The organism is Ochrobactrum teleogrylli (genome assembly GCF_037482325.1).
Lineage (GTDB): Bacteria > Pseudomonadota > Alphaproteobacteria > Rhizobiales > Rhizobiaceae > Brucella > Brucella teleogrylli.
Window position 1 is genome coordinate 3,332,672 of the sequence record NZ_JBBHKQ010000001.1, and the last position, 112,817, is coordinate 3,445,488.

Below are 112,817 nucleotides of genomic sequence, written 5' to 3' on the forward strand. Positions count from 1 at the left end.
AAGACCGGTTCGCAGGGCGAAGCGCTTGCCGTTTCCAAGGCCGTGCATAAGACGGTCAACGCTGTTGGCGACGATATCGAAAAGCTCGCTTTCAATCGCGGCGTTGCGCGACTTTATGAGCTGGTGAATGCGCTTGCAGCACCGTTGCAGCTTGTCGCTTCGGACAAGGCCGATGATGAGCTGAAGGGCGCTGTTCGTGACGCCACGGAAAAGCTTATCCAGATGCTCGCACCGATGATGCCGCATCTTGCTGAACAGTGCCTGACGGAACTGGGCGGCAAGATCGCCGGACAGGAAACGTTGGTCGCCCGCGCGCCATGGCCGCTCTTCGACGCCGCATTGGTGGTGGAAAACGAGATCGTGATGCCGGTGCAGATCAACGGCAAGAAGCGTGGGGATTTGACAATCGCCCGCGACGCTGATCAAGCTAGCATCCAGCAGGCGGTGCTCGAACTTGACTTCGTCAAGGCTGCGCTCAACGGGGGCTCGCCGAAGAAGATTATCGTGGTGCCGCAAAGGATCGTCAATGTCGTTGCCTGATCGTTTCCTCTCCGCAATCAAGACTTTCCGCGTCGCTTTTGTGGCTGTGGGAGCTGCGGTTCTCCTTGCTGGCTGCACGGTGCAGCCGCTTTATTCGTCGGGCGGCGGTGCCGGTGGTTCGATCGGCGGCAGTGTGACGCCGGATATGCGCACCAAGCTTGCTTCCGTGTCCATCGATCCGGCTGGCGATGTCTATGGCCAGCAGGTGCGCAATCGCCTGATCTTCCTGCTCGGCGGTGGCGCTGGTGAACCAGCCAACCCGATGTATCGTCTGAGCCTCGGCCTCAGCACGAGCACGATTTCCGCCGTAAGCGTGGATATCGGCGATCAGACCGACCGCACGGGCCGTCCATCGGCTGGTATCGTCAAGGCGACTTCGAATTTCGTGCTGCGTGACAAGGACGGCAAGCCGCTCGCCACGGGCACGCGCACGACGGGCGCTTCCTTCGATCGTCCGCGTCAGGAATTCGCAAACCTTCGTGCAGAACGCGATGCGCGCAAGCGCGCCGCGGAAGAACTGGCCGAACAGGTTTTCCTCGCATTGGCGCAGAAGCTGTCGAAGCTCTGATCGTTCCTCTGATCTGAAATCACAAAAGCGGCGCTTCCGGGCGCCGTTTTTTTTGTTTCGCTAACCACAAAAAGGCTCAAGGAATTCAGCAAGGTAACATTGCTGTTCCCTGCAAACATTTTTATAACTCCTTGTTTTAAATGAACTAATTTACAATTTGCATATTGCCCGAGGCGTGACGCGAAAAATGGGAAGCGACTTCCCCATGCGTCATGCGTGAAAGCCGCGCGGTGTGTCCGTCGGTTCAATCATTATTTCAGGAGTATTCAGATGATGCGATTTTCAGACCTCATGAAAGGCATGGCCTTTGCGGCACTAGGCGTGGCGGGACTGGCCGTTGCGGGTCCGGCAGCGGCACAGGAAAAGGCAGCGCCGTTGCAGTGGCAGTTTTTCCAGGCCGATGAGAATGGCTTCAACCGGACGCCGGTTCTGTTGACGGGGGAAAAGGAAGCCATTCTGCTCGATGGCGGTTTTACCTTCTCCGATGGCAAGGCCGTTGCCGAAAAGATCAGGGAAACCGGCAAGAAGCTCACCACGGTCTATGTCAGCCAGAGCGACCCCGACTATTATTTCAACCTGCGCGAGATCAAGTCGGCTTTCCCGGATGTCAAAATCATCGCTGCTCCTGAAACCGTTGCCGCCATCAATGGCAATGTCGAGACGAAGCTTAAGGTCTGGGGACCGCAGCTGAAGGATAATGGCCCGCAGAACCTCTCCGATCTGGTCCTGCCGCAGGCCTCGGATGTGAAGACGCTCACGCTGGAAGGCAACGAGATTGAGATCGTCCCGACTGAAGGCATGAAGAACCGCCGCTATCTTTGGGTGCCATCGCTGAAGGCGGTGTTCGGCGGCGTGTTGATTGGCGCAGGCGAGCATATCTGGCTGGCCGATACGGCTGACAAGGCGCAGCGCGAGGCATGGATCAAGAACCTCGATGCGATTGCGGCTCGCAATCCTGAAGTGGTTGTCCCGGCCCATATGATGGCCGGTTCTGCGACGGATGTTTCGGCGGTCAAATTCACCCGCGATTATATCGCTGCATTCGATGAGGAGGCCGACAAGGCCAAGGATAGTGCCACGCTTATCGCTGCGATGAAGAAGCGCTATCCGGATCTGGGCGGCGAAAGCAGCCTGGAACTGGGCGCCAAGGTCATCAAGGGCGAGATGAAATGGGAATAATGCGCGGCCAAGAGACAATCGCCGGTTCGAGCCTGTGACGGCCTTGGCCGGTTGATTGGAATTTGTGGTTCGCATCGAGACGGATATAAAGGGCGGCGCGGCATGTGCCGCCCTTGTTGTGTCAGCCTGTTGTGGAAATCATGCGCCTCGCTTCCTTTTCGGCCAAAGGCTATCGTTCGCTGCGTTCTGTCCGGTTCGATCTTGGACAGGTGACGGTGTTCGTCGGTGAAAACGGGGCGGGCAAATCCAATCTCTATCGGGCTTTGCAACTGATCAAGGCGGCTGCGGAAGGCAATTTCTCCACGGAGATCGTGCGGGAAGGCGGCATGCAGTCGGCCATGTGGAGCGGCGGTCGTCGCAAGCACGAATCGGCGCGGATCATTCTGGAAGCGGATTTCGAGGACGAAAGGCTGGCGTCGCGCCTTTCCTATCGGGTGGAGGCGGGTTTGCCGCCACCTGTTTCCGGGGCATTTCCTTTCGAGCCGCAGATCAAGGAAGAACAGCTTAATCTCGATACGGGTCGTCGCCCGGTCGATCTCATGGACCGGCGCGGTCCGGCGGTCTTTGCCCGCGATGGGGAAGGGCGGCGCATGGAGCATCCGACGCGGCTTCTGACATCGGAAAGCGGGCTGGCCGTGCTTGGTCAGTCGGGCCATTATCCCGAGATCGGCGACCTCGCGGCGCAACTGCGTGGCTGGCGATTTTATCACGGCTTCCGAAGCGACCGCGACGCTCCTGCACGCCAGCCTTCCATTGCGGCCACCGCAGCCATGCTGGACGAGGATGGCGGCAATCTTGCCTCAGTCTTTGCCACGCTTGCGCATATCCGTCAGGATACGGTCGATCTGGATCGCTTTATAGAAGAGGCGCTGGATGGTGCGAAACTGGTCGTTCCTTATCCGGAAGAAACCGCCAGTTTCGGCCTGAATTTTCCAGCTTTCCCGCCCCGCATCTTTCGACCCGGCGAATTGTCCGACGGACAGATTCGCCTATTGGCGCTGGCGGGCGCGCTTTTAGCCTACCGCCTGCCGCCATTGATCGCGCTGAACGAACCGGAAGCAAGCCTGCACCCGGACATGATCCCCTCGCTTGCGCGAATGATCGCGCAGGCGTCAGAACGCAGCCAGATCTGGGTTGTAACCCATTCCAGCGCTCTTGCCAGCGCTATAGCCGAGCATTGCGGCAGCAGGCCGATTCGGGTCAGCAAGCAGGATGGTGAAACGGTTCTGGAATAAAAAAGCGGGCCGAAGCCCGCCTTTCATTTGTTTCGCAAAAATCGCTGATTAAGCGATCTTCTGACCGGTCTTCGCCCAATCGGCGAGGAAGGTTTCGAGGCCCTTGTCGGTCAGCGGATGCTTGACGAGCGCCTTGAGCGTTGCCGCAGGCGCGGTCACGACATCGGCACCGATCAGCGCTGCTTCCTTGACGTGATTGACGGTACGAACCGAAGCGGCAAGAATTTCGGTGCGGAAATCGTAATTGTCATAGATCGTGCGGATTTCAGCAATCAGTTCCATGCCATTGATAGCCATATCGTCGAGACGACCGATGAATGGCGAAATGAAGGTCGCGCCAGCCTTGGCTGCAAGAAGCGCCTGATTGGCCGAGAAGCAGAGCGTCATATTGACCTTGTGGCCATCGGAAGACAGAGCCTTACAGGCCTTGAGTCCGTCGAAGGTTACGGGCAGTTTGATGCAGATATTATTTGCATATTTGGCGATGTGGGCAGCTTCCTTCATCATCTGCTCATATTCGGTCGCGGCAACTTCGGCAGAAACCGGACCCTTGACGAAGGAGCAGATTTCCTTGGTAACTTCCTCGATATTGCGACCCGACTTCAGGATGAGGGATGGGTTGGTGGTCACGCCATCGACCAGTCCAAGGTCGTTCAGTTCGCGGATTTCCTTGACGTCCGCAGTGTCCACGAAAAACTTCATAACAGCGTTCCTCCATAGTGAGCGCGGGTGGTTTTGGGAGCTAAATCCGTTTAAGTCCCGGAAGGTGGCTTTTCTTTAGCGCAAAGCCGCGCCAAGGTCACGCGATCATGTCGAAAGATTCGCACGATATTGCTAACCCTGTTCTGGGCCTGTTTTCGGACGCGCTGCCGGGCTTCACGCCGCGCGTGGTTCCCGTGCTGGTGCCTATGCCAGCAGAACGGCCTTATTCTTATATGGTCCCGGAGGGCATGAACGTCCAGCCCGGGTCGATCGTGCGCGTCCCGCTCGGACCGCGTGAAGTCGCGGGCATCGTCTGTGAGGGCGAAACCGATGCGGTCGACGCCAAAAAGCTCAGAGCGATTTCCGAAGTGTTCGATTGTCCACCGGTGGATGGCGAGATGCTCCGCTTCATGCGCTGGGCTGCGGATTACACGCTTTCGCCGCCCGGCATGGTGGCGCGTATGGTTTTGCGCGTGCCTGCCGCCTTCGACCCTGAGCCGTCTGTGCCGGGCCTGCGTTATTCCGGCGGTGAACCGGAACGCATGACCGACGCGCGCTCCCGCGTGATGGAGCTTGCCCGCGACGGGCTTGCCTGGACCCGGTCGGGTCTCGCCCATGCGGCGGGCGTTTCGGCAACGGTCGTAGAGGGATTGAAGGCGCAGGGCGTCTTTGATGAAGTGATGCTGCCACCGCCCGCCGTAGTGGCGAAGCCCGACACGGATTATGCCCGCGCCACGCTCTCGGAAGACCAGCAGGCAGCCGCCGAAATGCTTTCTGATTCCGTCGTGGCGGATTGTTTTTCCGTTTCCCTCCTCGATGGCGTGACGGGATCAGGCAAGACCGAAGTTTATTTCGAAGCTGTCGCCAAGGCGCTCGATCAGGGCAAGCAGGTGCTGATTCTCCTGCCCGAAATCGCGCTGACACAGCAGTTTCTCGACCGCTTTCATGATCGTTTCGGTGCCAAGCCCGCCGAATGGCATTCCGACCTTGCGCCCCGCACCCGCGAGCGCGTCTGGCGTCAGGTCACGGAAGGCACGGTACGGGTGGTTGCGGGCGCCCGTTCGGCGCTGTTTCTGCCCTTCAAGGAACTGGGGCTGATCGTGGTCGATGAAGAACATGATCCGGCTTACAAACAGGAAGACCGGGTTTTCTACAACGCCCGCGATATGGCCGTCGTGCGCGGCCATATTGGCGGTTTCCCGGTGGTGCTGGCCTCGGCCACGCCGTCCATCGAAAGTCAGGTCAATGCGGATCAGGGCCGCTACAAGCGAATCAAGCTTTACGGGCGTTATGCGGAAGCCGCACTCCCCGATCTTAAAACCATCGACATGCGGCGGTCACCGCCGCCGCCGGGACGCTTTCTGTCGCCCGCACTCACCGAAGCGGTCGGCAAGACCGTCGCGCGCGGCGAACAGGCCCTGCTGTTCCTCAACCGTCGCGGCTATGCGCCGCTGACATTGTGCCGGGTGTGCGGTCACCGCTTTCAGTGCCCGCAATGTTCAAGCTGGCTGGTCGAGCATCGCTTTCGCGGCCAGCTGATGTGCCATCAGTGCGGTTATCACGAGCCGGTGCCCGAAGCCTGCCCGGAATGCGGCACACTCGATCATCTGGTCGCCTGTGGCCCCGGCGTGGAACGGATCGCGGAGGAAGTTGCCGCGACGTTCAACGAAGCGCGAATCATAGTGCTTTCGTCTGATATGGCGGGCGGTGTGAAGCGGCTGCGTCTGGAACTCGACGCCATTGCGAAGGGCGAGGCGGATATCGTCATCGGCACGCAGCTTGTCGCGAAGGGGCACAATTTTCCCAATATGACGCTGGTGGGCGTGGTGGATGCTGATCTGGGGCTGGCCAATGGCGACCCACGCGCCGCCGAACGCACTTTCCAGCTTCTCAATCAGGTGACGGGCCGTGCGGGCCGTACGGGTCGCAAGAGCCTCGGTCTAATCCAGACCTATCAGCCGGATCATCCGGTGATGCGCGCCATTGTCAGCGGCGATGCGGAAGCCTTTTATGCTCGCGAGATCGAGGAGCGGGAGCGCAGCGCTCTGCCGCCATTCGGACGGCTTGCTGCGTTGATCATCTCGGCCGATAACCGCCCGGATGCGGAAAACCATGCGCGTGCGCTTCGCCGCGCCGCACCGTCCTCTTCGGAGATTTCCGTGCTCGGTCCCGCCGAAGCGCCGCTGGCGCTGGTGCGCGGCAGGCATCGTTTCCGAATCTTGATCCACGGGACAAAACGCGCGGATATTCAATCCTTTATCCGTGCTTTGCTGGCTGCATCACCCAAGGAGCGAGGCTCCATCCGGGTGCAGGTTGACATCGATCCGCAAAGCTTTTTGTAAGGTTGGGCAACTATCGACGTGCCTGCAAGAAATAGGGGCTTGCTTCTCTAGTCGCTAGAGGATGCAGACTGGTTTTCAAGGTTCCAATGAGGCTTGAGACCAATGAAATATACCCCTTCCCAACCCGCGCAATCATCAGCGAAGAATGGTCCCGGATTCTGGCTGGTCGCCCTTTTCGGGCTGGTGGTCTGGACATTGTTAATGTGGTTTGCCTATTCCATCTCGGATGCTGTGATCGTCTGGATCAGCGGCAACGGAGCGGTTCTGGCCGAGACCGGAAAAAGCCTGATCGGTTCGGAAGTAACAGCGCTGCTGGATACGACCAAACTGGACCAGATAGCCGGTTCAGGTATTGGATTGCTGCAGAGTTTGCTTGCGCCCGCGCTTGCGATCATCTGGGTGATCGGTGCCGTGGCCATCCTCTTCATCCGGTCGATTCTGGCGCGCATCATCGGGATGCGCGGTTCGCTATCGCGCTGAGGACTGGCTCCATTGATGTGCGTTCATGCCGTGCGATCGGTTTTCGTTTGGGCAAAACTGGTTTATAGCCGTGCTGTTCAAATTGAGGGGTGATCGCGATGGAATTCTATCTTCCCACCACGACCGGCGAATGGCTCGCCTGGAGCTCGGCAGCCGTGACGGCCTTTGCGGGCATCGTCATGCTGTTTGCGCCCGGCATCACCATGAAGCTGTTGCGGTTGCAGCCGGTCAATGCGCGACCGGAAGCGTTCAGTTCCATCCGCGCCGTGCTGGCCGGTCCATATCTCGGTCTGGGGCTTGGCTGCCTCATTTTTGCACAACCCTTCTTGTGGGTTGTTCTGGGGGCGGCGTGGGGCTTCGCCCTGTTCGGGCGCTTCATCTCGATGATGTCCGATAATGTCGGACGCGGCGGCGGCACGATCTATAACTGGTTGGCAGGAATTGTAGAATTCCTTCTGGCCGCCGGGCCATTGCTCTACGCGTTTGGCTTCATCGGTTAACCCTGCGACTTTTTTGATCGGAAAACGCGACAAAACTTACACAAAAGTGCGGGATTCGCGTGTTGCGAGTCCGGTTCGTCTATGCTAGACGGCAATCACATTTCGGTGTTGACGTGCTCGCGCGTCAGTGGTTTTCCGGAAACATTCAATAAAATCATCGGCTTGGCGTCCTGAGCAACATTGGGCCCCAAAAGGATGGTTTCAACGTAGAGAGCAGGTTGTTCGTGGCTGAAACGTCTTCGCTCATTTCAGGTGTGGCACAGCGTTACGCCGGATCGCTTTTCGAGCTGGCGCTCGAAGCCAAGTCCGTTGCTGCTGTGGAGAAAGATCTTGTTCGTTTCGAGGCGCTTCTGAGCGGAAGCGAGGACCTCAAGCGTCTGATCTCCAGTCCGGTATTTTCTTCGGAAGACCAGCTCCATGCGATCGGCGCCATTGCCGACAAGGCGGGCATCAAGGGTCTGGTGGGAAATCTCCTGCGCGTCGTCGCAGCGAACCGCCGCCTTTTCGCCCTGCCGGGCATCATCGCCGCATTCCACAAGATTGCTGCTGAACATCGCGGAGAAGTTTCCGCCGATGTCACTTCCGCGCATGCGCTGACCGCTGCGCAGGAAAACGAATTGAAGGCAACGCTGAAGAGCGTGGCCGGCAAGGACGTGACGATTAACGTCACCGTCGATCCGTCGATCCTCGGCGGTCTTATCGTCAAGATGGGTTCGCGTCAGATCGACACGTCCCTTCGCACCAAACTATCTTCTCTCAAGCTTGCACTGAAAGAGGTCGGCTGATGGACATCCGCGCTGCGGAAATTTCCGCTATCCTGAAAGAGCAAATCAAGAACTTCGGCAAGGAGGCTGAGGTCTCCGAAGTCGGTCAGGTTCTGTCCGTCGGCGACGGTATTGCTCGCGTCTATGGTCTGGACAATGTTCAGGCTGGTGAAATGGTCGAATTCCCCGGCGGCATTCGCGGCATGGCGCTCAACCTTGAAAACGACAATGTTGGTGTCGTTATCTTCGGTGCCGACCGTGACATCAAGGAAGGCGACGTCGTCAAGCGTACCGGCGCCATCGTTGACGTGCCTGTTGGTCCGGGTCTGCTCGGCCGCGTTGTCGACGCTCTCGGCAATCCGATCGACGGCAAGGGCCCAATCGTTGCTACCGAGCGTCGCCGCGTCGACGTCAAGGCACCGGGCATTATTCCGCGCAAGTCGGTTCATGAGCCAATGTCGACCGGCCTCAAGGCTGTTGACGCTCTGATCCCGGTTGGTCGTGGTCAGCGCGAGCTGGTCATCGGTGACCGTCAGACCGGCAAAACCGCCATCATTCTCGACACCTTCCTGAACCAGAAGCCGATCCACGACAACGGCCCGGACAGCGAAAAGCTTTATTGCGTTTACGTTGCTATCGGCCAGAAGCGTTCGACTGTTGCTCAGTTCGTCAAGGTTCTCGAAGAACGCGGCGCACTCGAATATTCGATCGTTATCGCTGCTACCGCTTCCGATCCGGCTCCGATGCAGTACCTCGCTCCGTTCGCAGGTTGCGCAATGGGCGAATACTTCCGTGACAACGGTCAGCACGCTCTCATCGGTTACGACGATCTGTCCAAGCAGGCTGTTGCTTACCGTCAGATGTCCCTTCTGCTTCGTCGTCCTCCGGGCCGTGAAGCTTATCCGGGCGACGTTTTCTATCTGCACTCCCGTCTTCTCGAACGCGCTGCAAAGCTCAACGACGAAAACGGCGCTGGCTCGCTGACGGCTCTGCCGGTCATCGAAACGCAGGGCAACGACGTTTCGGCCTTCATTCCGACCAACGTGATCTCGATCACCGACGGCCAGATCTTCCTCGAAACCAACCTGTTCTATCAGGGTATCCGTCCGGCTGTTAACGTCGGTCTGTCGGTTTCGCGCGTTGGTTCTTCGGCTCAGGTCAAGGCCATGAAGCAGGTCGCCGGTTCGATCAAGGGCGAGCTCGCCCAGTATCGTGAAATGGCCGCCTTCGCACAGTTCGGTTCGGATCTCGATGCCTCGACCCAGCGTTTGCTGAACCGTGGCGCGCGTCTGACCGAGCTTCTCAAGCAGCCGCAGTTCTCGCCGCTCAAGACGGAAGAACAGGTTGCCGTGATTTATGCCGGTGTGAATGGCTATCTCGATAAGATCGCCGTCAACCAGGTTGGCAAGTTCGAAGCAGGTCTTCTTTCTTCGTTGCGCACCGAGCACAAGGATGTGCTGGATGCGATCCGCGATCAGAAAGCACTCACCGACGACATCAAAGCAAAGCTCAAGGCAGCGGTCGACGCGTTCGCCAAGTCTTTCGCTTGAATTTTGTGACGGGATGAACGGATGCCTTCACTAAAGGATCTGAGAAACCGTATCGCCTCGGTCAAGGCGACGCAGAAAATCACCAAGGCGATGCAGATGGTCGCCGCGGCGAAGCTGCGCCGTGCCCAGGAAGCTGCGGAGGCCGCGCGGCCTTACTCGCAGCGCATGGGCGCCGTTCTCGCTAATATCGCGCAGAATGTCAGCGGCGAAGATGCACCGGCATTGATGGCCGGTACAGGTAAGGACGACGTGCATCTGCTCGTCGTCTGCACTGCAGAACGTGGCCTTTGCGGCGGTTTCAACAGCCAAATCGCACGCCTGGCGCGCGATCATACCCGCAAGCTCCTCGCTGAAGGCAAGACGGTCAAGATCATCACGGTCGGCAAGAAGGGCGCAGATATTCTGCGTCGTGAATTTGCCTCTCTGATCATCGACCACGTCAATTTGCGCGAAGTCAAGCAGCTCGCTTTTGTGCATGCCGACCAGATCGGCCACAAGGTGATCGAGCTGTTCGAACAAGGCGCATTTGATGTCTGCACCCTGTTCTATTCCGAATTCAAGTCGGTGATTGCACAGATCCCGACTGCGCAGCAGATCATTCCGGCTTCGGCTGGCGATGTTGCGCAGGCGGAGGCTGCAGGCGATGCGATTTATGAGTACGAACCTGATCCTGCGGCGATCCTGAGCACGCTGATCCCACGCAACATTTCGGTCCAGATTTTCCGCGCACTGTTGGAAAATGTGGCGGGCGAAATGGGCGCGAAGATGAGCGCCATGGACAATGCGACGCGTAATGCCGGTGACATGATCAACAAGTTGTCGATCACGTATAACCGTCAGCGTCAGGCTCAGATCACCAAGGAACTGATCGAAATCATTTCGGGCGCGGAAGCGCTCTAGGGTTTACCGCATGGTCTATCCGGGAAGTCTGCAACTTTTCGGGACCATGCTAACGGAAGGTAAGGATCGATGGCAAAAGCAGCGACCCCGAAAACTACCGCCGCGGCCGAAGCAAAGCCGGCAGCGGCGAAGAAGGCTCCAGCCAAGGCTACACCAGCTAAGGCGGCTGCCGCCAAGACGCCAGCAGCTCCCAAGGCTGCGGCGACCGGTGCAGTTGGCAAGATCACTCAGGTCATCGGCGCTGTTGTCGACGTACAGTTCGAAGACGGTCAGCTGCCGCTGATCCTCAACGCTCTGGAAACCGACAATCTGGGCAACCGCCTGGTTCTCGAAGTTGCGCAGCATCTGGGCGAAAACACCGTTCGCACCATCGCCATGGACTCGACCGAAGGTCTGGTTCGCGGTCACGAAGTGCGCGACACCGGCAACCCGATCATGGTTCCGGTTGGTGAAGAAACGCTTGGCCGCATCATGAACGTCATCGGCGAGCCGGTTGACGAAGCTGGTCCGATCAAGACCACGGCGCGCCGCGCGATCCACCAGGAAGCGCCTGAATATATCGAACAGTCGACCGAAGCTGAAATCCTGGTAACGGGCATCAAGGTCGTCGACCTTCTCGCTCCTTACGCCAAGGGTGGTAAGATTGGTCTGTTCGGCGGCGCCGGCGTCGGCAAGACCGTTCTCATCATGGAACTGATCAACAACGTCGCCAAGGCGCACGGTGGTTACTCGGTATTCGCGGGCGTTGGTGAACGTACCCGTGAAGGTAACGATCTTTACCACGAAATGATCGAATCGGGCGTCAACAAGCTCGGCGGCGGTGAAGGCTCCAAGGCCGCACTCGTTTACGGTCAGATGAACGAGCCTCCGGGTGCGCGCGCTCGCGTTGCCCTTTCGGGTCTGACGGTTGCTGAAAACTTCCGTGACAAGGGCCAGGACGTTCTGTTCTTCGTGGACAACATCTTCCGCTTCACGCAGGCTGGTTCGGAACTTTCGGCTCTTCTCGGCCGTATTCCTTCCGCTGTGGGTTATCAGCCGACGCTGGCAACCGACATGGGCGCGATGCAGGAACGCATCACCACGACGACCAAGGGTTCGATTACCTCGGTTCAGGCAATTTACGTTCCTGCCGACGATTTGACCGATCCTGCTCCGGCTACGTCGTTCGCTCACTTGGACGCGACCACCACGCTGAACCGTTCGATCGCTGAAAAGGGTATTTACCCGGCTGTGGATCCTCTGGAATCCACGTCGCGTATGCTCGATCCGATGATCGTTGGTGAAGAACACTACGCCGTTGCCCGTCAGGTGCAGGCGATCCTGCAGCGCTACAAGGCTCTTCAGGACATCATCGCCATCCTCGGCATGGACGAACTGTCGGAAGACGACAAGCTGACCGTTGCGCGCGCTCGTAAGATCGAACGCTTCCTGTCGCAGCCGTTCTTCGTTGCTGAAGTCTTCACCGGTTCGCCAGGCAAGCTTGTCGCGCTCGAAGACACCATCAAGGGCTTCAAGGGCCTTTGCGCAGGTGAATACGATCATCTTCCAGAACCGGCCTTCTACATGGTCGGCTCGATTGAAGAAGCGATCGAAAAGGCGAAGAAGCTGGCTGCTGAAGCCGCTTGATGAATTGAGTTTCCCGGTGGGCCGAAAGGCCCACCGAGACGACCTGTTCATTTGTTTGAGCACGATCTTTCCGCAAACCGGTTTCCAGTTTCGAGATCACGCTCAGGAAATTTAAGTGAGAACCATGGCTCAAGCTTTCCAATTCGAACTCGTGTCGCCTGAACGCCTCCTGCTTTCCGCGCAGGTGACGGAAGTCGTCATTCCGGGTAGCGAAGGCTATCTGACGGCTCTCGCCGGTCATTCGCCGCTGATGTCGACGATCATGCCGGGAGTCGTTTCGGTGAAGCTTGCCGACGGCAAGTCTGACTCTTATGTGGTTTTCGGCGGTTTTGCCGATATTACCCCGCAGAGCTGCACCGTGCTGGCCGAATCCGCAACGCATGTCGACGCCATTGAGCCGTCGGACATTACGCGCCGCATCGATGAAGCCCGTAAGGCGCTCGATGATGCGACTTCGCCGGAGCATCGCACCAAGGCCGAAATCTTCCTGCACCAGCTGATGACGCTGCAGGGCGCGGTTATACCGGGCTGATACGGTAGAAAATTCACATATATTTGGGAAAGCGGACTCTGGTCCGCTTTTCTTTTTGGTTTTATTGTTCGTGTATATTTTTCTTATTTAAAATTTATTCATACTACCCGTTACTTCGGTTCTTTAATTCAGTCGCTCGCGAAGATCTTATTCTCGCACAACCTACCTTCAGCGGGTTTAAACTTCACGCTTGCGTGAGTTTTGCGTGCGGCCATTGAAAATGAACCGTGGGCCATTTATCCAGAAACACAATCGTTAGTTTACTAATATATAAGGCATCGGATATGAGCACCGCAGATCTCAGAGCAGAAATGATTGATGCCATGGCGAAGGTCAACCGCAGGCTTCGCACCGTTTTTGACGCCAGGGTAAAAGAGCGGGGCCTGACACTGGCGCGCGCACGCACGCTACTGGCATTGATCGAGCAGGAAGGTCTTTATCAAAAGGAACTGGCCGAAACGCTGGAGATCGAGAATGCGACCATGGTTCGTCTTCTCGATGGCCTGGAACGCCAGTCATTCATCGAGCGCCAGACGGTCGAGGGTGATCGCCGCGCCAAGCGGGTGGTGATGACCGAAGAGGGCAAGATTCTGGCCGAGCAGGTCGAAAAGCTTGCCGGTGATGTGCGTGAAGACCTGCTTGAAGGCGTGACCGACGAGGAATTGAGCGTGGCGCTGAATGTGTTGCGCAAAATGTCGGAATCAATGAACAAGACACATTGAGCGTCGCTCTCTTCGCACGACAACCAGCCGGGGCTAGCGTTCCGGCTTTTTCGTTTGCTCACGGTTTTGTGTAAATCTGCCCTTAAGCTGGTCTACTTGTGCCATTTTTCGGTCGCCAGTGCAGCGTTCACTGCACCCACAATTTTCAGGTTGGCTGCCGGGAGCGCCGGAAATGCGTTATTCGACTCAGACCCTTGTGGGCCTCATGGCTATTCTTTCCATCGTTTCGGTGCAGGCCAAAGATATGCGCCACGGTACCCGCCATTCCTATGCGCTGGCGCTCAACGATGTGAATACGGATGACGGCATGGTTTTCGACACCAATGCATCGACTTCGTTCGACGTGGCGACCGAGCGCACGCGAAGAAATGTTGTTTTGCGTTGAGCCGCCAGAGCATTTCCAGCAAAAGTGCGTAGCGCCTACGCGGGGAAATCAGTCCACTGGACTGATTTCTGCTCCCGCTTCGATACGTAGGATAATGCTTAAAAACAAATAAATAGAGCGGTTCCACGATTCCGTCTCAAACGTCAAATTCGAAAAATCCACTAGATACATATACTTGCTAGTGGTCTTTTTGATTCCAACATTTGGTCAGCGCGTGAACCGAGGGATGCAAATGTTGGAATCAGACCACTAGGTCAGGGAGCAAGCGTGCGCAGATATTCCATCAGTTCACTTGCCGTATTGCTGGCGCGTTCCGGTTCGCGTGACACGATGGCCTCAATGAGCGCCGCATGGGCATTCGCTGAACCGGTGATGCTGGCCGAGGGTCGCAAACGGAACCAGAACCGGCGGCTATGGGTCTGAAGCGGGGCCGCGAGACGGGTCGCATAAGGGTTATTGGCCGCCGAGCCAAGCACGATGTCGAAAGCCTTGTCGGCATCAAGAAATGATTGCACATCTTCATTGGGAATTGCCTGCCGCATGGCGGCCGCTGCCGCTTCCAGCCGCTGATAGTCACGCGGGCTGCCGAAACGCGCGGCATCGCGCGCCAGCACACGCTCGACGCCTTCGCGGGCATCGAGAACCTTGGCGAAATCCTTGGGGTCGATGGGCGTGATCGCAATGCCGGAACGGGGGCGAACCTCCATCAGCCCTTCCCAGGCAAGCCGCTGAATGGCTTCACGCAGCGGCGTGCGGCCCATGCCCGTCAGCTCAATGAGCGTGCGTTCATTGACCACAGCGCCTGGTTCCAGCTCAAGCGTGACGACCATGCGTTCCAGCGTCTGATAGGCTTGCTCGGCAAGGCTTTCGCCGCCCAGGCTATCAATGGCGGGGATCGATTTGCCGGTGGCGCTCTTGATCGACCGTTCGCGGAGGCTCGTCTGTGTCATGTGGTCCAGTGTCTTCTATGATGGCAATTGACAGGAAACGATCCTACAAATATATCTCTGATATATCAATATCGACCAAGGCAATAGCCTTGCCGCACCCGTCCTCGCACTACCGGGTTTGAGCATAGTGTTATTCCGAAAATTTGTTGGACGGGGGATTTTCCCAATTTCAAAGTTAGCCTGATTTCGAACCAGCGTCGTGCCGGGCAGGGATCGATAGCGAATACGAAATCAGTTACCGGGAACCCGGTATTGACAAAGGCAGGGGCTCCATTCGTGATGACGCCTCGATCTGCATCGGTGGGGAGCCGCAAAAAGAATGAAATCTGATCCCAAAAATCAACAGAAAATGGGTCAGCAGGATATTGTTATCATCGGCGGCGGCATTGTCGGTTCTGCGACGGCAGCCTTGCTTGCCGAGGCCGGACGAAATGTCCTCGTCATCGATCGCACGGGCATCTGCGAGGAAACCAGTTCGGGCAACGCGGCGGCGCTTGCTTTTTCGGATATTCTGCCGATGGCGTCCAAGGGCGTCATGCGCAAGGTGCCGGGCTGGCTGATGGACCCGCTGGGGCCGTTTTCGATCCGTCCGTCCTACTTCCCGAAAATGGTGCCGTGGCTTTATCGTTTCTGGCGTGCCAGCAGCGCCAGGGCGCTCGAGAAAACCGCTGTCACACAGGCAAATATCATGCGGCTTGCGGAAAGCGAGATGCTGGCCTTGATCGACCGGGCCGGTCTGCGCGACCGCTTGCGGGAAGACGGCAATCTGGAGCTTTATGAATCCGAAGCGGAACTGACTGCCGCGTTGCCAAGCTGGGAAATTCGCGAGAAGGCTGGCATTGCGCACGAGCATGTCCACGGCGCGCGACTGGCCGAATTGCAGCCGGGCCTAAGCCCGCGCATTGTGGCGGGAACTTTCGTGCCCGGCTGGAAGAATGTCAGCGATCCGAAACTGTTCGGACAGGCCATCTGGGCCCATGCGGAGCGCCTCGGTGCGCGCTTCTTGAAAGCGAAGGTGACGAGCGCGCAACCGGCTGATGGCGGCGCGCGCGTGCGTCTTGAAGACGGCACGGAAATCAGCGCGAAGAACCTCATCGTGATGACGGGCGCCTTTTCGCGGGAATTCGCCAAGGGCTTTGGCGATGTCGTGCCGCTTGATACCGAGCGCGGTTACAACACCACGCTGCCGGTCGGTGCTTTCGACGTCAAGCGGCAGCTCACCTTCCCAAGCCATGGTTTCGTCATCACGCCGATGGCGACAGGCTTGCGCGTCGGCGGCGCGGTTGAATTCGGCGGGCTTGATCTGCCGCCAAATTATGCGCGCTCCAAAGCTATGTTGACCAAGGCCTCCCGCTTCCTGCCGGGTCTCAAGACCGAAGGCGGACGCGAGTGGATGGGCTATCGTCCGTCCCTTCCGGACTCTCTGCCGGTCGTCGGACGGGCATCATCTGGCGGCAATGTTTTCTACGGCTTCGGCCACGGCCATCTGGGCCTCACGCAATCGGCAGCGACGGCACGCCTCATCCGCGATCTGATCACCGGCGCGAAGCCTGCAATCGATATCGAACCATTCAAGCCTCAACGTTTTCGGAACTGACCATCATGGCAAGACATTCTTTTTTCTGCGTCGACGGACATACCTGCGGCAACCCAGTGCGCCTGGTGGCTGGCGGCGGCCCGAACCTCGAAGGTTCGACCATGATGGAGAAACGCGCGCATTTTCTGCGCGAGTTTGACTGGATCCGTACCGGCCTGATGTTCGAACCGCGCGGCCACGACATGATGTCTGGCTCGATCCTCTATCCGCCGACGCGCCCGGACTGCGATGTGGCGGTGCTGTTCATCGAGACCTCGGGTTGCCTGCCCATGTGCGGTCACGGCACCATCGGTACGGTGACCATGGCGATCGAGCAGGGCCTCGTGACACCGAAGACGCCCGGCAAGCTCAATCTCGACACGCCAGCGGGTCTCGTTGCCATCGAATATGAGCAGAACGGCCAGTATGTGGAGCGCGTGCGCCTCACCAATGTTCCGGCTTTCCTTTATGCGGAAGGCTTGGAAGTGGAATGCCCCGATCTTGGCACGCTCAAGGTCGATGTGGCCTATGGCGGCAATTTCTACGCTATCGTCGAGCCGCAGGACAATTACACCGACATGGCCGATTACAGCGCCTTGCAGCTGATCGCCTGGAGCCCTGTTCTGCGTCAGCGCCTGAATGAGAAATACAAGTTCCAGCACCTGCTGCTCGCCGATATCAATCGCCTGACGCATATTCTGTGGACCGGCAAGCCGACCAAGCCGGAAGCCCATGCGCGCAATGCTGTCTTCTACGGCGACAAGGCCATCGACCGTTCGCCTTGCGGCACCGGCACATCGGCTCGCATGGCGCAGCTGGCCGCCAAGGGCAAGCTGAAGCCGGGCGACGAATTCGTGCATGAATCTATCATCGGTTCGCTGTTCCACGGTCGCGTGGAGCGGGCGGTGGAAGTCACGGGGCCTGAAACGGGCCAGGAAACCGTGTTGCCGGGTATTATTCCGTCAATTGCGGGCTGGGCACGCATGACCGGTTATAATACGATCTTCATCGATGACCGGGACCCTTTTGCTCACGGTTTCACAGTTGCATAAAAACGGGTACGGCTGGTCAAAAATGACCAGCCACCCTATTTCTTGCCTTTTGAGGCTTCGGGGAAAATATGGAATAACGCGCCCGTTTCGGTAGAAAAGGACGCATAAAGGGGCTTTTCATAGGGGACATAACCGGTTTGCGGAGGGATGAAGCAATTAGTCTTTTGTTTTAGACGAAAGGGCTTGCATTCCGTGATGCAGCCGTTAGGTGTAATCGACCGGGAAAAAAATGAGGGTGCACGAAATAATAATGCGCCAATAAGATTCCGGCTTGTAAAATGGGTGGCTTTTCGATGGAATATTTCCTCCAGCAGGTGATCAACGGGCTCGCGCTCGGTTCGATCTATGGCCTGATCGCCATCGGCTACACGATGGTCTATGGTATCATCGGCATGATCAACTTTGCTCATGGCGATGTCTTCATGCTCGGCGCCTTTATGGCGCTGATTGTTTTTCTCATCATCACAACTTTCATCGGGGCGCTGCCGATTGCGTTGCTGCTGCTTCTGATGATGGTGGTCGCTATGCTCATGACCGGCTTGTGGAGCTGGACGATTGAGCGCGTGGCCTACCGGCCGCTGCGCGGTTCGTTCCGCCTTGCGCCGCTGATCACGGCAATCGGCATGTCGATCGCATTGTCCAATTTCGTCCAGGTAACGCAGGGCCCGCGCAACAAGCCGGTTCCACAGCTTCTGAACGGCTCCTACAGCCTGTTCGGCACCGACGTCACGATTTCGCTGAAGCAGATCGTCGTGATCGTGGTCACCGCCGTGCTGCTGACGATCTTCTGGTACATCGTCAATCGCACGTCGCTTGGCCGCGCCCAGCGCGCCTGTGAGCAGGACCGCAAGATGGCCGCACTTCTCGGCATCAATGTCGACCGTGTGATTTCGCTGACCTTCGTGATGGGCGCCATGCTCGCAGCCGTCGCCGGTACGCTTTACCTGTCCTTCTACGGTGTGATCTCCTTCGCCGACGGGTTCATCCCCGGCGTTAAGGCGTTCACGGCTGCGGTTCTGGGCGGTATTGGTTCGCTTCCGGGCGCTGTTGTCGGCGGCCTGCTGATCGGTCTGATCGAAGCGCTCTGGTCGGCTTATTTCTCGATCGACTACAAGGATGTCGCGGCGTTTTCGATCCTGGCCATCGTGCTGATCTTCATGCCGTCGGGTATTCTTGGCCGTCCTGAAGTCGAAAAGGTGTAATCATGGCTGTACAGTCGAGTTCACGCCCGGATTCCCTTTTTGGCCGGGCCATTCGCGAGGGTATCGTCGCCGGTCTTCTGGCGCTGGGCCTCTTTATCCTGATCATCGGTTTCAAGACCGAGCAGAACATCAACAATGAACTGGTGCTGGTGCAGCGCTGGGGTGCACTGGCCGTCATGGTTGCGCTGGCGGCGGTGGGACGCTTCCTGTTCGTCGCCTTCCTGCAGCCGCAGCTGGAGGCGCGCAAGCTCGCCAAGAGCAGCCGGACGGTTGCCGCCACCGATGGCCAGTCATTCTTCCGCACCCATTTCTCCAAGCTCGGCGTTGCCTTCCTCTTTGCCTATCCGATCCTGATCGTTCTGGCGCTGGGCTGGCAGGGCTCGCTCAAATGGGTCGATAATTTCGGCGTCCAGATCCTCATCTATGTGATGCTGGCCTGGGGGCTCAACATCGTCGTCGGTCTCGCCGGTCTTCTTGATCTCGGCTATGTGGCTTTCTACGCGGTCGGCGCCTATTCCTATGCGATCCTGTCCAGCTATTTTGGCCTGTCCTTCTGGATGCTGCTGCCCATGGCAGGCATTCTGGCCGCAACCTGGGGCATCATTCTGGGCTTCCCGGTCCTGCGATTGCGCGGTGATTATCTGGCCATCGTGACGCTCGCTTTCGGTGAAATCATCCGTCTGGTGCTGATCAACTGGACCGATCTCACCAAGGGCACCTTCGGTATTTCGGGTATCGCCAAGGCCACCTTCTTCGGTTTGCCGTTCAAGGCCGGCCCGGATGGTTTTGCCGCCCATATGGGAATTGCCTTCTCACCGGCGCATTACAAGTTCTTCCTCTATTACGTCATTCTGCTGCTGGCACTTCTGACCGCCTGGGTCACGATCCGTCTGCGCCGCATGCCGGTTGGCCGTGCGTGGGAAGCGCTGCGTGAAGACGAAATCGCCTGTCGTTCGCTCGGCATCAACACCACGACCACCAAGCTGACGGCTTTTGCCACGGGCGCCATGTTCGGCGGTTTTGCAGGCTCGTTCTTCGCGGCGCGTCAGGGCTTCGTGAGCCCGGAATCCTTCGTGTTTCTCGAATCGGCGGTTATCCTCGCCATCGTGGTTCTTGGCGGCATGGGATCGCTCGTCGGTATCGCCATTGCTGCAATCGTCATGATCGGCGGCACGGAAATCCTGCGTGAAATGGGCTTCCTGAAGGCGATCTTCGGTCCCGATTTCACGCCGGAACTCTATCGTATGCTCATCTTCGGGCTCGCCATGGTGGTCGTCATGGTCTGGAAGCCGCGCGGTTTTGTCGGAAGCCGAGAACCAAGTGCGTTCCTGCATGAGAAGAAGATGGTGTCGGGTGCCTTTACCAAGGAAGGGCACGGCTGATGGCGGAGACAGCGAGAATGCCTGACAATGTTCAGAAAGACACTGTTCTTCAGGTTGAGCATCTGTCGATGCGCTTCGGTGGCCTCGTCGCCATCAACGATCTGAGCTTCGACGTGAAGCGTGGTGATATTACCGCGCTGATCGGCCCGAATGGTGCCGGTAAAACCACGGTCTTCAACTGCATCACCGGCTTCTACAAGCCGACCGGTGGCATGTTGACCATGCATCGCAATACGGGCGAGACTTTCCTTCTGGAGCGTCTTCCTGATTTCCAGATCACCAAGCAGGCCAAGGTGGCGCGCACCTTCCAGAATATTCGCCTGTTTTCGGGCCTGACCGTTCTGGAAAATCTACTGGTCGCGCAGCACAACACGCTCATGCGCTCGTCGGGTTACACGGTCCTTGGGCTTCTCGGCCTGCCGGGTTACAAGAAGGCCGCCAAGGAGGCTATCGAAAAGGCGCGTTACTGGCTGGAAAAGATCAACCTCACCGCACGTGCGGATGATCCGGCTGGCGATCTGCCCTACGGCGATCAGCGCCGTCTGGAAATCGCCCGCGCCATGTGCACCGAGCCGGAAATCCTCTGCCTCGACGAACCGGCAGCAGGTCTCAATCCGCGCGAGTCGGCGGAGCTGAACAAGCTTTTGCTCGATATCCGTAAGGAAACGGGAACCTCGCTCCTGCTGATCGAGCACGATATGTCGGTGGTGATGGAAATTTCCGACCACGTGATCGTGCTGGAATATGGCACCAAGATTTCCGATGGATCGCCGGAAGAAGTCCGCAACGATCCGCGCGTCATCGCCGCTTATCTCGGTGTGGATGACGAGGAAATCGCCGAGCTGATCGATGAGGCCGACAAGCCCGGTACGGGCGATCCGGCGGATTTCATCGCGACCCAGCTTGCCGAAGAAGCGATCGAGCAGGAAAAATCGGCGGAAGTCGTGCAGTTCGCCGGTGGACTGGGCGCGCCACGCGATGGCAAGGCCGACAACCTGACGCTCGTCAAGGGCATCGGTGCGGTCAACGAGAAGAAGCTGAACGAGCACGGCATCTATCATTTCGATCAGATCGCCGCGTGGTCCGAGGCCGACATCAAGCAGGCCGAAACCTATCTGGAATTCGATGGCCGCATCGCCCGGGAAGACTGGGTGGGGCAGGCGGCGCAATTGGCCGCCGGTCAGGCGACCGAATTCTCGAGCCGCGTCGAAGCCGGTGATGTTCCGACGAGCCACAAGACCACTCCCGCAAAGGCGCCGCGCAGCCGCAAAGCTCCGGCCAAGCCGAAGAAGGGAGGCGAATGATGCAGGCTGAAACCATGCAGAAAAAGCAACCGCTTCTGGCCGTTGAAAAAGTCGAGACCTATTACGGTAACATCTGTGCGCTGAAGGGCATCGACCTGACGGTGGACGAAGGTGAAATCGTCGCCCTGATCGGCGCCAACGGTGCTGGCAAGTCCACGCTGATGATGACGATTTTCGGTTCGCCGAAAGCGCGCACCGGTCGCATTCTCTTCAACGGCAAAGACATTACGTCCATGCCGCCGCATGAGATTGCGAAGCTGCGTATCGCGCAGTCGCCGGAAGGGCGTCGCATCTTCCCGCGCATGACGGTTCTGGAAAATCTCCAGATGGGCGCGAGCCTCGACAATCAGCAATACTTCGAAGAAGACGTGAAGCTGATGTTCGACCTGTTCCCGCGTCTCAAGGAGCGTATCAGCCAGCGCGGCGGTACGCTGTCGGGTGGTGAGCAGCAGATGCTGGCTATTGCCCGTGCTCTGATGGCGCGTCCGAAGCTTCTGCTTCTCGATGAGCCGTCGCTGGGCCTTGCGCCGCTGATCGTCAAGCAGATCTTCGAGGCAATCAAGGAACTGAACCGCACACAGGGCCTGACGGTGTTTCTTGTCGAGCAGAACGCATTCGGCGCGCTCAAGCTCGCCGACCGCGGTTATGTGATGGTCAACGGGTCGATCACGATGAGCGGTTCGGGCCGCGATCTTCTGGCTGATCCGGAAGTGCGCGCCGCCTATCTCGAAGGCGGAAGGCATTAAGGAGGAAATCATGCAGGGTATTCTCTACGAAGAACCGTCTTTCTGGCTGTTTTTCCTCATTACGTGTCTTCTCGGCGGCTGGGCTGCCTGGATGACAGGCCGCGCCTGCGCGCAGACCTGGCGCAGCCTGCCGCAGTTGCTGGTCTATCTGATCCCGCTGGGCGCTGCGGTGCGTTTCATCCACTTCGCGCTGTTTGAAGGCACGCTGCTCTCGCTCCACTATTATCTGGTGGACACGATCGTGCTGATGATCATCGGTGCGATCGGGTTCCAATACACGCGCACCAAACAAATGGTGCGGCAGTATGGCTGGCTTTATGAAAAAGCTTCGCCGCTGAGCTGGAAAGCAAAATAATTCGAAGCTTCGCCGTTCGCGGCGGAGCTTTTTTTACAAGATCACGTTGACAGTATCATGATTCAGCGTAGATATTGCTGAGTATTCAGCAAGATAATAATGCGATGCAAAACATCGTATCGGGGTAAATACAAGGATGGGAGTTCCAAAAATGAAGAAGTATCTTTTTTCGGGCGTGGCTCTTGCTGCTGTGATGGCTTTTGGTGGCTCTGCATGGGCTGATGTACTTCTGGGTATCGGCGCGCCGCTGACCGGCCCGAATGCCGTTTACGGTGCGCAGATCCAGAAAGGCGCCGAAGCTGCTATCAAGGAAATCAACGATGCCGGCGGCATCAACGGCGAGAAGATCGCGATCACGCTCGGCGACGACGTTTCGGATCCGAAGCAGGGCATTTCGGTGGCTAACAAATTCGCTGCCGATGGCGTGAAATATGTGGTTGGTCACTTCAACTCGGGCGTTTCTATCCCGGCTTCTGAAGTCTATGCCGAAAACGGCATTCTCGAAATTTCGCCTGCTGCAACCAACCCGGTCTACACCGAGCGCCAGCTGTGGAACACGTTCCGTACCTGCGGCCGTGACGACCAGCAGGGTATCGTTGCCGGCCAGTACATCTTCGACAACTTCAAGGATGCGAAGATCGCCGTCATTCACGACAAGACCCCTTATGGTCAGGGTCTTGCCGATGAAACCAAGAAGAAGCTCAATGAGCTCGGCACCAAGGAAGCCCTTTATGAAGGCGTGAACGTCGGCGAAAAGGACTTCTCGGCGCTGATCGCCAAGCTCAAGCAGGCTGGCGTTACCGTTGTTTACTGGGGCGGCCTCCATCCGGAAGCTGGCCTGATCATCCGTCAGATGGCTGACCAGGGCCTCAAGGCTCAGTTCATCTCGGGCGACGGTATCGTGTCGAACGAACTGGCTTCGATTGCTGGCGACGCTGTTGCCGGTACGTTGAACACCTTCGGCCCGGATCCGCGCAACAACCCGGACAACGCCGACCTCGTCAAGAAGTTCCGCGACGCTGGTTTCGAGCCGGAAGCCTACACGCTTTATTCCTATGCAGCTGTTCAGTCGCTCGCTCAGGCCGCCAAGGCCGCGGGCAGCAACGACCCGCAGGAAGTTGCCAAGGCGCTGAAGGAAAAGGGCCCGTTCAAGACCGTGCTCGGCGATATTTCCTATGACGAAAAGGGCGATCCGAAGCTCCCGGGCTACGTCATGTACAAGTGGGAAAAGGGCGCTGACGGGAAATACACCTACATTCAGCAGAAGTAAAAACGCATTATTATTGCGTCAATGGAGAATGCCCGGTCATCGTGCTGGGCATTTTTCTTTTGTTTGCTAATATAAAATCTTAAAAAACAGAATGGTCTGATTGAGCGCGTTGATCTTGAGGGGGGCAATGCGCGCGCAATTTTCTGTAAAAAATGTATTTAAAAACAGTGTATTATAACATTTCCGATACTCGACCTATTGTTGAATGACCTCCGTCGCATGACCTCATGCGAAAAACGCCGAAAGTTGAGGATTTCTACGCTTTACTTTTACGTCTCTGCGATTTTACCTAGCAAGGTGATTTTGCGTAGTGTGATTCTCTACGTTTAATCTCGCCTTCTGGGGAGGAGGCCGGTCATGCGGGCGGAGGTGCTTCATTTTCCCCCAAACTGCACCCGAAACGGGAATGCGGAATAGCCGGTTTCTTTCGACATAAAGAGACAGGGCAGTGCCGGTTCAGTTGGCAACGCTCGAAGTGGGAGTAATCGAAATGAAGAAGTCTTTGTTCTGCGGCGTTTGCCTTTCGGCTCTGGTCGCTTTTGGCGGCGCAGCCTTTGCCGATGTGATGGTCGGTGTTGGCGCGCCTTTGACCGGCAGTCAGGCCGCATTCGGCGAGCAGATCAAGCGTGGTGTTGAAGCTGCTGTCGCGGAAGCCAATGCCAAGGGCGGCATGAATGGCGAAAAGATCAGCATCGTTTATGGTGATGATGCCGCCGATCCGAAGCAGGGCATTTCGGTTGCAAACAAGTTCGTTGGCGATGGCGTTCAGTTTGTCATCGGCCACTTCAATTCCGGCGTCAGCATTCCGACCTCGGATATCTATGCCGAAAACGGCGTGCTGATGATCGCACCGGGCACCACCAACCCGACCTTTACCGAGCGTGAACTGTGGAACACCTTCCGCACCTGCCGTCGTGACGACCAGCAAGGCATCGTCGCCGGAAAATACATGGCCGACCATTACAAGGATGGCAAGGTTGCGATCCTGCACGACAAGACGCCTTACGGTCAGGGCCTTGCCGACGAGACCAAGAAGTCGCTCAACGAGAACGGCATGAAGGAAACGCTTTATGAAGGCGTGAATCAGGGCGACAAGGATTTCTCGGCGCTGATTTCCAAGATGAAGGCCGCAGGTATCACGGCTGTCTATTGGGGTGGCATGCACCCGGAAGCTGGTCTTCTGATCCGCCAGATGGCCGATCAGGGCCTCAAGGCGCAGTTCATTTCGGGTGACGGTATCGTTTCCAACGAACTGGCTTCGATTGCGGGCGATGCGGTGGCTGGCGTCATGAACACTTTTGGCCCGGACCCGCGCGACGACAAGGCGAATGCAGACCTGATCAAAGCTTTCCGCGACAAGGGTTTTGAGCCGGAAGCTTATACTTTCTATGCCTATGCCGGTGTGCAGTCGCTGGTCAGCGCTGCCAATGCAGCAGGGAGCAACGATCCGCAGGAAGTTGCGACGGCGATGAAGGACAAGGGGCCGTTCAAGACCGTGCTGGGTGAAATTTCCTTCGACAAGAAGGGTGATCCAAGCCTGTCGCCTTACGTCATGTTTGAATGGCGGAAGGGTGAAGACGGCAAGTATAATTACTTCCAGAAGTAATTCTGCCTGATATATTGGCATAAATTGCTATAAAATTAATCAGAATGCCCGGCTTTTAGCCGGGCGTTTTGTTTTTAATTGGTGGTTGCACAGTTTGTTTGCGCTTGATCATATTGCAAGGTAAGCAATGGCGCCTTCGTCTTTGCAGTTAGGGAGATCTGCCTTGCCTATCAGGAAAATTCTGGTCGCCAATCGATCTGAAATCGCAATTCGCGTATTCCGCGCCGCCAATGAGCTGGGGCTCAAAACGGTGGCCATATGGGCCGAGGAGGACAAACTTTCCCTGCATCGCTTTAAAGCGGACGAGAGCTATCAGGTCGGTCGTGGACCGCATCTGGCGCGCGATCTGGGGCCGATCGAAAGCTACCTGTCGATCGACGAGATCATCCGCGTCGCCAAGCTTTCCGGCGCCGACGCCATTCATCCGGGCTACGGCCTGTTGTCGGAAAGCCCGGAATTCGCCGAGGCCTGTGCCGAAAACGGCATCATCTTCATCGGTCCGAAGCCGGAAACCATGCGCCGTCTCGGCAACAAGGTTGCAGCGCGCAATCTGGCCATCGAAATCGGCGTGCCGGTGGTGCCAGCCACCGATCCGCTGCCGGACGATATGGAAGAGGTGAAGAAGCTTGCGGCACAGGTCGGCTATCCCGTCATGCTGAAAGCCAGCTGGGGTGGCGGCGGTCGCGGCATGCGCGCCATTCGTTCCGAAGCCGATATCGCCCGCGAGGTCACGGAAGCCAAGCGTGAAGCCAAGGCAGCCTTCGGCAAGGACGAGGTCTATCTTGAAAAGCTCATCGAGCGCGCGCGCCATGTTGAAGTGCAGATTCTGGGCGATACGCATGGCAACGCGGTGCATCTGTTCGAGCGCGACTGCTCTATCCAGCGCCGCAACCAGAAGGTCGTGGAACGGGCGCCTGCGCCTTATCTCAACGACGCGCAGCGTCAGGAGCTTGCCAATTACGGTTTGAAGATCGCCCATGCCACCGATTATATCGGCGCGGGCACGGTCGAATTCCTGATGGATGCGGATAGCGGCAAGTTCTATTTCATCGAGGTCAATCCACGCATTCAGGTTGAGCATACGGTCACCGAGCAGGTGACGGGCATCGATATCGTCAAGGCGCAGATCCATATTCTGGAAGGTGCTGCCATTGGTACGCCGGAATCGGGCGTGCCGCGTCAGGAAGATATCCGGCTCAACGGTCATGCGCTGCAGTGCCGTATCACGACGGAAGACCCGGAACAGAACTTCATTCCCGATTACGGGCGCATTCAGGCTTACCGTTCGGCTTCGGGCTTCGGCATTCGCCTTGATGGCGGCACGGCCTATTCGGGAGCGTTCATCACGCGCTATTACGATCCGCTGCTGGTGAAGGTCACGGCTTCGGGCGTGACGCCGCTGGAAGCCATCCGCCGTATGGACCGCGCGCTGCGTGAATTCCGCATTCGCGGCGTGGCGACGAACCTCACCTTCCTCGAAGCGATCATCAACCATCCGAAATTCCAGTCGAACGACTATACGACGCGGTTTATCGACACCACGCCGGAACTGTTCGAGCAGGTGAAGCGGCAGGACCGTGCCACCAAGCTTCTGACCTATATTGCCGATGTGACGGTCAACGGTCACCCTGAAACCAAGGGACGCGCTAAGCCGGCTAAGGATGCTGCAAAACCACGCGTGCCGTGGTTCGGCGATACGCCGGTTGCGGACGGCACCAAGCAGCTTCTGGACAGTCTCGGACCGAAGAAGTTTGCCGAATGGGTACGCAATGAAAAGCGCGTTCTCGTCACCGATACGACCATGCGCGACGGTCACCAGTCGCTGCTGGCCACCCGCGTGCGCACCTATGACATTGCGCGCATCGCCAATACCTATGCGCAGGCGCTGCCGAACCTGTTCTCGCTGGAGTGCTGGGGTGGAGCGACCTTCGACGTTTCGATGCGCTTCCTGACGGAAGATCCGTGGGAGCGTCTGGCGCAGGTGCGTGAAGGCGCGCCAAACTTGCTGCTGCAAATGCTGCTGCGCGGCGCCAATGGCGTTGGCTACAAGTCCTATCCGGACAATGTGGTGAAGTATTTCGTGCGCGAAGCCGCGCGCGGCGGCATCGACCTGTTCCGCGTGTTCGACAGCCTCAACTGGGTTGAGAACATGCGCGTGTCGATGGATGCGGTGCTGGAGGAAAACAAGCTCTGCGAAGCCGCCATCTGCTATACGGGCGATATTCTGAACCCGGACCGGGCCAAATATGATCTCAAATATTACGTCAATCTGGCGAAAGAGGTCGAGAAAGCAGGCGCGCATATTATCGCCGTCAAGGATATGGCGGGCCTTTTGAAGCCTGCTGCTGCACGGGTGCTGTTCAAGGCGCTGCGGGAGGAAACCGATCTGCCGATTCATTTCCACACCCATGACACGTCCGGCATTTCTGCCGCGACAGTGCTGGCTGCGGTGGATGCGGGTGTGGATGTGGTCGATGCGGCGATGGATGCCTTGTCGGGCAACACTTCGCAGCCTTGCCTCGGTTCCATCGTGGAAGCGCTGCACGGCGCCGAGCGTGATCCGGGTCTCGACCCGGAATCGATCCGCCGCATTTCCTTCTATTGGGAAGCGGTACGCAATCAATATGCGGGCTTTGAAAGCGACCTCAAGGGACCGGCTTCGGAAGTCTATCTGCACGAAATGCCGGGCGGCCAGTTCACCAATCTGAAAGAACAGGCGCGTTCGCTGGGCCTCGAAACCCGCTGGCATGAAGTGGCGCAGGCCTATGCCGATGTGAACCGGATGTTCGGTGATATCGTCAAGGTCACGCCGTCCTCCAAAGTGGTGGGCGATATGGCGTTGATGATGGTCAGCCAGGATCTGGACGTCAGCGATGTCGAGAACCCGGACAAGGATATCGCCTTCCCGGATTCGGTGGTTTCGATGATGCGCGGTGATCTGGGGCAGCCGCCTTCGGGCTGGCCGGCAGCACTTCAGAAGAAAGTACTGAAGGGCGAAAAGCCGTTCACCGTGCGTCCCGGCTCGCTGCTGGCCGCTGCCGATCTCGATGCGGAGCGCAACGGGTTCGAAGAAACCGTGGGCCGCAAGATCACCGATCAGGAATTCGCTTCGGCACTGATGTATCCGAAAGTGTTCACGGATTTCGCAGCCGCGCAGGAAACCTACGGCCCGACAAGTGTTCTGCCTACGCCGGTTTATTTCTACGGCCTCAAGCCGGAAGAAGAAGTTTTCGTCGATCTGGAGCGTGGCAAGACGCTGGTGATCGTCAATCAGGCGATGAGCGAAACCGACGAGAAGGGCATGGTCACCGTGTTCTTCGAACTGAACGGCCAACCGCGCCGCATCAAGGTGCCGAACCGCGCCAAGGGCGCCTCTGGCGGTGTCCGTCGCAAGGTGGAAACCGGCAATGACAAACAGGTCGGCGCGCCAATGCCGGGTGTCATCTCGACGGTGGCGGTGACGAACGGCCAGAAGGTTTCGCAGGGCGATGTGCTGCTTTCCATCGAAGCGATGAAGATGGAAACGGCAATTCATGCCGAGCGCGACGGCACCATTGCCGAAGTGCTGGTGCGCCCCGGCGAGCAGATCGATGCGAAAGATCTCCTGGTCGTCTATTCGGTGTAATTCTTGGTTCAACGGAAGCGGGGCGATTTGGGGTCGCAGTACCCGACGCCTCCTTTTCCCTCATCCTGAGGAGCCGTTGAAAACGGCGTCTCGAAGGGCGAGGGAAATGCACGGCGCCTGCCCTCGTCCTTCGACAGGCTCAGGATGAGGGGGAGGCGTAGCGCCCGTCAGACCGAACGGTCGCTTTCGCAGCAGTGAAACCATCGGAAATCCCATGCCGCGCCTGTCAAAAGGCGCGGCATTTTGTTTGCGCTTGCAGTATGTGCAAATTCTGCTATGCATGTTTGTGCCGATTTATGCATGTTTATGCTTGTTGGGAGAATTAAGTGGCGACGGAGCTTTTGCTTCACGAAAGACAGGCGCGTATTCAGGACCTGTTGCAGCAGTCGGGTCGCGTGCTGGCGACGGAGTTGGCTGAGAGCTTTGGCGTGTCGGAAGACACGATACGCCGCGATCTGCGTGATATGGCGGCTGCCGGTCTCTGCAAGCGTGTTTACGGCGGCGCTCTGAAAGCTGCACCGTCATCGCTGTCGCTGGCCGAGCGCGACGGGGAACGCACGGCGGCCAAGGCGGCGCTGGCGGGTGTGCTGCTTGGTCTGATTGAGCCGGGCATGACGGTGTTTCTGGACGCGTCCTCGGTCAACACGGCATTGTCGCGGCTTCTGGTGGAACGCGGCGAGGCGCTCACAGTTGTTACCAATACGCCGTCGATTGCCGCTATTTTGCTTCAGTCGTCGGAAATAGAGGTGATCACGATCGGCGGGCCGATTGATCGCCGTGTCAGTGCGGCGGTGGGCGCGCGGGCCTTGCGCGATGCGGAAACAGTGCGTCCTGATCTGTGCGTGCTGGGTGCCTGCGGCGTTGCGGCGGAAATCGGCGTTACGGCTCTTTTTCTGGACGATGCCGAGTTCAAGCGCACCATTGCCAGCCGCAGCCGGTCTGTCGTACTGGCAATCACCAATGACAAGCTTGGCACTGTTGCAGCGCATGATGTCGTCTCGCTGGATGATATTGGTGTCATGGCTGTTGAACAGGATGCCGATGAGAAATTGCTCGCGCCTTTTGTGGCGGCGGGCGTGAATATATTACGCGCGGCAACAGGCCGTGGCTGAGGGACACATGGAACAGGTTTCCGGACGGGAAGATACCGCGCCATCACGCGCGCCGATGATCACCAAAGAGCGTGTCGCTGTCGCGCTGCTCTTTCTGGCTAACGGCTATATTTTTGGCGGCTGGGCTCCGAAAATTCCAGAATTCGCCGCACGCCTTGGGCTGGATAGCGCAGGCATGGGGCTTATGATCCTCGTCTTCGGCGTCGGCTCGCTGGCCATGATGCCCGTGGCAGGCGCTTTGTCGGCGCAGCGCGGTTCCGGCGCGGTGGCACGCATTTTCGCGCTGGCCTTCATCCCGGCGCTACTGATTATTGCGCTGGTGCCAAATGTGGTCACAGCGGTCATCGTGATGTTCTATTTCGGTGGCACCATGGCTGCGATGGATGTGGCGATGAATGCCAATGCGGTCGCCGTGGAAAAATCCATGCGCCGCGCCATCATGTCGTCCTGTCATGCATTCTGGAGCCTCGGCGGGCTTATCGGCGCAGCGACAGGCGGCTTTCTCATCACGCAGTTCGGCTCGACTGTTCATGCGCTGGTCGCGACCATCGCTGCGGCGATAATGATTGCTGTCGCGTGGCCATCGATCATTGCCGACAAGTTCCACCATCCAAGCGGCGAAAAGCAGAAGCTCACCCTGCCGCGCAATCCGCTGCCCTGGCTGGTGGGTGTGATGGCCCTGTTCTCGATGGTGCCGGAAGGCGCGATCATTGACTGGAGCGCTTATCACATGCGCCAGGATCTGGGCGCGTCGGTCACGCTCGCGGGTTTCGGCTTTGCGGCCTTCTCCTTTTCCATGGCGGTGATGCGCTTTGCGGGCGATCTGGTGCGTGACCGTTTCGGCGCGGTGCGCACGCTGCGCGCCTGCACGACGATTGCCATTATCGGCATGTTGATCGTCGGCTTTTCCACCGATCCCTATGTGTCGCTGGTCGGTTTCGCCATCTGCGGCATCGGCATTTCCAACATGGTGCCGATTGCCTTTTCGATGGCCGGAAACATACCGGGCGTGAATCCGAGCGTCGGCCTGTCGATTGCCACCACGCTTGGCTATTCCGGCATGCTGGTGGCGCCGTCGCTGATCGGCTTTGTTGCCAAACATAGCGGTTTCGGCGTGGTGTTTATCGCGCTGCCAGTCCTGCTTCTTGTTGTGCTGGCCTTTTCCAGTCTCGCCCGCTACGCTGATCAGAAGCATTAAAGCATGTCGCTGTTAACCGGCTTCGGGATTCCCGTTTGGCTTGATCTGTGATTCACTTGTCTCATGGAAGGAGATGCACCATGGGCAAGCCGCATCCGATTGAGTTGCGTGAGCGTGTCGTTGCGTTTGTGAATGAGGGCAATAGTCACCGGGAAGCCGCTCGGCATTTCCGTGTTTCGCCTCGGTTCGTCAACAACATGATGATCCTGCATCGGTCATCCGGCTGTCTGGCCGCCGCCAGGCAGGGCCACCCGCCTGGTAGTGTGAAGCTTTTGGCTCATGGTGATTGGGTCCGCGAGCAGATGTCCGCCCGTGGCGAAACGACTTTGGACGAACTGTGCGTTGCGCTCGCGGAGCGCGGTATTGAAGTCCACCGCGCCACGGCCGGGCGATTTCTACACCGACTTGGGCTGAGTAATAAAAAAAAGCCTCAAGGCAAGCGAGCAGCGTAGACCAGAGATCGCCAAGACGCGTGATCTTTGGATCAATCGCCGAAAGCGGTTCTTCAACAAGGCCTTGTCGCGTCTCATCTTTATCGATGAGACTTCCACAAATACGCGCCTGACAAAACGCACCGGATGGTCTACCAAAGGCAGGCGCTTTGCCGCCTATGCGCCCTTCGGAAAATGGAAGACACAGACCTTCATTGCCGGACTGCGCTGCCATGGCCTGACCGCGCCATGGATCGTCGATGCACCGATGAACAGCCGCATCTTCGAAACCTGGATCGAGACACAGCTTGTGCCGACACTGTCAGCCGGTGATATAGTCATCCTCGACAATGTCGGCTTCCACAAAAGCCAGAAGGCTGAGCAACTCGTCAAGGCAAAGGGCGCTTGGTTTCTCTTCCTGCCGCCCTATTCGCCGGACCTGAACCCAATCGAAATGGCTTTCTCAAAACTCAAAGCACTTCTGAGAAAGCGAGCAGCACGCAGCTTCGACGCCATCTCAAAAGCACTTGGCGATATCATCAGTCTCTTCTCCATCAATGAATGCCAGAACTTCTTTAAGGCTGCTGGGTATGAGGCCGAATAAATGCGACACGCTTTAGTCTCTATTTTTACGCATTATCCAGCGCACCGAAGCGGGATCAGAAATCAGTCCAGTGGACTGATTTCCCCGCGTAGGCGCTTCGCACTTTTGCTGGAAATGCTTTTTATTCCGCCGTCCAGCCGCCTTCGACCGGCAGGGCCGCGCCATTGATCTGCGCAGCGGCATCGGTGGCGAGAAAGGTGGCAAGCGCGCCGATCTGCGCGGTGGTGACGAATTCCTTCGTCGGCTGTTTATCGAGCATCACTTCGCGGATCACCGTTTCACGATCCATGTTGTGCGCTTTCATCTGATCGGGAATCTGCGCCTCCACAAGCGGCGTCAGCACATAGCCGGGACAGATGGAATTGGCGGTGATCTTCGCGGTCGCCAGTTCCAGCGCCAATGTCTTGGTAAAGCCGACAATGCCATGCTTGGCCGCAACATAGGCCGACTTGAACGGCGAGGCGACCAGTCCGTGGGCGGATGCAATATTGATGATGCGTCCCCAGCCGCTCGCGCGCATATGCGGAATGGCGGCGGCGGATGTATGGAAGGCGGAGGTCAGGTTGATCGCGATGATGCGGTCCCACTGCTCGGTCGGGAATTCTTCCACCGGGGCGACATGCTGGATGCCCGCATTGTTGACCAGAATATCGGCGCTGCCGAAAGCCTTGACGCTATCGGCGATCAGCTTGCGGCAGTCGTCGCCCTTCGACATATCGGCTGCGATATAGACCACGCTTGCGCCATGTTCCTCGCCCAGCATGCGGGCCAGCGCATGATCTTCGTCGCGGTCGGTGAAGGAATTGATCACAACGTTGTGTCCCGCAGCCGCCAAGGCGTGGGCGATGCCAAGGCCGATCCCTGAATTGGAGCCGGTGACAATAGCGGTTTTGCGGGCAGTTGCGTCGGTCATGGTCTGGCATCCTCGTTTATGATGGCGCGCATAATGAGAGGGCGACAATGCGTCGGCAAGTGATTATATAGATCGAAATCCTTATAAGTGCAGACCCAGTTAAGAACAGAGCAAAATGTCTTCCGAGACCGTCAGCTATTTCTCGCATCCTTTCCCTCGTCGCCAATCGGTTGGCGTCAGTGTCGGCGGCGTTGTCGTCGGCGGCAATGCGCCGGTCGTCGTGCAGTCGATGACCAATACGGATACGGCGGATGTGGACGCCACCGTCGCGCAGGTCGCAGCCTTGCATCGCGCGGGTTCCGAGATTGTGCGTATCACGGTGGACCGCGACGAATCCGCTGCCGCCGTGCCAAAAATCCGCGAAAGGCTGGAGCGTCTCGGCCATAATGTCCCGCTGGTCGGCGATTTCCATTATATCGGTCACAAGCTGCTCGCCGATCATCCGGCCTGCGCGGAGGCGCTGGCGAAATATCGCATCAATCCGGGCAATGTCGGCTTCAAGGACAAGAAGGACAAGCAGTTCGCCGATATCGTCGAAATGGCGATCCGCTACGACAAGCCGGTGCGTATCGGCGTCAACTGGGGTTCGCTTGATCAGGAATTGCTGACCACACTGATGGATCGCAATCAGGATGCGGGCGCGCCATTGAGCGCACAGGAAGTCATGCGCGAGGCCATCGTGCAGTCGGCGCTGATTTCCGCCAATCTGGCCGAGGAAATCGGTCTTGGCCGCGACAAGATCATTCTGTCGGCCAAGGTCAGCCAGGTACAGGACCTGATCGCCGTCTATACGATGCTGGCGCAGCGTTCCAATCATGCGCTGCATCTGGGTCTCACCGAGGCTGGCATGGGCACCAAGGGCATTGTCGCCTCGTCGGCGGCCATGGGCATTTTGCTGCAGCAGGGCATTGGCGATACGATCCGCATTTCGCTGACCCCCGAACCTGGCGGCGACCGCACCCGCGAAGTGCAGGTGTCGCAGGAGCTTCTGCAGACGATGGGCTTCCGCCAGTTCATCCCGATTGTCGCAGCCTGTCCCGGTTGCGGACGCACGACATCGACGGTGTTTCAGGAACTGGCGCAGACCATTCAGGACGATATCCGCCGCAACATGCCGGTCTGGCGCGAAAAATATCCGGGCGTGGAAGCACTTTCAGTCGCGGTGATGGGCTGCATCGTCAACGGTCCGGGCGAATCGAAACATGCCGATATCGGTATTTCTCTTCCCGGCACGGGCGAAACGCCGTCCGCGCCGGTGTTTGTCGATGGCAAGAAGGTCACCACTTTGCGCGGCCCTGCCATTGCCGAAGAGTTCCAGAAGATGGTTGCCGATTATATCGAGAACCGTTTCGGCCTTGGGCAGAAGATGGCTGCCGGACAGAATTAACACTACAGTTGCATTCTTCGTGATGCCGGTCTGCAACGCGCAATTTCCTGCGCTCCGGTGCTCACGTACATTGAAGTACGCTCCGCTCCGGTGCTCAAAAATCACTCGTTTCGCCACGGCCTGACGAATTTGCAACTGTAGTGCTAAGCCGAGCAGGTTACTGCGCGCGTCGCAGCTTCTGGTGTTGTTTTTAGTGTTGCCGCCCAGAAGACGAGTGTGGCAAGGCTGATGCCTGCGCCAAGCAGGCACACGCCATTCCAGCCCGCATGGGCATAGACCCAGGTTGAAACCGCCGAGCCAGTCGCGCTGCCGATGGAATAAAACACCATATAGGCAGCGGTCAGCCGGTTCTGGGCGTCCGGGCGCACACGATAGATCATCGCCTGATTGGTCACATGGACTGCCTGTAGGCCGAAATCGATGATCAGAACACCCGCGACCAGCCACAGCAAAGACTGTCCGAGCAGGGCGATAGGCACCCACGCCACCAGCATCAATGTGAGTGCTACGCCGGTCATGCGCTGTGCATGGCCGCGATCCGCAGCACTCCCGGCCCGTGAGGCGGCCAGCGCTCCGGCGGCGCCCGCAAGGCCAAAGAGGCCGATCTCCGCATGGCTCAATTCAAAGGGCGGTGCACTCAGCGGCATTACCAGCGGTGCGAGCAGGGTGGTGATATCGGCAAAGATCAGCATGGCGATGATAGCGCGGATGCGCAGCACGGGCTCCTCTTTGAAAAGGGTTGCGAGCGAGAGGATCAGCGCCGGATAGGAAACGCTTGCGGCTTGTCGGATCTGGCGCGGCAGGCTGCACCAGAGCATGAGGCCGATCAGAAAGGTAATCACCGCTGAACTGAGATAGACGCTGCGCCAGCCGCCAAGGTCGGTTAGCGCGCCTGCAACCGCGCGGGCGAGCAAGATGCCAAGCACGATACCGCTGGTCACAATCCCCACGACATGGCCGCGCCGCGCCGGTTCGGCAAGGCTTGCGGCATAGGCGACGAGGGCCTGTGTCACCACGGCAAGAAGGCCGGTCGCTGCCATCGCGAGAAAGAGCAAGGATGGTTGTCCGGCAATGCCTACGGCGGCAAGTGTCAGCGAGGACAGGAGAAAATGCGCGACGATCAGTTTGCGCCGGTCGAAGAGATCGCCGAGCGGCACCAGAAAGATCAGGCCCAGCCCGTAGCCGATCTGGCTGGCACCGACGATCAGTCCTGCCGTGGAGCGGTCTAGCCCTATATCGTCCGCCATCACATCCAGAAGCGGATGCGCAAAATAGACATTGGCAACGGCAAGACCGCTCGCAATGGCAAACAGAAGAAGCGTTGGGGTGGATAGTGATGGGCGCGCGTCACTGTTCGCGGCAGTTTGCGCTGCCGCGTCGGGAGAGATCTGCATGATGAACTCCAGCAATTTTGGTTTTACTATGAAACCATTTTGTTTTTAGCCAAATAGGTTTTATATTGCAACCAAATTGAATGGATGGAGTGAGATGGTTCGCAAGAAGAGCCTGAAAGGCGACTATTGCCCCAGTGCGCGGGCGCTGGATGTGATCGGCGACTGGTGGTCGCTGCTGATCGTGCGTGAGGCGTTTGACGATGTGACGCGCTTCAGTGCCTTTCAGAAGAATCTGGGCATTGCGCGCAATATTCTGGCCGAGCGTCTGCGCAAGCTGACGGGCGAGGGCATTCTGGAAAGCGTGCCTGATCCCAATGGCGGCGCGCATCAGGAATATCGGTTGACTGCGAAAGGGCGCGATCTTCTGCCAGTGGTCGTCGCGTTACGGCAATGGGGCGAGAAGCATCTGTTTACGCCGGAGGAGCCGCATTCACGGCTGGTGGACAGCGTGTCCGGTCACGACATCGCAAAGCTCGACGTGCGCGCACAGGATGGACGCGTACTTTCCGTCGATGATGTCGTTCTGATCAAGGTTCGAGAGGACGATCTCTGAGTATCAGCTCTGGCGTTCGGCGATGAAGCGCGCGGCCTGCTTGAGAATGTCGGCATCCTTGCCGAACGGCGCGAGCAGGCTTTCCGCCTGGGCGACGAGGCCGGACAATTGCTTGCGCGTCCAGTCGATGCCATGCAACGCCACAAGCGTGGCCTTGCCAGCAGCCGCATCCTTGCCCGTTGCCTTGCCCATTGCAGCGGCGTCTGCCGTCACGTCCAGAAGGTCGTCGGCAAGCTGGAAGGCGAGACCAATGGCCGAACCGAATTCCGCCATGCGTTCGCGATCTTCGCAGGAGGCATCGGCGATGATGGCTCCTGCTTCGCAGGCAAAGCGGATCAGCGCGCCGGTCTTCATCGCCTGAAGCGTGATGATACCGGCTTCGTCTGGCTTTTTTGTCTCGGCCATCAGATCGAGGGCCTGCCCGCCCGCCATTCCGCCAAGGCCGGAAGCGCGGGCAAGGGCGGAAACCAGTTTTACGCGCACGGAGGAATCGAGATCGGTCTCGTCAGCGGCAATAATGTCGAAGGCGTAGGTGAGGAGGCTGTCGCCCGCGAGAATCGCAGCCGCTTCATCAAACGCCTTATGCACTGTCGGCTGGCCGCGGCGCAGATCATCGTCGTCCATGGCCGGAAGATCATCGTGGACAAGCGAATAGCAGTGGATGCATTCCAGTGCAGCCGCGACCCGCAAGACGGCATCGCCGCTCTTGCCGAACAAGGCCGCACTTTCCACAACGAGGAACGGACGCAGTCTTTTGCCGCCATTCAGCACACCGTGACGCATGGCCGCGATCAGCCGTTCCGGTCGGGCGATCTCGCCGGTGCGCAGGCGCTCGTCAAGAAGCCCGATCAGCGTCGTCTCTACTTCGTGGGCGCGACGGTTGAGGGCATCGGTGAATTCGACAGTCACATTTTCCATGATGATCGGCATGGACGAAAGCGCTAATTTGGTCAACTGGGCATATCGATCAGCACAGGCTTTTTCATCAGACGGTCATCAAACGTTGTGTTTCCAGCTTGTTTCCAACGCAGGATTATGGAATCGGGTTCTATATTATTAAAGAATGGTTTATGTCGCTGGGGGAGTACATCAGGCGGTGGACGTGGCCAAAATCATCATCAAGAGCAAAAACGGGCGCAATTACCTGGCTGATCCCGTGTGGGGGCGCCGGATTGTTCTCGCCTTCCGCTTTCTGGTGGTGCTGGCGGTGTTGCCCCTGTTTCTCCTGCTTGTCTATTCGGTTCCCTTCGTGCGCCCGGTCTCGATGCTGATGGTGAAGGACTATGTCCTGTTGCAGGATGTGGACCGGCGATGGGTGAGCATCGACGATATTTCCCCGCATTTGATCAATTCGGTCATGATGGCGGAAGACGGTCAGTTTTGCAGCCATGGCGGAGTGGACTGGCATCAACTGAGCATCGTGCTGGATGATGAGGGCGGTCCAAGCCGGGGGGCTTCCACCATCACCATGCAGACGGTGAAAAATCTCTTCCTGTGGAATGGACGCTCTTTCATTCGCAAGGGGCTGGAATTTCCGCTGGCGCTGGCCGCCGATGCAATTCTGTCGAAGCGGCGCATCATGGAGATTTACCTGAATATCGCCGAATGGGGACCGGGCATTTATGGCATCGAAGCCGCCGCGCAGCATTACTTCAAGCGACCGGCGGCAAAGCTCAATGCGCAGCAGGCAGCCCTTCTCGCCGTGACGCTGCCCAATCCGGCGCTGCGCAATCCGGCCAAGCCGACCCGCAACATGCAGCGCCTCGCACGGGTCGTTGCCGGTCGCGCGGTGCGCTCCGGCCCCTATGTGACCTGCGTACAATAAATGCGGGTCATGAAAAAAAAGATCAGACTCCGGCTGGTCAAAGCCCGCAAGAGCGTGTATAGGCACCTGACTTTCCGGAATTTTGTCCGCTGTGACAGGCTCCACCGGGGCCGTGCCGGACGTTTATTGACCGATCAGTGGAGCTGGATCCATGGCAGTACCTAAAAGAAAAACGTCTCCGTCGAAGCGCGGCATGCGCCGTTCGGCTGACGCTGTGAAGGCCCCGACCTATGTCGAGGACAAGAACTCGGGCGAGCTTCGTCGTCCGCATCATATCGATCTGAAGAGCGGTATGTATCGCGGCCGTCAGGTCCTCGAAGCTAAGGAATAGGTCTGACGCTGCGGTTACCGCGGCTAGCAGACAGGTTTCAAAAACGCTGTTTCCGGGAAACCGGAAGCGGCGTTTTCTTTTATTATCTTTTGGAATTTTAGAGAAACAAAGAATAAATCACCTGAAACAGCCACCCTAAACTGACCGGACATTTTTCCGCCTTAATGTCGCCCTTGAAAGTTATTGTTTATTATAAATTTATTTAAGGGTGGCTATCAATGGATGATCTCGTTAGAGCTGTTTTATTAAATTCTGGTATTTCTCTTAGAGCTGTATCGTCACTTTTTAATGTAATGGACAGTACTTGTCATAGCGATTCTTTTTCTAGGCACATGTCTGATACACCAAATCTTGACGGGCGATTGGATGAAAACAGCGCACGGGCTATTGCGCATTTTGCGAGCAAGAACTTACGATGACAGATCAAAAATAAAGGCCGCGAGTATTTCGCGGCCTTTCTCCTGTTCTGCTCAGCCTGCATCCGCAGCAAAGCCAGCCTTTTCTATTCCTGCAACGGCGACAGTTTCGTCATTGTCGGACGTATCTCCTGAAACACCGACAGCGCCGATAATTTCTCCATCGCTATTCTTGATGATGACACCGCCCGGCACAGGAACGATTCTGCCGCCGGAGACGCCGGAGAGACCTTCCAGAAAATGCGGGCGGTCCTTGGCCTGATTGTGCAGCCAGCGCGAACCGCTTCCGATCGCCAGAGCGCCGAAAGCCTTACCGGATGCGATTTCGAAGCGCAGGATCGACGTGCCGTCCTGACGTTGAAACGCCTTGAGATTGCCACCTGCATCGAAAACCGAGACCGCCAGCGGCTTGAGCTTCAGTTCGGCGGCCTTGGCAAAGGCCGTCGCGATGATGGAATTGGCTTGATCGAGCGTGAGTTGGACCATGGGGAACTCTCCTGTTTCAATGCAGCTAGTTTAGCGCCTGTCAGATGATCCGCATCCGCTAAAGTACCTCGTTTTCGGAGAAACAGCTTTTCGCTTTGCTGAAGGTTTGATGTAATCCTTGCCAAGGCGCGCTTTTTGGTTTTTCTCTGTCGCAACAGTTTGTCACGGAGGAATAGCATGACTGCCGCAACCGATCCGAAAGCTATCGTTATCGCCAGCGCCGCGCGTACGGCGGTGGGCTCCTTCAACGGTGCTTTCGCCACTGTTCCCGCCCATGAGCTGGGCGCGGCGGTCATCAAGGCGGCTCTGGAACGGGCAGGCGTTGCTGCTGATGACGTCGATGAGGTTATTCTCGGACAGGTGTTGACGGCAGGCGAGGGGCAGAACCCGGCGCGTCAGGCTGCTATGGCGGCTGGCTGCCCGAAAGAAGCAACGGGCTTTGCGATCAACCAGCTTTGCGGCTCGGGCTTGCGCGCCGTTGCGCTCGGCATGCAGCAGATTCAGTCGGGCGATGCGAAAGTTATCGTCGCTGGCGGTCAGGAATCGATGTCCATGGCGCCGCATTGCGCGCATCTGCGCGGCGGCGTGAAGATGGGCGATTTCAAAATGATCGACACCATGATCAAGGACGGACTGACCGATGCGTTTCATGGCTATCACATGGGGATCACCGCAGAAAACATTGCGCGCCAGTGGCAACTGACCCGCGCCGATCAGGATGAATTCGCGCTCGCGTCCCAACAGAAGGCAGAAGCGGCGCAGAAGGCCGGAAAGTTCGAGGATGAAATCGTCCCGTTCACCGTCAAGACGCGCAAGGGCGATGTTGTCGTTTCATCCGACGAATATATTCGTCCGGGCGCGACCCTCGAAGCGCTGACCAAGCTGAAGCCAGCTTTCGACAAGGAAGGCACGGTTACGGCGGGCAATGCATCCGGCCTCAATGACGGCGCTGCGGCAGTCGTGCTGATGGAAGCCGAGGAGGCAAGCAAGCGTGGCGTCAAGCCGCTGGCGCGCATCGTTTCCTGGGCAACGGCTGGCGTCGATCCCTCGATCATGGGGACGGGTCCGATCCCAGCCACGCGCAAGGCGCTGGAAAAGGCTGGCTGGACGGTGGCCGATCTGGAACTGGTGGAAGCTAATGAAGCTTTCGCCGCGCAATCCTGCGCCGTGGTTCGTGATCTGGGTCTCAACCCGGAAATCGTCAACGTCAATGGCGGCGCAATTGCTATCGGTCATCCAATTGGCGCTTCCGGCGCGCGTGTGCTGACCACGCTGCTTTATGAAATGAAACGCCGCGATGCCAAGCGCGGTCTCGCGACACTCTGCATCGGTGGCGGCATGGGTGTTGCCATGTGTGTCGAGCGCGACTGATCCGTTTCCGACCTGCTTTATCTTTCGGCCAGGCTGTGGGTTTCCGCAGCCTGCCTTTTTATGTCCGCAAACACAGGTTTGATAGCGAATGAGGGGCGGGGCTGTTTTGGATCACCCGCTCAAAGGTTAACGCCAAACGCCTTCTCTGTTCATTTTAGGGTGTATCGTTGCGTCAGCTGATGTTTCAATATGGTGCGGTTGGCAAAAGCCTACCAGATGTGGTGAGAACAAAGAGGGAAAATTGATCGATCACCGATTCGTCGCCGATTCGTTCCGGCTTTGGCCTAAAGGTTAATGAAAACGGCTTTGGCGGCTTGATGTTCGATAACCAACTATTAGGAATTGTTAAGTTTTCTTTACGCTGCTCAAACTGTCATCGCTCACTCTTGACGCGCTTTGGTCAAAAGTTAACGGCGCTGGTGTTCTGTTCTGTTTGTGTCAGGATGTTACGCAGGGGAGATTCAGCATATGGTGCCTATCGAAAATCCGGTTACCATATGTTGCCGTGAACAAAAGGCGAAGGAATCAGAGTCAGCGATTCGTAGCCGATTCGTTCCAGAGTCGTTCTATTCGTTAAATTGGACCCTTTGTTAAAATCGGGCGTTTGGTAAAACTGTCAGGCTGCCTATGTAAAAACTCGGGCGGCTTAAACTTAACAGGAGCGCTTTCGGCCAAGGTCGTATAGTGCTATCGCAACACACGACAATCGGCACCCCAGTTGCATGTTGGGGTGCTTGTACCGGGAATCAATTATTGGCATGAACCAACGCCCTGCCCATGATTTGCCGCTGAGCTTGAGCGGTCGCGACGTGACTGCGGTGTTGGGGCCGACCAATACAGGCAAAACCCATCTCGCCATCGAGCGCATGCTGTCGCACGGCAGCGGCATGATTGGCCTGCCGCTGCGCCTTCTGGCGCGTGAGGTCTATAATCGTGTCGTGGAGCGGGTGGGCGTCGCCAATGTCGCGCTGGTCACGGGCGAGGAAAAGATCGTCCCGCCCACTGCGCGTTATTCCGTCTGCACCGTCGAAGCCATGCCGCGCCGCACCGATGTGGCATTCGTCGCCATCGACGAGGTGCAACTCGCGGGCGATCTGGAACGCGGGCATATTTTCACAGATCGCATTTTGCATCTGCGCGGACGGCAGGAAACACTCCTGCTCGGTGCCGCCACCATGCGCGCCATTCTGGAAAAGCTCCTGCGCGGCATCAATGTGGTGACGCGTCCGCGCCTGTCGCATCTGGCCTATGCCGGTTCCAAAAAGATCACGCGCTTGCCGAACCGTTCGGCCATCGTCGCTTTTTCCGCCGACGAGGTTTACGCCATTGCCGAGCTGATCCGTCGCCAGCGCGGCGGGGCTGCGGTGGTCATGGGGGCCTTGTCGCCGCGCACACGCAATGCGCAGGTCGAGCTTTATCAGTCCGGCGATGTGGATTTTCTGGTCGCGACCGATGCCATCGGCATGGGGCTCAATCTCGATGTCGATCATGTGGCCTTTGCGCAGAACCGCAAATTCGACGGCTATCAGTTCCGTGATCTGACGCCAGCCGAAGTGGGGCAGATTGCCGGTCGTGCCGGTCGTCATCTTCGCGATGGCACATTTGGCGTAACGGGACAGGTGCAGCCCTTCGACGATGAGATGGTCGAACGGGTGGAAGCGCATAATTTCGATCCGGTGAAAGTGCTGCAATGGCGCACGGAGCGTTTCGACTTTTCGTCGATTGAAGCCTTGCGCCGATCACTGGAAACACCAGCACCAGTCGAGGGGCTGGCCAAGGCTTTGCCGGCTGTCGACCAGCAGGCGCTTGAAAATCTGTCGAAAGACGGAGAGATTGTGCGCCTCGCGACAACACCGGCGCGGATTGAACTTTTGTGGGATGCCTGTGCACTCCCGGATTATCGTAAGATCGCACCGGCACAACACGCCGATATCATTGCGTCTATCTATCAGGATCTAGTGCGCCGAGGGAGCGTCGATGAAGATTATATGAGCGAACAGGTGCGCCGCGCCGACAGTACAGAGGGGGAAATCGACACTCTGTCGCACCGTGTGGCGCAAATTCGAACCTGGACTTTTGTGTCGCACAGGCCCGGATGGCTTGCCGATCCGACACACTGGCAGGAAAAGACGCGCGAAATAGAGGACAGATTGTCCGACGCGCTTCATGAAAGGTTGACGAAACGCTTTGTAGACCGCAGGACAAGCGTGCTTATGAGGCGCCTGAGAGAGAATGCCATGCTTGAAGCAGAAATCAGCCCGGCCGGGGACGTGAGTGTCGAAGGCCACAATGTTGGGCAACTGGAAGGATTCCGTTTCACCGCCGACGTCCAGGCCGAGGGGCCAGACGCGAAGGCGGTGAAGACGGCTGCGCAAAAGGCGCTGGCCGCCGAGTTCGATCGCCGTGCGGAGCGCTTTGCGGCTGCTCCCAACGGAGACTTCGCGCTTGGTTCGGACGGTGTGTTGCGCTGGGTCGGTGCAACCGTTGCATCTTTGGTCGCCGGTGACGACATTATGAAGCCGCGCACGGTTATCCTTGCCGACGAACAGCTCACCGGTCCTGCACGGGACAAGGTTGCTGCGCGCATCGATCGTTTCGTGGCTCACCACATCGAAACCGTTCTGAAGCCTCTGACCGATCTGGCCGGCGCCGACGCGCTGACCGGCATGACGCGCGGTCTCGCTTTCCAGATCGTTGAGAATCTCGGCATTCTCCAGCGCCGTGAGGTGGTGGAGGAAGTGCGCGGTCTCGATCAGGATTCGCGTGCGGCACTGCGTCGCCTCGGCGTGCGCTTCGGCGCCTATCACGTGTTCATGCCCATGCTGCTGAAGCCGGCTCCCGCCGGTCTCATCACGCTGCTCTGGGCCTTGAAGAACGATGGCCGCGAGCGTGCCGGTTACGGCGATGTGGTCAATGTTCTGGCCGCTGGTCGTACCTCGGTTGTGGTCGATCCGGCTTTCGATCCGATGTTCTATCGTCTGGCAGGCTATCGCGTGCTGGGCCGTCGTGCGGTTCGCATCGATATTCTGGAGCGTCTTGCCGATCTCATCCGTCCGGCTCTGGCCTGGCGTCCGGGTTCTGGTACGCGTCCGGATGGCGCTTATGACGGCGGACGTTTCATCGTCACGCCTGCCATGATGTCGATCCTCGGTGCGACCACTGAAGACATGGAAGAAATCCTGAAAAGCCTGGGCTATCGCCATGAGGCGATGGAAGCTGGCGATGTTGCCGCCAAGCTTGCGGAACTGGATGCCTTTGCTGCCGAAGCTGCCGCCAAGGATGCAGGCGCTGCCGTTTCTGCTGTTGCAGCGGAAGCGGAAAAGCCTGCCGTGCCTGCGGCGGAACCGGTGCCTGCGCCGGTTGTCGCTGTTGAAGTGAAGGCCGAAGAGACCGCACCTGTGGCGGAAGCGCCTGCTGCAGAAGCCGCTGCACCTGCCGGTGACGCGGTTGCGGAAGAGCCGAAGCCGGTTCTCCTGTGGCGTCAGGGCCGTTTCGAAGGTCGTAGCCGCAATCAGGACCAGAACAACCGTCAGCGTCATGGTGGCCAGCACAATCGCGGCCAGCAAAACGAGGCGCGCAAGTCCGAAGGCGGCGACGAGCAAAATGCGCGTGGCGGCAAGCGTTTCGACAAGAACAAGCGCCACAACCATGACGGCGAAGGTCAGGGCAAGCGCGAAGGCTTCAAGGGCAAGCCGCGTGACGGTGGCGGTCGTGATCGCCAGCCGAAGCGCGATCACGCTGCCCCCCATGGCGCGTCTAATGGCAACAAGCGTTTCGAACAGGAACGTCCGGCACGGATCGATCCCGACTCGCCGTTTGCCAAGCTGCTGGCTCTCAAGGAGCAGATGAAGAAGTAAGATGACCGGCGAACACAGCGGAAGACAGCGTATCGACAAGTGGCTGTTTTTCGCGCGCGTGGTCAAATCAAGATCGCTGGCGGCGAAACTCGCCGTCGGCGGCAAGGTCCGGGTCAACCGGGATAAGATCGAGCAGGCCGCTCATCAGGTGAAAATCGGCGATGTGCTGACCATCACGCTTGATCGCCGCATCCTCGTTTATAAAGTGCTTCTGCCCGGCGAGCGGCGTGGTCCTGCTCCGGAAGCCCAGCTTCTCTATGAAGATTTGTCGCCAGCGCCAGCCTCTTCGTCCGAGATGACGGCGGCTGCCCTACCGCAGCGCGAAAGCGGCGCGGACGCCCCACCAAGAAAGAACGCCGCGATACGGACCGTCTGCGCGGGATTTGATCTGGACGCGTTGCCGCAGCGTTGAAGACAGCTGCGATGGAAATTGCGCCGTAAAGTGTTTTGACGAAAGTGTTTTCTACGCTTAGGGGTTGAGACGAAAAGCCGTTTCTGCTGTCTGGCCTATGCTTACAATGCGGCGATTGCACCCTTGTCAGAGAGAGATAAAATCGCTACCTCACGCTGTGTCACGAAGAACATGGCGATGAAAAGGGTCGGATGATCCGGGATTGCTCCATGGGTCGTGATGTCGTGGCGAGATATTCCGTGACGCAGCCATTCCCATGGACCTGTCGAAATATCGGCGCAAATAAACAGGATAGACAAGCCTCCACTCGGGAAGAGGGGCGGTAACAGGAGTTCGACGATGACTTATGTCGTGACCGATAATTGCATTCGCTGCAAATATACGGACTGCGTCGAGGTCTGTCCGGTCGATTGCTTCTATGAAGGCGAGAACATGCTCGTCATCAATCCTGATGAATGCATCGACTGCGGCGTGTGCGAGCCTGAATGCCCTGCCGAAGCGATCAGCCCGGATACTGAGCCTGGCCTCGACAAGTGGCTGGAGCTGAATACGGAATATGCGGCGAAGTGGCCCAATATCACCGTCAAGAAAGATGCCATGCCGGAAGCCAAGGAAATGGACGGCGTCACGGGCAAGCTCGAAAACCATTTCTCCCCGGAGCCCGGCAGCGGCGACTAGGCCCAAAGGCCCGTCTATCGTCTTGTCATCGCATGTAGATTAGCTTTGCCTTTCACTTGCTTTTTCTACACGAAGGCGGCAAAAGACGAATAAAATCACGGGAAAGCACCGGCAAAACAGGTGTATTGAGTTGCCAGACGGGACATATCTGGCAATTTGTTGATTCTTTCGCGAAATTGTGTTAGCCTGCACCAATAATTTCGGTGACTGGACGTCAATTCGTGGCGCAAAAGCGTTTTTCTCAGAAAGGCTGATGTTTTTTACCGGGCTAAAATTGGCACCGGGGTGGATGATTGCGATCAAACGCAAGGTCCTGAAAAGTTGTTGGCTTCTCAGGGCGGTTTTATGCGCCGCAACACCATTCCGTTCCTGCTCCTTTTCTTGCCCGTTAGAGAAAATCTGCCGTTAGAGGCGTTTCCGGTTCATCGCATGTTGCAGTCAGATGAAAAGCATCTGACGCCGCATAAATGCGCCTAACAGCGGCTCAGAGTGCCGATCTGCTTATGAGATCGACTTGCTCTGGTGCCGACAACAGCTTCCGCGCTTCTCAGAAGTGCGGTCGGGTATCATGTGTCAACCGGCGGGTCGCGCCGGGCACAACAGGGAGTATTGAAGCGTATGTCATCCCAGCAGAAAAAATCCGCAATCCGTGGTGGTTTCAAGACCGGTGAGTCGATTGTGTATCCGGCTCATGGCGTTGGTCAGATCGTGGCGATCGAAGAGCAGGAAGTGGCTGGTCACAAGCTTGAACTTTTCGTGATCGATTTTGAAAAAGACAAGATGCGTCTGAAGGTTCCGGTCGCCAAGGCTGCAACCATCGGAATGCGCAAGCTGTCGGAAACGGATTATGTGGAGCGTGCTCTGAAGGTGGTGCAAGGTCGTGCTCGTGTGAAGCGTACCATGTGGTCGCGCCGCGCGCAGGAATATGATGCGAAGATCAATTCCGGCGATCTGATCTCGATTTCGGAAGTCGTGCGCGATCTTTTCCGCGCCGAAAACCAGCCGGAGCAGTCCTATTCGGAACGCCAGCTTTATGAAGCTGCGCTCGACCGCATGGCTCGCGAAATCGCAGCCGTCAACAAGCTGTCGGATACCGAAGCTGTCCGTCTGATCGAAGCCAATCTGGCCAAGGGTCCGAAGCGCGGCAAGGCCGATGCTGAAGCCGACCTTGAAGACGATGAAGTCGAAGCTGCATAAGTTTTGCTTTTCTTGATGTTTAAAAAGCCCGGCGAAAGCCGGGTTTTTTATTTGTGCTGTTCAAAGCGCCTCATATCATGCTGGTCGGATTATGCTGGCGGTGACGGATATTTGCTTCAAAGTGGAATTGTTTTCTCAAGCGATTGTTTACCCCAGCCGGCTTTTGTCAGCGTTGTCAGATATTTATACTTTTCGAAGGGAACCAGATCGCTTTTCGCGCGTTGTGAAAAGATACCAGTTCGTAATGGGTCTGTTTTGCGGCGTTTGAACGTGTGCCTCAAGACTGTTCCGAGAGGGCGTTCTGAACGACTTATGTAAGTGTTCAATTGTTCTTCGTGTAACTGGCATATCCTTCAGCCTGGCGTCCAGAAGGGTGCCAGTTCAGAACAGGAGAACCAGATGAAGCCGTCATCAATAAGCAGTTCTTCCGCAGTTCCCGCACCTCGCATGCTTCCGGCTGCGCGTAATCTCCCAACGCCAGCCTCATCCTCCCAATCCATGATCCGCAGCGCAATGTCGGCTCCTTATCTGGAGCGCGAAGAGGAGCGGGCTCTCGCCATTCGCTGGAAAGAATTGAAAGACCAGGATGCCCTGCATCGCATCACATCCGCGCATATGCGCCTTGTGATTTCCATGGCCGGGCGTTTTCGCAAGTTCAAGCTGCCGATGAATGATCTCATTCAGGAAGGCTATGTCGGTCTTCTGGAGGCCGCCGCCCGTTTCGACCCGGACCGGGAGGTGCGCTTCTCGACCTATGCTTCCTGGTGGATCCGCGCATCCATGCAGGACTATATTCTGCGCAACTGGTCCATCGTTCGCGGGGGCACGAGCTCGGCCCAGAAAGCCTTGTTCTTCAACCTTCGCCGTCTGCGCTCGAAACTTGCCCAGGCTGACGACAGCATGACCAAGGCCGAAATCTATCGCGAGATTTCGGATCAGCTTGGCGTTTCGGCGACCGATGTGGAGTTTATGGACAGTCGCCTGTCCGGGCCTGACAGCTCACTGTCCGCTCCGGTCAACAATGATGAGTCCGGGGCTTCGCGGCGCATGGACTTTCTGGTCGACGATCATCCGCTTCAGGATGAAGTTGCCGAAAGCTCCATCGATATGGAACGCCGGAACCAGTGGCTGCATGTGGCGCTGCACTCGCTCAATGAGCGCGAGCTGCACATCATCCGCGAGCGGCGTCTGGACGATGATGGCGTGACACTGGAGGCGCTGGGCGAAAAGCTCGGTATTTCAAAGGAACGTGTGCGCCAGATCGAAAGCCGCGCGCTGGAAAAGCTCAAGATTGCTCTGCTCAGCCAGCATGAACTGGCAGCCTATCAGGCTTGAGAAGAGGATAAATCAGGCAACGCCAGAAAAGGGGCGGTTCGACCGCCCTTTCTTTTGAGGTCAGGACTTGTCGCCTTCGAGGCGGTTTGTCCAATCTTCGACCTTGCGGTTTTCCAGACGGCGGACAGCATAGCGCTTCCAGCTATCAGCCAGATGCGGGATATTGGCCATGAGCGCCAGCTCGTCGTAATTCAGCATATCAACATAAAGCAGATGCCAGACGCGGTGCAGCGACCATTCCGGTGAAAGACGGTCGACCAGCACTATGCTGTCGCCAGTCTCCGCTTCCCCTTCTTCCAGGACGCGATAATACCAGCCGGTACGTCCGGTCTTCTGGACGCGGATTGCCATGTCCGGCGTTTCGAAACGCGCATTAAGCTTCCAGCAGGGCTGACGTCCTTGCGACACTTCGACCAGCGCGGTTCCGAAACGGAAACGGTCGCCAACAGCGACATTGTGTTCATCGAGGCCGGTGGTGGAAATATTCTCGCCAAAAGCGCCTGCTGCGCCGAGGCGGTGATTGTCGCCGATATCCTTGCGCCACAGGGCGTAATGATCGCGTGGATAATGATGCAGCGCCTTTTCCGGCCCGCCATGCACCTTGCGGTCGCCTTGCTTATCGCAATCCAGCCCGACCGATGTGACACGGACCTTGCCGGTGACGGGGCGCTTGTCGATGGCGCTTGGCGTGCGCGGACCGAGCGGAGCGATCTGGCCTGCAAGCAAGGCGTCGATGCGGGTTTCCATGTTACTCACTGATGATTTTCACACGGTCGCCGACCGAGACGGTGGCGCCGGCTGGCATAGCGTTGAGCAGGCGGAACAGTTCCAGCTTGCGCGTGGTGCCCTGAACCCGTGACGAAAGGCTCGCCATGGTGTCACCCGGCTTCACCGTCACAACGCGGATGCGCAGCGGCTTGATGGCGTTCTGCTCGGCAGGTGTCAGAAGACGGAAGGACTGCGTCACCGTCTGCGAGGCCGGAAGCAGCGCGGTGCTGCCCTTTGGCGCGGCGGTGAGGAAACGATAGACCTTGTCGTTTGCGCCAATCACCACGATGTCGAACTGCCAGCGGTCGGCAGCGGCACGTGCAGTTGCGGCTGGCAATCCATTGACGGTGGTTGACTGAATGGAGCTTTCATCCAGCCCCGTGACCCAGCCCGATTTGATATAATCGGTGAGGCTGGAACCGGATGGCAGGGATGCGCCGTCAAACCGGATCGCCACTTCGCCCGGACCGCTCGCCATGACCGCGGTGGCGGAATTGTCGATGGTGAAGCCGTCAGGCGCGCGGAACGTTACGCCGAGCTTCGGATGGATGAAGGTCTGTTCGCGAATATAGCCCTCATTGGGCGAGTCGCCGTAAAGCAGCCCGTCAATGCCATTGAGGAACGAATCACGGTCGGTTGTACCGACGCCCGGCGCGCCGATACGCCGGGCATGGCCGAGCGCCAGTTCGATGCGTTGCGGCGTTGCGGGATGGCTCGCGAGGAAGTCGAGGCTGGCATCGGTCGCGCCCGATACGGAACGGAAACCGGTATAGGCTTCCATCGACTGCAGGAAACGGGCCGAGGCGAATGGATCATACCCCGCTTCGCCGATCATCTTGATGCCGATGGCATCGGCTTGCAGTTCCTGATTGCGCGAGAACTGGGCAAGCCGCAGCTTGCCGCGAATGAGCGCTTCACGGCTGGCGGATTCATTATGCAGCACTTCGCTGGCCACGCGACCGGCGATCTCTGTCTCCGCTTCCTTCTCCTGCCGCAAAATGCCGTGATTGGCGACGACATGGCCCATCTCATGGGCGATCACGGCTGCGACTTCCGAGGAATCATTGGCGAGCGCCAGCAGTCCGCGCGTCACATAGAGATAGCCGCCGGGCAGGGCAAAGGCGTTGATGTTGGGCGAATCGAGAATGGTGATGCGGTAGGTCTGCTCCGGCTTGTCGGAAACGGTCGTGAGCTTCCCCACGATCTTCGCAACCATGCGCTCCAGCCGCTGGTCCTTATATTCGCCGCCATAGGTGGCGAGGATGCGCGGATGCTGTTGCGCGCCGATCTGCGCCAGCTTGTCGTTGCGCGTCACATTATCGACCGTCACCGGATTGTCCGATGGCTGCAAGCCGAGATCCTTGCTGGAATTGATCGACTGGCAGCCGGAAATCAGGGCGACAGCAAACAAGCCAAAGCCAATGGCTGCTTTCCGCCAATTGCGCTGCGCCCGTTCTGGCAGGGAGACTGGAAGACACAGGGAGGCCCGGATACGGGTCTTGTGACGGAACAGTATTTTATCCTCGCGATTCATAGATCATCAGGTCGTCCGCAAATCTAGTCACAGACCAGCAGACGTACAAGCGGCCCAATAGAGTTGAATACGGTTCTTCCGGGCGGATTGCGAACAAAATATGTCCGCACCCGTAACTCTATTTGAGATTTACCCGCGCTTGTCACCGATATAGCGCCGCAGCGCTTCAGGTCCAGTCTCCGACAGGAGGTCGCGAGCGTGGCCTTGCGCCGCAACCGCACCATTTTCGATGAACAGCAATTGCGCATCGAGATAGAGCGCATCTTCCGGCGTGTGCGTAACCATCAGCACAGTCATGCCGGTTTCGCGGCGCAATTCATTGACGAGATCGAGCATCTGATGGCGCAATGCTGGCCCAAGCGATGCAAAGGCCTCGTCCAGCAGCAGCACCGGGCGTTCGCGAACAAGTGCGCGGGCAATCGCCACACGCTGGCGTTCGCCACCGGACAGGGCTTCCGGCTTGCGCTGCTCCTTGTCCTTGAGGCCGACGCGGGTCAGCGCTTCGGCGATGGCTGCGCGGTCACTATCCGTCAGTTTCAGGTTTGGTGCGCGACCAAGGCCGATATTTTGCGCCACGGTGAGATGGGCAAACAGGTTGTTTTCCTGAAACACCATCGAAACCGGGCGCTCTGGCGGCGGCAGCCGGGTCACATCGACACCGCTGATGGCAATGGTGCCGGATGAGGGCGTCTCAAAACCGGCAATGAGGTTCAGAAGCGTGGATTTGCCGGAGCCGCTTGGGCCCACAATGGCCGCAATGGCGCCGCCCGCGATCGTCAGGTCGAAGCGCATTGCGGTTTCGCCATAGCTGAAGCGCACGTCGGTAAGGCGGATGTCGGCGGATGCAGTCATGCGTTGGAATTCACTTTCCGGGGTATGGCAGCACGGTCGGCAAGCATCATCAGACCAAGGCAGAGAAGCCCCAGAATGAGCGCCAGACCGGCGGCATCGAATGTGCGGTAACTGCCCATGCGCTGCAAGAGAAGATAGGGCAGGGTCATCAGCGCATCGCTGCCGAACAGTGCGATTGTGCCAAGGTCGCCGATGGAAAGCGCCATGGCGAAAGCGAAGGCCATGCCGAAAGGCTTGCGGATCGACGGCCAGTCGATGAGCCGCAGCCGGTTGAAGCCCCGAATACCAAGCTGGGCGCAAAGCCGGTTGTGGCGCGCTGCTGCCGTATCCCAGGCAGGGCGCAGCAGGCGAACGGCAAAAGGCATGGCCATGGCCGCGTTGACCGTCACCACCATCACCGGCGCAATTGTGAAGGGATCGGTGATGTGGCGAAGCAGGATGAACCATCCTGCACCGATCACGATGGGCGGCATGACGAGAATGAGGCTCGCGCCCGTATCGAACAGGCTGGCTATCCGGTTGCTCCTGACCGCTTCCCGCGCTGAAACCAGCGCCAATGAAAGGATAACCGACAAAGTGGCGGCGGAAAAGCCGAGCGCAAGGCTGGTGCCAATTGCGCGCCAGACGGTCTCTTCGCTGAGCAGGCGGGCGAGGTCGGCAGCGAGGCCAGACACGACCACGCCGGCAATCGGCAAGGCGACATAAAGAAAGCCGATGAGAATGGCGACGATGTTGAACAGGCGTTCGCCCCCGGAAGGTCTGCCGTAGCGGCGTGGTGTTGCCGTGTGGGTAAAGCCTTCTTCGGAAGGACGGCCGGTCAGACGCAAGGCCAGCAGGATCAACAAGGTCAGGCCGAGCTGGGTGGCGGTGAGCGCAACCGCACGCGCCGGGTCGAAATCGAAATGCAGGCTTTGATAGATCGCCACTTCCAGCGTTGTGGCGCGCGGGCCACCGCCGAGCGTCAGCACGGTGGTGAAGCTCGTCACGCAGAGCATGAAGATCAACCCCGCCATACCGGGCAGGCTGCGGCGGATGACGGGCCACTCGATCAGCCGGAAACGGGCGCGGTTGCCCATGCCAAGCTGGGCCGCGAGTTTCCAGTAATCGGCGGGTATCGATTCATAGGCGGCGAGGATGAGCCGCACTGCCAGCGGCATGTTGAAGAACACATGCGCGATCAAAATGCCGGTAATGCCATAGATATCCGGCTGGAAAGGGTATCCCACAGTGTCTGATATATGGGCGATGAGGCCGTTGCGGCCATAAATACTGGTCACACCCAGCACAGCGACGAGGGCAGGCAGTGCGAGCGGCAGAGCGAAAAGCCGCAGGATAAGGCCGCGTCCGGGAAAATGCGCTTCCGAATGGAGGGCGCGGGCAACGGGGATCGCGAAGGCGACCGAAAGCAGGCTGGATGCGATGGCTTGTGTGATGGTGAAACGGGCGGTTCGCCAGAGATAGGCATCGAAATTTGCGGCGGCATCGAAGCCGCCGCTGGCCTCAAAGGCAAGTGCGACGAGCGCACCACCGGCCAGCACGGCAAGGAAAGCCAACGCCAAAGCCCCCGCGATGGGTTTCATCGCGGGGGTGGGGTGCGTAGCTTTGCTTGCCGGAGCGTTTATCATTTGCTGGTGGCTGCCAGCCATTCATCGACCCAGGCCTTGCGGTTCTTCGCAACCTCGTCGGATGGAATGAGCAGGGTCTTTTCCGGTTTCGGCAAAGCGTCGAATGCGGCGGGCAACGGCGTCGAGGTCTTGCCTGCCGGGAACATCCAGTTGGTTTCGGGAATCACATCCTGAAAGCCGGGGCCGGTCATGAAGGAGAGGAATTTCTGCGCCAGCGGGTTCTTGGCGCCGGTCGTCGTCTGGGCGGCCAGTTCGATCTGCAGATAATTGCCTTCCGGAAAGGCCAACGCCTTGTAGCGATCCGTCTTCTCCGCGATGACATGATAGGCGGGCGAACTGGTATAAGAGAGTACCATCGGCGCTTCACCCTTGGTGAAGAGACCATAGGCTTCCGACCAGCCCGGCGTGACGGTGAGAATGCGCTTTTGCAGCTTCTGCCAGGCGTCGTCCGCCTGATCGCCATAGACGGACTTAATCCACAACAGCATGCCGAGGCCGGGCGTCGAGGTGCGCGGGTCCTGAAGCACGAGCTTCTGCGACGGGTCGCCTTCGACCAGTTCTTTCAGGCTCTTGGGCGGATTGGGCAGCTTTTCCGAATCATAGACGACGGCGAAATAGCCATAGTCATAGGGTACGAAAATATCGTCCTTGAAGCCGCCCGGCACGCTGACATTGCCAAGATCGATGCCGCTTGGCGCAAAGTAGCCGCTGGCGCGCGCTTCCGTGGTCAGATTGGTGTCGAGACCCAGCACGATATCGGCCTTGGTGTTGCCGCCTTCAAGCTTCAGCCGGTTGAGCAGCGCTACGCCATCGGCGGAAGCAACCCAGTTGATCTCGCAGTCGCAATCCTTCTCGAAGCTTTCCTTCACCTTGGGACCGGGGCCCCATTCGGAAATGAAACTGTCATAGGTGTAGATGGTGAGCTTGTCTTTCGCCTGCGCTGCGGGCGTAAGGCTTACCGCTGCCGCGAAAGAGAAGGCCAGCAAAGATAACAGCCGCATAACGGCACGTCCTTTCATCAAGTTAAAAGGATATAGCGCCGCTTGGGTTCAGGAACACAATCATCACCGAAAGGTTGGAACTTGAAGCTGCAACTTTTCGGGATCGTGCCGCAGAGCAGCATCTAATCCCTCCGCCGGTGCAAACCGGATCAGGTTCGGCGGGTTGGCTTTTTGAAAAGCCTCTCAGCCATCTGCTTGCGCCGATGGCACCCCGTTAGAGCGTTGCGACATTAATATGTCAGGCCGTGAAGGGCAAGAGAGGCAAAACCATCGACAAGTCGGGCACAACGGACTTCCGGCTACGATTCGCCCATGATATGAGCGACTTATGAGCACATTCGTCATCCTTCTCGGCGGCGATCTCGCCGTAACCGAACGGCTGCGGCAGCAGATAGCTGGCGCGCGCATTCTTGCCGCCGACGGCGGCATTCGTCATGCGGCGGCATTGGGCGTCGAGCCAGAACTTTGGCTTGGCGATTTCGATTCGACGCCACAAGCGCTCGTTGAACAATATGCGCATGTGCCGCAAAAGACATTTCCCCGCGCCAAGGACATGACGGACGGCGAACTGGCTTTCGAGGAAGCGTTTGCCCGTGGCGCAACGCGCGCCATTTTGTGCGGCGCTTTCGGCGGACAGCGCACCGATCACACGCTTCTGCATCTCACCATGGCGACGGCGCAGGCGGAAAAGGGGCGGAACGTCTTTCTTTCCAGCGGTGCGGAAGAAGCCTGGCCGGTGACATCCGGCGAATTTGCCTATGATTTTCCAGATGGTACGCTGTTCAGCGTCATCAGTTTCTCGGCTTTGGACGGACTTTCAATCACAAATGCCGAGTGGCCGTTAGACAACGTGACCTTGCCTTTTGGTTCTTCGTGGACTGTTTCCAATATAGTGCGTGGAACACTTCGTATTACTGTGCGTTCTGGCTTAGCGATACTTGTCGCAAACTTAAGTTCTGAACACGCCAACAGTGTGCCGCTAACCTTACCGATTGAAAAGGCTTGACGCTCGATAGCGAAACGTATTTCAAATGCAGCAAGCGGGTAAATTCGCTAACGCCGAAATTGGGGACGCAAAATCGGCACCTGAAATGTCAACTTTGACAGGAGATTGTTTGATGAAATCACGTCTTTCCATGATTGCGGTTGCCGGGGTGCTCGCTTTGTCAACAGCAGCCTGCACGACCAACGAACAGCGTACGGCTGGTTACGGCGTTGGCGGTGCAGCAATCGGCGCTCTCGCCGGTGGTGCAATTGGCGGCAATGGCCGTGGCGCTCTCACGGGTGCAGCGATCGGCGCTGTCGCCGGTACGCTGGTGGGCGCTGCCCAGTCGCGCAATGGCGTGCAGTACTGCCGCTATCGTGACAATTACGGCCGCATCTACGAAGCGCGTTGCCAATAAGTTCGCGCCACTAAGCTCGGCAAGCTCGCAGAGCTTGAGCCAGCTTAGGCTTGAAAACCAATCACGGCAGGCCGGGGAAACCCGGCCTGTTTGTTTTTCATGCCTCTTTCCTATCGATCCATTTGACAGAACGGCTTTTGTCGCGGACAAGCAGGGCGGAATTTCAAAGCCCATCGCGCGAACCGCCCAGAAAGCCTCAGAAGAACCATGGCACCACCGCTCCTTCGTCTAGACCAGATCAAGCTCACCTTCGGCGGCACGCCGCTTCTGGAGGATGCGAGCCTTTCGGTGAGCGAGGGCGACCGCATCGCGCTGGTCGGGCGCAATGGTTCTGGCAAATCCACGTTGTTGAAGATCGCCGCAGGCATGGTCGAGCCGACCTCGGGCGAAGTGTTCAAGCATCCGGGCGCGACCATTCGCTATCTGCCGCAGGTGCCGGACATGGACGGTTTTGCCAGCGTGCGCGCCTATGTCGAAGCAGGGCTCGGACCGACCGACGATCCGCATCGCGTGACCTATCTTTTGGAGCATCTGGGCCTGACCGGCGAAGAAAATCCGGATCATCTTTCAGGTGGCGAAGCGCGCCGCGCAGCGCTGGCGCGTGTGATCGCGCCGCAGCCTGATGTGCTTTTGCTGGACGAGCCGACCAACCATCTCGATCTGACGACGATCGAATGGCTGGAAGGCGAGTTGCGCCAGATCCGTTCGGCTATCGTTCTGATCTCGCATGACCGTCGCTTTCTGGAAAATGTCAGCCGCGCGACCGTCTGGCTTGACCGTGGTATCACACGCCGTCTGGAGCAGGGATTCGGTCATTTCGAGGAATGGCGCGACAAGGTTCTGGAAGAGGAAGAGCGCGATCATCACAAGCTTGGCCGCCAGATTGCCCGTGAAGAGCACTGGCTGCGCTATGGCGTGACGGCGCGCCGCAAGCGCAATATGCGCCGCCTTGGCGAACTGCATTCCATGCGCGCCGATTTCCGCAACCACCGCAAGGCGCAAGGCACGGCGGTTCTGACCGCCAGTGATTCCAAGGAATCCGGCAAGCTGGTGATCGAGGCCAAGGGGCTGAACAAGGCCTATGGCGACCGCGTGCTGGTCAAGGATTTTTCGACCCGCGTGCAGCGGGGCGACCGGATCGGTCTGGTTGGACCGAACGGTGCCGGAAAAACCACGCTGCTTTCGCTTCTGACTGACAAACTTGCGCCGGATTCCGGTACGCTTCGGCTGGGCGTCAATCTGGAAATGGCCGAGCTTGACCAGAAGCGCGACAGTCTCAATCTGGATGAGACGCTGTCGCATTATCTGACCGATGGGCGTGGGGAGAACCTCGTCATCAATGGCGAGCAGCGCCATGTCGTTTCATACATGAAGGATTTTCTGTTCCAGCCGGAACAGGCACGCACGCCGATCCGCGAGCTTTCCGGTGGCGAAAGAGCGCGTCTGATGCTGGCCCGTGTGCTGGCCCGTCCGGCCAATCTGCTGATCCTCGACGAACCGACCAACGATCTCGACATGGAAACACTGGATCTGTTGCAGGAACTGGTGGCGGGTTTTCCGGGCACGGTTATTCTGGTCAGCCATGATCGCGATTTCCTCGACCGCACCGTGACATCGGTGATTGCGCCGGAAGGCGATGGCCGCTGGCTGGAATATGCGGGCGGCTATGCCGACATGATGGCGCAGCGCAAGGAACAGGCGCTGGAGCGTCGCAACGTGAAGACAGCGACTGCCCGCGATAAGAGCGACGACAGCGGTGACGAGGCTTCGCAGCCGAAGCGTGAGGAAAAGCGCAAACTTTCCTACAAGCAGAAATTCGCGCTGGAAACGCTGCCGGGCAAGATGGACGCCTTGGGCAAGGAAATCACCGTGCTCGAAGGCAAACTTGCCGATCCGCAGCTTTATGCCAAGGACCCGACGCTATTTGCTAAGACTGCCGATCTTTTGGAAAAGAAGCGCAGTGAGAACGCGGCCATGGAAGAAGAGTGGCTGGAACTCGAAATGCTGCGCGAGGAGATTGAAGGTTAATCGAACCTGCCGATATGTCGACGAGGATGGTCTGCAAATGGCAATTTGCGACGCTTCCGGTGCTCACGTACATTGAGTACGCTGCGCTCCGGGTCTCGGAAATCACCATTTTCGCCTCATCCTGGCCGACATATATGCCAACTGGATAGGACTTTTAAGCGCTTGCCTTGTTGAGCAGGGCCAGATCGTTTTTGCTGAGCTTCAGCTCGGCGGCGCTGATCAGTTCTCCTAATTGGGTCAGGCGCGTGGCGCTGGCAATCGGCGCAGTGATCGACGGGTGAGCAACCAGCCAGGCGATGGCCACCTGCGCCTGCGTGGCGTCGACACTGCGGGCCACCTGGTCCAGCGCGGCGATGATCCGCGATCCGCGATCCGTCAGATATTTCTCAACCGACTTGCCGCGAGCGCTCTGGCCAAGATCGTCGGCAGAGCGGTATTTGCCGGTCAGAAAACCGGCGGCCAGCGCGTAATAGGGAATGACGCCAATTTCATTGTCGCGGCAGATGGCTTCCAGCCCATCCTCGAACCCCGACCGGTCATAAAGATTATAGAGCGGCTGCAAGGTTTCGTAGCGCGGCAGGTTGTGCTGTTTTGCAACGTCCAGCGCTTCCGTCAGCCGCTCCGGCGTCAGGTTGGACGCGCCGATGGCGCGCACTTTGCCCGCATCGATCAGCTCTTTATAGGTTCCGAGCGTATCTTCGAACGGTGTTTCAGGATCGTCCCAATGGGACTGGTAAAGATCGATATAGTCGGTCTGCAGCCGTTTTAGGGAGGCGTCCACGGCTTTGCGAATATAAGCGGGAGAAAGGCCTTTTTCGTCGGGCCCCATTTCCGAGCCGACCTTGGTGGCGATGACGACCCTGTCGCGCAGGCCGCGGGATTTCAGCCAGTTGCCGATGATGGTTTCGGATTCGCCGCCGACATTGCCATTTGCCCAGGCGGAATAGACATCCGCCGTATCGATGAAATTCAGGCCTGCATCGACAAAACGGTCGAGCAGCGAAAACGACGTCGCTTCATCGACCGTCCATCCAAAGACATTGCCGCCGAAACAGAGCGGCGAAACTTTCAGTTCGGTACGTCCGAGCTTCTTATATTCCATGGACCCAATCCCCTTCCTCTGAATGCGAATCAGGCGTGATCCGCCGGGTTCCGATTTCAGGAAGAAGGGGTAAAAGCTCCGGGTAGAGCTTTGGGTCAGCCCATGCCAAGCGCGTCCATATAGAGCTGGAGCATCGCTTCTTCTTCCTGACGTTCATGGTCTTCTTTTTTACGCAGACGAATAATGGTCCTCACGACCTTGCTGTCAAACCCCGAACCCTTCAATTCCGCGTAAACTTCCTTGATATCGTCGGCGATGGTCTTTTTTTCTTCCTCGAGGCGCTCAATGCGCTCGATGAAGGCACGCAATTGGCCGACGGCAATGGTTTGGGCTTCGCTGGTAATGTCGTCGCTCACGCGGCTTCTCCAATTCTTGTCTTGATGGGTGCGAACGACGCGGAGGCACGATTTCGCATGTCTGAAATTCTGCACCGGTTTTCCCGCGAGTCGCGGGCAAAATTAAGAGCCTTTTCGATGCCCGGCACGATTTATGGGGCCAAACCTTGTGGAAGAGTGTGGAACACTGTGGAAAAGCGGTGGTTCACGCCACCGTGCCGGTGCGCGAGCCGAAATGCCGGACCTCGTGCATGCCGTCGAGCGTGTTGATCTGCCGCAGCATCGAAGCAAGCCGTTCCGCCCATTCCACCGCTCCGGCCTCGTCTGCGATCAGATCCTGCCGCACCTCGATCAGCACATGGGCAAAGCCCTTGACCGTGGCGTGGCGATACATGGCGTCGTTGCGCAATGCGCCGTCATAGGGCTCGTTGTCGCCGACCACCAGACCGGGCTCGGCGCGCAACAGCGACAGAAGCGGCGCGACGGCGCGGTTGTCCTTGTCCCACAGTAGGCCGATCTGCCAGGGGCGGGCCCTGTCTTTCCAGCGCGGTGTGAATGAATGGATGGATACGATGAAGGGCGCATGTCCGCTTTCGCGTTCCACGCGGGCACTCATTTCCGTCACAGCCTCATGATAGGGACGGTAAAAACGGGTCAGCCGATCTTCCCGCTCACCCGCCGACATCGGATAATTGCCGGAAATAACCGCGCCATCCGATAGCTGCATGATGAGCGTCGGGTCATCCTCGCCGCGATTGGGATCGATCAGCAGACGGGAAAAGCCGCCAAGCACTGCGGGCGCCTGAAGGCGGCCAGCCAATGCCCGCGTCAGGGCTTCGACACCGATGTCATAAGCGATATGACGGTCGAATTCGCTTTCTTCCAGACCCAAACTACCGTATTCGGCAGGCACGTCGCGCCGTGCGTGGTCGGCGGTCAGAAGCAGGCCGAGGCGAAAATCGCCTTCAATCCTGTAAACGGGCGAGAACGAAGTGGCTGACGGTTTTGCGAACGACACGGATTGAATTCCCAGGAACAATTCGGGATTGATTTTCATCGGGCGCGGGAAGCTGTTTCAGGTCTGTCATGAGAAAGCCGGGATTGCAACGATCATTCTTTCGTCATGTGCTTTCTTCTCGGCGGGACTGCGTTGACATCACCGGCGAAACTGCCGAAAAGAGAGCGACCGAAATGGGATTTCCAGACGTGAAACAAAAGCGATTGCGGGCTGAAGGGGTTCGGCGGATGCGACTTCCACACTTCCTGGCTGTATTTTCCGCCGTGTTGCTTGGTGCGCTCGGCATGACCTCTGTGGAGGCGCGGGCCGATTTCCGCGTCTGTAATTCGACGCAGAATCTTGTCGGCGTCTCCATCGGTTACCGGGCCAAGACCGGCTGGGTAACGGAAGGCTGGTGGCATATCGAAGGCTCGACCTGCAAAACGCTGATCGAAGGCCCGCTGACGTCGCGCTATTATTATCTCTATGCCGAGGATGCCCAAGGCGACGGCCGCTGGCAGGGCAATGTGAATATGTGCGTCGCGGAAAAGGAATTCCGCATCTCGGGCGTGCAGGATTGCTACGCGCGCGGCTTCCAGCGCAACGGCTTCCAGGAATATGATACCGGGGAACAGTCGAGCTGGATGGTTCAGCTTGCAGACGAAACACCGCCGGAAACCCCCACTGTTACAGGAACGAATAGTCAATGAAGCGCAACCGCAAGGTCAAGATTCTCGCAACGCTGGGTCCGGCGTCTGGCGAGGAAGCCGTCATCCGCAAGCTCTTTGAAGCCGGTGCCGATGTTTTCCGCATCAATATGAGCCATGCCGACCATGACCTGATGCGCACCCTCGTGAAGCGCATCCGCAATGTGGAAAAGGCCATTGGCCGCCCGATCGGCATTCTCGCCGACCTTCAGGGGCCAAAGCTGCGCGTCGGCAAATTCAAGGACGGAAAGGTCGATCTCGTTCCCGGCCAGACCTTCACGCTCGACAATAACGAAGCGCCCGGCGACGAAACCCGCGTCTTTCTCCCGCATCCAGAAATTCTGGAAGCGGTCGAGCCGGGCCACCGCCTGCTCATCGATGACGGCAAGCTGCATCTCGTGGCTGAAGCCACCGACGGCAAGTCCATCCGCTGTAAGGTCGTTTCCGGCACCCGCATCTCCGACCGTAAGGGCGTCAGCCTGCCGGACACCACGCTCGGTGTCGGCGCACTGACTGAAAAGGACCGCAAGGACCTTGATGCCGTGTTGAAGGAAGAAATCGACTGGGTTGCGCTGTCCTTCATCCAGCGCCCGGAAGATCTGGCCGAAGTGCGCAAGGTTTCGCGCGGCAAGGTCGGCATCATGTCGAAGATCGAAAAGCCGCAGGCGGTAACACGCCTTGACGAGATCATCGAGCTTTCCGATGCCCTGATGGTCGCCCGTGGCGATCTCGGTGTGGAAATGCCGCTTGAAAGCGTTCCGGGCATTCAAAAGCAGATCACCCGCCGCGCGCGCCGCGCCGGCAAGCCGGTTGTGGTGGCCACGCAGATGCTCGAATCCATGATCACCGCGCCGGTGCCAACGCGCGCCGAAGTGTCGGACGTTGCAACGGCTGTGTTCGAAGGTGCGGACGCCATCATGCTTTCGGCTGAATCGGCATCGGGCCAATACCCGGTCGAAGCGGTCGCCACGATGAACCGCATTGCCGAACAGGTTGAGCAGGAACAGACCTATTCGACCATCATCGATGCGCAGCGCGCAGCACCTGAACCAACCGGTGCCGATGCGATTTCGCTTGCGGCCCGCCAGATTGCCGAAACGCTGAAGCTCTCGGCCATCGTGACCTACACGGCTTCCGGCACCACCGGCCTGCGTGCCGCCCGTGAGCGTCCGCGCACACCGATCATCGCGCTGTCGCCGGTCGTCGACACCGCCCGCAAGCTGTCGCTCGTCTGGGGCCTGCATTGCGTCGTAACCGCCGATGCCCACGATCTGGAAGATATGGTCGATCACGCTTGCCAGATCGTCTTCGAAGAAGACTTCGGTAAAGCCGGTTCGCGCATCATCATCACCGCCGGTGTGCCTTTCGGTACGCCGGGTGCGACCAACATGCTCCGCATCGCCTATATAGGCGCCGACGGAAAGTCCGGCGTCTAAACTGGCGATATTCGGGCTCTGGTGGCCTGCAAATGGCACGTCTTTGAGCTTCCGGTGCTCACGTACTTTATGTACGCTCCGCTCCGGGTCTCAAAGCCCCATCATTTTCGGCACACCATCATCCCGAATCTCATCCAGTTTCGGTGCTCTTGCGTATAAGTAAAAAACGCGCTCCTTCCGGGGCGCGTTTTGTTTTATGGGATAGGTCTGTTTGCAGACCGGCATCACAAAGAATGCAACTGTAGTGTTAGGTGCGCGTGTCGGCCAGCTCATCGGCTAGATCGCTGAAATTTTTCTGGGCGTCCCGCATCATCGGATAAACAATCAGCGCCTGCTCATAAGCCTTCATGGCCTGCTCCTTGAGGCCACGGACGCGCAGAATGGCCGCCATGCCCGTCAGGGCGCCGTAATGGCGCGGCTCCAGCTCCAACGTACGATTGATGTCATACATGGCGTGAGCATAATCTTTTTGCAGGAAATAAACCGTCGCGCGGCGGTTCCATGCTTCCGCATAATCCGGATTGAGAGCGATGGCTTCGTTCAGGAAATCGAGCGCTGACGTATAGCGATGTTCCAGCATGGCGGCGTTCGCCCATTGGACCAGAAGGTCGATGGTGGCGCTGCCGGATTGCGACCAGAGCGTATTGATCTGTGATGCGATGCGTCGTGCCTTGGCTTCGTCCGTTGTTTTGCGAAGCTCGGCAAACAGCTTGTCGAGACGCTCTTCCGGCGTCTGGGGCGCTGCCGCTTTGGCGGGGGCTGTTTGCGAGGAGGAGGGCTTCTGCTCGCTGTCTGCGCCGATCTGTACAGGCGTGAGCGGAGCAGTCAGCTGGGCGTTCAATGGCGCCTTATCGGGTGCCATCTCGGCGCGTGCGCCGTGAATGGTCAAAGTCGCCGCGCTGAATGCGGCAACCGTCGCAAAAATCTTCAGACATGCAAAAACGTTCCGCATATGCATAGATTTCCCTATGCACGGCGGAACGTCAAATGCAAAATCAAAAATAAGATTAGCCCTGACGAGCCTTGTAGCGCGGAGCAGTCTTATTGATGATGTAAACGCGGCCCTTGCGGCGGACCAACTGGCAGTCGCGATGACGGCCCTTAAGCGCTTTAAGCGAGTTCTTGATCTTCATGTCAATCACCGGTCTGGTTGGCCCATCGACATGAACACGCCGCCGGGCTTCATAAAAACAGCGCCCAAGGCGCCAATTGATTACAGACACGGTATATGTGCCTGAAGGGTTGGCCGAAATACACAAGGTTTCGGGTAAATGTCAACTCCTGCGCGGCAGATTCACGGGCGGGAGCCTGAAAATCTTGTCGCAGCGGGCGGAGTCATCGGGAATCGTCCAGATTCCCGACAAAGCCTAGCGCGCGCGGGGCTTGATATGGGTCACATGGCCCATTTTCCGGCCTTCGCGAGCTTCCTTTTTGCTATAGAGATGCAGCACGGCATTGGGTTCCGATAGAATCGCTGGCACGCGATCAATATCGTTGCCGATCAGGTTTTCCATCACGCAATCGGAATGCCGGTCCGTATTGCCAAGCGACAGCCCGGCAACGGCGCGGATATGCTGTTCAAACTGCGAGATCGCGCAGGCGGCTTCCGTCCAGTGGCCGGAATTGTGCACACGTGGCGCAAATTCATTGGCGAGCAGCGAACCGTCCTTGAGGACGAAGAATTCGAGCCCCAGAACACCGACATAATCCAGCGCATGCAAAAGCTTCTCTGCCGCCTGCCGCGCAGCATCCGCCGTCTGTGCGGAAATGCGGGCAGGAACGGTCGATGTCGAGAGAATGCCGTCCTTATGGACGTTTTCGGCGATGTCGAAAATGGCAACATTGCCGCTGCGGTCGCGCGCGGCGATGACCGAGACTTCACGATCGAAATCGACAAACCCTTCGAGGATCGCCGGGGCCTTGTTGATGGCGGTCAGCGCGTCATGGGCAGCTGTTTCGTCCAGCGAAGTCAGGCGCACCTGTCCCTTGCCGTCATAGCCGAGGCGGCGGGTTTTCAGGATACCGCGTTCGCCAAGCGCACCAAGTGCTGCGATCAACGTTTCTTCGTCATCGACCAGACGCCAGGGGGCGGTTTCGATGCCGCTTTCATTGAGGAACTGCTTTTCGTTGAAGCGATCCTGCGAAATTTCCAGCGCCGCTGGTGGCGGCAGGACGATCGCGGTCTCGGCAAGCTTGTCTGCGGCGCTGACCGGCACGTTTTCGAATTCATAGGTAATGACGTCGGAAGCCGCGGCCAGTTCGGCCAGCGCTTTCGGATCGTCATAGGCGGCGACGATCTGGCGGTTGGCAACCTGCGCCGCCGGGCAATCTGCCTGTGGCTCCAGAATGACCGTCTGGAAGCCGAGCCGCGCTGCGGCCATGGCCAGCATGCGGCCCAATTGTCCGCCGCCGATGATGCCGATCGTTGCGCCGGATGTGAGTGCGGATTTTTCCATATCAGACCTCATTGGTAGGACGTTCAGCCACGCTCTCGGTCTGGGCGCTGCGCCACTCATCCAGACGGGCGGCAAGAGCATCGTCGTGCAGCGCCAGAACGGCGGCAGCGAGCAGGGCGGCGTTGACGGCACCAGCGCGTCCGATGGCCAGCGTGCCGACGGGAATGCCAGCTGGCATCTGCACGATGGACAGGAGCGAATCCTGGCCGGAAAGAGCTTTGGACTGAACCGGCACACCAAACACCGGCAGCGGCGTCATGGCGGCGGCCATGCCGGGAAGATGTGCGGCGCCGCCTGCGCCAGCGATCACAACCTTGAAGCCGTCGGCCTTCGCGCCCTTGGCAAAGGCCACCAGCCGGTCGGGCGTGCGGTGCGCGGAAACGATACGGGCGTCAAAGCCGATACCGAGCGCCTCCAGCGTGTCTGCGGCATGGCGCATGGTTTCCCAATCAGACTGGCTGCCCATGATAATGGCGACGTCGGCGGTAACGCTCATTGGTCTTTCCTGCTCCGTTTCATGCTTTCGCGGATGAGATATTGCGTGGGTAAAAATGATAAAGCCGGGCGGACCCCGGCTTTGCTTTCGATATGAGGCGCGATCAGGCGATGATGTCAGGAATGACCTGATCTTCCATTTCCTGAAGCTTGTCCTTGATCGCGAGTTTTTTCTTCTTCATGCGTTGGACGCGCAACTGGTCGCAGCCGACGGCAATCATCGCATTGATCGCCGCATCGAAATCCGCGTGCTCCTGTTTCAGACGTGCGACGGCCAACCTGATCTCGGCCTGTTCCTGATCGGACATGCGAACCCCATTCTGTTGAATAGTTTTACGGGCTGCGCCGAACCTCGTTCAAGGCGCTGCGCAAGCCCGTTTCGGGCGAAGCCCTTATCACATTTTTCGCGATTGGAAAATGCTACCACGACAAATTCGACTTTGCACCAAACTCATGCCAAACTGTCATGGTTCTGTCATGGATGGCGGCTGTCGAAGGCGACAAATCAAAACCGCATGCATGGCAGCCGGGACTGCGTGTTGGCCCGGATAAACAGGAGGTGTGCCGGGCGTTCATGCAGTTAAGCAGATGGAACAACAGCACCTGCCGCAATGGTTGATCTGGGGTCGGTCTGGCTGTTCCGTTATCGTGTGGAAATCAACCAAAGGAGAACTGATGATGGCTATCGAGTCCCATCTTGCCACGCTTGAAAAGAAGCACGGCGCTCTGGAGCAGGAAATTTCCGATGCTTTGGCGTCACCGGCAATGGATGATCTTCACGTTGCGTCTCTCAAGCGCAAGAAGCTTATGCTGAAGGACCAGATAGAGAAGCTTAGATCTCAGGTAACGCGTCACTGACGCAAACCCAAGGGGCATAGACAGGGAAGCCGCAAAGGCGCTTCAAGCCATTTTATATCGGACGTGGAACAGACTGGCTTAAGCCGGGTGTTGCTGCGGCCTGATATAGCGATAAGCATCTCGGCCAGAACGGTCGATGGCGGCAGCGCCTTTGAGAGCGCATCTTGAAAACCGAAAAACGGTTTTCAGAAAAGATGTGCGTTGAAATAGACAGTTAGAGCGCCGATGTGATGAATCAGATCGAACCTCGCTCTCACGGCTGCACCTTGCCCGACCTGAGTTTAATATTGGCGGCTGTGCCACAGCCGCCGAACATTTTGATTCATGTTTTTTCTATCGGCGCGGTTTCAGCGCTATCCCGCTTCTTTCAATAGACGATCAGATCAGCTTTCCGTTTCGGCTCTCGGATCGAGGTTCATCGCTTCCGGTGTCGCACCACGTTCAGATGGCATGCTCTTGAACTGATCCTTCTCTTCCTTGGGAACCGCGGCGCGTTGGCGCGAGCGGAACAGCGCGTAGCCGGTAATCGAAATATGCGCCAGCATGGTTATGGCAAAGAGCCCGGAAGGCCAGAATATATCCATGGCCGCAGCGGCCAGAAGCGGGCCGAGCATGGTGCCGAAACCGTAGAGCAACAGCAGGCCGCTGGAGACTTTCACAAAGCTTTCCGCCGTTGCATGGTCGTTGGCGTGCGCCACGGCGACCGGATAGAGCGCATAGGCAAGCGCGCCGTAGCAGCCCGTCATGACGATGATGACGGAGCCGCTGGTCGGCCCGACGATGAATGCGACGAGGCCGACGAGGGCTGCCAGTGCGGCAACGCCCGCAAGTACAAAACGGCGATCCACCAGATCGGAAATGCGCCCGATAGGGATCTGCATCAATGCGCCTGCCGCAATGGTCACGCTGACCATGAGGGCGATTTCTGTGGTCGATATGCCGGATTTTGCGCCGAAGACAGCGCCAAGCGTGCCCCATGCGCCATTGGCGATGCCGATCAATATGCAGCCGACGAAGGCAGCGGGCGAGTTGCGGTAGAGCGCCTTGAGGTCGAGTTGCACTTCGGTCAGCGGTCTTGGGCTGACGGCTGTTGAAATGGCGGTCGGAATGAGCGCCAGACAGAAGAGAATGCCGCAAATCATGAACAGATGATCGGAGCGCACGTCGCCGCCTGCAACCAGCATCTGGCCGGTCATGGTCGCCCCGTAATTGACCATCATATAGAGGCCGAAAATCTTGCCGCGCGATTCGTTGGTGGCGCGCTCATTCAGCCAGCTTTCAATGACCATGAAGGCGCCGGCCATCGAAAAGCCGGTGAAGGCGCGCAGAATGACCCATATCGTCGCGTCGACGAATATGCCGGAGAGAAGTGCGATGACCGCCGCCGATGCGGCAAAGCAGCCGAAGGCGCGTACATGCCCGACACGGCGCACAAGGCGCGGGGCGAAAAGACAGCCCGCCACGAAACCGCCTGCCCAGGTGGTGCCCAGCATACCGAGCGAGGTGACCGAGAAACCTTCGGCACCGCCGCGCAGGGGCAAAAGCAACCCATGCAGACCCGATGCCATCAGGAGAAAGGCTGTTCCACAGAGAAGGGACAGGACCTGAATGTAAACGCGCACAACGACATTCCTATGTGATTGCCCCGCATTGATGCCGGGGATTTATGGAAGCCGCTGGCGTGGCTTCCACTGGCATTTTTAGCGAAACAAAGCTTCTGCCGCGGCGCGACTGTCGCCTTTCTTCAGTCTATGGGTTTTCAGACGCTCGATTTCCGATTGCAACAAGACAATGCGCTGATCGATCTCCGCGACTGAAAGCAGCGACAATTCATCTTCGCTGAGCACAGCGCTGTCGCGTGGTTTTATCGCATCTTCTTCGAAACCGCTCATGGCCTTCCTCCGTGGTCAATGATGCCATAGTTACCGAGAAAAGATTTAACACCTTGAATCTTCGCATATACATTTGGGAAAATCGATTACGATTTCTCTAACGGAATTGCGTGTGGCCAGGATCGAACCCAGATCAGACCTTTTGTGAGGTATTTCTGCGACGGTGCGAAACTGTGTATGGCGCATGCGCTTCCGGCTGCGTTCGAACAGGAGTTTTGATGATGATGGCCGATTTACCTTCACGGATGACTGCAATCGAGATTTCCGAACCGGGTGGCGCGCATATGCTGCGCCCCGCGCAGAGGTCCATGCCGGAGCCGGGGGAAGGACAGGTGCTGGTGCGTGTGCGGGCTGCCGGCGTCAATCGGCCGGACGTGCTGCAAAGGCAGGGAAATTATGCGCCGCCGCAGGGTGCATCCGATATTCCGGGTTTGGAAATCGCAGGCGATATCGTGGCTGTCGGGAGTGGTGTGAAGCGCTTCAAGAAGGGCGATCAGGTTGTCGCTCTGCTGCCCGGCGGCGGCTATGCCGAATATGCCGTGGTGCATGAAACCAATGCGCTACCGATGCCCTCCGGCTATGGCTATATCGAAGCTGCGGCCATCCCTGAGACTTTTTTCGCCGTCTGGCACAATGTTTTTCAACGCGGTGGCCTGAAGGAAGGCGAGACCCTGCTGATCCATGGCGGTTCGTCGGGTATCGGCACGACTGCTATCCAATTGGGCAAGGCGTTCGGAGCGACGGTGATCGTGACCGCCGGGTCCAAGGATAAATGCGATGCCTGCGTGAAGCTCGGCGCCGATCACGCGATCAACTATCGTGACGAGGATTTCGTTACTGCCGTCAAGGAACTGACCGGCGGGAAGGGTGCCGATGTCATTCTCGACATGGTGGGCGGCGATTATGTTGATCGCAATTATAAGGTTGCCGCCGAAGATGGCCGCATCGTGCAGATCGCGTTTTTGAACGGCGCCAAGGCCACCGCCAATTTCGCGCTGCTGATGACCAAGCGTCTGACCCATACCGGATCGACCCTGCGCGCCCGCCCGGTTGAATTCAAGGCAGAACTCGCACGCGAGCTGGAGGCAAAAGTCTGGCCGCTTCTGGCCGAGCGTCGTGTCGCGCCGGTCATGGATATGATCTTTTCCCTGAAGGATGCCTGGCGTGCCCATGAGCGCATGGAAGAGGGGCGGCATATCGGCAAGATTGTGCTCGATATCGCCTGAGAGTTTCGGCTCGTCATAGCCGCAATCGAGAAATCACGCACAGATTGTTGTGCGGGCTTCAGCGCATTCTTGCCCTGCTGCCAAAAAACCTATATATAGGCCGTGATTTCCCGGAAATTGTGGTTTTTTCCACGTCCCGCGCCACCGGAGCGGACGAACAGAAGGATTATATCTAATGGCCACTCAGCTTCTTATGCCGAAGGCAACGGCCGTCTGGCTTGTCGATAATACGGCTCTGTCGTTTGACCAGATTGCAGCTTTCTGCAAGCTGCATCCGCTGGAAGTGAAGGCGATTGCCGATGGTGAAGCCTCTCAGGGTATCAAGGGTCTCGATCCGGTCATTACAGGACAGCTTTCGCGCGAGGAAATCGCGAAGGGCGAAAAAGACCAGTATTACCGTCTGAAGCTTGCTGACCCGAAGGTTCGCGTTCCTGAAGCCAAGCGCAAGGGCCCGCGCTATACGCCGCTGTCAAAGCGTCAGGACCGTCCGAACGCGATTCTCTGGCTGGTGCGCAATCATCCCGAGCTGAAGGATGCGCAGATTTCGCGCCTGATCGGCACGACCAAGTCGACCATCGAACAGATTCGCAATCGTTCGCACTGGAACTCGGCCAATCTGACGGCGATGGATCCGGTCACGCTCGGCCTTTGCTCGCAGATCGATCTCGACATCGAAGTCGAACGCGCAGCCCGCAACCGTCCGGCTGCACCGGAATCCGACAGCACGCTGCTGCCGGCTTCGGCAACGGAAAACTTCGATTATCGCGACGAACCAGCTGCGGAAGAAGAACTCGACGCGGACAAGGTTTTCGCGAAGCTTTCGTCCCTCAAGGGCACGAACACCGACGAAGACGAAGAATAATCGTCAGGCATCCGCCTCTCGATATCTGTCAGTTGGCGCCCGGCTTTATGCCGGGCGTTTTCGTTCAGGCCGCCTTGTGTTCGGTTTTGTCCACGGGTGTTGCGTCTATCCAGCGCTCCAGAACCTGAACATAGCGGCTTGCCGCGCTTTCGAGCGCATCCGGTGCCAGCTTGTCTGCTGCATAGAGGAAGAACGGCTCGGCCCATTCCAGCCCGCACCGATTGGCTGTGGCACGCAACGGGGCCATAAGATCATTCATTGGAAACAGGTTGCGTCCGCCGGGCGTATAAGCCTCGGGCACGTTGCCAGCGGTCGCGGCGATCATGATGGGCGTTCCTTCCAGCGCCCGGCCTTCCTGTTCATAAGTCACGTAAAACATGCGGGTCAGCACGGCATCCTGCCAGGCTTTTAAAAGCGGCGGCGTTGAATACCACTGGAGCGGAAATTGCAGCACGATGCGATCCGCCGCGAGAAGGCGTTGCGCTTCACGCTCGCCATCTTTGTAAAAGTCGATCCCGGTGGGATAGGCAGTCTGCATATCGACAATGTCCACTTCCGGCAGTTGGGCGGCTGCACCTGCCAGCGTGGCATTGGCTTTTGATTGCGACAAATCGGGATGAAAAAGCAAAATCAAAGTTCTGGACATCATCTGTTCCTTTCAACGGCTCCTTATGTTGGAAGGATGATGAAATCGATGCGGTAATTATTCCAATATATTATTTATATATGTTATTATTGATTTCATGAATTTAAGGGCGATAGATCTCAATCTTCTGGTCATTCTGGATGCACTTCTCGACGAGGCGCATGTCAGTCGCGCGGCGGATCGTCTGCATCTGACACAGCCAGCCGTATCCAACGCCTTGCAACGCTGTCGAGTGGTCTTCGCCGATGAGTTGCTCGAACGCGGGCGCGGTTCGATGCGGCGCACGGCGCGCGCCGAAGCCTTGCGCGCGCCGTTGAAGACCTTGCTTTCCGATGTCATGGCGCTGGTCGACCCGCCGCATGTGCCATTGGCTTCGATCCGACAGACAATCAAAATCTGCATGGCCGATTATCCGGCCATCTTTGTGATCAAGCCGTTGTTGCAGGTCCTTGCTGCGGATGCGCCGGGCATCGATATCGTGGTGCAGCCGTGGCATGGCGCGGCGGCCGCAAAAGAAGCGCTGGTGAGCGGCGCAAGTGACCTTGCACTATCGGTGTTTCCAGATGCGGACGACGATCTTCAGCGCAAGCATCTGCTGGACGAGACGTACCGTGTCGTCATGCGCCGTGATCATCCAGCGGCCAGAGGGTTTACGCTCGATCACTGGCTGGCTTATCCGCACATACTGGTGTCGGGACGCGGCGACACCAACAGCCCGGCAGACAAGATTCTCGCTGAAAAGGGTTTGAAGCGGCGCATCGGTCTCGTGGTGCCCAATTTTGGCATGGTGCCGGATCTGCTCAAAAGCACGGATATGATCGCCATGCTGCCTTCGCATTGCGTTCTGGATGCGGATAGCGACCTTGTTGCCTTCCCGCCGCCTATCACAGTCAGCGGCTTTCCGTTGCATATTGCCTGGCACAAGCGCCGACAGGAGGATCAGGCGCTTCAATATATCGTGGCACAACTCAGTGCGATTCTGACGGAGCAATGAAGAAAAAACTCCGTCGAATGCAGAACATTCGACGGAGCAGAGGCTGCAGTCTTCTTGGGTGATTTCAATCCTTGAATGCGTTGTACTCGCTCATTTCCATCAGGCGGTAGAAATCGGCCAGCGTTTTGCCGCGCTCGGCGCGAAACCGGCGGCCCGCTTCGCTTGCTTCGACAATACGGTCGGTGCGGAAGGTGCGGAACGCATTGCGCAACTCGCACCAGCCGATGACGGTCCACACCTTGCCCCAGAACCACAGGCCGAGCGGGCGAATGTCGCGTTCGCTCTCGCGCGCTTCGAGGTCGCGGTAGCGGATATTGAGCACACTGCTTTCATCCACGGCGCGCTCGACAGCATCGATGATGCGGCGCTCGTCAATGCTGATTCTGGCAGTAGGGGCGTGGATCTGCGTGCCGGTGATCCGCGCACGTTCTTCCTTGGGCAGAACGGCTTCGATCTTGACCAGCGCTTCCTCGGCGCCGCGCGCCATGGATACGCCACCCCAGGCGCGGATGAGGCGCGCTCCTGCCACCAGCGCGACGATTTCATCCCGCGTGAACATCAGGGGCGGCAGCTCGAAACCCTGCCGCAATATATAGCCGACACCGGCCTCGCCATCGATCGGAACGCCGGTTGATTGCAGGTCGGATATGTCGCGATAGATCGTTCGTTCGGAGACTTCCAGCCGTTCGGCAAGCTGGCGCGCGGTGACAAGCCTGCCACCGCGCAGGTGCTGAACGATCTGGAAAAGACGGTCTGCTCTGCGCATTCCGGGTTCACTCTCCGTTGCAATATTTTGTCTTGCGCTGTTCCAGATAGCGATCCGGCCAGCCCAAATCCTTGCGCAGATCTTTCGGTAAACCGTCCAGTGCCCGCTGGGTGCGGACAAAACGGCGGCGCTCATCATGCTTGCGCCGGTATTCCTTCAAGATTGCGATCAGCGGTGCGATTGCGAGTGCCATAGTTCATCTCCCTCATCCTTAGGGAAACACTATCGCACACCCCTCCTGACAGCTTTCTGTCAGGAGCAAAGCGATATTATTATGTCGCTAATATATGCCCACTGCAACAAGGGCGCGGGGTCTGCTTATGGTTTGAAGGGCGGTTCAGCCAGATAGCTGAGCGGCAGGCGACCGCCATCGGCATAGATCGTCTGGCCGGTGATGTAGCTTGCGTCCCGCGATGCGAGGAAGGAAGCGATGGATGCGATTTCCGCCGGATCGCCAATGCGGCCAAGTGGCGTTCGCGACAGGATCGTCTTTCGCGCCTCGGCGTCCGTATTCACTGCTGACAGCATATCGGTCTGGATCGAGCCGGGGCCGATGGCGTTGACGCGAATGCCCCATTTCGCCAGCGCCACGGCCATGGTGCGTGTCAGCTGGCTGAGCCCGCCCTTGGAGACGGAATAGGCAAGCTGGTCCGGCAGTCCGAAAATCGCGTTGATCGATGACATATTGATAATCGTGCCCGCTTCGCCGCCAGCTTCCACACGCGCGACCATGCGTTTGGCGACGGCTTGCCCGCACAGAAATGCGCCCTTCAGATTGACGCGCATGACGCGGTCGAAATCCTCTTCCTTGAGGTCAAGAAAATCCGTCTTGTGAACGATACCGGCATTGTTGACGAGAATATCGATCTCGCCAAGATTGGTGACGGTATAGGTCATCAGATTATGGATATCGAGCTTGTCGCCGACATCCGCCGCCATGGCGCGCGCATCGCCGAATTGTTCGAGGTCTTTGACCGCCTGCAAGGTGGCCGTGTTGTCGATATCCGACAGAACGACGCTGGCGCCGTCCATGAGGAAGCGTTTTGCGATGGCATAGCCAATACCGCGGGCAGCGCCGGTGACGATGGCTACCTTGCCTTCAAGCTGCATGGTCTGTTCTCCGTTTCGCGCGGAGAGTGGACCGGCGAAAACCGCCGGTCAATAGTTTGGCTGATGCCGCTATAAAGCTCAGGCGAAGGCCATTCCGATATGGCGCTCCCGCAAAAGAGTGCTGATTTCATCGAGAACCGCCGGGTCTTCGATGGTGGCGGGCATTTTCCATGTCTCGCCATCGGCGATCTTCTGGATGGTTGAGCGCAGGATTTTGCCCGAGCGGGTCTTGGGCAGGCGCTTCACGGTCAGGGCCAGCCGGAAGGCGGCGACCGGGCCGATGGCGTCGCGAACCATGGCCACGCATTCCTTTTCGACTTCGTGCGGATCGCGGTCGATATTAGATTTCAGCACCAGAAAACCGCAAGGCGCTTGCCCCTTTACGGGATCGGAAATGCCCAGCACCGCGCATTCCGCCACATCGGGATGACCGGAAAGGACCTCTTCCATCGCGCCGGTGGACAGGCGATGGCCCGCGACATTGATGATATCGTCGGTCCGGCTCATGATATAGAGATAGCCATCACTATCCATATATCCGGCATCGGCGGTTTTATAATAGCCGGGGAACTCCGCGAGATAGGCTTTCCTGAAGCGTTCATCGGCATTCCACAGCGTCGGCAGGCAGCCGGGCGGCAGTGGCAGCTTGATCAGGATATTGCCTAGCTGGCCGCGTTCCACCTCATGGCCTTCATCATCCAGCACGCGGATATCGTAGCCCGGAAGGCAGACCGCAGGCGATCCGTATTTCGTTTCCAGAAGGCCGAGACCAAGCGGATTGGCTACCATCGGCCAGCCGCTTTCGGTCTGCCACCAATGGTCAAGCACCGGGCGTCCGATCAGGTTCTCCGCCCAGTGGATTGTGTCCGGATCGGCGCGTTCGCCTGCCAGAAACAGCGCACGGAATTTCGACAGGTCATAGTTGCGGACGAAATTCCCGTCGGCATCTTCCTTTTTGATGGCGCGCAGCGCCGTCGGCGCGGTGAACATCACCTCCACGCCATGTTCGGCGATGATGCGCCAATAGGTGCCCGCATCCGGCGTGCCAATGGGCTTGCCTTCGAACAGGATCGTCGTGGCGCCTGCCAGCAGCGGCGCATAGACGATATAGGAGTGGCCAACCACCCAACCAACATCCGAAGCGGCCCAGAAGACCTGCCCCGGCTCCACGCCGAAGACGTGTTTGAGCGACCACGCCAGCGCCACCATGTGCCCGCCATTGTCGCGCACCACGCCCTTTGGCTCGCCGGTGGTGCCGGATGTATAGAGCACATAAAGCGGATCGGTCGCGGCGACTGTCGTGCAGGGCACGTGTCGGCCCCGCGCGGCGTCCACAGCAGCCGTGTAATCGATGTCGCGCCCTTCAACCGGGGTATGGGCATGCTGCTCGCGCTGCAGAATGATGCAATGGCCGACCTTGTGGTGGGCGGATGCAATGGCTTTGTCGAGCATGTCCTGATAGGGCACCACGCGCGTCGGCTCGATGCCGCAGGAACCGGCAATGATCATCACCGGCTTGGCATCGTCGATGCGGGTTGCGAGTTCATTGGCGGCGAAACCGCCAAAGACGACAGAATGAACTGCACCGATGCGCGCCGATGCAAGCATGGCAATTGCCGCTTCCGGCACCATCGGCATATAGATCAGAACGCGGTCGCCCTTCTTCACGCCATTGTCGAGCATGACGGCGGAGAGCGCCTCCACTTCCTCCAGCAATTCGCTATAGGTGAACTTGCGCACCTTGCCGGTGACGGGGCTTTCATAGATCAGCGCCAGTTGATTGCCGCGCCCATTGGCGACATGGCGGTCGAGCGCATTGTAACAGGTGTTGCATTCCGCACCGGTGAACCAGCGACCATAGACGCCTTCGTCGCCTGCAAAAACCTGATCCCAGGGCTTGAACCAGTCAATCGCCTCTGCGGCTTCCGCCCAGAACCGTTCAGGATCGGCCTGCCATGCGGCATAGGTTTCGGCATATTTCGAAGTCATGCTGTTTCCTCCCAGAAACACGCACCGCGCACCGCCCGCATGACGGACGTTCCAAGGTGCGATTTTTCATCTGATGTCAGCGCGAGCGCGGCCTCCTCAGACCGGCATCCTCCTGGATTTCTCCGTACACTTTCATCTCCTCCACCCTTAATTTACGCCGAGCCGTGAAGCTTCGTCCATGGGACTTAAGATGAAGATTGGAATAGAAACAAGAAGACTTGCGGCTTGCAAGCGCCTGCGTCACAAGGAGGGGAGAGGTGTCGCCCGTGACCAAAGTTTTGCCTGTGCTGCTTGTCCTGCTGATGGGAATGCACATCATCAAACCGCTCGGCCTGCCGGGATTGAAGCGTCGCGGCGATTTCTGGAAAATTGCCGTCATCGCCATATTCGTCATGGCGCTGGCTGTCGGCTTTCATTTCCACGAATCATGAAAAAGCCCGACCCAAACCGGGCTTATCCTTTCTATCGCTGCCCTGAAAAAAATCAGGCTGCCTGTTCTAGTTCTTTTTTCCAGCCGCCGGTTGCGGCAAGGCCGTTCATGCGGGCGCGGTGGGTGAAGGCACGCTGACCGGCAGCGACGTTCTCCGGCTTGCCACCCCAGGCTTCGAGGGCTGCCGCCTGCAAGGCGCGTCCGTAAGAAAATGTCATTTTCCACGGCATGTCGTAAGCTTCATTCATGGCCGAGAGATGCGCTGTCGCCTCTTCGCCCGTCTGACCGCCGGACAGGAAGGCGATGCCCGGAACTGCGGCGGGAACGGTGTTGAGGAAGCAACGCACGGTCTTTTCAGCCACTTCCTCGACCGACGCCTTGCGCGCATTCTTGCCATCGAGAACCATGTTCGGCTTCAGGATCATGCCTTCCAGCTTGACGCGGGCGTCATAAAGCTCGGCAAAAACCGTCTTTAGAACCAGCTCGGTCACTTCATAGCAGCGGTCGATGCTGTGATCGCCCGGCTTGCCATCCATCAGGACTTCCGGCTCGACAATTGGCACAATTCCAGCTTCCTGACAAAGTGCAGCATAGCGCGCCAGCGCCTGTGCATTCTGCCTGACCGCGCCCCATGTCGGCAAAGCGTCGGAAATTGATATGACGCCGCGCCATTTGGCAAAACGCGCCCCCAGGCCGTGATATTCGTTCAGGCGTTCGCGCAGGCCATCCAGACCTTCGGTGATAGTCTCCCCGGGGAAACCAGCCAGAGGCTTCGCGCCCGCATCGACCTTGATGCCCGGAATCGAGCCCGCATTGCGGATGATGTCGTTGAGCGGCGTGCCGTCTTTGGCTTTCTGGCGGATGGTCTCATCGTAGAGAATGACGCCGGAAATGTAGTTCTTCATTGCATCGTCAGCGCGGAACAGCATCTCGCGGTAATCGCGGCGCGTCTCTTCCGTGGACGCCAGATTGATGGAATCGAAGCGCTTCTTGATGGTTCCGGAGCTCTCGTCAGCAGCCAGAATGCCCTTTCCGGAAGCGGCCAGGGCAATCGCAATATCTTCAAGACGTTCGGTCATTCGTAAGCTCCTCTTCAGAACCGGCCGACTGGAGTTCGCCTCGGTCGGCATCGGAAATTGATGACTTATCGCCGATGGCAGAAGTGTCCGGTAAAAAGATGGCATGCGCAACTGCTTGAAACGATTGAAATTTTTTTAAACGATTTAGGCCGAGCACGTTTTCTTCTCGCCGGTCGAACGAGGCCGGTTCAAGGTTTTTACGGTGAGGGGTTTCATCTGGGCGACAAGACCCCATGTAACAATAACCTGCCGTTCTCATCGCCTAACGCCTCCGAGGAGAAGACATGCGCGTCGCTCATCTCAGCCTGCTATTTGCTCTCGCCGCATCGGTTGCATCTGTTCCGATGCAATCCGCCTGGTCCGCCAGTATCAATGCGGGCGACCGCGAAGCCAAGGTCGAGGCGCCATTCACCGTCACAAGTGTTGCGGAGTTCAACACGCCGTGGGCGATTGCTTTCCTGCCCGATGGCCGTCTGGTCGTGACGGAAAAACCCGGAGAGATTTTCATTGTCACCGAGGCGGGCAAAAAGACGGAAGTGGCGGGCGTGCCCAAGGTTGCCTTTGGCGGGCAGAACGGTTTGCTCGACATAGAGCCTGCGCCGGATTTCGCGAAAAGCAAGGCGCTCTATTTCACCTATAACGAACTTGCGGACGGCGGCAGCAGCGTGGTGCTGGCGCGGGCCAGACTGGCAGAGAGCGGCGACAAGGCCGCGCTTGAAGACCTGACCACGCTGTGGAAGCAGGATGTGGTCGCCAAGGGCGGTCAGCCGGGCGGAAAGATCGCCTTCGCACCGGACGGCAAGCATTTGTTTCTCACGGTCGGGGACCGTATGCAGCCTGCCACAGCGCAGGATGACAAGGCCCCGATGGGCAAGATTCTCCGCATGAATCTGGACGGGTCCGTGCCGCAGGATAATCCCAATGCGGGGGAGGATGGCATTCGCGGCCTGACCTGGACGACCGGTCACCGCAATCCTTATGGGCTGGCCTTCGCGCCCGATGGCACGCTGTGGGAACACGAGATGGGGCCGCGCGGCGGCGACGAGTTCAATCTGATCAAACCCGGCCTCAATTATGGCTGGCCGGTGGTTTCCAATGGCGACAATTACAGCGGCAGGCCGATCCCGCGCCACAGCACGCGCCCGGAATTCGAAGCGCCGCGGGTCTACTGGAATCCGGTGATTTCGCCGGGCGGTCTGACCTTCTACAAGGGTAATTTGTTCAAGGCGTGGGACGGTTCCGCCCTGATCGCCGGTCTTTCTTCGATGGCGCTGGTGCGTGTCGCTTTCGACAGCAAGGGCCAGCCGGACGAAGCCGAGCGCTTCGATATGGGCAATCGCATCCGCGACGTGGCCGTTGGTCCAGACGGCGCGATCTGGCTGATCGAGGATGATGATCCCGGACGCCTATTAAAACTGACGCCGAAATCTTGAACTGAAAAAGGCCCCGTTTCCGGGGCCTTTGATTTGTTCTTCCGCATTGTCCTGCGCATCGAAGCGGGATCAGAAATCAGTCTAGTGGACTGATTTCCCCGCGTAGGCGCTTCGCACTTTTGCTGGAAATGCTTTATTTCTTCAACACATCGACGCCCGGAAGCGGCTTGCCTTCCATCCATTCGAGGAAAGCGCCGCCTGCGGTCGAGATATAGGTGAAGTCGTCGGCCACACCGGCATGGTTCAGCGCCGCGACCGTATCACCGCCGCCGCCCACCGAAACGAGCTTGCCAGCCTTGGTGCGGGCCGCGACATGCTTGGCGGTCTTGACCGTCGCGGTGTCGAACGGGCGCAGTTCGAATGCGCCGAGCGGGCCGTTCCAGACCAGCGTTGCCGCATCGTCGATGGCCGAGGCGATCAGATCGGTGGACAACGCACCTGCGTCGAGGATCATGCCATCGCTTGGTACAGCGTCGACGCCATAGGTCTTGTTCGGCGTATCGGCGGCAAAGTGCCAGCCCACAACCGCATCGACCGGCAGGATGATGGCGCATTTGGTGGTTTCGGCCTTGGCCATGATTTCACGCGCGGTATGGGCGAGGTCATGTTCGCAGAGCGACTTGCCGACATCGTGGCCCTGTGCGGCGAGGAAGGTGTTGGCCATGCCGCCGCCGATTACCAGCGCATCGACCTTTTCGATGAGGTTCGAAAGAAGGTCGAGCTTGGTCGAAACCTTTGCGCCACCGACAATGGCGACAACCGGACGGGCCGGATTGCCGAGGCCCTTTTCCAGCGCTTCCAACTCGGCCTGCATGGCGCGACCGGCAAAAGCAGGTAGGACATGGGCCAGACCTTCGGTCGAGGCATGGGCGCGGTGGGCAGCCGAAAACGCGTCATTGACGTAGAGATCGCCATTGGCGGCCAGCGCCTTGACGAATTCCGGATCGTTCTTTTCCTCGCCCTTGTGGAAACGGGTGTTTTCCAGAAGCAGAACGTCACCGTCCTTCAGCGCATCGACAGCGGCCTTGGCCTTGTCGCCGATGCTGTCTTCCGCGAAATGGACGCCCCGACCAGAAATATAGGGCCCGAGAACCTTGGCGAGCGGCTTCACGACATGCTTCAGCGAATTTTCGTCGGAGGCAACGCCTTTCGGGCGACCGAAATGGGCGAGCAGAATGACCTTTGCGCCCTTCTTCGACAGTTCGGCAATCGTTGGAACGATGCGCTCGATGCGGGTGAGGTCGGTCACCTGTCCGTCGGTCATTGGCACGTTGAGGTCAACGCGGACCAGAACGCGTTTGGATTTGACGTCGGCGTCGTCGAGAGTGCGGAAACCCATAAGTTTTCTCCCTGGCTTGTTCCGGCGCGTGGTGAAGCCTTATCGCTCGGATAGTGTGGCTTAAACGGGCAGACGCTGGAACAGGGTTGGATAATCGGTAACAAGCCCGTCTTCATCGACGGGTAGATCGGCGGTGAAAGAGCGGTCCGCCGCCGCGTAACGATAGAGCCTGCCTTCTTCCAGACAGCGATAACGCTGGCTGTCGCGCAGGGGCTGAAAACTGTCGAACGGCACATAAAGCATGTCGAGCTGAACGGTGCCGCTTTCCGGTGTCAGGCCAAGCCTGCGTATTGGCAGTGTGTTGGTGAAGGGCGTTCCTGCCAGATCGATGTCGATGCAGCCGTCGAACTCCGGCAAAGGCTCGCCAGTCATCGACTGCCAATGGCCCTCGCCATCGGAGGAGAATTCCAGCTTCTGGCCGGATGTGGTCTCGATAAGGAAATGAATAACGCGCCAAGTGCTGTCGCAGTCGATGCTGTAGCGGACACCGTAAGCATCGCCGCCGCGATTGCCGATCACCACGCTTTCGGCATGAATATTGCGGCCCGCGGGCGCAAGATTCAAATGTTCGAGCCCTTCTCCTTCCAGCGGACGCCAGCGGGCGACAGTGGGGAGAAGGGCGCGAAACATAGTCAGGCCACGGGGCTTAGATCAGCTTGCCGAGAGCGACGGCGGTGTCGCCCATACGGTTGGAGAAGCCCCATTCATTGTCGTACCACGACAGGATACGAACCATGGTGCCGTCCATGACCTTGGTCTGATCCATGTGGAAGACCGAGGAATGCGGATCGTGGTTGAAGTCGTGCGAGACAAGCGGCTCGTCCGTGTAGCCGAGGATGCCCTTGAGGCGGCCATTGGCGGCTGCGCGGATCGCGTCGTTGATTTCCTGCACGGTGGTCGAACGCTTGGCAATGAAGGTCAGGTCAACGACCGAGACATTCGGGGTCGGGACGCGGATAGCGACGCCGTCCAGCTTGCCCTTCAGTTCCGGCAGCACGAGACCAACAGCCTTTGCGGCACCCGTCGAGGTCGGGATCATGGAGAGCGCTGCCGCGCGGGCGCGGTAGAGATCCTTGTGCATGGTGTCCAGCGTCGGCTGGTCGCCCGTATAGGAGTGGATCGTGGTCATGAAGCCCTTTTCGATGCCGATGGCATCATTGAGGACCTGTGCCACCGGCGCAAGGCAGTTGGTGGTGCACGACGCGTTGGAGATGACCTGATGCTCTTTGGTGAGCTTGTCGTGATTGACGCCATAAACGACTGTCAGGTCAGCGCCGTCGGCAGGAGCCGAAACGATGACGCGCTTGGCGCCAGCTTCCAGATGCATTGCCGCCTTGTCACGCGCGGTGAAAATGCCGGTGCATTCCAGCGCGATGTCGACGCCTTCTTCCTTCCACGGCAGTTCGGTCGGGTTGCGAACGGCGTGCACCTTGATCGGACCATAGCCGACGTCGATGCTGTCGCCAGCGACCTTCACTTCCTTGGGGAAACGGCCGTGGACGCTGTCATAGCGCAGAAGATGCGCATTGGTTTCCACCGGGCCGAGATCGTTGATCGCGACGACCTGAATGTCGGTGCGGCCCGATTCCACGATGGCGCGGAGAACATTGCGGCCAATGCGGCCAAAACCGTTGATTGCGACGCGAACTGCCATTTTCTGTAAATCTCCCGATAGGATACTGCACTTGCAGTGCTTCATAATTCAGACGGTGCCGGGCATTCGGACAAATCCCGCGCGGCACTGACCGGAAACTTAAACGCCGGCGTTTTTGAGACGCCGGCGTTCAAAAAATCATGCTGCGGCGTTGAGCTTCTTTTCCGCGGCTGCAACGGCGTGTTCTGCCGTGATGCCGAAGTGCTTGTAGAGATCGTTGATCTCACCCGAAGCGCCGAAGCCCTTCATGCCGATGAAAATGCCGTCTTCGCCGATGAAGCGTTCCCAGCCGAGCGAGATTGCCGCCTCGATGGCAAGCTTGACCGGCGCATTGCCGATGGTTGCCTGCTTGTAGGCGTCGCTCTGGCCTTCGAACAGTTCGAAGCACGGCACCGAGACCACGCGTGTGGCAATACCCTTGCCTTCGAGAAGGTCGCGGGCCTTGAGCGCGATTTCCACTTCCGAGCCCGTGGCGAAGATCGTCACCTTGGCGTCGTCGCTGGCGGTCGCCAGTTCGTAAGCGCCGTAAGCGGAGAGGTTTTCTTCGCGATGCTCGGTGCGCACGACCGGCAGGTTCTGACGGGTCAGGGCCAGCGTCGACGGGGTTTTGGTCGACTGCAGGGCGATCTGCCAGCATTCCGCCGTTTCCACAGCGTCAGCCGGACGGAAGACATTGTGGTTCGGAATGGCGCGCAGTGCTGCCAGATGTTCGACCGGCTGGTGGGTCGGGCCGTCTTCACCCAGACCGATGGAATCATGCGTCATGACATAGATGACGCGGATGCCCATCAGCGACGACAGACGCATGGCCGGACGCGCATAATCCGAGAAGGTCAGGAAGGTGCCGGAATAAGGGATCAGGCCGCCATGCAGCGTGATACCGTTCATGGCTGCCGACATGCCGAGTTCGCGGATGCCGTAATGGACATAACGGCCGCCGTAGTTTTCCGGCGTCACTGCCTTGGTCTGGCTGGTCTTGGTGTTGTTCGAACCGGTGAGATCGGCAGAGCCGCCAATGGTTTCCGGTACGACGCCGTTGATGACTTCCAGCGCCATTTCCGAAGACTTGCGGGTGGCGACCTTCGGCTTTTCAGCAGAAAGCTTCTTCTTGTATTCGACGATGGCCGCATCGAAACCGGCAGGCAGATCGCCACGCATGCGGCGTTCGAATTCTGCGCGGGTTTCCGCGTCGGCAGCGGCGAAGCGCTTTTCCCATTCCTGGCGCTTCTTGGCGGCGTTGAGGCCAGCCACGCGCCAAGCGTCCAGAACTTCAGCCGGAACGACGAAAGGTTCTGCCGACCAGCCGAGCGCCTTGCGGGTGGCTGCGATTTCTTCCGCGCCGAGCGGCGAGCCATGCACCTTGTTGGTGCCAGCCTTGTTCGGTGCGCCAAAACCGATGGTCGTCTTGCAGGCGATCAGGGTCGGCTTGTCGGAAACCTTGGCCAGTTCGATGGCCTTGGCGATGGCTTCCTGATCGTGGCCGTCAACAGCCAAGGTGTTCCAGCCGGAAGCAGCGAAACGGGCTGGCTGGTTGGTGTTGTCGGCCATCGAGATCGGGCCGTCGATGGAAATGTTGTTGTCGTCCCAGAAGGCGATCAGCTTGTTGAGCTTCAGGTGACCGGCCAGCGAGATGGCTTCCTGGCTGATGCCTTCCATGAGGCAGCCGTCGCCGACAAGCACATAGGTGTAGTGGTTGACGAGGCTGTCGCCGAACTGTGCGTTCAGGATGCGTTCGGAGAGCGCCATGCCAACGGCATTGGCAATGCCCTGGCCGAGCGGGCCGGTCGTCGTTTCGATGCCGGCTGCATGGCCGTATTCCGGGTGACCGGCGGTACGCGAGCCGAGCTGGCGGAAATTCTTGATTTCATCGATGGTGATGTCTTCGTAGCCCGAAAGATAGAGCAGCGAATAAAGCAGCATCGAGCCGTGACCGGCTGACAGCACGAAACGGTCGCGATCCGGCCAATGCGGGTTCTGCGGGTCGTGCGAAAGGAAACGGGTATAAAGCGTCGTCGCTATGTCAGCTGCGCCCATCGGCAGGCCGGGGTGGCCGGAATTGGCTTTCTCAACCGCGTCCATCGAGAGGAAGCGAATTGCGTTGGCCAACTGATTTTGTTTGTCGGAATTGCTCATGGTCTCAGCCGTCTTTCCATGGGAGGGTTTAACGGGGTTGCGGCGATGCCTTTTGGCTGAGCACGAATGGCGCCGAAAACCGTCCTCCGTTTTTCGGGTCCGTACTCCAGAAGGCACCGGGACACATAGCACCTGCGCATGAGGAGTCAATAAATGCGTGGCTTTTGGGCAATAAACTGTCTGCGACTAATCGATTGAGTTCTGTGGAAAGCAGCCCGACAATCGCTCAAAAGCCATTTTTGCACCGATTAACGGTGCATGAAAGCTCATATGGACACCTCATTTGTTGCTTATCCGGCGGTCGATTATTACAATCTTTTCAAAGAGGCCTGTCCGGCAGACGCGATTCGATGCCGTTGAATGGCATCAGAAAGGACATGGATGGCACCCGAAGCGACCCTCAGGCAAGTTTTGGAACGGCTGGAAAAAGCACTCAACACGCTCGAAGGCGCGGTTGATCTGCGGCTGGACAAGGAAGGCGATTTCGCCGAAGCCGAGGAAGAGGTGCAGCGCATGAATGCTGACCGCAGCCGTCTCGCTCAGGAACTCGACCAGTCCGAAGCCCGTGCAGAGCGGCTTGAAGCTGCCAACCGCGAAGTGTCGCGGCGCCTTGTCACGGCGATGGAAACCATCCGCGCCGTTCTGGATCGATAGGAGGCTATCATAGCGACCGTTACCGTAACCATCGATGGCAAGGCTTATCGCATGGCGTGCGATGAGGGGCAGGAAGAGCACCTCAGCGGACTTGCCGACCGTTTCGATCAATATGTCACGCATCTCAAATCGTCGTTCGGAGAGATCGGCGATTTGCGCCTGACCGTCATGGCCGGAATCATGGTGATGGACGAGATGGCCGAGATGCAGAAGCGCATCAATGGTCTGGAAAGCGAAGTCGAGACGCTGCGCCGCGCGCGTGATGAAGCGCTCGGGCGCGCCGACAGCAACGATGCGGCGCTAACCGGCATACTGTCGGATGTCGCGTCGCGTCTGGAACAGGTGGCGTCCCGCATTGCGCCACGCGCCAGTTCATAAGCTAAGCGCTTTCTGAATTTTCTGAAAAGATTTCGCGGTGAAAGCCTCGCAGCCTCTGGCGCAGCCCGTTGCGAGCGACTATATTCATCAGCGGCGTACTGCGCTTCCCGACAGGTGTAACAGCATCCCCGGGGCCTTATTGATCTCTAAGGGAACTGTCCCTGTGAAGGCTTGCGGGCTTTCGCATATGGTGCCCACCTACTTTGTAGGTTCCCGGGATCAATCACTACCATCGGTTGTCGTGGTCGCCGCTTTCCTTTCATCTTGCAATGCGTATGAAAATCCAGTCCTCAAGACTTGATCTGTGCTACGCATTGCCCGTAAACATGCGATAAACCTTAATTATTCGCATGTTCTGATGGAATCTCCCCAAGTTGCACCGCCCCAAAAGCCGCGCCCATTTGAAAGACTGTCGGTCGCCGTGCCGGTGGCTTTCGCCTATGGCCTGATTTTATACATGCTGATCTGGTCCGGTGTGGCTGACGATGAGATGCCGTTCTTTGCCGGTCTCATGCTGCTGCCGATGGCGGTGGCGAGCCTCGCATCCAGTCTGGCCGACCCGCGTGCCGAAAAAGACCTGTGGCGGCATGTCCGCATGGGCTGGGCCATCATCGGCGGGCTGGTCGTTGTCAGCATGGTGCTGTTCCACGAAGCGGGCATCTGCGTGGTGATGGCTGCGCCCTTCTTCGTGGTGTTCTCGACACTCGGCTCGACATTGACGCTGTGGATCATCCGCAAGCTCCGCTCGCGCCGTTCGACAATGCTGGTGGTCGCCCTGCCGCTGGCCGTCTTTCCGGCAGAGCTTCAGTTTTCCTATGCCCCGCATGACGGGTCGGTGACGACGGTGATCGATATTGCCGCACCGCCGGAAGTGGTGTGGAAGCAGACCGTCGAAATCCGCAATGTGCGCGCCGATGAACTGTCCTGGACATTCAGCCATGGTATTGTGGGCGTGCCGCAGCCGGTCAATGCGCGCATCGAAGGGGAGGGCGTGGGCGCCGTGCGCCAGTTGCAATGGACGCGCGGGGTGACTTTTCAGGAGATCGTGACGCAGTGGGAGGAAAACCGCCTGCTGGCCTGGGATTTCCGCTTCGGCCCGGGCTCCATTCCCGCAGCCGTCGAAGCCCATATCAAGGTGAACAGCAGCTATCTTCAACTGGCCAATGGCGACTACCGGCTGGAGCCTCTGCCCGATGGCCGCACCCGCCTGACGCTGACCACGCATTATCGCATCGCAACGCCGATCGACTTCTATTGCGACCTGTGGGGCAAGGTGTTTCTCAATGATTTTCATGGCGTCGTGCTGAAGGTGATCCGTGACCGGTCGGAGCGGATTGCCGACGCTGTCTGATCCATCACTTGACGGATCGTCTCATTGCGGTTCCACTGTTACAGTCGGATTATGCAAATGGAGAGGTTTTGGGGGATGGCAGCAGCGGCTCCGGATGGCAGTCAGGAAAAACAGGCGCTCAGGCGTGCCGTGCTTGCCCGCCGCGATGCGCTGGAACCCCGTTACCAGTATGAAGCCTCGCTCGCGGCTGCGAAACACGGCGAAGAGGCGCTGGTCATTCCCAAGGGAACGCTCGTGGCGGGCTATTGGCCGATCCGCTCTGAAATTGATCCGCGTCCGCTTCTGTCCGTCCTGCGCGGCAAGGGCGCAAGGCTCTGCCTGCCGGTGGTGCTGGACAAGGAAACCATTGCCTTCCGTGAATTTCTGCCCGATGCGCAGCTTGTTCAGACAGGGTTCGGCACGATGGGTCCCGATGCACGGGCGCCGCTGGTGGACCCGACCATCATGCTGATGCCACTTGCCGGTTTCGACCCGCGTGGGCATCGTCTGGGCTATGGTGCGGGTCATTATGATCGCGCGCTGGCACGGTTTGCCCAACGCGGTTTGCAGCCCTTGCTGATCGGCATGGCCTATGACTGTCAGCAAGTGGAGCATGTGCCCGACGAGCCGCACGATATCGCGCTCAACCAGATACTGACGGAGAGCGGCTTGCGTTCGCTGGGCGCAGGCTTATAAGGCTCATCTCATGAGATTGCTTTTTCTTGGTGACATGGTGGGCCGGTCGGGGCGCACGGCAGTTTATGAAAAGCTGCCGGGGCTGATTTCCGATCTGAAGCTGGACTTCGTGATCGTCAACGGCGAGAATGCCGCGGGCGGTTTTGGCATTACCGAAGAGATTTTTCATGAAACGATCCGCGCTGGCGCGGATGTCGTGACCACCGGCAATCACGTCTGGGATCAGCGCGAGGCGCTCGATTTCTCCAAGCGCGAGGACCGCTTCCTACGCCCGGCCAATTTTCCGAAGGGAACGGCAGGCAAGGGCGAGGGACTTTACATCGCCAGGAACGGCGCGCGCGTGCTCGTGTCCAATGTCATGGGGCGCGTCTTCATGCATCCCGATCTGGATGATCCGTTTATCGCGGCGGAGAAGATCCTTGAAGCCTGTCCGCTGGGCGAGCAGGCCGATGCCGTGTTCTTCGATTTTCATGCCGAAGCAACCAGCGAAAAGCAGTGCTTCGGCCATTTCGTCGATGGCCGTGCGAGTGCTGTCGTCGGCACGCACACGCATGTGCCGACCGCCGATTGCCAGATCCTGCGCAATGGCACGGCCTATATGTCGGATGCGGGCATGTGCGGCGATTACGATTCGTCGCTTGGTATGGACAAGGAAGAGCCGCTCAACCGCTTTCTGTCCAAGGTGCCGAAGGGGCGTTTTGAAGCAGCCAATGGTCCGGCGACCATTTGCGGTGTCGGTATTGAAATCTCCGACCGCACCGGCCTTGCCGAAAAGGCAGCACCTTTGCGCATCGGCGCGCGTCTGGAAGAAACTATCCCGGAATTCTGGCGCTAGCCTACAATCGCAAAAGAATCGCGCATCTTGCCGGAGGCCGTTCTGACCGGGCGGTGGCCGATCCATTGCACATGACGGGCGAGAATGGCGGCGGCGTGGTCGATGTCGTTCTTGCGCAGGGCATCGAGAATCGCCCGGTGATCGTGATCGGTGCGTGCTTCCCACTCCGACCGCCAGGTCGCAAACAGAAACCGCGCGCTGGCCGCATGCAGATCGTCAATGGCGGCGAGCAGGCGCGGCATCCGGCATGGTTCCAGAATGAGCCGGTGAAAGCGCCGGTTGGCGTCTTCCCAGCTTCGCACGTCCCGTGATTTGTCGCCGTCGAGCGTGGCGCGTTCGGCAGCATCAAGCGTGGCGCGGGTGATGTGCGCCGCCGCATGCCGTAAAGCCAGCACTTCGAGCGCGGCGCGCATTTCCGCCACTTCGCGAATCTCGCCAATGTCGAAGGAGGCGACGCGCACACCCCGGCGCGGCTCCGAAACGGCCAGTCCCTGCGCTTCCAGCCGCCGAAACGCCTCACGCACCGGCACATGGCTGGTCTGGAACTCTTCGGCGATGTGATCCTGCCGCAATTTGGTGCCCGGCTCGATTTCCCCTTCGATGATACGGTCAGCCAGAACCCGGCTGATACGGGCAGCGATGGTCTCGTTCGGGGCCTTCGGGGATGGGGCTTGCGGGCGTTGATTCATGATTTTATCGATAAGCTGCTTTGTCGCCCGGGTCGAGCCTTATTGAATTTTTTGACAGGTGAGGGCCTCGATCCGCGCTTTTGCTGGACGAATGAGGCTCAATTCCTTATAACGCCGCCATTCTGCACGGAAAGCATTGTGGCCGGACTTGCGGCCCCGCTTGTGTGATACTCTCTGCGTGAGATTGTCTGTTCATGCGTAACGCTTTTCCGTGCGCGACGATTAGAACAGAACAGGGGTGCCATGGCTGGCCATTCACAGTTTAAGAACATCATGCACCGCAAGGGCCGTCAGGACGCCGTGCGGTCGAAAATGTTTTCCAAGCTCGGACGCGAGATTACCGTCGCCGCCAAGCAGGGTCTGCCTGACCCGACGATGAATCCGCGCCTGCGTCTGGCGATTCAGAACGCCAAAGCGCAGTCGATGCCGAAAGATAACATTGAGCGCGCCATCAAGAAGGCCGCCGGCAATGACGGCGAAAACTATGATGAAGTGCGCTATGAGGGCCGCGGCCCCGGTGGCGTTTCGGTTATCGTTGAAGCGCTGACCGACAATCGCAACCGCACCGCGTCCAACGTCCGCGCAGCCTTCACCAAGTCTGGTGGCGCGCTGGGCGAAACCGGTTCGGTTTCCTTCATGTTCGATCGCGTTGGCGAAATCGTCTACAAGTCCTCTGTCGGCGATGCCGACAAGGTCATGGAAGCGGCTATCGAAGCTGGCGCCGAGGATGTGCAATCCGGCGAAGAAGAACACGTCATCATCTGCGCATTCGAAGATATCGGCGAAGTGTCGAAGGCGCTTGAAGCAGCCCTTGGCGAAGCCGAATCGATCAAGACGATCTGGAAGCCACAGACCAATACCGAGCTGGACGAAGAAAAGGCCCGCTCCGTTCTCAAGCTTCTCAACACGCTGGAAGACGATGACGACGTGCAGAACGTCTACACCAACTTCGAAGTCAGCGACGAAGTGATGGAAAAGCTCAGCGCCTGATTATAGCCGCTCATGCACTATCGAAGCTCCCGGTCAAAACACAAGTTTGTCCGGGAGTTTTTTTATTGCCTGCTTCTGGCAAAGTGCAGGCAATAAAAAACCCCGCCGAAGCGGGGTTTTCCGAATAAGTAACCTGGTATTAGATGCCGAGGTTGCCGAAACGGTTCTTGAACTTCGTAACGCGACCGCCGCGATCGAGCAGGGTCTGCGAACCGCCAGTCCAGGCCGGATGGGTGGTCGGGTCGATATCGAGGTTCATCGTATCGCCTTCTTTGCCCCAGGTCGAACGGGTCTGGTATTCGGTGCCATCGGTCATCACGACCTTGATGGTGTGGTAGTCGGGATGGATATTGGCTTTCATCTTCTCAATCCTGATAGTCTGGCCTGAAAGTCTGGAAGAAAAGCGCAGCCTGAATGTCAAAACTGCGGCACTTTCGCCCAATGGCATTTACGAAGACCCATCACCCGCAGGTGACGGCTTCCAAAAGGGTTGCCGAGCCTATACATCAGGCGCACGGCAATAACAAGGGCACAATCTCAAGAATGGCCGATCATAATAATCCAACTGGTGTGAATCCGGAATCGAATGCAGACGAGGCGCGCAAGCGCCGCTCCCTCAAGCCTCTGCGGCGCATGGTTCCGTTCGTCGCCCGCTATAAGCTGCTGGTTATCGGCGCTCTCTTTTCGCTGGTTCTGGCCGCCGTCACGACGCTCGCAGTGCCCGTCGCACTGCGCCGCATGATCGATCACGGCTTCACCGGCGCCAACGCCATTTTCGTAAACAATTACTTCGGGATGCTGGTGCTGCTGGCGCTGGTTCTGGCGGTTGCGTCGGGGCTGCGTTACTTCTTCGTGATCTCTCTGGGTGAACGGGTCGTGGCCGATTTGCGCAATGCGGTCTTCGCGCATGTGACAGCGCTTTCGCCGGAATTCTTCGACCGGTCGCAGTCTGGCGAAATCGTGTCGCGGCTTTCCGCCGATACGACACAGATCAAATCGGTGGTGGGTGCCACCGCGTCGGTCGCGCTGCGCAATGTCATTTTGGGTGTCGGCGCACTGGCCATGATGGTTGTCACAAGCCCGAAACTCTCCGTGCTGGTGATTGCAGCCATTCCGGTGATCGTCGTACCGCTGATCGCTTTCGGGCGTTCCGTGCGCCGCCGCTCGCGTCTAACGCAGGATATGCTCGCCAATGCCAATGCCTATGCAAGCGAGCAGATTGGCGCGATGCGCACCTTGCAGGCCTTCACCAATGAAAACATGGTGGTCGGGCGGTTTGCCCATGCCGTGGAAAACGCCTATCAGGCGGCGCGCTCGTCCATCAAGGCGCGGGCGGTGCTGACGGCCTTCGCCATCTTTCTGATTTTTTCCAGCGTGGTTGCGGTGCTGTGGTTCGGCTCGCGCGATGTTTTGTCCGGCACCATGTCGCCGGGCACGCTCGGTCAGTTCGTGCTCTATGCGGTTTTCGCGGCCAGCGCCTTCGGCGCCCTCTCGGAAGTCGGCGGTGAACTTGCGCAGGCGGCCGGTGCAACAGAGCGTCTGGCTGAAATTCTGGATGAAGACCCGGACATTTCAGCGCCTCGCAATCCGGTTTCCTTGCCGGAGCCGGCGCGTGGTGAGATCGTCTTCGATGACGTTTATTTCTCCTATCCGACGCGCCCTGATGCGCCATCGCTGAATGGCGTAAGCTTTGCGGTCAAACCCGGCGAAACGGTTGCCATTGTCGGCCCGTCCGGTGCGGGGAAGAGCACGGTGTTTTCGCTGGTGATGCGTTATTATGATCCGCAGTCCGGCAAGGTGCTGATGGATGGCGTTGCCTTGCCGGAGGCCGATCCGGCAGCCGTGCGCGGGCGCGTGGCCATGGTGCCGCAGGATGTGGCGATCTTTGCGACCTCGATCCGCGACAATATCGGCTTCGGCAGGCCGGGTGCGAGCGATGCGGAAATCGAGGCTGCAGCCAAGGCTGCACTGGCGCATGATTTCATCATGGCGCTCGCCAATGGCTATGACACGGAAGTCGGTGAGCGCGGGGTAACATTGTCTGGCGGACAGCGCCAGCGTATTGCCATTGCTCGCGCCATCCTGCGCGCCGCGCCGATCCTGTTGCTGGATGAAGCCACCTCGGCGCTCGATGCAGAAAGCGAAATGCTGGTGCAGAAGGCTCTCGACGGGCTGATGCAGGGACGCACGACGCTGGTGGTCGCGCACCGTCTTGCAACGGTGCTGAAGGCGGATCGCATTCTTGTGCTCGATAAAGGCCGGATCGTCGAAGAAGGCACCCATCAGAGCCTTGTGGAGCGCGGCGGCATCTATGCGCGTCTGGCCAAGCTGCAATTCGAAGCCGGGGCAGGGGTGTACTAAGCGGGGCTCGAAAGAAAGGGGCGTTTTAGCGCCCCTTTATTTACCTCTCGGTCAGCTTCAGCTCGATGCGGCGGTTTCGGGCGCGGGCATTAGGTGAATCCGAGGCTTCCAGCGGCTGATACTCACCGAAGCCTGCCGCCACGAGACGGTTGGCCGGAACGCCGTTGGCGATCAGGAATTTGACGACCGCCGTGGCGCGGGCCGAAGACAGCTCCCAATTGTCTCGGAAGCGCCCCGTACCGGCGAGCGGCACATTATCGGTGTGGCCATCCACGCGCAGCACCCAATTGATATCGTCCGGGATTTCCTTGTTCAGCTCGATTACCGCGTCGGCGAGCTTCTTCATCTCCACTTCGCCAGCCGGGTTAATATCCGACGATCCGGTCGGGAACAGCACTTCCGACTGGAAGACGAAACGGTCGCCGACAATGCGGATATTGTCCTTGTCGGAGAGAATTTCACGCAAGCGCCCGAAGAAGTCGGAGCGATAGCGGTTCAGTTCCTGCACGCGCTGGGCCAGCGCCACATTGAGGCGCTTGCCAAGGTCGGCAATCTTGGCGTTCGATTCGCGGTCGCGGCTTTCCGATGCGTTGAGTGCGTCTTCAAGCGCTGCAATCTGGCGGCGCAAGGCGGAAATCTGCTGGTTCAGCAGTTCCACCTGACTGAGCGCGCGGGCGCTGACCTGTTTTTCCGCATCGAGACTTTCAGACAGTTCACCGGCGCGTTTTTCGGCGGCGGCACCCGCGCCGCTGCCCTCGTTCAGCAGTGTTTGCAGGCGCGAACGCTCGCTTTCGGCAGAGGAGAGTGAGGCTTGCAGATTGGCGATAGTGTCCTGCATATCCTGCGAATTGCTCTTCTCCAGCGACAGAAGCTGGGTCAGTTCCTGAATCTGGCTATTGAGGCGGGCCAGCACGCTGTCCTTATTATTGACCTCGCGGCTGAGCAGAAACTGCGCCAGCACGAAGACGGTCAGCAGAAACATAATGGCGAGCAGCAGCGTCGTCAGCGCATCGACGAAGCCCGGCCAGTAATCGACATGCCTTTGCTGGCGGCGGTTGCGGGCAAGAGCCATGAGCCTTACTCCGCCTTATCGCTTGGATGTGTATCGTTGCGATCAGACTTGCGTTCGTGCGACGTCGCGCCAATGGCCTTGGACAGCCGGTCGAGCGTCTGGCGGATAGCCTTTTGCTCGTCCGCCTGCTTTTCCACCCAGTCACGCATGATCTGCTGTTCGCTACGCATGCTTTTCACCAGACCCTGAATACCCTCGGCCAGATTGGCGAGCGCAGCCGTCGTGCGCTGGGTGGAATCGCCGCCCTGCGTCTTCAGCCGCTCGGCCAATGCATGCAGTTCGCCTGCCTGACCATTTTCGGCGTTGAGGTCGGAACCAAGATCGGTCACGGAGGAAAGCCAGTTTTCGAGCTCGGTATAGAAACGGTTCTGGGCGCGGCCCGCCTGCAGATCTAGGAAGCCCAGAATGAGCGAACCCGACAGACCGAACAGCGACGACGAGAAAGCGGTGCCCATGCCGGACAGCGGCGCCTGCAAACCGGCCTTTAGCGCATCCAGCACATCGCCGGTACTGCCAGAGCTTGGGTCCAGCGTCTGGATGGTGCGCCCGATGGAGCCAACCGTTTCCAGCAAGCCCCAGAACGTGCCGAGCAGGCCGAGGAATACCAGAAGCCCGATGAGATAACGCGAGATGTCGCGGCTTTCATCAAGGCGTGTCGCGATGGAATCGAGGATCGAGCGCATCGACGTGGTCGTCAGCGCCATCGATTGCCGACGTCCGATCAGCGCACGCATCGGCGCAAGCAGGACCGGCGGGCGGGTGGTGCCGTCGCGGTCGCCATCGCGGAAGGAATTGACCCAGCGGATTTCCGGCAAAAGGCGCAGAACCTGCCCGAAAGCCAGCAATATGCCGACCAGCAGGACGCCGAGAATGAGGCCGTTTAGGCCGGGATTGGTAACGAAGAAAGTATGGATCTGCCGCATCAGCACCGCTGCCAGAAAGGCAACGATGATGAGGAAGATCACCATGGATAATATAACGATACGCGGGCTGCTCAGGCGATAGGGGTCATAATCGCGTCCCTCATCCAGACGTGTTCTCGGTTCCCTAAAGTCACTCATGCGTTCCGCTCCATCGTCGGCTGTTTGACGGGGAGCCTACTTCATAATTTTGTGAAGCGGAATCGCCTGAGCAGGAAAAAATGAGCTCTAAAAAACTTCAGCGCGCCGGTGGCGCGCTGAATAAGGTTTCATCAGATGGAGTTTGGTCTGGATCAGATCGGCTTCTTGATCGTCTTGAGAAGTGCTGCTTGAACGGCTTCGTTCCCAGCAACAATGTTCTTCTTTTCGAACATGTTCTGTCCGCCGTCCTTATCGGAGACGAAACCGCCAGCTTCGCGGATCATCAGCATGCCTGCGCCGATATCCCATGGATTGACGCCTTCTTCCCAGAAACCATCGAGGCGACCGGCGGCGACATAAGCAAGGTCGAGTGCGGCAGCGCCCAGGCGGCGGACACCGGCTGTTTCGGCCATGACATTGCGCAGTTCGACCAGATAATGGCCATGATGGCCGCGGCCAAGATGCGGGATGCCGGTGCCGATCACCGTATCGACCAGCTTGGTGCGGGCTGCAACGCGCAGACGACGATCATTGAGGAAAGCGCCACCACCGCGTTCGGCAGTGTAAAGCTCGTCCATGGCCGGATTATAGATGACGCCAGCCACGATCTGTCCCTGACGCTCAAGAGCGATGGAGACTGCGAAAACCGGGATACCGTGCAGGAAATTCGTTGTGCCGTCGAGCGGATCGATCAGCCAGCGATGCTGCCCGTCCTTGGCTTCCACCTCGCCGGATTCTTCCATCAGGAAGCCGAAATCCGGGCGGGCGCGGCTCAATTCCGTATAGATGATCTGTTCCGCCTTGCGGTCCGCCTGGCTGACATAGTCGCCGGGGCCCTTGAGGGATACCTGAAGATTCTGGACTTCGCCGAAGTCGCGGGCAAGGTTACGGCCAGCCTTCATAGCGGCCTGTACCATAACGTTAAGAAGGGCTGAGCGGGCCATTTCTTTATCCTTTTTGGCAAAATCCCACGGCCATCGAAAAGGCGTGGATATGGGCGTGGATCGTGCAGTTAAACAGATCCTTGAAAATCCGAGGCGCATGCACGCACACAGGCTTTCGAGGAATTGAGCAATCTGAGAAAGAACAGTCGCGGTTCAATCGCGACAAACTGCGATGCCCGTTGGGGCATCGCAAAAGACGGGCGCTGGATTAAGCGCGGCTGACGTAGGTCAGTTCATTGGTGTCGACGATCACGCGCTCACCGGAAGCGATGAAGGGCGGAACGAGGATACGGATGCCGTTTTCAAGCACGGCAGGCTTGTAGGACGAGGCTGCGGTCTGGCCCTTGACGACCGGATCGGCTTCGGTGATTGCCAGCGTGACCTGATCCGGCAGACGAATGCCGATCGGCTTTTCTTCGTAGAGTTCGACGGTGACCATCATGCCGTCCTGAAGGAAGGCAGCGCGGTCGCCCACGAAATCCTTCTGGAGTTCGAGCTGTTCGTAGGATTCCGTATCCATGAAAATCAGCGCTTCGCCCTGTTCATAGAGGAACGAAAAGTCCTTCTGCTCGAGGCGCACGCGCTCGACGGTTTCAGCGGCACGGAAACGCTCGTTGAGCTTGGTGCCGGTAATGAGGTTCTTCAGTTCGACCTGATTGTAGGCGCCGCCCTTGCCGGGCTTGACGGCGTTGGTCTTGACGGCAACCCAGAGCCCGCCGTCATGTTCGATGACGTTGCCGGGACGGATTTCGTTACCATTGATCTTCATGAGCTTGATCCGGAATGAATTGAAACCAATTGCGGTCCGGCGCACGACGACAGAAAAGGCAACCGCCCGGCTTTTTTACGGGGATTGCGTAAGCGTCTTATACTCGAACCACGATAATCGGCGTCTCCAAGACCACAAAACGGCGCTTTGTGCAAGCCTGAGCGCGAAAAGAGAATCTTTTGGAGACGTAGAATCGTCAGAATTGCTAGCGAACTCTGAGATCGTTAGCCGTCTCGATAGCCTGTTTGATCTGATCATCGGCCAATCCGTCCATCAGATCGTTGAGGTCGGGCGAGCGAAAACCGGCGCGCTGCGCAATGATATACCATGCCGCTGCCTTCACGGAATCGCCATCGGTGCCGATCCCGTCGCGATAAAGCCGGGCAAGCCAGACTTGCGCCATCACCATGCCGCGCCCGGCGGCAATCTGAATCCAGCGGAAGCCCTGTTCATAGTCCTTGTCGCCGCCACGGCCCTCCACCAGCCAGCGCCCAAGATCGAACTGGGCCGTGTCATAACCTTTGCGCGCCGCGCGGATCAGATATGTGCGGGCCTTGTTGTCGTCACGGGCGATCTTTTCGGTGCCATTGGCATAGATCTGGCTCATCGCATATTCGCCGTCGGCAAGCTTTGCCTCCGCCGCTTTCTCGAACCATGGGAAAGCAAGATCAAGGCCGGGTTTGCCGGGATGTTTCACCATCAGCATCTGGCCCCAGTTGAACTGGGCCATGGCGTTGCCGCCTTCGGCTGCCTTCTGCATCAGGGCTTCGGCCTTGGCCTGATCCTTCTTGACGTAAGTGCCCTGTAGCAGCAGCGCCGCATAGCGGAACTGCGCCTCGGTGATGCCCTTTTCGGCGGCTTTGCCATACCATTCGGCTGCGAGCTTCTGGTCGGCAGGGATGCCCATGCCGCGCGCATACATTTCGGCAATCAGCGTCTGCGAAGCCGGATCGCCTTTTTCGGCCTGCGGTTTCGCCAGATTAAAGGCGGTCAGATAAAGCCCGCGCTGGAAAGCGCCGAAGGCCTCGTCGGCAGGCTTGTCGCCGAAGCGGCTCAGATCGATGGCGGGCATCGGGTCCGTCGTCGCGGGCTGTGGCAGCATCACCGGCTGCTTCGCGGGCTTGTCGCTTTTCTTGTCCTTGTGAGTACCCTTGGCACTATCGCTCTGGCTTTTCGCAGGCTCGCCTGCAGCGGCAGCCGGCAGGGCAGGCAGCGCGAATGTCAAAGCGGCAGCGAGAAGAAGTTTGCTCTTCGTGGGCATCAACAAGACCTTGGGAATGGAATGCGTTGGCTTAGTTTTCAAAACGCGGCGCGTGTTCATCGAGAAGGCGGTTTGCTTCCGCAACCGCTTTCGCCGGATCTTCCGCCTCGAACACGGCGCGACCGAGCGCCACGAAATCCGCGCCAGTCTCGGCTGCCGGGATGATGCTTTCAAGCGTGTTGCCAGCCTGCGCAATGGAGGGGATTTCGACCATTTGCGCCCACCATTCGGCTAGCGCAAGATTACGCGGATGTGCGTCCGGCTTGTTGTCCGCGCCGATCTTGCCGAAGAAAATATAGTCCGGCTGCAATTCGCCGATTTCCATCGCGCCATGACGGTCGCGCAGATTGCCGGTGCCCACGATCATTTTCGGCGTGTGCTTTTCGATGGCGTCTGCAAGCTCAGCCGCTTTGCCTTCAATATGCACGCCATCGGCGCCGACACGGCCAGCAATGCGCGTATCGTTCAAGATGAGGGCGGCTGCACCCTTTTCCTGGATGATCGGCACTGCCTTTGCGGCGACGGCCTGAAAGGTTGCTTCATCCAGATCGCCGGTGTCGAGAATCACACTTGCGACATCGCCGCCGGAAAGCGCTTCCGTCAAAAGTCTGGCCAAAACCGCGCTATCGGCAGTCGGCGGGGCGACCAGCACGATGCGGCAGCGTTCGGGTTCTGTCTTGGGAGCGGACTTGTTCATGGGGCGAAGCCTAACGAGAAAAACATGATGGAATTCGGGCAAGAGTGAAGTTCTGTTTATCCGAAACGGATGCAGCGCTCTATCTATTTGTTTTGGCGCAAATAGGCGCCTGGCTAATTGTCCTGATGCGTGTATGCGATCCAACGGGCCAAGAGCAAGCGCTGCGCGCGCGTCGTGGCAGCCCTGCCGGAGAAATCCGATAGCCGCTTAGCATTATGTTATCCACTGGAACGAAAGTTGATCGGAACCAACCCCGTTCTGCCGGGATTAATGGGTATATAAGGCCCATCAAACGTCGGGCAATAAACGCTCCGATGAAGCATGTGGCTTTCATCCGATCTCCCATTCGGAGAGCTGCAACTTGAGAGATTGGAGAGCGTCGCGGTCCCAAGCGCCGGTGCTTTCCAGCAGAGACAGACAGGCTGGTAAATGACGATTGCGACCGCAAGAGAAGCGATGCCCGCGCCGACCGCAAAAGTGCGCGACACGCGCATTGACGTGTTTCGTGCACTTGCCCTGCTGACCATTTTCATCAACCATGTGCCGGGCACCATCTACGAGCATTTCACGCACAAGAATCTCGGCTTTTCCGATTCGGCGGAAGCCTTCGTGCTGATTTCCGGCATGGCCGTGGCGCTGGCCTATGGCAGCAAGTTTGGCCCCGGTAGCCGCCTTCTGCTGACATTGAAGATGTGGCGTCGTGCGGGTGTGCTTTATACGACCCACATCATGACGACCATGGCGACGATTGCCATCTTTGCTTCCGCTGCGATTTTTCTGAAGCGCGCCGATCTGCTCAAGGAAATCAATATCGAGCCGCTGCTCAAGCACCCGGTGGAATCGCTGTTCGGTCTCGTCACGCTGGGCCATCAGCTGGGCTATAACAACATCTTGTCGATGTATGCCGTCATGCTGGTTCTGACGCCGATGCTGCTACTGCTGGCGCGCATCAGCCTGCCCCTGATGCTGGGTGTCTCGGGCGTAGTGTGGTTCCTGTCGGGACTTTATAACGTCGCGCCGATCAATTATCCGACGGAAGGCGTCTGGTTCCTGAACCCGCTTTCCTGGCAGTTCCTGTTTGCCATCGGCATTGCAGGCGTGATGCATGTGCGCCGCGGCGGCCAGTTGCCCAACCATCCGGCGCTGATCGCCCTTGCCGTTGGCTATCTGGTGCTGGCGCTGGCCTGGGTCCGCATTCCGCTTTGGGGGATCGATGCCTCGATGGGCCTGCCGATGGTCATCACCGGTTTCGACAAGACTTTCCTGTCGGGCCCCCGTCTGCTGCACATTCTGGCGATGGCTTATCTCATTGCCGTTGTGCCGACGCTGAACAATATCGCCCGCACCGCGCCGGATAATCCGCTCGCCATCCTCGGCAAGCATTCGCTGCCGGTGTTTATCGCAGGCACGCTGCTTGCCATGGTGGCGCAGGTGATGAAGCTCGTGAACCCGGGTGGTCTGCCTTACGACACGCTGCTGATCGCAACCGGTATCGTGATGCAGTTCGCGCTGGCCTATTATCTGGAGTGGCTGCCGACAATTGGCTGGGGCAAGAACGGTGCGGCTGCCAAATCTGCCAAGCCTGTAGTGCCTGCCGCCGAGCCGGTGAAGATGCAGTCAGGACCGAAGCCGCAGCCAGCGCTGCAGCGCTATTGATAAAAAGCCGCCTTCGGGCGGCTTTTTCTTTCTGCGCGGCCGTCCCGCTGGCATTTTCCACAGGTCCAACTCAAAATTAACCATTCATTAATCTTAAGAGGGTTTAATCATTTACATCCAGTTCGGCTGGATTCTTACCGAGTGGTTTTGCCACTCTGTTTGACGCCTCCCTGTTAAACTCCTGAGAGCCGCCATTGCGGCTCTTTTTTTGTGCCTGCAAGGCTCTAGCCGCCAGCGTTTAAACGCATGAGGGGAACCGGAAACCGGTTCGACCCGTTCTGCTTGCAGGGATAGTTAACTACCCCTTGAAAATGTTAACCGAACGTTAAACATAATCTTGCGCGACCGTGCATGAAGGTGCAGTTTATCGTGGACTTGTTTGTCATGACAGTTCCGTCCGAACGTCCTGCGTGATCGAAAGACGGTTCAGCAATTTTCAGTCGCGTCCATTTTTCGGATGGATGCGGGCAACGGAATGGGCCGCCGATGCAGGCGGTCACGCAAGGTGGCAGAGCAGTGATTAGCGAACAGAGACAGATGCCGAGCAATATGATCAGCCTCGCGGAGCGCATGGTCTTCTCGGATTCGTTCAAGCCGATCTACAGCCAGGGCATGGATATGGTCGAGGAAGCGGCAAGCTATCTCGACGGTGAAGGCCGTGAAGAAGCGCGCAACCTGTCCCGGATTGCTGCAACCCTCTATGCCGCCGAATCAATGCGCCTCACCACCCGTCTCATGCAGATCGCTTCCTGGCTGCTGCTCCAGCGCGCCGCCCGCAACGGTGAAATGAACCGCCAGCAGGTGTCTGCCGAAAAGGCCAAGGTGCGTCTCGACACGCCATCGGCTGGAGAGGGCGCGCCGGGCTGGAACGAGTTGCCTGCAGCTTTTGCCGAACTCGTGGAGCGCTCGATGCGTTTGCAGGCGCGCGTGCGCCGCATGGACCGAGAAGTCTATGGAGATGTGGTTTCCTTGCAGACCAATCCGCACGACAACCCGGTTTCCGAACAGATTGTGTTGCTGAAGACGGCTTTCGGCGCGTCTTGAGGGACAGCTGATATTTCGGCTTTGACGGCCTGCTAATGGCGTTGTTTTCCGCTTCAGGTGCTCACGTACCTTATGTACGCTGCGCTCCGGTTCTCAAAGCCCACCATTTTCGGGTCGTCATAACCGAAATCTGCGCTGCCCCGACCGTGCTCTCGGCGCATGTTTCTCTTTTGTTCACTTTTCTGCTGTCAAGTGAATCCGTCTGAGGATAGGGTTCGCTTATGAAAGAAACGATTCGCATTATTGGCATCGATCCGGGCCTGCGCCGCACGGGGTGGGGCATTGTCGAATCGCTTGGCAATTCGCTGCACTTCATCGGCTCGGGCACGGTGACGTCGAATGCCGAGATGGATCTCGCCTCGCGTCTTTGCCAGTTGCATGAGGGGCTTTCCAAAGTCTTGCATGAATTCATGCCGCATGAAGCTGCGGTCGAACATACTTTCGTCAACAAGGATGCGACCGCAACGCTCAAGCTTGGCCAGGCGCGCGGCATCGCGCTGCTGGCACCGGCCCAGGCAGGTCTACCGGTGGCGGAATATGCGCCGAATGCGGTCAAAAAAGCGGTGATCGGCGTCGGTCACGGCGAAAAGCAACAGATTCACATGATGGTCAAAGTACTGATGCCGCGTGCGTCGTTCGATACGAGCGATGCCGCCGATGCGTTGGCTATTGCCATTTGCCATGCCCATCATCGTCAGAGCATTGTAAGCGCCCGCCGGATGCAGGCGTTGTTAGCGGGGTAGAACCGGAATGATCGGCAAGCTTAAGGGCGTGATCGATGAAATTGCCGAGGATCATGCAGTCATCGACGTGCATGGCGTCGGCTATGTGGCGTTTTGTTCGGCGCGCACGCTGGGCAATCTCGGCGGAGCGGGCGAGGCGGCCATTTTGTTCATCGAAACCTATGTCCGCGAGGACATGATCCGCCTTTACGGTTTCGCCAATCAGCTTGAGCGTGAGTGGTTCCGCCTGCTGCAAAATGTGCAGGGCGTCGGCGCCAAGGTGGCTCTGGCCGTGCTTGGCACATTGTCGCCGTCGGAACTTGCCAATGCGATTGCGCTGCGAGACATCGCCATGGTGTCGCGTGCGCCGGGCGTCGGCAAGAAAGTGGCGGAGCGCATCGTCACCGAATTGAAGAACAAGGCCCCGGCTTTCGCTGGTGAGGCGAGCGGCACCATCGGGCTCAAGCAGGAACTTGGAGCCGGTGCGGCCCCGGCCCCCGTCGCGGATGCCGTGTCGGCGCTTTCCAATCTCGGTTATTCGCGCGATCAGGCGGCGAATGCCGTCGCGGCTGCGCTGAAAGAAGCGGGCGAGGATGCCGATTCGGCAAAGCTCATCCGGCTTGGTTTGAAGGAATTGTCGCGGTGATTAGCTTGTGTCGGCGATATGTTCATGCGAGGAGGAAGGCATGAGCGACCGCAACCCTCTCATCGATGCCGACAAACGCGTGGACGAAGACAATACGCTGCGCCCGCAGACGCTTGACGATTTCGTGGGGCAGGCAACGGCGCGCGCCAACCTCAAGGTCTTCATCGAAGCGGCCAAGGTGCGCGGCGAAGCGCTGGATCATGTGCTGTTCGTCGGACCTCCCGGTCTCGGCAAGACGACGCTGGCGCAGATCATGGCCAAGGAGCTGGGCGTCAATTTCCGCTCCACCTCCGGCCCGGTCATCGCCAAGGCTGGCGACCTGGCGGCTCTGCTGACCAATCTCGAAGAGCGCGACGTGCTCTTCATCGATGAAATTCATCGTCTGAGCCCCGCTGTGGAAGAAATTCTCTATCCGGCGATGGAAGATTTCCAGCTCGATCTGATCATTGGTGAAGGCCCGGCAGCGCGCTCGGTAAAGATCGATCTTGCCAAATTCACGCTGGTTGCGGCGACGACGCGTCTTGGTCTCCTGACCACGCCTTTGCGCGATCGCTTCGGCATTCCGGTACGGCTCAATTTCTATACCGTCGAGGAACTCGAATATATCGTGCGCCGTGGCGCGCGCATCATGCAGATGGGCATTTCGCCGGATGGTGCGCTGGAAGTCGCGCGCCGCTCGCGAGGCACGCCGCGCATCGCCGGACGCCTGCTGCGCCGTGTGCGCGATTTCGCGCTGGTCGCCGGTAGCGACGTCATCGACCGCAAGATTGCCGATGAAGCGTTGTCGCGGCTTGAAGTGGATAATCGCGGCCTCGACCAGCTCGACCGGCGTTACCTCAATATCATCGCGCGCAATTTCGGCGGTGGTCCAGTCGGGATCGAAACCATCGCGGCGGGGCTTTCCGAACCGCGCGATGCGATTGAAGACATTATTGAACCCTATCTCATCCAGCAGGGCTTTCTGCAGCGTACGCCGCGCGGTCGCGTTCTGACGGCGATTGCGTGGCAGCATCTGGGATTGCCTGCGCCCGCCGAAATCATCCAGCAGGCGCAATTCGGCCTCTTCATGGAAGACAATGACTAAGACAACCGGAAATGATCGAAACGACCATGCGGCGCTTGAAGGCGTATCGGGTGCGCTGAAAGACGGGGCGCATCACCTTTATGCGCGCATCTATTATGCCGACACGGATTTTTCAGGTTTTGTCTATCACGGGCGCTATCTGGAATTTTACGAGCGCGGACGCACCGACTTCTTGCGCTTGCAGGACGTGCACCATATCGAGCTTGCCGAAGGTGCGCTTGGTGAAGAAATGGTCTGGGTCGTGCGGCGCATGGAGATCGATTACAAGTCTCCGGCCCGGATGGACGATCTGATCCTGATTGAAACGCGTGTCAGCGAAATACGCGGCGCGCGGGTCATCATGGCGCAGACAATCACCTGCGAAGGGCGCCTGCTTTCGGAAGCGAAAGTGGAAGCGGTGATGATCACCAAGGAAGGCCACCCCCGCCGGATACCGGACGAGTGGCGTGAGGCTTTCACCAAGGCAAGCTGATTTTCTGCCGCCCCTCCCAAGAATTGAGGGTGCGCCTATCGCGTTTATTTTTAAAGCGCTGGCTCATTTGATGACCGAATTTGGCATCCTGGGCCGTTATTGGTGCAAATGCTAACGCATCTTTAACCATAATCTCCGATTAATCATCCTGACGGAATCGGTTGAAGGGCAGGCGGCAAGCGCAGCGCCTTCCTTTCACCAAAATTAACCGTAACAAGCGCCGTAGGGATTTAAAGTTGTAAATCCGGCATGTGTGCTTTGGGGCGGTTGCGATGCGAATGTCTGCATGTCCTGCCTGGATGTGCGAACAGCGCTTGAAGCAGTTTCGGGAAAAGTGCCGAGCGTTTTTCCTGATCCAACTGCATCGAACAAGACGTAAAGCTGCGCAGATTTGGATCACCCGCATCAAAGGGCGATCCGTGACGATTTGCGATGCCGCCCGGTCCCGTGCCGGGCGTTTGGATTCAAAAACAGGATATTTCCAGCAGAAGTACGAAACAGCTCTGCGGATGGAAATGCCTAAAGACAGAGAAGGTTGGGGTCTGCGGTCCGGGTGTCGGACCGGCAAGAACCTCGAAACGGTGGATCGATGGAAAATGTTGCGTTAGCGGCCCCCGCCGCCGATGTTACCCTCTGGGGCCTGTTCATGCAGGCAAACTGGGTGGTCAAGCTGGTCATGCTGGGCTTGCTTGGCGCTTCGGTCTGGACCTGGGCTATCGTCGTGGACAAGGTGATCGCCTATAGCCGCGCACGCCGCGCCATCGACCGCTTCGAACAGGCTTTCTGGTCGGGCCAGTCTCTGGAAGAACTCTATCGCAATCTGGGCGAACGCCGCACCACCGGCATGGCGTCGATCTTCATGGCCGCCATGCGCGAATGGAAGAAATCCTTCGAGAAGGGCGCACGTTCCCCCATCGGCCTTCAGATGCGTATCGACAAGGCGATGGATGTCGCGTTGGCGCGTGAAAGCGAAAAGATGGAATCGCGTCTCGGCTTCCTTGCCACCATCGGTTCCGCGGCGCCGTTTATCGGTCTGTTCGGTACGGTTGTCGGCATCATGACCTCGTTCCAGGCCATCGCGGCCTCCAAGAATACCAGCCTTGCGGTTGTGGCGCCGGGTATCGCCGAAGCCCTTCTCGCGACGGCCATCGGTCTTCTTGCCGCTATCCCGGCCGTTATCGCCTACAACAAGCTCTCGTCCGATGCGGGCAAGATCGGCGGACGACTTGAGGGTTTTGCGGATGAGTTCTCCGCCATACTGTCGCGCCAAATTGATGAGAAGCTGACGCCGCGCAGCTAAGCGCCTTCCAGCGAATACGGCAAATCGAGCTTTCAGGAATTTTGCAATGGGCATGTCGGTCGGAAATGGAATGCAGTCGGGCGGACGCCGCAGGCGCGGTCGCAGACAAGCATTGATGAGTGAAATCAACGTTACGCCGTTCGTCGACGTAATGCTGGTGCTGCTCATCATCTTCATGGTCTCTGCGCCGCTTTTGACGGTTGGCGTGCCGATTGACCTGCCGGATACGCAGGCCAAGGCGATGAACGCCGATACGCAGCCGATCACGGTTTCGGTCAGCAATGAGGGCAAGATCTACTTGCAGGAAACCGAAATTCCGATCGAAGAGGTTGTGCCGAAGCTTCAGGCCATTTCCAAGACGGGGTATGACGAGCGTATTTTCGTGCGCGGTGACAAGGCTGCCGATTACGGCACCGTCATGAAGGTCATGGCCCGCATTTCCGCCGCCGGTTTCAAGAATATCGGCCTTGTGACTCTCCAGGAGCAGGATAGCTGACGCCATCATGAAGGCTGGCCTGACATCTTCTGTAGCGCTCCATACCATCGTCATTGCGCTGGGGCTCTTTTCCTTTTCCTCGCCGAAGGCTTTCGACGTGCAGGATTCGGAATCGTTCCCGGTCGACATCGTGCCGATTGAATCCATCACGCAAATTCAGCAGGGCGAAAAGACGGCACCCATGAAGGAGAAGTCTGCGCCGATCCCGACCACCAAGCCGCAGACCGTTCCCGATGCCCAGAATGTCGGCGATCAGGACGTAGACACCACGACCCCGCCGAAGCCCGATACCAAGGCAAAGCCTATCGAGGCGGCGGAAGAGCCCAAAGCCCAGCCGGAACCGGTGAAAAAGCCGGAACCGAAGCCGGAGCCAAAACCCGAACCAAAGCCGGAAGAAAAGCCGACGCCGGTTCCCGCGACCGAAATGCAGGCCAAGCCTGAACCGAAGCAGGAAGTGAAGCCTGATCCGGTGGCGGAGGCCATCGAAAAGCAGGCCGAAACGCCGGATGCGAACACGCCGAAGCTGCCGGACAATGTTCCCGCGCCGCAGTCCAAGCCGAAGCCGCCCCAGGCGCAGACCGCCAAGACGCCGGATCGCAAGCCGACGGAAGAAAAGAAGCCGACGCAGTCCGCATCGCAGACCTCGCAGTCGAAGAAGGATGCGATTGCCGATGAGGTTGCAGCCCTTCTCAACAAGCAGAAGGCTTCCGGTGGTGGCGCGAAACGTTCGACCGATCAGGCTTCGCTCGGCGGCAAGAAGAATACAGGCGGCTCGAAGCTGAGCCAGAGTGAAATGGATGCGCTGCGCGGTGCGATTTCCAAGTGCTGGAACGTGCCTGCCGGTGTGGCCGATGCGCCGGGGCTGGTTGTGACCGTGAAGATGAAGCTGAACCAGGATGGATCTATTCAGGGCGTCCCGGAAGTGACATCCGGCGGCGGCGGCGACGGCGTTGGTCGCGCGGCGGCGGAAAGCGCCAAGCGCGCGGTTGCACGCTGCGCCCCGTATAATCTGCCCGTCGACAAATATGATTCATGGTCGGAAGTGATCGTCAACTTCGACCCGAGCGAAATGTTCTGATCGGGGTTTCCCGGTCGCCAGACTAAATGAAGCCCAGTAGGGGCAAAGGACAAAAGAGGTCCCAGAAGATATGAAAACCGGCATCATGAAAACAAAGATCCGGACAGTCCTCTCGGCTTTCGCCTGCATGATTGCCGCAAGTCTTGTCTGCACCATGCCAGCGCGCGCCGTGGTGGAAATCAACATCAACAAGGGTGTGATCGAGCCTCTGCCGATCGCCATCACGGATTTCCTGTCCGCGGACCAGCTTGGTCCGAACATCACGTCGGTCATCGCTGCCGATCTTGAGCGGTCCGGCCTATTTGCGCCCATCGACAAGGGTGCCTTCATTGAAAAGATTTCCAACCCCGATGCCGCGCCGCGCTTCGAGGACTGGAAGGTCATCAATGCGCAGGCACTGGTCACCGGTCGCATCACCAAGCAGCCGGATGGCAGGCTGAAGGCGGAATTCCGTCTCTGGGATACGTTTGGCGGTCAGCAGATGATCGGCCAGCAGTTCTTCACCTCGCCGGATAACTGGCGTCGTGTCGCCCATATCATCGCCGACGCCATCTATGAGCGCCTGACGGGTGAAAAGGGCTATTTCGATACGCGCATCGTTTTCGTCGATGAATCCGGCCCGGCCCAGAAGCGCATCAAGCGCCTCGCCATCATGGATCAGGACGGCGCGAATATCCGTTATCTATCCGATGGTCGCGACATGGCGCTGACCCCGCGCTTCTCGCCGAACCGTCAGGAAGTCACCTATATGTCGTTCGCTGGCGGTCAGCCAAAGGTTTACCTGCTGCAGCTCGAAACGGGCCAGCGTGAACTGGTCGGCAATTTCCCAGGTATGACCATCGCGCCGCGCTTCTCGCCGGATGGCCAGAAGGTCGTCATGAGCCTGCTTCAGGACGACGGCAGCGCCAATGTCTATGCAATGGATCTGCGCTCGCGCACCACGACCCGTCTGACCAACAGCCAGGCGATCGATACCAGCGCTTCCTATTCGCCGGATGGTTCTCAGGTTGTGTTCGCATCCGACCGCGGCGGTCGCCCGCAGCTCTATATCGCCGGTGCCGATGGCTCCAATCCGCGCCGCCTGTCGATGGGCGACGGCAGTTATTCCACACCGGTCTGGTCGCCGCGTGGCGATCTCATCGCCTTCACCAAGCAGTCGCAGGGTCAGTTCTCGATTGGCGTGATGAAGACCGACGGTTCGGGCGAACGCCTTCTGACATCGGGCTTCCACAATGAAGGTCCGACCTGGGCACCGAACGGTCGCGTGCTGATGTTCTTCCGCAAGGCGGCAGGCGCGGGCGGTCCAAAACTGTTCACCATCGATCTGACAGGTCGTAACGAACGTCAGATCCAGACGCCGAATTTCGCGTCCGATCCGGCCTGGTCGCCGCTGCTCGAATAGGCTGACGGTCGGAGAATCATAAAAAGATTAAGGCGCGGGATTTTGGTTCCGCGCCTTTTTCATTGGTCCTTATCGCGCGATATGCGATGTTTTTGGCCTACATTTAAGGCGATTGCCATAATCCGCCCCAAAAGCCCTGTTTCTGCCGCATTTTGCCATCAAGGCCTAAAAGCAGAATTGCAGTCGGAAACGCCGGTTGCATTTGGTCTCAAGACAATATTAACCATACTTCTTGAGCCTGCATTAACCTCGATATGATTATTGGTTGGTTACGCAGGAACATCAAATCTTAAGGAGCCTCGGCCCATGCGCCGCATCCAGTCGATTGCACGTAGCCCGATCGCTATTGCCCTATTCATGTCGCTCGCCGTCGCCGGTTGCGCATCCAAGAAGAATCTCCCGAACAATGCCGGTGATCTCGGCCTCGGCGGTGCAGGCGCGGCAACGCCCGGCTCGGCGCAGGACTTCACGGTCAATGTCGGCGACCGCATCTTCTTCGATCTCGACTCGTCGCTGATCCGCGGAGACGCACAGCAGACGCTTTCGAAGCAGGCCCAGTGGCTGCAGCGTTACCCGCAATATTCGATCACCGTCGAAGGTCATGCTGACGAACGCGGCACGCGCGAATACAACCTCGCTCTCGGCCAGCGTCGCGCAGCCGCCACCCGCGACTTCCTCGCTTCGCGTGGCGTGCCGACCAACCGTATGCGCACCATCTCTTATGGTAACGAACGTCCGGTCGCAGTTTGCGATGCCGACTCGTGCTGGTCGCAGAACCGCCGCGCAGTCACCGTTCTCAACGGTGCCGGCAGCTAAAATTTGCAAACGCACAACAGCGTTGCAGGAAAAGCGGCCTTCGGGCCGCTTTTTTTGTTTTCATGCCAATTGATCAGGCATTTCGACAAACTTTGGCCGAAGTCGCGCCTGTCATAGTGAACCGAGATCAGGGAAAGCATCTTTGCTTTTCGCGGATTTGCTCTAAAAGCGGAACTGGCCGTGCGGTATGGCGTGTTCAGCAAGCATTCAGGCGCGGCACTCGATCATCCTGTTCATTGTAAACTCGCAGGGGCAATAGGGAATGAGGACAACAATGAGGAAAGTGACACTGGCAATCGCCATGCTGCCGCTTTTGGCGAGTGCTCCGGTTTTGGCGCAGACTGGCGATCCGGGTGCAAACCAATATTCGCAGCAGGTGTGCAATCTCGCCCATCAGAACGCGCAATCCTACAGCAAAATCCTGCAGCTCCGCGACAGAATCGTGAAAATCCATCGCGATAACGAAGCCCGTTTTCAGGCGCTCGAAAAGGGCAAGGGCGGCGGGCAAAATCGCGTCAGCGTTGGCTCGACCGCTATTCTCGATGACGCCATGCGTGGCGGCGGTGCATCCGCACAGAATGGCGGCTACCAGAGCCCCGGCATGTTACAGGAACTGGTGCGTAACCTGACCGGCAAGATTGAGGATGTGGACGCGCAGATCGCCTTCACCGACAATCAGCTGCAAAAAACGCAGGAAGACAACGAATTCCGGTTCGAGGAACTCGAAAAGAAGAACGGCATCACCTCACCGGCTTCGAGTGTGGCGGGTCAGTCGGCTGCAGCCGCACCGGCCCCGGGCGCCGATCTTTGTGCGCAGGGCGGAGGCGATGCGGTCAGCATGGCCGATACGCTGGGCATGCGCGCTGAGGCCATGAACTTCCAGATCCTCGAAATGCAGGATCAGATGCAGAAAATGCAGGAAGAATATGAGCAGCGCTTCCAGTTTCTTGAAACGGGCAAGCGCGCCGAAACCGGTGAGCGGTTGGGCAATGGCGGCGGTTCCAGCGATGGTAGCGCTCTCGCCAGCAGCGGTGCCGCCGGAAACCCTGATGCCGGGGTTTCCGCAAGTGCCGGTCAAGATGGTTCGATTTCGGACCGGACACCGGCTCTGGATGCACCGCAGACCGCACAATCGGGCGCAGTCGGCGCCGATTCTCTTGCTACTGGTACAACCGGTTCGGGCGCGATGGCGCAGGGCGGCCCCCAGCGCGGCGAGCCGCCGCAGACATTGGGGTCCATCCGGTTCGATTCCAGTGGCAATGTAATCGGCGATTCGTTGAGTGCTACACCACGCCCTGTCGAACAGGGCGGTCTGCCTGCTGGCCAGGGTTCCGCTGGGAATGGCGGCGCGCAGGACGGCACGGCGGTTGCTTCGCTGCCAATGGGCGATAATCCGAACACGCTCTATCAGGCGTCGTATCAGTATCTGATGTCGGGTGACTACAAAGCTGCCGAATCGGGTTTCCGCCAGCATGTGAAGCGCTATCCGGCTGATCCACAGACGGCGGAAGCGCGCTTCTGGCTGGGAGAGTCGTTGTACGGTCAGGGACGTTATCCAGAGGCTGCGACCGTGTTCATCGACACGCAGCGCGACTATCCCGATTCCCGCCGTGCGCCGGAAAACATGTTCAAGCTCGGCATGACGCTTGAGAAAATGGACAATCACGACGTTGCCTGTGCGACTTTCGAGCAGATTCCGCAACGTTATCCCAAAGCGGCTCCCGCCATTTTGAAGCGCGTTGCCGAAGAACGCACACGCGTAAAGTGCTGATTGCGGAGTTGTTTCGTGGGGCTTTCCCCGACTGATATTTTTAAATCTTTTCATCTGGATCAGGCAAAGACTGTTATTGCGGCCGTTTCCGGTGGCAGCGATTCGCTGGCAATGCTGTTCCTGCTTAAGGATTATTTGGCGACACTGGTTCACTGCCCGGCATTGCTGGCGGTGACTGTTGATCATCGCTTGCGTCCCGAATCAGCCGAAGAGGCTGAAAATGTCGGGGTGCTGTGCCGCGAGCATGGTATCGCGCACCGCATTCTGGCATGGGACGATCCCAAGCCGACGCAGGGGCTGGCCGCAGCCGCGCGCAGCGCGCGCTACCGGCTTCTGGTGCAGGCGGCGCATGAAGCGGGCGCGAGTGTGATCGTGACCGGCCATACGCAGGATGACCAGATCGAGACTTTCCTGATGCGCAAGGAGCGCAGCCGCCATGCGGAGGCGAGGGGGCTTGCCGCCATGGCCGCTCAATCGTGGCTGGAAGGGTCTGTCGAACTGATCCGACCGTTGCTTTCCGTTTCGCGGCAGGCATTGCGGGACGAACTGACAGCGAAAGGTCTCCGCTGGGTCGATGATCCGAGCAATGCCAATACGGATTACGAGCGCCCGCGTGTTCGCCAGGGCGCTGCTGCTGATGCCGATCCGCAGATTGTTCTGGCGCAAGTGGCTTTGGCCAGCGCGGCGCGCAAGCGCGACAACGCCGCTCTCGTTGCGGCCTTGGCTGATCCCGCGAGTTTGCATGTGGATGTTTGCGACCGGATGGAAATCAACCCGGCCATTTATGCCGCCTTGCCCGAAACCGTGCGGCGGCTCTTTTCCGGCCTCGTGGCTTCCCTGGCTGGCGGGCGGCGTTTCCTGCCGGGCGACGCCGAGCGGGTGCGTATTGAACGCATCCTGTTGGGCGAACACGAAAGCCAAAAACACGAAAGATTGACCATTTTTGGCGCGTTGATCGAGCGGGGAGCCAAAGGGCAGCCGCATCGCTTTCGCCGCGAGCGGCGCAATTTGCCGTCCGTGCCGTTGCCCGCCGGGGGTAGTTGCATCTGGGATGGGCGCTTCCGCTTTTTCAATACAGGCGACCGCGATTTTGAAATCGCCGCGCCGGGACGACAGGCGCTGATCGATTTTCTGACCGATTCTCCAGTGTCCCTCCCGGAAAATCCTTCAGAAACAAATACGCGATGGCGCGAAGCGCTTCTGGTGCTGCCCGCGGTCTATGTGGATGGAAAGATTGTCTCTCTGCCGTTCCTTCCGGGGCAGAATCTGCCGGCGGAAGTTCGTATGGAGCGGCATTTCGCTTTGTTCGATCATGTGTTGCCGGGATATGATTTTGCACTTGCCCAGGCGATCGAGAAGCGGATTTGCCGTCAAACTTCGCTAAACTCCTAATTTTTATAAACCAGAGTGGGAAGAATCTCCCATGCGGCGTGATACGCGCCTTGGCAACGCCTTCCTTCGATCCTATGTTAGATCGAAACATCGTTCCGCGGTTGCGGAATGGCCGTGGTATCGATTGGACCCGATATGAATCCGAACTATCGCAACTTCGCCCTCTGGGCGATCATTGCTCTTCTTTTGATCGCGCTGTTCAACCTGTTCCAGAGCCCTGGTCAGCGCACGAATTCCCGTGAAGTTTCCTATTCGCAATTTATTGACGACGTATCCAATGGTCGGGTGAAATCGGTCACGATTACCGGCGAGCGCATTACCGGCACCTTTGCCGACAATGGCTCGACGTTCCAGACCTATTCGCCTGGCGATACGGGCCTCGTTGCGCGGCTTGAAAGCAAGGATGTTGCGATCACTGCCCGTCCCGAAAGCGACGGCTCCAGTTCGCTGATTGGCATTCTCCTGTCGTGGCTGCCGATGATCCTGATCCTTGGCGTGTGGATTTTCTTCATGCGCCAGATGCAGGGTGGCTCGCGCGGTGCGATGGGCTTCGGCAAGTCGAAGGCGAAGCTTTTGACCGAAGCGCATGGCCGCGTCACCTTCCAGGATGTGGCTGGCGTCGACGAAGCCAAGCAGGACCTTGAAGAAATCGTCGAATTCCTGCGCGATCCGCAGAAGTTCCAGCGTCTTGGCGGCAAGATTCCGCGTGGCGTGCTGCTCGTTGGCCCTCCCGGAACCGGTAAGACCCTTCTGGCGCGCTCGGTTGCGGGCGAAGCCAATGTGCCGTTCTTCACCATTTCCGGTTCGGATTTCGTTGAAATGTTCGTCGGTGTTGGCGCAAGCCGCGTCCGCGACATGTTCGAACAGGCCAAGAAGAATGCGCCTTGCATCATCTTCATCGACGAAATCGACGCTGTCGGTCGTCATCGTGGCGCCGGTCTCGGCGGCGGTAATGACGAACGCGAACAGACCCTCAACCAGTTGCTGGTCGAGATGGACGGTTTCGAAGCCAACGAATCGATCATTCTGATTGCCGCGACCAACCGTCCGGACGTTCTTGACCCGGCATTGCTGCGTCCGGGCCGTTTCGACCGTCAGGTCGTGGTGCCGAACCCGGATATCGTCGGCCGCGAACAGATCCTCAAGGTGCACGTGCGCAACGTGCCGCTGGCACCCAATGTCGATCTCAAGGTCGTCGCACGCGGTACGCCGGGCTTCTCCGGCGCGGATCTGATGAACCTCGTCAACGAAGCCGCCCTGATGGCAGCGCGCCGCAACAAGCGTCTCGTCACCATGCAGGAATTCGAAGACGCCAAGGACAAGATCATGATGGGTGCGGAACGCCGCTCCGCCATGACGCCGGAAGAAAAGGCCAACACGGCCTATCACGAGGCAGGTCACGCCATCGTGGCGCTCAACGTGCCTGCCGCTGATCCTGTCCATAAGGCGACCATCATT

The 112,817-nt window shown here is 58.4% G+C and carries 110 protein-coding genes, 1 other RNA gene, 1 pseudogene and 1 riboswitch (2 of these 113 running past the window's edge); of the genes and pseudogenes, 71 read left to right on the forward strand and 41 right to left on the reverse strand.

Annotation, left to right across the window (positions count from 1 at the left end; translation table 11 throughout):
• The 4 genes from leuS to WIX40_RS15565 all read left to right on the forward strand — a co-directional run.
• Window positions 1–540 carry the 3' end of a leucine--tRNA ligase gene (gene leuS, locus WIX40_RS15550; RefSeq protein ID WP_339440550.1) on the forward strand. The gene continues 2,094 nt to the left of window position 1, outside the view, so the window shows 540 of its 2,634 coding nt (coding positions 2,095–2,634); the start codon falls outside the window, past its left edge; the stop codon is at window positions 538–540.
• Window positions 527–1,108 (forward strand): LPS assembly lipoprotein LptE, encoded by a 582-nt coding sequence (gene lptE, locus WIX40_RS15555; RefSeq protein WP_109369823.1) that lies wholly within the window; start codon window positions 527–529, stop codon window positions 1,106–1,108. Before leuS ends, lptE begins: the two co-directional genes overlap by 14 nt.
• A 270-nt stretch (window positions 1,109–1,378) precedes the next feature.
• Window positions 1,379–2,287 carry an MBL fold metallo-hydrolase gene (locus WIX40_RS15560; RefSeq protein WP_339440553.1) on the forward strand — a complete coding sequence of 303 codons (909 nt, stop codon included), beginning with the start codon at window positions 1,379–1,381 and terminating at the stop codon, window positions 2,285–2,287.
• A 140-nt stretch (window positions 2,288–2,427) separates the two neighbouring features.
• Window positions 2,428–3,522, forward strand: coding sequence for an AAA family ATPase (locus WIX40_RS15565; protein WP_109369822.1), 1,095 nt, complete (start codon window positions 2,428–2,430; stop codon window positions 3,520–3,522).
• A gap of 48 nt (window positions 3,523–3,570) precedes the next feature.
• On the opposite strand, the gene fsa is transcribed toward WIX40_RS15565, so the two are convergent.
• Window positions 3,571–4,224, reverse strand: coding sequence for a fructose-6-phosphate aldolase (gene fsa, locus WIX40_RS15570; protein WP_339440554.1), 654 nt, complete (start codon window positions 4,222–4,224; stop codon window positions 3,571–3,573).
• Window positions 4,225–4,331: 107 nt separating this feature from the next.
• Between fsa and WIX40_RS15575 the strand changes: the two genes are divergently transcribed.
• From WIX40_RS15575 to WIX40_RS15620, 10 genes are all read left to right on the forward strand, one after another.
• On the forward strand, window positions 4,332–6,566 hold the full coding sequence (locus WIX40_RS15575; RefSeq protein WP_339440555.1) for a primosomal protein N': 2,235 nt from the start codon (window positions 4,332–4,334) through the stop codon (window positions 6,564–6,566).
• Between the two features lie 102 nt (window positions 6,567–6,668).
• Entirely contained in the window at window positions 6,669–7,046 is a 378-nt protein-coding gene (locus WIX40_RS15580; RefSeq protein WP_147438008.1) for a hypothetical protein, read from the forward strand.
• Between the two features lie 98 nt (window positions 7,047–7,144).
• The gene (locus WIX40_RS15585) at window positions 7,145–7,546 is read left to right on the forward strand and encodes an AGROH133_08824 family phage infection protein (RefSeq protein WP_109369818.1); all 402 of its coding nucleotides are present in this window, start codon (window positions 7,145–7,147) and stop codon (window positions 7,544–7,546) included.
• 224 nt (window positions 7,547–7,770) lie between these two features.
• Complete coding sequence (locus WIX40_RS15590) at window positions 7,771–8,331, forward strand: F0F1 ATP synthase subunit delta (RefSeq protein WP_109370319.1); 561 nt, start codon at window positions 7,771–7,773, stop codon at window positions 8,329–8,331.
• A complete protein-coding gene (gene atpA / locus WIX40_RS15595) occupies window positions 8,331–9,860 on the forward strand; it encodes a F0F1 ATP synthase subunit alpha (protein ID WP_124915895.1) in 1,530 nt (509 codons plus the stop codon). Before WIX40_RS15590 ends, atpA begins: the two co-directional genes overlap by 1 nt.
• A gap of 21 nt (window positions 9,861–9,881) precedes the next feature.
• Window positions 9,882–10,760 carry a F0F1 ATP synthase subunit gamma gene (locus WIX40_RS15600; protein WP_171318705.1) on the forward strand — a complete coding sequence of 293 codons (879 nt, stop codon included), beginning with the start codon at window positions 9,882–9,884 and terminating at the stop codon, window positions 10,758–10,760.
• A gap of 69 nt (window positions 10,761–10,829) precedes the next feature.
• A complete protein-coding gene (gene atpD, locus WIX40_RS15605; RefSeq protein WP_109369816.1) occupies window positions 10,830–12,386 on the forward strand; it encodes a F0F1 ATP synthase subunit beta in 1,557 nt (518 codons plus the stop codon).
• A 124-nt stretch (window positions 12,387–12,510) separates the two neighbouring features.
• Window positions 12,511–12,918, forward strand: coding sequence for a F0F1 ATP synthase subunit epsilon (locus tag WIX40_RS15610; RefSeq protein WP_078339547.1), 408 nt, complete (start codon window positions 12,511–12,513; stop codon window positions 12,916–12,918).
• Between the two features lie 284 nt (window positions 12,919–13,202).
• Window positions 13,203–13,640, forward strand: coding sequence for a MarR family winged helix-turn-helix transcriptional regulator (locus WIX40_RS15615; protein WP_109369815.1), 438 nt, complete (start codon window positions 13,203–13,205; stop codon window positions 13,638–13,640).
• 172 nt (window positions 13,641–13,812) lie between these two features.
• The gene (locus WIX40_RS15620; protein ID WP_109369814.1) at window positions 13,813–14,025 is read left to right on the forward strand and encodes a hypothetical protein; all 213 of its coding nucleotides are present in this window, start codon (window positions 13,813–13,815) and stop codon (window positions 14,023–14,025) included.
• 254 nt (window positions 14,026–14,279) lie between these two features.
• On the opposite strand, the gene WIX40_RS15625 is transcribed toward WIX40_RS15620, so the two are convergent.
• On the reverse strand, window positions 14,280–14,975 hold the full coding sequence (locus tag WIX40_RS15625; protein ID WP_109369812.1) for a GntR family transcriptional regulator: 696 nt from the start codon (window positions 14,973–14,975) through the stop codon (window positions 14,280–14,282).
• Between the two features lie 319 nt (window positions 14,976–15,294).
• Here WIX40_RS15625 and WIX40_RS15630 point away from each other — a divergent pair, with 319 nt between their 5' ends.
• From WIX40_RS15630 to WIX40_RS15695, 14 genes are all read left to right on the forward strand, one after another.
• Window positions 15,295–16,572 carry an NAD(P)/FAD-dependent oxidoreductase gene (locus WIX40_RS15630; protein WP_339440563.1) on the forward strand — a complete coding sequence of 426 codons (1,278 nt, stop codon included), beginning with the start codon at window positions 15,295–15,297 and terminating at the stop codon, window positions 16,570–16,572.
• Window positions 16,573–16,577: 5 nt separating this feature from the next.
• A complete protein-coding gene (locus WIX40_RS15635; protein ID WP_339440565.1) occupies window positions 16,578–17,603 on the forward strand; it encodes a 4-hydroxyproline epimerase in 1,026 nt (341 codons plus the stop codon).
• Between the two features lie 293 nt (window positions 17,604–17,896).
• A complete protein-coding gene (locus WIX40_RS15640; protein ID WP_109370318.1) occupies window positions 17,897–18,805 on the forward strand; it encodes a branched-chain amino acid ABC transporter permease in 909 nt (302 codons plus the stop codon).
• A 2-nt stretch (window positions 18,806–18,807) separates the two neighbouring features.
• On the forward strand, window positions 18,808–20,187 hold the full coding sequence (gene livM, locus WIX40_RS15645) for a high-affinity branched-chain amino acid ABC transporter permease LivM (RefSeq protein ID WP_109369809.1): 1,380 nt from the start codon (window positions 18,808–18,810) through the stop codon (window positions 20,185–20,187).
• A 17-nt stretch (window positions 20,188–20,204) separates the two neighbouring features.
• Complete coding sequence (locus tag WIX40_RS15650; protein ID WP_371830922.1) at window positions 20,205–21,491, forward strand: ATP-binding cassette domain-containing protein; 1,287 nt, start codon at window positions 20,205–20,207, stop codon at window positions 21,489–21,491.
• On the forward strand, window positions 21,491–22,237 hold the full coding sequence (locus WIX40_RS15655) for an ABC transporter ATP-binding protein (protein ID WP_109369807.1): 747 nt from the start codon (window positions 21,491–21,493) through the stop codon (window positions 22,235–22,237). The genes WIX40_RS15650 and WIX40_RS15655 overlap by 1 nt, the downstream gene beginning before the upstream one ends.
• Before the next feature lie 10 nt (window positions 22,238–22,247).
• Window positions 22,248–22,592, forward strand: a complete 345-nt coding sequence (locus WIX40_RS15660) for a DUF6867 family protein (protein WP_109369806.1) — start codon at window positions 22,248–22,250, stop codon at window positions 22,590–22,592.
• 151 nt (window positions 22,593–22,743) lie between these two features.
• The gene (locus WIX40_RS15665; protein ID WP_109369805.1) at window positions 22,744–23,862 is read left to right on the forward strand and encodes a branched-chain amino acid ABC transporter substrate-binding protein; all 1,119 of its coding nucleotides are present in this window, start codon (window positions 22,744–22,746) and stop codon (window positions 23,860–23,862) included.
• 490 nt (window positions 23,863–24,352) lie between these two features.
• Window positions 24,353–25,468, forward strand: coding sequence for a branched-chain amino acid ABC transporter substrate-binding protein (locus tag WIX40_RS15670; RefSeq protein WP_140025476.1), 1,116 nt, complete (start codon window positions 24,353–24,355; stop codon window positions 25,466–25,468).
• Window positions 25,469–25,595: 127 nt separating this feature from the next.
• Window positions 25,596–29,093 carry a pyruvate carboxylase gene (gene pyc / locus WIX40_RS15675; protein WP_339440568.1) on the forward strand — a complete coding sequence of 1,166 codons (3,498 nt, stop codon included), beginning with the start codon at window positions 25,596–25,598 and terminating at the stop codon, window positions 29,091–29,093.
• A 326-nt stretch (window positions 29,094–29,419) separates the two neighbouring features.
• Complete coding sequence (locus WIX40_RS15680) at window positions 29,420–30,205, forward strand: DeoR/GlpR family DNA-binding transcription regulator (RefSeq protein WP_339440570.1); 786 nt, start codon at window positions 29,420–29,422, stop codon at window positions 30,203–30,205.
• A 7-nt stretch (window positions 30,206–30,212) separates the two neighbouring features.
• On the forward strand, window positions 30,213–31,403 hold the full coding sequence (locus WIX40_RS15685) for an MFS transporter (RefSeq protein ID WP_339440572.1): 1,191 nt from the start codon (window positions 30,213–30,215) through the stop codon (window positions 31,401–31,403).
• 80 nt (window positions 31,404–31,483) lie between these two features.
• Window positions 31,484–31,855 (forward strand): transposase, encoded by a 372-nt coding sequence (locus WIX40_RS15690; RefSeq protein WP_339439678.1) that lies wholly within the window; start codon window positions 31,484–31,486, stop codon window positions 31,853–31,855.
• A gap of 64 nt (window positions 31,856–31,919) precedes the next feature.
• A complete protein-coding gene (locus WIX40_RS15695) occupies window positions 31,920–32,438 on the forward strand; it encodes an IS630 family transposase (RefSeq protein ID WP_011982875.1) in 519 nt (172 codons plus the stop codon).
• Between the two features lie 121 nt (window positions 32,439–32,559).
• Here the strand turns inward: WIX40_RS15695 and WIX40_RS15700 are convergent, their stop codons facing one another.
• Complete coding sequence (locus WIX40_RS15700) at window positions 32,560–33,351, reverse strand: 3-hydroxybutyrate dehydrogenase (RefSeq protein ID WP_339440574.1); 792 nt, start codon at window positions 33,349–33,351, stop codon at window positions 32,560–32,562.
• 115 nt (window positions 33,352–33,466) lie between these two features.
• Between WIX40_RS15700 and ispG the strand changes: the two genes are divergently transcribed.
• Window positions 33,467–34,738, forward strand: coding sequence for a flavodoxin-dependent (E)-4-hydroxy-3-methylbut-2-enyl-diphosphate synthase (gene ispG / locus WIX40_RS15705; RefSeq protein ID WP_339440576.1), 1,272 nt, complete (start codon window positions 33,467–33,469; stop codon window positions 34,736–34,738).
• Between the two features lie 143 nt (window positions 34,739–34,881).
• Here the strand turns inward: ispG and WIX40_RS15710 are convergent, their stop codons facing one another.
• Window positions 34,882–36,132, reverse strand: a complete 1,251-nt coding sequence (locus WIX40_RS15710; RefSeq protein ID WP_121538611.1) for an MFS transporter — start codon at window positions 36,130–36,132, stop codon at window positions 34,882–34,884.
• A 94-nt stretch (window positions 36,133–36,226) separates the two neighbouring features.
• Here WIX40_RS15710 and WIX40_RS15715 point away from each other — a divergent pair, with 94 nt between their 5' ends.
• Window positions 36,227–36,685: a winged helix-turn-helix transcriptional regulator gene (locus WIX40_RS15715; protein WP_121538609.1), complete on the forward strand. Its 459-nt coding sequence runs from the start codon at window positions 36,227–36,229 to the stop codon at window positions 36,683–36,685.
• A gap of 3 nt (window positions 36,686–36,688) precedes the next feature.
• Here WIX40_RS15715 and WIX40_RS15720 read toward each other — a convergent pair whose 3' ends face one another.
• Window positions 36,689–37,603 carry a polyprenyl synthetase family protein gene (locus WIX40_RS15720; protein WP_109370316.1) on the reverse strand — a complete coding sequence of 305 codons (915 nt, stop codon included), beginning with the start codon at window positions 37,601–37,603 and terminating at the stop codon, window positions 36,689–36,691.
• A gap of 184 nt (window positions 37,604–37,787) precedes the next feature.
• On the opposite strand from WIX40_RS15720, the gene mtgA reads away from it, so the two are divergent.
• Window positions 37,788–38,510, forward strand: coding sequence for a monofunctional biosynthetic peptidoglycan transglycosylase (gene mtgA / locus WIX40_RS15725; RefSeq protein ID WP_171318714.1), 723 nt, complete (start codon window positions 37,788–37,790; stop codon window positions 38,508–38,510).
• 151 nt (window positions 38,511–38,661) lie between these two features.
• Window positions 38,662–38,841, forward strand: coding sequence for a 50S ribosomal protein L32 (gene rpmF / locus WIX40_RS15730; RefSeq protein WP_339440578.1), 180 nt, complete (start codon window positions 38,662–38,664; stop codon window positions 38,839–38,841).
• Between the two features lie 470 nt (window positions 38,842–39,311).
• On the opposite strand, the gene WIX40_RS15735 is transcribed toward rpmF, so the two are convergent.
• Entirely contained in the window at window positions 39,312–39,743 is a 432-nt protein-coding gene (locus tag WIX40_RS15735) for a GlcG/HbpS family heme-binding protein (RefSeq protein WP_339440579.1), read from the reverse strand.
• Window positions 39,744–39,920: 177 nt separating this feature from the next.
• On the opposite strand from WIX40_RS15735, the gene WIX40_RS15740 reads away from it, so the two are divergent.
• The 3 genes and pseudogenes from WIX40_RS15740 (at window position 39,921) to WIX40_RS15750 (ending at window position 45,358) form a co-directional block, all read left to right on the forward strand.
• On the forward strand, window positions 39,921–41,114 hold the full coding sequence (locus WIX40_RS15740; RefSeq protein WP_339440581.1) for an acetyl-CoA C-acetyltransferase: 1,194 nt from the start codon (window positions 39,921–39,923) through the stop codon (window positions 41,112–41,114).
• Window positions 41,115–41,872: 758 nt separating this feature from the next.
• A complete protein-coding gene (locus WIX40_RS15745) occupies window positions 41,873–44,971 on the forward strand; it encodes a helicase-related protein (RefSeq protein WP_339440583.1) in 3,099 nt (1,032 codons plus the stop codon).
• Window position 44,972: 1 nt separating this feature from the next.
• Window positions 44,973–45,358 (forward strand): annotated as a pseudogene (locus WIX40_RS15750) (RNA-binding S4 domain-containing protein).
• Between the two features lie 126 nt (window positions 45,359–45,484).
• Here WIX40_RS15750 and WIX40_RS15755 read toward each other — a convergent pair.
• On the reverse strand, window positions 45,485–45,682 hold the full coding sequence (locus tag WIX40_RS15755; RefSeq protein WP_124915889.1) for a hypothetical protein: 198 nt from the start codon (window positions 45,680–45,682) through the stop codon (window positions 45,485–45,487).
• A 40-nt stretch (window positions 45,683–45,722) separates the two neighbouring features.
• On the opposite strand from WIX40_RS15755, the gene fdxA reads away from it, so the two are divergent.
• From fdxA to WIX40_RS15770, 3 genes are all read left to right on the forward strand, one after another.
• A complete protein-coding gene (gene fdxA, locus WIX40_RS15760) occupies window positions 45,723–46,061 on the forward strand; it encodes a ferredoxin FdxA (RefSeq protein ID WP_109369791.1) in 339 nt (112 codons plus the stop codon).
• 618 nt (window positions 46,062–46,679) lie between these two features.
• Window positions 46,680–47,258 (forward strand): CarD family transcriptional regulator, encoded by a 579-nt coding sequence (locus WIX40_RS15765; RefSeq protein ID WP_109369790.1) that lies wholly within the window; start codon window positions 46,680–46,682, stop codon window positions 47,256–47,258.
• A gap of 399 nt (window positions 47,259–47,657) precedes the next feature.
• Window positions 47,658–48,593, forward strand: coding sequence for an RNA polymerase factor sigma-32 (locus tag WIX40_RS15770; RefSeq protein ID WP_121538603.1), 936 nt, complete (start codon window positions 47,658–47,660; stop codon window positions 48,591–48,593).
• Window positions 48,594–48,653: 60 nt separating this feature from the next.
• On the opposite strand, the gene WIX40_RS15775 is transcribed toward WIX40_RS15770, so the two are convergent.
• The 5 genes from WIX40_RS15775 to thiB form a co-directional block, all read right to left on the reverse strand.
• Window positions 48,654–49,340, reverse strand: coding sequence for an MOSC domain-containing protein (locus WIX40_RS15775; RefSeq protein WP_339441062.1), 687 nt, complete (start codon window positions 49,338–49,340; stop codon window positions 48,654–48,656).
• A 1-nt stretch (window position 49,341) separates the two neighbouring features.
• On the reverse strand, window positions 49,342–50,772 hold the full coding sequence (cdlP, locus tag WIX40_RS15780; protein ID WP_109370315.1) for a cell division protease CdlP: 1,431 nt from the start codon (window positions 50,770–50,772) through the stop codon (window positions 49,342–49,344).
• A gap of 252 nt (window positions 50,773–51,024) precedes the next feature.
• Window positions 51,025–51,747: a thiamine ABC transporter ATP-binding protein gene (gene thiQ / locus WIX40_RS15785; RefSeq protein ID WP_339440585.1), complete on the reverse strand. Its 723-nt coding sequence runs from the start codon at window positions 51,745–51,747 to the stop codon at window positions 51,025–51,027.
• The gene (gene thiP / locus WIX40_RS15790; protein WP_371834135.1) at window positions 51,744–53,393 is read right to left on the reverse strand and encodes a thiamine/thiamine pyrophosphate ABC transporter permease ThiP; all 1,650 of its coding nucleotides are present in this window, start codon (window positions 53,391–53,393) and stop codon (window positions 51,744–51,746) included. Before thiP ends, thiQ begins: the two co-directional genes overlap by 4 nt.
• Window positions 53,369–54,373: a thiamine ABC transporter substrate binding subunit gene (gene thiB, locus WIX40_RS15795; protein ID WP_339440588.1), complete on the reverse strand. Its 1,005-nt coding sequence runs from the start codon at window positions 54,371–54,373 to the stop codon at window positions 53,369–53,371. Before thiB ends, thiP begins: the two co-directional genes overlap by 25 nt.
• A gap of 109 nt (window positions 54,374–54,482) precedes the next feature.
• Window positions 54,483–54,597, reverse strand: a riboswitch (TPP riboswitch).
• Window positions 54,598–54,701: 104 nt separating this feature from the next.
• Here thiB and WIX40_RS15800 point away from each other — a divergent pair.
• From WIX40_RS15800 to WIX40_RS15810, 3 genes are all read left to right on the forward strand, one after another.
• The gene (locus WIX40_RS15800; RefSeq protein WP_339440590.1) at window positions 54,702–55,379 is read left to right on the forward strand and encodes a thiamine diphosphokinase; all 678 of its coding nucleotides are present in this window, start codon (window positions 54,702–54,704) and stop codon (window positions 55,377–55,379) included.
• 112 nt (window positions 55,380–55,491) lie between these two features.
• Window positions 55,492–55,776, forward strand: a complete 285-nt coding sequence (locus tag WIX40_RS15805) for a YMGG-like glycine zipper-containing protein (protein WP_109369783.1) — start codon at window positions 55,492–55,494, stop codon at window positions 55,774–55,776.
• A gap of 207 nt (window positions 55,777–55,983) precedes the next feature.
• Window positions 55,984–57,804, forward strand: a complete 1,821-nt coding sequence (locus WIX40_RS15810; RefSeq protein ID WP_109369782.1) for an ABC-F family ATP-binding cassette domain-containing protein — start codon at window positions 55,984–55,986, stop codon at window positions 57,802–57,804.
• A 154-nt stretch (window positions 57,805–57,958) separates the two neighbouring features.
• On the opposite strand, the gene WIX40_RS15815 is transcribed toward WIX40_RS15810, so the two are convergent.
• The 3 genes from WIX40_RS15815 to WIX40_RS15825 all read right to left on the reverse strand — a co-directional run bounded on the left by WIX40_RS15815 (window position 57,959) and on the right by WIX40_RS15825 (window position 60,298).
• Complete coding sequence (locus tag WIX40_RS15815) at window positions 57,959–58,906, reverse strand: aldo/keto reductase (RefSeq protein ID WP_109369781.1); 948 nt, start codon at window positions 58,904–58,906, stop codon at window positions 57,959–57,961.
• 95 nt (window positions 58,907–59,001) lie between these two features.
• Window positions 59,002–59,262 (reverse strand): DUF2312 domain-containing protein, encoded by a 261-nt coding sequence (locus WIX40_RS15820; RefSeq protein WP_061348000.1) that lies wholly within the window; start codon window positions 59,260–59,262, stop codon window positions 59,002–59,004.
• A gap of 184 nt (window positions 59,263–59,446) precedes the next feature.
• Window positions 59,447–60,298 (reverse strand): N-formylglutamate amidohydrolase, encoded by an 852-nt coding sequence (locus WIX40_RS15825; RefSeq protein ID WP_339440596.1) that lies wholly within the window; start codon window positions 60,296–60,298, stop codon window positions 59,447–59,449.
• Window positions 60,299–60,486: 188 nt separating this feature from the next.
• Here WIX40_RS15825 and WIX40_RS15830 point away from each other — a divergent pair, with 188 nt between their 5' ends.
• Window positions 60,487–60,948 carry a DUF1036 domain-containing protein gene (locus WIX40_RS15830; protein WP_109369779.1) on the forward strand — a complete coding sequence of 154 codons (462 nt, stop codon included), beginning with the start codon at window positions 60,487–60,489 and terminating at the stop codon, window positions 60,946–60,948.
• Window positions 60,945–62,381, forward strand: a complete 1,437-nt coding sequence (gene pyk / locus WIX40_RS15835) for a pyruvate kinase (protein WP_109369778.1) — start codon at window positions 60,945–60,947, stop codon at window positions 62,379–62,381. Before WIX40_RS15830 ends, pyk begins: the two co-directional genes overlap by 4 nt.
• A gap of 247 nt (window positions 62,382–62,628) precedes the next feature.
• On the opposite strand, the gene WIX40_RS15840 is transcribed toward pyk, so the two are convergent.
• The 5 genes from WIX40_RS15840 to WIX40_RS15860 form a co-directional block, all read right to left on the reverse strand.
• Window positions 62,629–63,351, reverse strand: coding sequence for a tetratricopeptide repeat protein (locus WIX40_RS15840; protein WP_109369777.1), 723 nt, complete (start codon window positions 63,349–63,351; stop codon window positions 62,629–62,631).
• 37 nt (window positions 63,352–63,388) lie between these two features.
• Complete coding sequence (gene ykgO / locus WIX40_RS15845; protein WP_010661422.1) at window positions 63,389–63,514, reverse strand: type B 50S ribosomal protein L36; 126 nt, start codon at window positions 63,512–63,514, stop codon at window positions 63,389–63,391.
• Between the two features lie 234 nt (window positions 63,515–63,748).
• On the reverse strand, window positions 63,749–64,837 hold the full coding sequence (locus WIX40_RS15850; protein WP_339440600.1) for a 5-(carboxyamino)imidazole ribonucleotide synthase: 1,089 nt from the start codon (window positions 64,835–64,837) through the stop codon (window positions 63,749–63,751).
• Between the two features lies 1 nt (window position 64,838).
• Window positions 64,839–65,333: a 5-(carboxyamino)imidazole ribonucleotide mutase gene (gene purE, locus WIX40_RS15855; protein WP_109369775.1), complete on the reverse strand. Its 495-nt coding sequence runs from the start codon at window positions 65,331–65,333 to the stop codon at window positions 64,839–64,841.
• Between the two features lie 103 nt (window positions 65,334–65,436).
• Window positions 65,437–65,640, reverse strand: a complete 204-nt coding sequence (locus WIX40_RS15860; RefSeq protein WP_078339590.1) for a YdcH family protein — start codon at window positions 65,638–65,640, stop codon at window positions 65,437–65,439.
• Window positions 65,641–66,007: 367 nt separating this feature from the next.
• On the opposite strand from WIX40_RS15860, the gene WIX40_RS15865 reads away from it, so the two are divergent.
• Complete coding sequence (locus WIX40_RS15865) at window positions 66,008–66,190, forward strand: YdcH family protein (RefSeq protein ID WP_171058804.1); 183 nt, start codon at window positions 66,008–66,010, stop codon at window positions 66,188–66,190.
• 383 nt (window positions 66,191–66,573) lie between these two features.
• On the opposite strand, the gene WIX40_RS15870 is transcribed toward WIX40_RS15865, so the two are convergent.
• Window positions 66,574–67,812: an MFS transporter gene (locus WIX40_RS15870; protein ID WP_339440602.1), complete on the reverse strand. Its 1,239-nt coding sequence runs from the start codon at window positions 67,810–67,812 to the stop codon at window positions 66,574–66,576.
• 78 nt (window positions 67,813–67,890) lie between these two features.
• Window positions 67,891–68,082: a DUF1192 domain-containing protein gene (locus tag WIX40_RS15875; protein ID WP_339440603.1), complete on the reverse strand. Its 192-nt coding sequence runs from the start codon at window positions 68,080–68,082 to the stop codon at window positions 67,891–67,893.
• A gap of 221 nt (window positions 68,083–68,303) precedes the next feature.
• Between WIX40_RS15875 and WIX40_RS15880 the strand changes: the two genes are divergently transcribed.
• Together WIX40_RS15880 and WIX40_RS15885 are read left to right on the forward strand one after the other, a co-directional pair.
• Entirely contained in the window at window positions 68,304–69,308 is a 1,005-nt protein-coding gene (locus WIX40_RS15880; protein ID WP_339441063.1) for an NAD(P)H-quinone oxidoreductase, read from the forward strand.
• A gap of 175 nt (window positions 69,309–69,483) precedes the next feature.
• The gene (locus WIX40_RS15885) at window positions 69,484–70,170 is read left to right on the forward strand and encodes a DUF1013 domain-containing protein (protein WP_078339508.1); all 687 of its coding nucleotides are present in this window, start codon (window positions 69,484–69,486) and stop codon (window positions 70,168–70,170) included.
• 64 nt (window positions 70,171–70,234) lie between these two features.
• On the opposite strand, the gene WIX40_RS15890 is transcribed toward WIX40_RS15885, so the two are convergent.
• Window positions 70,235–70,819: an NAD(P)H-dependent oxidoreductase gene (locus WIX40_RS15890; protein ID WP_339440604.1), complete on the reverse strand. Its 585-nt coding sequence runs from the start codon at window positions 70,817–70,819 to the stop codon at window positions 70,235–70,237.
• 94 nt (window positions 70,820–70,913) lie between these two features.
• Here WIX40_RS15890 and WIX40_RS15895 point away from each other — a divergent pair, with 94 nt between their 5' ends.
• Entirely contained in the window at window positions 70,914–71,810 is an 897-nt protein-coding gene (locus tag WIX40_RS15895) for a LysR family transcriptional regulator (protein WP_339440605.1), read from the forward strand.
• A 64-nt stretch (window positions 71,811–71,874) separates the two neighbouring features.
• Here the strand turns inward: WIX40_RS15895 and WIX40_RS15900 are convergent, their stop codons facing one another.
• The 4 genes from WIX40_RS15900 to WIX40_RS15915 form a co-directional block, all read right to left on the reverse strand.
• Window positions 71,875–72,576 carry a helix-turn-helix transcriptional regulator gene (locus WIX40_RS15900; protein ID WP_078339507.1) on the reverse strand — a complete coding sequence of 234 codons (702 nt, stop codon included), beginning with the start codon at window positions 72,574–72,576 and terminating at the stop codon, window positions 71,875–71,877.
• A gap of 7 nt (window positions 72,577–72,583) precedes the next feature.
• Complete coding sequence (locus tag WIX40_RS15905) at window positions 72,584–72,769, reverse strand: hypothetical protein (RefSeq protein ID WP_109369772.1); 186 nt, start codon at window positions 72,767–72,769, stop codon at window positions 72,584–72,586.
• Window positions 72,770–72,894: 125 nt separating this feature from the next.
• Entirely contained in the window at window positions 72,895–73,686 is a 792-nt protein-coding gene (locus WIX40_RS15910; protein WP_339440606.1) for an SDR family NAD(P)-dependent oxidoreductase, read from the reverse strand.
• A 78-nt stretch (window positions 73,687–73,764) separates the two neighbouring features.
• Window positions 73,765–75,675, reverse strand: a complete 1,911-nt coding sequence (locus WIX40_RS15915) for a propionyl-CoA synthetase (protein WP_339440608.1) — start codon at window positions 75,673–75,675, stop codon at window positions 73,765–73,767.
• Between the two features lie 266 nt (window positions 75,676–75,941).
• On the opposite strand from WIX40_RS15915, the gene WIX40_RS15920 reads away from it, so the two are divergent.
• Window positions 75,942–76,106: a hypothetical protein gene (locus WIX40_RS15920; RefSeq protein ID WP_167836096.1), complete on the forward strand. Its 165-nt coding sequence runs from the start codon at window positions 75,942–75,944 to the stop codon at window positions 76,104–76,106.
• Window positions 76,107–76,158: 52 nt separating this feature from the next.
• Here WIX40_RS15920 and WIX40_RS15925 read toward each other — a convergent pair whose 3' ends face one another.
• Window positions 76,159–77,184, reverse strand: a complete 1,026-nt coding sequence (locus tag WIX40_RS15925; RefSeq protein WP_339440610.1) for a class I fructose-bisphosphate aldolase — start codon at window positions 77,182–77,184, stop codon at window positions 76,159–76,161.
• Entirely contained in the window at window positions 77,168–77,443 is a 276-nt protein-coding gene (locus tag WIX40_RS15930) for a hypothetical protein (protein WP_339440612.1), read from the reverse strand. The genes WIX40_RS15925 and WIX40_RS15930 overlap by 17 nt, the downstream gene beginning before the upstream one ends.
• Before the next feature lie 25 nt (window positions 77,444–77,468).
• Here WIX40_RS15930 and WIX40_RS15935 point away from each other — a divergent pair, with 25 nt between their 5' ends.
• Window positions 77,469–78,617, forward strand: a complete 1,149-nt coding sequence (locus WIX40_RS15935) for a PQQ-dependent sugar dehydrogenase (protein ID WP_339440614.1) — start codon at window positions 77,469–77,471, stop codon at window positions 78,615–78,617.
• 133 nt (window positions 78,618–78,750) lie between these two features.
• On the opposite strand, the gene WIX40_RS15940 is transcribed toward WIX40_RS15935, so the two are convergent.
• The 4 genes from WIX40_RS15940 to tkt all read right to left on the reverse strand — a co-directional run bounded on the left by WIX40_RS15940 (window position 78,751) and on the right by tkt (window position 83,743).
• A complete protein-coding gene (locus WIX40_RS15940; RefSeq protein ID WP_339440615.1) occupies window positions 78,751–79,956 on the reverse strand; it encodes a phosphoglycerate kinase in 1,206 nt (401 codons plus the stop codon).
• A gap of 60 nt (window positions 79,957–80,016) precedes the next feature.
• The gene (locus tag WIX40_RS15945; protein WP_339440617.1) at window positions 80,017–80,586 is read right to left on the reverse strand and encodes a putative glycolipid-binding domain-containing protein; all 570 of its coding nucleotides are present in this window, start codon (window positions 80,584–80,586) and stop codon (window positions 80,017–80,019) included.
• Window positions 80,587–80,602: 16 nt separating this feature from the next.
• Window positions 80,603–81,610: a type I glyceraldehyde-3-phosphate dehydrogenase gene (gene gap / locus WIX40_RS15950; protein WP_109369765.1), complete on the reverse strand. Its 1,008-nt coding sequence runs from the start codon at window positions 81,608–81,610 to the stop codon at window positions 80,603–80,605.
• A gap of 138 nt (window positions 81,611–81,748) precedes the next feature.
• The gene (gene tkt, locus WIX40_RS15955) at window positions 81,749–83,743 is read right to left on the reverse strand and encodes a transketolase (protein ID WP_109369764.1); all 1,995 of its coding nucleotides are present in this window, start codon (window positions 83,741–83,743) and stop codon (window positions 81,749–81,751) included.
• 381 nt (window positions 83,744–84,124) lie between these two features.
• Here tkt and WIX40_RS15960 point away from each other — a divergent pair, with 381 nt between their 5' ends.
• The 6 genes from WIX40_RS15960 to WIX40_RS15985 all read left to right on the forward strand — a co-directional run bounded on the left by WIX40_RS15960 (window position 84,125) and on the right by WIX40_RS15985 (window position 87,636).
• Window positions 84,125–84,397, forward strand: coding sequence for a DUF4164 domain-containing protein (locus WIX40_RS15960; protein ID WP_109369763.1), 273 nt, complete (start codon window positions 84,125–84,127; stop codon window positions 84,395–84,397).
• Window positions 84,398–84,406: 9 nt separating this feature from the next.
• Window positions 84,407–84,775 (forward strand): cell division protein ZapA, encoded by a 369-nt coding sequence (locus WIX40_RS15965; RefSeq protein ID WP_109369762.1) that lies wholly within the window; start codon window positions 84,407–84,409, stop codon window positions 84,773–84,775.
• Between the two features lie 92 nt (window positions 84,776–84,867).
• Window positions 84,868–85,026: non-coding RNA, 6S RNA (gene ssrS, locus WIX40_RS15970), on the forward strand.
• A gap of 107 nt (window positions 85,027–85,133) precedes the next feature.
• Complete coding sequence (locus WIX40_RS15975) at window positions 85,134–86,126, forward strand: SRPBCC family protein (protein WP_339440619.1); 993 nt, start codon at window positions 85,134–85,136, stop codon at window positions 86,124–86,126.
• Window positions 86,127–86,201: 75 nt separating this feature from the next.
• Window positions 86,202–86,801: a 5-formyltetrahydrofolate cyclo-ligase gene (locus WIX40_RS15980; protein WP_171318731.1), complete on the forward strand. Its 600-nt coding sequence runs from the start codon at window positions 86,202–86,204 to the stop codon at window positions 86,799–86,801.
• Window positions 86,802–86,811: 10 nt separating this feature from the next.
• Window positions 86,812–87,636: a TIGR00282 family metallophosphoesterase gene (locus WIX40_RS15985; RefSeq protein WP_109369759.1), complete on the forward strand. Its 825-nt coding sequence runs from the start codon at window positions 86,812–86,814 to the stop codon at window positions 87,634–87,636.
• Here WIX40_RS15985 and WIX40_RS15990 read toward each other — a convergent pair.
• Complete coding sequence (locus WIX40_RS15990; RefSeq protein WP_109369758.1) at window positions 87,633–88,325, reverse strand: GntR family transcriptional regulator; 693 nt, start codon at window positions 88,323–88,325, stop codon at window positions 87,633–87,635. The two genes, WIX40_RS15985 and WIX40_RS15990, sit on opposite strands and share 4 nt — an antisense overlap.
• Window positions 88,326–88,568: 243 nt before the next feature.
• Here WIX40_RS15990 and WIX40_RS15995 point away from each other — a divergent pair, with 243 nt between their 5' ends.
• The gene (locus WIX40_RS15995; RefSeq protein WP_078339492.1) at window positions 88,569–89,315 is read left to right on the forward strand and encodes a YebC/PmpR family DNA-binding transcriptional regulator; all 747 of its coding nucleotides are present in this window, start codon (window positions 88,569–88,571) and stop codon (window positions 89,313–89,315) included.
• A 139-nt stretch (window positions 89,316–89,454) separates the two neighbouring features.
• On the opposite strand, the gene rpmE is transcribed toward WIX40_RS15995, so the two are convergent.
• The gene (rpmE, locus tag WIX40_RS16000) at window positions 89,455–89,676 is read right to left on the reverse strand and encodes a 50S ribosomal protein L31 (RefSeq protein ID WP_078339491.1); all 222 of its coding nucleotides are present in this window, start codon (window positions 89,674–89,676) and stop codon (window positions 89,455–89,457) included.
• Window positions 89,677–89,756: 80 nt separating this feature from the next.
• Here rpmE and WIX40_RS16005 point away from each other — a divergent pair, with 80 nt between their 5' ends.
• Window positions 89,757–91,676, forward strand: a complete 1,920-nt coding sequence (locus WIX40_RS16005; RefSeq protein WP_339440625.1) for an ABC transporter transmembrane domain-containing protein — start codon at window positions 89,757–89,759, stop codon at window positions 91,674–91,676.
• Window positions 91,677–91,716: 40 nt separating this feature from the next.
• On the opposite strand, the gene WIX40_RS16010 is transcribed toward WIX40_RS16005, so the two are convergent.
• From WIX40_RS16010 to WIX40_RS16035, 6 genes are all read right to left on the reverse strand, one after another.
• On the reverse strand, window positions 91,717–92,748 hold the full coding sequence (locus WIX40_RS16010) for a peptidoglycan -binding protein (RefSeq protein WP_339440626.1): 1,032 nt from the start codon (window positions 92,746–92,748) through the stop codon (window positions 91,717–91,719).
• A gap of 5 nt (window positions 92,749–92,753) precedes the next feature.
• Entirely contained in the window at window positions 92,754–93,809 is a 1,056-nt protein-coding gene (locus tag WIX40_RS16015) for a MotA/TolQ/ExbB proton channel family protein (protein WP_140025500.1), read from the reverse strand.
• A 152-nt stretch (window positions 93,810–93,961) separates the two neighbouring features.
• Window positions 93,962–94,753, reverse strand: coding sequence for an inositol monophosphatase family protein (locus tag WIX40_RS16020; protein ID WP_109369754.1), 792 nt, complete (start codon window positions 94,751–94,753; stop codon window positions 93,962–93,964).
• A gap of 208 nt (window positions 94,754–94,961) precedes the next feature.
• On the reverse strand, window positions 94,962–95,522 hold the full coding sequence (gene efp, locus WIX40_RS16025) for an elongation factor P (RefSeq protein WP_109369753.1): 561 nt from the start codon (window positions 95,520–95,522) through the stop codon (window positions 94,962–94,964).
• Window positions 95,523–95,727: 205 nt separating this feature from the next.
• Window positions 95,728–96,783, reverse strand: coding sequence for a tetratricopeptide repeat protein (locus WIX40_RS16030; protein ID WP_109370312.1), 1,056 nt, complete (start codon window positions 96,781–96,783; stop codon window positions 95,728–95,730).
• A 31-nt stretch (window positions 96,784–96,814) separates the two neighbouring features.
• Window positions 96,815–97,480: a thiamine phosphate synthase gene (locus tag WIX40_RS16035; RefSeq protein ID WP_109369752.1), complete on the reverse strand. Its 666-nt coding sequence runs from the start codon at window positions 97,478–97,480 to the stop codon at window positions 96,815–96,817.
• A 456-nt stretch (window positions 97,481–97,936) separates the two neighbouring features.
• On the opposite strand from WIX40_RS16035, the gene WIX40_RS16040 reads away from it, so the two are divergent.
• The 14 genes from WIX40_RS16040 to ftsH all read left to right on the forward strand — a co-directional run.
• Window positions 97,937–99,136 (forward strand): OpgC family protein, encoded by a 1,200-nt coding sequence (locus WIX40_RS16040; protein WP_339441065.1) that lies wholly within the window; start codon window positions 97,937–97,939, stop codon window positions 99,134–99,136.
• A gap of 537 nt (window positions 99,137–99,673) precedes the next feature.
• Complete coding sequence (rcdA, locus tag WIX40_RS16045) at window positions 99,674–100,180, forward strand: protease adaptor protein RcdA (RefSeq protein WP_121538711.1); 507 nt, start codon at window positions 99,674–99,676, stop codon at window positions 100,178–100,180.
• Between the two features lie 221 nt (window positions 100,181–100,401).
• A complete protein-coding gene (gene ruvC, locus WIX40_RS16050; RefSeq protein WP_002964793.1) occupies window positions 100,402–100,923 on the forward strand; it encodes a crossover junction endodeoxyribonuclease RuvC in 522 nt (173 codons plus the stop codon).
• 7 nt (window positions 100,924–100,930) lie between these two features.
• Entirely contained in the window at window positions 100,931–101,548 is a 618-nt protein-coding gene (gene ruvA / locus WIX40_RS16055; RefSeq protein ID WP_109369751.1) for a Holliday junction branch migration protein RuvA, read from the forward strand.
• A 40-nt stretch (window positions 101,549–101,588) separates the two neighbouring features.
• On the forward strand, window positions 101,589–102,632 hold the full coding sequence (ruvB, locus tag WIX40_RS16060; protein WP_109369750.1) for a Holliday junction branch migration DNA helicase RuvB: 1,044 nt from the start codon (window positions 101,589–101,591) through the stop codon (window positions 102,630–102,632).
• On the forward strand, window positions 102,625–103,104 hold the full coding sequence (locus tag WIX40_RS16065; protein ID WP_339440633.1) for a YbgC/FadM family acyl-CoA thioesterase: 480 nt from the start codon (window positions 102,625–102,627) through the stop codon (window positions 103,102–103,104). Before ruvB ends, WIX40_RS16065 begins: the two co-directional genes overlap by 8 nt.
• 589 nt (window positions 103,105–103,693) lie before the next feature.
• A complete protein-coding gene (gene tolQ, locus WIX40_RS16070) occupies window positions 103,694–104,404 on the forward strand; it encodes a protein TolQ (RefSeq protein WP_078339480.1) in 711 nt (236 codons plus the stop codon).
• A 46-nt stretch (window positions 104,405–104,450) separates the two neighbouring features.
• Entirely contained in the window at window positions 104,451–104,900 is a 450-nt protein-coding gene (gene tolR, locus WIX40_RS16075; protein ID WP_109369748.1) for a protein TolR, read from the forward strand.
• A 7-nt stretch (window positions 104,901–104,907) separates the two neighbouring features.
• Window positions 104,908–105,978: a cell envelope integrity protein TolA gene (tolA, locus tag WIX40_RS16080; protein ID WP_109369747.1), complete on the forward strand. Its 1,071-nt coding sequence runs from the start codon at window positions 104,908–104,910 to the stop codon at window positions 105,976–105,978.
• A 70-nt stretch (window positions 105,979–106,048) separates the two neighbouring features.
• Window positions 106,049–107,380 (forward strand): Tol-Pal system beta propeller repeat protein TolB, encoded by a 1,332-nt coding sequence (gene tolB / locus WIX40_RS16085; RefSeq protein WP_109369746.1) that lies wholly within the window; start codon window positions 106,049–106,051, stop codon window positions 107,378–107,380.
• A 306-nt stretch (window positions 107,381–107,686) separates the two neighbouring features.
• On the forward strand, window positions 107,687–108,196 hold the full coding sequence (pal, locus tag WIX40_RS16090; RefSeq protein ID WP_078339475.1) for a peptidoglycan-associated lipoprotein Pal: 510 nt from the start codon (window positions 107,687–107,689) through the stop codon (window positions 108,194–108,196).
• 262 nt (window positions 108,197–108,458) lie between these two features.
• Window positions 108,459–109,967 carry a tol-pal system protein YbgF gene (gene ybgF, locus WIX40_RS16095; RefSeq protein ID WP_121538562.1) on the forward strand — a complete coding sequence of 503 codons (1,509 nt, stop codon included), beginning with the start codon at window positions 108,459–108,461 and terminating at the stop codon, window positions 109,965–109,967.
• Between the two features lie 15 nt (window positions 109,968–109,982).
• Complete coding sequence (gene tilS, locus WIX40_RS16100; RefSeq protein ID WP_339440638.1) at window positions 109,983–111,359, forward strand: tRNA lysidine(34) synthetase TilS; 1,377 nt, start codon at window positions 109,983–109,985, stop codon at window positions 111,357–111,359.
• Between the two features lie 135 nt (window positions 111,360–111,494).
• Window positions 111,495–112,817, forward strand: the 5' portion of a protein-coding gene (gene ftsH / locus WIX40_RS16105; protein ID WP_109369742.1) for an ATP-dependent zinc metalloprotease FtsH. The gene runs 609 nt beyond the window's last position; only the first 1,323 of its 1,932 coding nucleotides appear in the window; the start codon lies at window positions 111,495–111,497; the stop codon falls past the right edge of the window.

Coding starts and splice junctions, on each gene's coding strand:
- lptE (WP_109369823.1), top strand. CDS start 527: ATGTCGTTGCCTGATCGTTTCCTCTCCGCAATCAAGACTTTCCGCGTC.
- WIX40_RS15560 (WP_339440553.1), top strand. CDS start 1,379: ATGATGCGATTTTCAGACCTCATGAAAGGCATGGCCTTTGCGGCACTA.
- WIX40_RS15565 (WP_109369822.1), top strand. CDS start 2,428: ATGCGCCTCGCTTCCTTTTCGGCCAAAGGCTATCGTTCGCTGCGTTCT.
- fsa (WP_339440554.1), bottom strand. CDS start 4,224: ATGAAGTTTTTCGTGGACACTGCGGACGTCAAGGAAATCCGCGAACTG.
- WIX40_RS15575 (WP_339440555.1), top strand. CDS start 4,332: ATGTCGAAAGATTCGCACGATATTGCTAACCCTGTTCTGGGCCTGTTT.
- WIX40_RS15580 (WP_147438008.1), top strand. CDS start 6,669: ATGAAATATACCCCTTCCCAACCCGCGCAATCATCAGCGAAGAATGGT.
- WIX40_RS15585 (WP_109369818.1), top strand. CDS start 7,145: ATGGAATTCTATCTTCCCACCACGACCGGCGAATGGCTCGCCTGGAGC.
- atpA (WP_124915895.1), top strand. CDS start 8,331: ATGGACATCCGCGCTGCGGAAATTTCCGCTATCCTGAAAGAGCAAATC.
- WIX40_RS15600 (WP_171318705.1), top strand. CDS start 9,882: ATGCCTTCACTAAAGGATCTGAGAAACCGTATCGCCTCGGTCAAGGCG.
- atpD (WP_109369816.1), top strand. CDS start 10,830: ATGGCAAAAGCAGCGACCCCGAAAACTACCGCCGCGGCCGAAGCAAAG.
- WIX40_RS15610 (WP_078339547.1), top strand. CDS start 12,511: ATGGCTCAAGCTTTCCAATTCGAACTCGTGTCGCCTGAACGCCTCCTG.
- WIX40_RS15615 (WP_109369815.1), top strand. CDS start 13,203: ATGAGCACCGCAGATCTCAGAGCAGAAATGATTGATGCCATGGCGAAG.
- WIX40_RS15620 (WP_109369814.1), top strand. CDS start 13,813: ATGCGTTATTCGACTCAGACCCTTGTGGGCCTCATGGCTATTCTTTCC.
- WIX40_RS15625 (WP_109369812.1), bottom strand. CDS start 14,975: ATGACACAGACGAGCCTCCGCGAACGGTCGATCAAGAGCGCCACCGGC.
- WIX40_RS15630 (WP_339440563.1), top strand. CDS start 15,295: ATGAAATCTGATCCCAAAAATCAACAGAAAATGGGTCAGCAGGATATT.
- WIX40_RS15635 (WP_339440565.1), top strand. CDS start 16,578: ATGGCAAGACATTCTTTTTTCTGCGTCGACGGACATACCTGCGGCAAC.
- WIX40_RS15640 (WP_109370318.1), top strand. CDS start 17,897: ATGGAATATTTCCTCCAGCAGGTGATCAACGGGCTCGCGCTCGGTTCG.
- livM (WP_109369809.1), top strand. CDS start 18,808: ATGGCTGTACAGTCGAGTTCACGCCCGGATTCCCTTTTTGGCCGGGCC.
- WIX40_RS15650 (WP_371830922.1), top strand. CDS start 20,205: ATGCCTGACAATGTTCAGAAAGACACTGTTCTTCAGGTTGAGCATCTG.
- WIX40_RS15655 (WP_109369807.1), top strand. CDS start 21,491: ATGCAGGCTGAAACCATGCAGAAAAAGCAACCGCTTCTGGCCGTTGAA.
- WIX40_RS15660 (WP_109369806.1), top strand. CDS start 22,248: ATGCAGGGTATTCTCTACGAAGAACCGTCTTTCTGGCTGTTTTTCCTC.
- WIX40_RS15665 (WP_109369805.1), top strand. CDS start 22,744: ATGAAGAAGTATCTTTTTTCGGGCGTGGCTCTTGCTGCTGTGATGGCT.
- WIX40_RS15670 (WP_140025476.1), top strand. CDS start 24,353: ATGAAGAAGTCTTTGTTCTGCGGCGTTTGCCTTTCGGCTCTGGTCGCT.
- pyc (WP_339440568.1), top strand. CDS start 25,596: ATGGCGCCTTCGTCTTTGCAGTTAGGGAGATCTGCCTTGCCTATCAGG.
- WIX40_RS15685 (WP_339440572.1), top strand. CDS start 30,213: ATGGAACAGGTTTCCGGACGGGAAGATACCGCGCCATCACGCGCGCCG.
- WIX40_RS15690 (WP_339439678.1), top strand. CDS start 31,484: ATGGGCAAGCCGCATCCGATTGAGTTGCGTGAGCGTGTCGTTGCGTTT.
- WIX40_RS15700 (WP_339440574.1), bottom strand. CDS start 33,351: ATGACCGACGCAACTGCCCGCAAAACCGCTATTGTCACCGGCTCCAAT.
- ispG (WP_339440576.1), top strand. CDS start 33,467: ATGTCTTCCGAGACCGTCAGCTATTTCTCGCATCCTTTCCCTCGTCGC.
- WIX40_RS15710 (WP_121538611.1), bottom strand. CDS start 36,132: ATGCAGATCTCTCCCGACGCGGCAGCGCAAACTGCCGCGAACAGTGAC.
- WIX40_RS15715 (WP_121538609.1), top strand. CDS start 36,227: ATGGTTCGCAAGAAGAGCCTGAAAGGCGACTATTGCCCCAGTGCGCGG.
- WIX40_RS15720 (WP_109370316.1), bottom strand. CDS start 37,603: ATGGAAAATGTGACTGTCGAATTCACCGATGCCCTCAACCGTCGCGCC.
- rpmF (WP_339440578.1), top strand. CDS start 38,662: ATGGCAGTACCTAAAAGAAAAACGTCTCCGTCGAAGCGCGGCATGCGC.
- WIX40_RS15735 (WP_339440579.1), bottom strand. CDS start 39,743: ATGGTCCAACTCACGCTCGATCAAGCCAATTCCATCATCGCGACGGCC.
- WIX40_RS15740 (WP_339440581.1), top strand. CDS start 39,921: ATGACTGCCGCAACCGATCCGAAAGCTATCGTTATCGCCAGCGCCGCG.
- WIX40_RS15745 (WP_339440583.1), top strand. CDS start 41,873: ATGAACCAACGCCCTGCCCATGATTTGCCGCTGAGCTTGAGCGGTCGC.
- fdxA (WP_109369791.1), top strand. CDS start 45,723: ATGACTTATGTCGTGACCGATAATTGCATTCGCTGCAAATATACGGAC.
- WIX40_RS15765 (WP_109369790.1), top strand. CDS start 46,680: ATGTCATCCCAGCAGAAAAAATCCGCAATCCGTGGTGGTTTCAAGACC.
- WIX40_RS15770 (WP_121538603.1), top strand. CDS start 47,658: ATGAAGCCGTCATCAATAAGCAGTTCTTCCGCAGTTCCCGCACCTCGC.
- WIX40_RS15775 (WP_339441062.1), bottom strand. CDS start 49,340: ATGGAAACCCGCATCGACGCCTTGCTTGCAGGCCAGATCGCTCCGCTC.
- thiQ (WP_339440585.1), bottom strand. CDS start 51,747: ATGACTGCATCCGCCGACATCCGCCTTACCGACGTGCGCTTCAGCTAT.
- thiP (WP_371834135.1), bottom strand. CDS start 53,393: ATGGCTGGCAGCCACCAGCAAATGATAAACGCTCCGGCAAGCAAAGCT.
- thiB (WP_339440588.1), bottom strand. CDS start 54,373: ATGCGGCTGTTATCTTTGCTGGCCTTCTCTTTCGCGGCAGCGGTAAGC.
- WIX40_RS15800 (WP_339440590.1), top strand. CDS start 54,702: ATGAGCACATTCGTCATCCTTCTCGGCGGCGATCTCGCCGTAACCGAA.
- WIX40_RS15805 (WP_109369783.1), top strand. CDS start 55,492: ATGAAATCACGTCTTTCCATGATTGCGGTTGCCGGGGTGCTCGCTTTG.
- WIX40_RS15810 (WP_109369782.1), top strand. CDS start 55,984: ATGGCACCACCGCTCCTTCGTCTAGACCAGATCAAGCTCACCTTCGGC.
- WIX40_RS15815 (WP_109369781.1), bottom strand. CDS start 58,906: ATGGAATATAAGAAGCTCGGACGTACCGAACTGAAAGTTTCGCCGCTC.
- WIX40_RS15825 (WP_339440596.1), bottom strand. CDS start 60,298: ATGAAAATCAATCCCGAATTGTTCCTGGGAATTCAATCCGTGTCGTTC.
- WIX40_RS15830 (WP_109369779.1), top strand. CDS start 60,487: ATGCGACTTCCACACTTCCTGGCTGTATTTTCCGCCGTGTTGCTTGGT.
- pyk (WP_109369778.1), top strand. CDS start 60,945: ATGAAGCGCAACCGCAAGGTCAAGATTCTCGCAACGCTGGGTCCGGCG.
- ykgO (WP_010661422.1), bottom strand. CDS start 63,514: ATGAAGATCAAGAACTCGCTTAAAGCGCTTAAGGGCCGTCATCGCGAC.
- WIX40_RS15850 (WP_339440600.1), bottom strand. CDS start 64,837: ATGGAAAAATCCGCACTCACATCCGGCGCAACGATCGGCATCATCGGC.
- purE (WP_109369775.1), bottom strand. CDS start 65,333: ATGAGCGTTACCGCCGACGTCGCCATTATCATGGGCAGCCAGTCTGAT.
- WIX40_RS15860 (WP_078339590.1), bottom strand. CDS start 65,640: ATGTCCGATCAGGAACAGGCCGAGATCAGGTTGGCCGTCGCACGTCTG.
- WIX40_RS15865 (WP_171058804.1), top strand. CDS start 66,008: ATGATGGCTATCGAGTCCCATCTTGCCACGCTTGAAAAGAAGCACGGC.
- WIX40_RS15875 (WP_339440603.1), bottom strand. CDS start 68,082: ATGAGCGGTTTCGAAGAAGATGCGATAAAACCACGCGACAGCGCTGTG.
- WIX40_RS15880 (WP_339441063.1), top strand. CDS start 68,304: ATGATGGCCGATTTACCTTCACGGATGACTGCAATCGAGATTTCCGAA.
- WIX40_RS15885 (WP_078339508.1), top strand. CDS start 69,484: ATGGCCACTCAGCTTCTTATGCCGAAGGCAACGGCCGTCTGGCTTGTC.
- WIX40_RS15890 (WP_339440604.1), bottom strand. CDS start 70,819: ATGATGTCCAGAACTTTGATTTTGCTTTTTCATCCCGATTTGTCGCAA.
- WIX40_RS15895 (WP_339440605.1), top strand. CDS start 70,914: ATGAATTTAAGGGCGATAGATCTCAATCTTCTGGTCATTCTGGATGCA.
- WIX40_RS15900 (WP_078339507.1), bottom strand. CDS start 72,576: ATGCGCAGAGCAGACCGTCTTTTCCAGATCGTTCAGCACCTGCGCGGT.
- WIX40_RS15905 (WP_109369772.1), bottom strand. CDS start 72,769: ATGGCACTCGCAATCGCACCGCTGATCGCAATCTTGAAGGAATACCGG.
- WIX40_RS15910 (WP_339440606.1), bottom strand. CDS start 73,686: ATGCAGCTTGAAGGCAAGGTAGCCATCGTCACCGGCGCTGCCCGCGGT.
- WIX40_RS15915 (WP_339440608.1), bottom strand. CDS start 75,675: ATGACTTCGAAATATGCCGAAACCTATGCCGCATGGCAGGCCGATCCT.
- WIX40_RS15925 (WP_339440610.1), bottom strand. CDS start 77,184: ATGACCGAACGTCTTGAAGATATTGCGATTGCCCTGGCCGCTTCCGGA.
- WIX40_RS15930 (WP_339440612.1), bottom strand. CDS start 77,443: ATGAGAACGGCAGGTTATTGTTACATGGGGTCTTGTCGCCCAGATGAA.
- WIX40_RS15935 (WP_339440614.1), top strand. CDS start 77,469: ATGCGCGTCGCTCATCTCAGCCTGCTATTTGCTCTCGCCGCATCGGTT.
- WIX40_RS15940 (WP_339440615.1), bottom strand. CDS start 79,956: ATGGGTTTCCGCACTCTCGACGACGCCGACGTCAAATCCAAACGCGTT.
- WIX40_RS15945 (WP_339440617.1), bottom strand. CDS start 80,586: ATGTTTCGCGCCCTTCTCCCCACTGTCGCCCGCTGGCGTCCGCTGGAA.
- gap (WP_109369765.1), bottom strand. CDS start 81,610: ATGGCAGTTCGCGTCGCAATCAACGGTTTTGGCCGCATTGGCCGCAAT.
- tkt (WP_109369764.1), bottom strand. CDS start 83,743: ATGAGCAATTCCGACAAACAAAATCAGTTGGCCAACGCAATTCGCTTC.
- WIX40_RS15960 (WP_109369763.1), top strand. CDS start 84,125: ATGGCACCCGAAGCGACCCTCAGGCAAGTTTTGGAACGGCTGGAAAAA.
- WIX40_RS15975 (WP_339440619.1), top strand. CDS start 85,134: ATGGAATCTCCCCAAGTTGCACCGCCCCAAAAGCCGCGCCCATTTGAA.
- WIX40_RS15980 (WP_171318731.1), top strand. CDS start 86,202: ATGGCAGCAGCGGCTCCGGATGGCAGTCAGGAAAAACAGGCGCTCAGG.
- WIX40_RS15985 (WP_109369759.1), top strand. CDS start 86,812: ATGAGATTGCTTTTTCTTGGTGACATGGTGGGCCGGTCGGGGCGCACG.
- WIX40_RS15990 (WP_109369758.1), bottom strand. CDS start 88,325: ATGAATCAACGCCCGCAAGCCCCATCCCCGAAGGCCCCGAACGAGACC.
- WIX40_RS15995 (WP_078339492.1), top strand. CDS start 88,569: ATGGCTGGCCATTCACAGTTTAAGAACATCATGCACCGCAAGGGCCGT.
- rpmE (WP_078339491.1), bottom strand. CDS start 89,676: ATGAAAGCCAATATCCATCCCGACTACCACACCATCAAGGTCGTGATG.
- WIX40_RS16005 (WP_339440625.1), top strand. CDS start 89,757: ATGGCATTTACGAAGACCCATCACCCGCAGGTGACGGCTTCCAAAAGG.
- WIX40_RS16010 (WP_339440626.1), bottom strand. CDS start 92,748: ATGGCTCTTGCCCGCAACCGCCGCCAGCAAAGGCATGTCGATTACTGG.
- WIX40_RS16015 (WP_140025500.1), bottom strand. CDS start 93,809: ATGAGTGACTTTAGGGAACCGAGAACACGTCTGGATGAGGGACGCGAT.
- WIX40_RS16020 (WP_109369754.1), bottom strand. CDS start 94,753: ATGGCCCGCTCAGCCCTTCTTAACGTTATGGTACAGGCCGCTATGAAG.
- efp (WP_109369753.1), bottom strand. CDS start 95,522: ATGAAGATCAATGGTAACGAAATCCGTCCCGGCAACGTCATCGAACAT.
- WIX40_RS16030 (WP_109370312.1), bottom strand. CDS start 96,783: ATGCCCACGAAGAGCAAACTTCTTCTCGCTGCCGCTTTGACATTCGCG.
- WIX40_RS16035 (WP_109369752.1), bottom strand. CDS start 97,480: ATGAACAAGTCCGCTCCCAAGACAGAACCCGAACGCTGCCGCATCGTG.
- WIX40_RS16040 (WP_339441065.1), top strand. CDS start 97,937: ATGCCCGCGCCGACCGCAAAAGTGCGCGACACGCGCATTGACGTGTTT.
- rcdA (WP_121538711.1), top strand. CDS start 99,674: ATGCCGAGCAATATGATCAGCCTCGCGGAGCGCATGGTCTTCTCGGAT.
- ruvC (WP_002964793.1), top strand. CDS start 100,402: ATGAAAGAAACGATTCGCATTATTGGCATCGATCCGGGCCTGCGCCGC.
- ruvA (WP_109369751.1), top strand. CDS start 100,931: ATGATCGGCAAGCTTAAGGGCGTGATCGATGAAATTGCCGAGGATCAT.
- ruvB (WP_109369750.1), top strand. CDS start 101,589: ATGAGCGACCGCAACCCTCTCATCGATGCCGACAAACGCGTGGACGAA.
- WIX40_RS16065 (WP_339440633.1), top strand. CDS start 102,625: ATGACTAAGACAACCGGAAATGATCGAAACGACCATGCGGCGCTTGAA.
- tolQ (WP_078339480.1), top strand. CDS start 103,694: ATGGAAAATGTTGCGTTAGCGGCCCCCGCCGCCGATGTTACCCTCTGG.
- tolR (WP_109369748.1), top strand. CDS start 104,451: ATGGGCATGTCGGTCGGAAATGGAATGCAGTCGGGCGGACGCCGCAGG.
- tolA (WP_109369747.1), top strand. CDS start 104,908: ATGAAGGCTGGCCTGACATCTTCTGTAGCGCTCCATACCATCGTCATT.
- tolB (WP_109369746.1), top strand. CDS start 106,049: ATGAAAACCGGCATCATGAAAACAAAGATCCGGACAGTCCTCTCGGCT.
- pal (WP_078339475.1), top strand. CDS start 107,687: ATGCGCCGCATCCAGTCGATTGCACGTAGCCCGATCGCTATTGCCCTA.
- ybgF (WP_121538562.1), top strand. CDS start 108,459: ATGAGGACAACAATGAGGAAAGTGACACTGGCAATCGCCATGCTGCCG.